117 protein-coding genes (2 of these 117 only partly in view) are annotated in these 111,636 nt (G+C 53.9%); 57 read left to right on the forward strand and 60 right to left on the reverse strand.

What is annotated here, in order from left to right:
* The 3 genes in view from arsB to arsJ are tightly spaced (at most 31 nt apart) and all read left to right on the forward strand, a layout consistent with a single transcriptional unit that may run on beyond the window.
* Positions 1-51: the final stretch of an ACR3 family arsenite efflux transporter gene (gene arsB, locus ABXG94_RS01095; RefSeq protein WP_353531803.1), read on the forward strand. It extends 1,008 nt beyond the left edge of the window; only the last 51 of its 1,059 coding nucleotides appear in the window; its start codon lies off the left edge, out of view; its stop codon occupies positions 49-51.
* Between the two features lie 22 nt (positions 52-73).
* On the forward strand, positions 74-1,072 hold the full coding sequence (locus tag ABXG94_RS01100; RefSeq protein WP_353531804.1) for an ArsJ-associated glyceraldehyde-3-phosphate dehydrogenase: 999 nt from the start codon (positions 74-76) through the stop codon (positions 1,070-1,072).
* Between the two features lie 31 nt (positions 1,073-1,103).
* Positions 1,104-2,348 (forward strand): organoarsenical effux MFS transporter ArsJ, encoded by a 1,245-nt coding sequence (gene arsJ, locus ABXG94_RS01105; RefSeq protein ID WP_353531805.1) that lies wholly within the window; start codon positions 1,104-1,106, stop codon positions 2,346-2,348.
* On the opposite strand, the gene ABXG94_RS01110 is transcribed toward arsJ, so the two are convergent.
* The gene (locus tag ABXG94_RS01110; protein WP_353531806.1) at positions 2,345-2,776 is read right to left on the reverse strand and encodes a BLUF domain-containing protein; all 432 of its coding nucleotides are present in this window, start codon (positions 2,774-2,776) and stop codon (positions 2,345-2,347) included. The two genes, arsJ and ABXG94_RS01110, sit on opposite strands and share 4 nt — an antisense overlap.
* A gap of 89 nt (positions 2,777-2,865) precedes the next feature.
* Between ABXG94_RS01110 and ABXG94_RS01115 the strand changes: the two genes are divergently transcribed.
* Together ABXG94_RS01115 and lepA are read left to right on the forward strand one after the other, a co-directional pair.
* The gene (locus tag ABXG94_RS01115; RefSeq protein ID WP_353531807.1) at positions 2,866-3,111 is read left to right on the forward strand and encodes a hypothetical protein; all 246 of its coding nucleotides are present in this window, start codon (positions 2,866-2,868) and stop codon (positions 3,109-3,111) included.
* A gap of 33 nt (positions 3,112-3,144) precedes the next feature.
* The gene (gene lepA, locus ABXG94_RS01120; RefSeq protein ID WP_353531808.1) at positions 3,145-4,959 is read left to right on the forward strand and encodes a translation elongation factor 4; all 1,815 of its coding nucleotides are present in this window, start codon (positions 3,145-3,147) and stop codon (positions 4,957-4,959) included.
* 150 nt (positions 4,960-5,109) lie between these two features.
* Here the strand turns inward: lepA and ABXG94_RS01125 are convergent, their stop codons facing one another.
* Positions 5,110-5,871 carry an alpha/beta fold hydrolase gene (locus tag ABXG94_RS01125; protein WP_353531809.1) on the reverse strand — a complete coding sequence of 254 codons (762 nt, stop codon included), beginning with the start codon at positions 5,869-5,871 and terminating at the stop codon, positions 5,110-5,112.
* 73 nt (positions 5,872-5,944) lie between these two features.
* Here ABXG94_RS01125 and ABXG94_RS01130 point away from each other — a divergent pair, with 73 nt between their 5' ends.
* A complete protein-coding gene (locus tag ABXG94_RS01130) occupies positions 5,945-6,319 on the forward strand; it encodes a hypothetical protein (RefSeq protein ID WP_353531810.1) in 375 nt (124 codons plus the stop codon).
* 5 nt (positions 6,320-6,324) lie between these two features.
* Here the strand turns inward: ABXG94_RS01130 and ABXG94_RS01135 are convergent, their stop codons facing one another.
* Positions 6,325-7,164, reverse strand: a complete 840-nt coding sequence (locus tag ABXG94_RS01135; RefSeq protein ID WP_353531811.1) for a DUF817 domain-containing protein — start codon at positions 7,162-7,164, stop codon at positions 6,325-6,327.
* Positions 7,165-7,301: 137 nt separating this feature from the next.
* Positions 7,302-8,597 carry a serine hydroxymethyltransferase gene (glyA, locus tag ABXG94_RS01140; protein ID WP_353531812.1) on the reverse strand — a complete coding sequence of 432 codons (1,296 nt, stop codon included), beginning with the start codon at positions 8,595-8,597 and terminating at the stop codon, positions 7,302-7,304.
* Between the two features lie 178 nt (positions 8,598-8,775).
* Here glyA and ABXG94_RS01145 point away from each other — a divergent pair, with 178 nt between their 5' ends.
* Positions 8,776-9,537: an NAD kinase gene (locus ABXG94_RS01145; RefSeq protein WP_353531813.1), complete on the forward strand. Its 762-nt coding sequence runs from the start codon at positions 8,776-8,778 to the stop codon at positions 9,535-9,537.
* A 54-nt stretch (positions 9,538-9,591) separates the two neighbouring features.
* On the opposite strand, the gene ABXG94_RS01150 is transcribed toward ABXG94_RS01145, so the two are convergent.
* The 3 genes from ABXG94_RS01150 to ABXG94_RS01160 all read right to left on the reverse strand — a co-directional run bounded on the left by ABXG94_RS01150 (position 9,592) and on the right by ABXG94_RS01160 (position 14,395).
* A complete protein-coding gene (locus ABXG94_RS01150; protein WP_353531814.1) occupies positions 9,592-9,798 on the reverse strand; it encodes a cold-shock protein in 207 nt (68 codons plus the stop codon).
* Between the two features lie 158 nt (positions 9,799-9,956).
* Positions 9,957-11,849 (reverse strand): propionyl-CoA synthetase, encoded by a 1,893-nt coding sequence (locus ABXG94_RS01155; RefSeq protein WP_353531815.1) that lies wholly within the window; start codon positions 11,847-11,849, stop codon positions 9,957-9,959.
* A gap of 266 nt (positions 11,850-12,115) precedes the next feature.
* Positions 12,116-14,395, reverse strand: coding sequence for an NADP-dependent malic enzyme (locus tag ABXG94_RS01160; protein ID WP_353531816.1), 2,280 nt, complete (start codon positions 14,393-14,395; stop codon positions 12,116-12,118).
* 331 nt (positions 14,396-14,726) lie between these two features.
* Between ABXG94_RS01160 and ABXG94_RS01165 the strand changes: the two genes are divergently transcribed.
* The 6 genes from ABXG94_RS01165 to ABXG94_RS01190 all read left to right on the forward strand — a co-directional run bounded on the left by ABXG94_RS01165 (position 14,727) and on the right by ABXG94_RS01190 (position 20,603).
* Positions 14,727-15,119: a cytidine deaminase gene (locus ABXG94_RS01165; RefSeq protein ID WP_353531817.1), complete on the forward strand. Its 393-nt coding sequence runs from the start codon at positions 14,727-14,729 to the stop codon at positions 15,117-15,119.
* Entirely contained in the window at positions 15,120-16,427 is a 1,308-nt protein-coding gene (locus tag ABXG94_RS01170) for a thymidine phosphorylase (RefSeq protein ID WP_353531818.1), read from the forward strand.
* Complete coding sequence (locus tag ABXG94_RS01175; protein ID WP_353531819.1) at positions 16,424-17,638, forward strand: phosphopentomutase; 1,215 nt, start codon at positions 16,424-16,426, stop codon at positions 17,636-17,638. Before ABXG94_RS01170 ends, ABXG94_RS01175 begins: the two co-directional genes overlap by 4 nt.
* Positions 17,635-18,621 carry an adenosine deaminase gene (locus ABXG94_RS01180; protein ID WP_353531820.1) on the forward strand — a complete coding sequence of 329 codons (987 nt, stop codon included), beginning with the start codon at positions 17,635-17,637 and terminating at the stop codon, positions 18,619-18,621. Before ABXG94_RS01175 ends, ABXG94_RS01180 begins: the two co-directional genes overlap by 4 nt.
* On the forward strand, positions 18,618-19,250 hold the full coding sequence (gene upp / locus ABXG94_RS01185) for a uracil phosphoribosyltransferase (RefSeq protein ID WP_353531821.1): 633 nt from the start codon (positions 18,618-18,620) through the stop codon (positions 19,248-19,250). Before ABXG94_RS01180 ends, upp begins: the two co-directional genes overlap by 4 nt.
* Positions 19,251-19,316: 66 nt before the next feature.
* Positions 19,317-20,603, forward strand: a complete 1,287-nt coding sequence (locus tag ABXG94_RS01190) for an SPOR domain-containing protein (RefSeq protein ID WP_353531822.1) — start codon at positions 19,317-19,319, stop codon at positions 20,601-20,603.
* Between the two features lie 72 nt (positions 20,604-20,675).
* On the opposite strand, the gene ABXG94_RS01195 is transcribed toward ABXG94_RS01190, so the two are convergent.
* On the reverse strand, positions 20,676-21,686 hold the full coding sequence (locus ABXG94_RS01195) for a hypothetical protein (RefSeq protein WP_353531823.1): 1,011 nt from the start codon (positions 21,684-21,686) through the stop codon (positions 20,676-20,678).
* A gap of 102 nt (positions 21,687-21,788) precedes the next feature.
* Between ABXG94_RS01195 and ABXG94_RS01200 the strand changes: the two genes are divergently transcribed.
* Complete coding sequence (locus ABXG94_RS01200; protein ID WP_353531824.1) at positions 21,789-22,433, forward strand: sulfotransferase family 2 domain-containing protein; 645 nt, start codon at positions 21,789-21,791, stop codon at positions 22,431-22,433.
* Between the two features lie 45 nt (positions 22,434-22,478).
* On the opposite strand, the gene ABXG94_RS01205 is transcribed toward ABXG94_RS01200, so the two are convergent.
* The 8 genes from ABXG94_RS01205 to ABXG94_RS01240 all read right to left on the reverse strand — a co-directional run bounded on the left by ABXG94_RS01205 (position 22,479) and on the right by ABXG94_RS01240 (position 30,319).
* Positions 22,479-24,674 (reverse strand): 3-hydroxyacyl-CoA dehydrogenase NAD-binding domain-containing protein, encoded by a 2,196-nt coding sequence (locus ABXG94_RS01205; protein ID WP_353531825.1) that lies wholly within the window; start codon positions 24,672-24,674, stop codon positions 22,479-22,481.
* Positions 24,671-25,144: a cupin domain-containing protein gene (locus tag ABXG94_RS01210; protein WP_353531826.1), complete on the reverse strand. Its 474-nt coding sequence runs from the start codon at positions 25,142-25,144 to the stop codon at positions 24,671-24,673. The genes ABXG94_RS01205 and ABXG94_RS01210 overlap by 4 nt, the downstream gene beginning before the upstream one ends.
* Positions 25,144-26,355, reverse strand: a complete 1,212-nt coding sequence (locus ABXG94_RS01215) for an acetyl-CoA C-acetyltransferase (protein ID WP_353531827.1) — start codon at positions 26,353-26,355, stop codon at positions 25,144-25,146. The genes ABXG94_RS01210 and ABXG94_RS01215 overlap by 1 nt, the downstream gene beginning before the upstream one ends.
* An 11-nt stretch (positions 26,356-26,366) precedes the next feature.
* The gene (locus ABXG94_RS01220; protein ID WP_353531828.1) at positions 26,367-27,008 is read right to left on the reverse strand and encodes a glutathione S-transferase family protein; all 642 of its coding nucleotides are present in this window, start codon (positions 27,006-27,008) and stop codon (positions 26,367-26,369) included.
* 265 nt (positions 27,009-27,273) lie between these two features.
* Positions 27,274-27,486: a hypothetical protein gene (locus ABXG94_RS01225; protein WP_353531829.1), complete on the reverse strand. Its 213-nt coding sequence runs from the start codon at positions 27,484-27,486 to the stop codon at positions 27,274-27,276.
* Between the two features lie 9 nt (positions 27,487-27,495).
* Entirely contained in the window at positions 27,496-29,271 is a 1,776-nt protein-coding gene (locus tag ABXG94_RS01230; protein ID WP_353531830.1) for an acyl-CoA dehydrogenase C-terminal domain-containing protein, read from the reverse strand.
* 23 nt (positions 29,272-29,294) lie between these two features.
* Entirely contained in the window at positions 29,295-29,696 is a 402-nt protein-coding gene (locus ABXG94_RS01235) for a MerR family transcriptional regulator (protein WP_353531831.1), read from the reverse strand.
* A gap of 254 nt (positions 29,697-29,950) precedes the next feature.
* A complete protein-coding gene (locus tag ABXG94_RS01240; RefSeq protein ID WP_353531832.1) occupies positions 29,951-30,319 on the reverse strand; it encodes a MerR family transcriptional regulator in 369 nt (122 codons plus the stop codon).
* Between the two features lie 101 nt (positions 30,320-30,420).
* On the opposite strand from ABXG94_RS01240, the gene ABXG94_RS01245 reads away from it, so the two are divergent.
* Genes ABXG94_RS01245 through ABXG94_RS01255 form a run of 3 tightly spaced genes read left to right on the forward strand, consistent with a single transcriptional unit; the run spans position 30,421 to position 32,682 of the window.
* Positions 30,421-30,846 carry a PaaI family thioesterase gene (locus tag ABXG94_RS01245; RefSeq protein ID WP_353531833.1) on the forward strand — a complete coding sequence of 142 codons (426 nt, stop codon included), beginning with the start codon at positions 30,421-30,423 and terminating at the stop codon, positions 30,844-30,846.
* The gene (locus ABXG94_RS01250; RefSeq protein WP_353531834.1) at positions 30,843-31,352 is read left to right on the forward strand and encodes a PaaI family thioesterase; all 510 of its coding nucleotides are present in this window, start codon (positions 30,843-30,845) and stop codon (positions 31,350-31,352) included. Before ABXG94_RS01245 ends, ABXG94_RS01250 begins: the two co-directional genes overlap by 4 nt.
* Positions 31,339-32,682: an MATE family efflux transporter gene (locus ABXG94_RS01255; RefSeq protein WP_353531835.1), complete on the forward strand. Its 1,344-nt coding sequence runs from the start codon at positions 31,339-31,341 to the stop codon at positions 32,680-32,682. The genes ABXG94_RS01250 and ABXG94_RS01255 overlap by 14 nt, the downstream gene beginning before the upstream one ends.
* Here the strand turns inward: ABXG94_RS01255 and arsC are convergent.
* The 3 genes from arsC to ABXG94_RS01270 are packed head-to-tail and all read right to left on the reverse strand — an operon-like array spanning position 32,679 to position 34,410.
* Positions 32,679-33,017: an arsenate reductase (glutaredoxin) gene (gene arsC / locus ABXG94_RS01260; RefSeq protein ID WP_353531836.1), complete on the reverse strand. Its 339-nt coding sequence runs from the start codon at positions 33,015-33,017 to the stop codon at positions 32,679-32,681. The genes ABXG94_RS01255 and arsC overlap by 4 nt on opposite strands.
* A complete protein-coding gene (locus tag ABXG94_RS01265; protein WP_353531837.1) occupies positions 33,014-34,072 on the reverse strand; it encodes a quinone-dependent dihydroorotate dehydrogenase in 1,059 nt (352 codons plus the stop codon). The genes arsC and ABXG94_RS01265 overlap by 4 nt, the downstream gene beginning before the upstream one ends.
* Positions 34,069-34,410 carry a DUF952 domain-containing protein gene (locus ABXG94_RS01270; RefSeq protein ID WP_353531838.1) on the reverse strand — a complete coding sequence of 114 codons (342 nt, stop codon included), beginning with the start codon at positions 34,408-34,410 and terminating at the stop codon, positions 34,069-34,071. Before ABXG94_RS01270 ends, ABXG94_RS01265 begins: the two co-directional genes overlap by 4 nt.
* A 164-nt stretch (positions 34,411-34,574) precedes the next feature.
* Between ABXG94_RS01270 and ABXG94_RS01275 the strand changes: the two genes are divergently transcribed.
* From ABXG94_RS01275 to ABXG94_RS01285, 3 genes are all read left to right on the forward strand, one after another.
* Entirely contained in the window at positions 34,575-36,134 is a 1,560-nt protein-coding gene (locus ABXG94_RS01275) for a bifunctional metallophosphatase/5'-nucleotidase (protein ID WP_353531839.1), read from the forward strand.
* A 163-nt stretch (positions 36,135-36,297) separates the two neighbouring features.
* The gene (locus ABXG94_RS01280) at positions 36,298-36,831 is read left to right on the forward strand and encodes an SRPBCC family protein (protein WP_353531840.1); all 534 of its coding nucleotides are present in this window, start codon (positions 36,298-36,300) and stop codon (positions 36,829-36,831) included.
* The gene (locus tag ABXG94_RS01285; RefSeq protein WP_353531841.1) at positions 36,803-37,462 is read left to right on the forward strand and encodes a TetR/AcrR family transcriptional regulator; all 660 of its coding nucleotides are present in this window, start codon (positions 36,803-36,805) and stop codon (positions 37,460-37,462) included. Before ABXG94_RS01280 ends, ABXG94_RS01285 begins: the two co-directional genes overlap by 29 nt.
* A gap of 1 nt (position 37,463) precedes the next feature.
* Here ABXG94_RS01285 and ABXG94_RS01290 read toward each other — a convergent pair whose 3' ends face one another.
* Complete coding sequence (locus tag ABXG94_RS01290; RefSeq protein WP_353531842.1) at positions 37,464-38,414, reverse strand: pirin family protein; 951 nt, start codon at positions 38,412-38,414, stop codon at positions 37,464-37,466.
* 122 nt (positions 38,415-38,536) lie between these two features.
* On the opposite strand from ABXG94_RS01290, the gene ABXG94_RS01295 reads away from it, so the two are divergent.
* From ABXG94_RS01295 to ABXG94_RS01310, 4 genes are all read left to right on the forward strand, one after another.
* Positions 38,537-38,842 carry a DnaJ family domain-containing protein gene (locus tag ABXG94_RS01295; RefSeq protein WP_353531843.1) on the forward strand — a complete coding sequence of 102 codons (306 nt, stop codon included), beginning with the start codon at positions 38,537-38,539 and terminating at the stop codon, positions 38,840-38,842.
* A gap of 330 nt (positions 38,843-39,172) precedes the next feature.
* Entirely contained in the window at positions 39,173-39,844 is a 672-nt protein-coding gene (locus ABXG94_RS01300; protein ID WP_353531844.1) for an SOS response-associated peptidase, read from the forward strand.
* A gap of 94 nt (positions 39,845-39,938) precedes the next feature.
* The gene (locus ABXG94_RS01305; protein ID WP_353531845.1) at positions 39,939-40,763 is read left to right on the forward strand and encodes a bifunctional allantoicase/(S)-ureidoglycine aminohydrolase; all 825 of its coding nucleotides are present in this window, start codon (positions 39,939-39,941) and stop codon (positions 40,761-40,763) included.
* A gap of 90 nt (positions 40,764-40,853) precedes the next feature.
* Positions 40,854-41,855, forward strand: coding sequence for a type I glyceraldehyde-3-phosphate dehydrogenase (locus ABXG94_RS01310; protein WP_353531846.1), 1,002 nt, complete (start codon positions 40,854-40,856; stop codon positions 41,853-41,855).
* 32 nt (positions 41,856-41,887) lie between these two features.
* Here ABXG94_RS01310 and lpdA read toward each other — a convergent pair whose 3' ends face one another.
* The 5 genes from lpdA to puuE all read right to left on the reverse strand — a co-directional run bounded on the left by lpdA (position 41,888) and on the right by puuE (position 49,659).
* Complete coding sequence (lpdA, locus tag ABXG94_RS01315; RefSeq protein ID WP_353531847.1) at positions 41,888-43,618, reverse strand: dihydrolipoyl dehydrogenase; 1,731 nt, start codon at positions 43,616-43,618, stop codon at positions 41,888-41,890.
* A 13-nt stretch (positions 43,619-43,631) separates the two neighbouring features.
* On the reverse strand, positions 43,632-44,897 hold the full coding sequence (locus ABXG94_RS01320) for a 2-oxo acid dehydrogenase subunit E2 (RefSeq protein WP_353531848.1): 1,266 nt from the start codon (positions 44,895-44,897) through the stop codon (positions 43,632-43,634).
* A 21-nt stretch (positions 44,898-44,918) separates the two neighbouring features.
* The gene (gene aceE / locus ABXG94_RS01325) at positions 44,919-47,573 is read right to left on the reverse strand and encodes a pyruvate dehydrogenase (acetyl-transferring), homodimeric type (protein WP_353531849.1); all 2,655 of its coding nucleotides are present in this window, start codon (positions 47,571-47,573) and stop codon (positions 44,919-44,921) included.
* A 192-nt stretch (positions 47,574-47,765) separates the two neighbouring features.
* Positions 47,766-48,248, reverse strand: coding sequence for an ureidoglycolate lyase (locus ABXG94_RS01330; protein ID WP_353531850.1), 483 nt, complete (start codon positions 48,246-48,248; stop codon positions 47,766-47,768).
* Positions 48,241-49,659, reverse strand: coding sequence for an allantoinase PuuE (puuE, locus tag ABXG94_RS01335; protein ID WP_353531851.1), 1,419 nt, complete (start codon positions 49,657-49,659; stop codon positions 48,241-48,243). Before puuE ends, ABXG94_RS01330 begins: the two co-directional genes overlap by 8 nt.
* Positions 49,660-49,796: 137 nt before the next feature.
* Between puuE and uraH the strand changes: the two genes are divergently transcribed.
* On the forward strand, positions 49,797-50,150 hold the full coding sequence (uraH, locus tag ABXG94_RS01340; protein ID WP_353531852.1) for a hydroxyisourate hydrolase: 354 nt from the start codon (positions 49,797-49,799) through the stop codon (positions 50,148-50,150).
* Here the strand turns inward: uraH and ABXG94_RS01345 are convergent.
* Entirely contained in the window at positions 50,147-51,061 is a 915-nt protein-coding gene (locus tag ABXG94_RS01345; RefSeq protein ID WP_353531853.1) for a LysR family transcriptional regulator, read from the reverse strand. The two genes, uraH and ABXG94_RS01345, sit on opposite strands and share 4 nt — an antisense overlap.
* Before the next feature lie 95 nt (positions 51,062-51,156).
* Between ABXG94_RS01345 and ABXG94_RS01350 the strand changes: the two genes are divergently transcribed.
* Positions 51,157-52,377, forward strand: a complete 1,221-nt coding sequence (locus ABXG94_RS01350) for a urate hydroxylase PuuD (RefSeq protein WP_353531854.1) — start codon at positions 51,157-51,159, stop codon at positions 52,375-52,377.
* A 176-nt stretch (positions 52,378-52,553) separates the two neighbouring features.
* On the opposite strand, the gene ABXG94_RS01355 is transcribed toward ABXG94_RS01350, so the two are convergent.
* The gene (locus ABXG94_RS01355) at positions 52,554-53,456 is read right to left on the reverse strand and encodes an AbiTii domain-containing protein (RefSeq protein ID WP_353531855.1); all 903 of its coding nucleotides are present in this window, start codon (positions 53,454-53,456) and stop codon (positions 52,554-52,556) included.
* Entirely contained in the window at positions 53,449-55,407 is a 1,959-nt protein-coding gene (gene parE, locus ABXG94_RS01360) for a DNA topoisomerase IV subunit B (RefSeq protein WP_353531856.1), read from the reverse strand. Before parE ends, ABXG94_RS01355 begins: the two co-directional genes overlap by 8 nt.
* Positions 55,408-55,648: 241 nt before the next feature.
* Here parE and ABXG94_RS01365 point away from each other — a divergent pair, with 241 nt between their 5' ends.
* The 3 genes from ABXG94_RS01365 (at position 55,649) to ppk2 (ending at position 59,213) form a co-directional block, all read left to right on the forward strand.
* Complete coding sequence (locus ABXG94_RS01365; protein ID WP_353531857.1) at positions 55,649-56,629, forward strand: hypothetical protein; 981 nt, start codon at positions 55,649-55,651, stop codon at positions 56,627-56,629.
* A gap of 117 nt (positions 56,630-56,746) precedes the next feature.
* The gene (locus ABXG94_RS01370) at positions 56,747-58,168 is read left to right on the forward strand and encodes a pyridoxal phosphate-dependent decarboxylase family protein (RefSeq protein ID WP_353531858.1); all 1,422 of its coding nucleotides are present in this window, start codon (positions 56,747-56,749) and stop codon (positions 58,166-58,168) included.
* A 94-nt stretch (positions 58,169-58,262) separates the two neighbouring features.
* A complete protein-coding gene (ppk2, locus tag ABXG94_RS01375) occupies positions 58,263-59,213 on the forward strand; it encodes a polyphosphate kinase 2 (protein ID WP_353531859.1) in 951 nt (316 codons plus the stop codon).
* A 7-nt stretch (positions 59,214-59,220) separates the two neighbouring features.
* On the opposite strand, the gene ABXG94_RS01380 is transcribed toward ppk2, so the two are convergent.
* Positions 59,221-59,874 (reverse strand): TIGR02453 family protein, encoded by a 654-nt coding sequence (locus tag ABXG94_RS01380; RefSeq protein WP_353531860.1) that lies wholly within the window; start codon positions 59,872-59,874, stop codon positions 59,221-59,223.
* A 148-nt stretch (positions 59,875-60,022) separates the two neighbouring features.
* On the opposite strand from ABXG94_RS01380, the gene ABXG94_RS01385 reads away from it, so the two are divergent.
* A complete protein-coding gene (locus tag ABXG94_RS01385; RefSeq protein WP_353531861.1) occupies positions 60,023-61,369 on the forward strand; it encodes an MATE family efflux transporter in 1,347 nt (448 codons plus the stop codon).
* 28 nt (positions 61,370-61,397) lie between these two features.
* Here ABXG94_RS01385 and ABXG94_RS01390 read toward each other — a convergent pair whose 3' ends face one another.
* Positions 61,398-61,811 carry a hypothetical protein gene (locus ABXG94_RS01390; protein ID WP_353531862.1) on the reverse strand — a complete coding sequence of 138 codons (414 nt, stop codon included), beginning with the start codon at positions 61,809-61,811 and terminating at the stop codon, positions 61,398-61,400.
* A gap of 32 nt (positions 61,812-61,843) precedes the next feature.
* Positions 61,844-63,046 carry a pyridoxal phosphate-dependent aminotransferase gene (locus ABXG94_RS01395; protein ID WP_353531863.1) on the reverse strand — a complete coding sequence of 401 codons (1,203 nt, stop codon included), beginning with the start codon at positions 63,044-63,046 and terminating at the stop codon, positions 61,844-61,846.
* Between the two features lie 83 nt (positions 63,047-63,129).
* Between ABXG94_RS01395 and ABXG94_RS01400 the strand changes: the two genes are divergently transcribed.
* The 3 genes from ABXG94_RS01400 to ABXG94_RS01410 all read left to right on the forward strand — a co-directional run bounded on the left by ABXG94_RS01400 (position 63,130) and on the right by ABXG94_RS01410 (position 64,383).
* Positions 63,130-63,534 (forward strand): helix-turn-helix domain-containing protein, encoded by a 405-nt coding sequence (locus tag ABXG94_RS01400; RefSeq protein WP_353531864.1) that lies wholly within the window; start codon positions 63,130-63,132, stop codon positions 63,532-63,534.
* 2 nt (positions 63,535-63,536) lie between these two features.
* Positions 63,537-63,800 carry an FAD assembly factor SdhE gene (locus tag ABXG94_RS01405; RefSeq protein ID WP_353531865.1) on the forward strand — a complete coding sequence of 88 codons (264 nt, stop codon included), beginning with the start codon at positions 63,537-63,539 and terminating at the stop codon, positions 63,798-63,800.
* A gap of 85 nt (positions 63,801-63,885) precedes the next feature.
* Complete coding sequence (locus tag ABXG94_RS01410; RefSeq protein WP_353531866.1) at positions 63,886-64,383, forward strand: MarR family winged helix-turn-helix transcriptional regulator; 498 nt, start codon at positions 63,886-63,888, stop codon at positions 64,381-64,383.
* Between the two features lie 20 nt (positions 64,384-64,403).
* On the opposite strand, the gene ABXG94_RS01415 is transcribed toward ABXG94_RS01410, so the two are convergent.
* Positions 64,404-64,832, reverse strand: coding sequence for a VOC family protein (locus ABXG94_RS01415; protein WP_353531867.1), 429 nt, complete (start codon positions 64,830-64,832; stop codon positions 64,404-64,406).
* A gap of 222 nt (positions 64,833-65,054) precedes the next feature.
* On the opposite strand from ABXG94_RS01415, the gene ABXG94_RS01420 reads away from it, so the two are divergent.
* The 3 genes from ABXG94_RS01420 to ABXG94_RS01430 all read left to right on the forward strand — a co-directional run bounded on the left by ABXG94_RS01420 (position 65,055) and on the right by ABXG94_RS01430 (position 66,869).
* Complete coding sequence (locus tag ABXG94_RS01420; protein ID WP_353531868.1) at positions 65,055-65,888, forward strand: thymidylate synthase; 834 nt, start codon at positions 65,055-65,057, stop codon at positions 65,886-65,888.
* The gene (locus ABXG94_RS01425; protein WP_353531869.1) at positions 65,889-66,371 is read left to right on the forward strand and encodes a dihydrofolate reductase; all 483 of its coding nucleotides are present in this window, start codon (positions 65,889-65,891) and stop codon (positions 66,369-66,371) included.
* Between the two features lie 153 nt (positions 66,372-66,524).
* Positions 66,525-66,869 (forward strand): hypothetical protein, encoded by a 345-nt coding sequence (locus tag ABXG94_RS01430; protein WP_353531870.1) that lies wholly within the window; start codon positions 66,525-66,527, stop codon positions 66,867-66,869.
* A gap of 59 nt (positions 66,870-66,928) precedes the next feature.
* Here ABXG94_RS01430 and ABXG94_RS01435 read toward each other — a convergent pair whose 3' ends face one another.
* Positions 66,929-67,135, reverse strand: a complete 207-nt coding sequence (locus ABXG94_RS01435) for a cold-shock protein (RefSeq protein WP_353531871.1) — start codon at positions 67,133-67,135, stop codon at positions 66,929-66,931.
* Between the two features lie 202 nt (positions 67,136-67,337).
* Here ABXG94_RS01435 and ABXG94_RS01440 point away from each other — a divergent pair, with 202 nt between their 5' ends.
* Together ABXG94_RS01440 and ABXG94_RS01445 are read left to right on the forward strand one after the other, a co-directional pair.
* Positions 67,338-67,649 (forward strand): ArsC/Spx/MgsR family protein, encoded by a 312-nt coding sequence (locus tag ABXG94_RS01440; RefSeq protein WP_353531872.1) that lies wholly within the window; start codon positions 67,338-67,340, stop codon positions 67,647-67,649.
* A gap of 42 nt (positions 67,650-67,691) precedes the next feature.
* The gene (locus tag ABXG94_RS01445; protein ID WP_353531873.1) at positions 67,692-68,060 is read left to right on the forward strand and encodes a hypothetical protein; all 369 of its coding nucleotides are present in this window, start codon (positions 67,692-67,694) and stop codon (positions 68,058-68,060) included.
* Positions 68,061-68,075: 15 nt separating this feature from the next.
* Here the strand turns inward: ABXG94_RS01445 and ABXG94_RS01450 are convergent, their stop codons facing one another.
* The 5 genes from ABXG94_RS01450 to thrS form a co-directional block, all read right to left on the reverse strand.
* Positions 68,076-68,630 (reverse strand): DoxX family protein, encoded by a 555-nt coding sequence (locus tag ABXG94_RS01450; RefSeq protein ID WP_353531874.1) that lies wholly within the window; start codon positions 68,628-68,630, stop codon positions 68,076-68,078.
* A complete protein-coding gene (locus ABXG94_RS01455) occupies positions 68,627-69,400 on the reverse strand; it encodes an HvfC/BufC family peptide modification chaperone (protein WP_353531875.1) in 774 nt (257 codons plus the stop codon). Before ABXG94_RS01455 ends, ABXG94_RS01450 begins: the two co-directional genes overlap by 4 nt.
* Positions 69,397-70,257 (reverse strand): MNIO family bufferin maturase, encoded by an 861-nt coding sequence (gene bufB, locus ABXG94_RS01460; protein WP_353531876.1) that lies wholly within the window; start codon positions 70,255-70,257, stop codon positions 69,397-69,399. Before bufB ends, ABXG94_RS01455 begins: the two co-directional genes overlap by 4 nt.
* 79 nt (positions 70,258-70,336) lie before the next feature.
* Positions 70,337-70,642 carry a BufA1 family periplasmic bufferin-type metallophore gene (locus ABXG94_RS01465; protein WP_353531877.1) on the reverse strand — a complete coding sequence of 102 codons (306 nt, stop codon included), beginning with the start codon at positions 70,640-70,642 and terminating at the stop codon, positions 70,337-70,339.
* A 220-nt stretch (positions 70,643-70,862) separates the two neighbouring features.
* The gene (thrS, locus tag ABXG94_RS01470; protein ID WP_353533977.1) at positions 70,863-72,851 is read right to left on the reverse strand and encodes a threonine--tRNA ligase; all 1,989 of its coding nucleotides are present in this window, start codon (positions 72,849-72,851) and stop codon (positions 70,863-70,865) included.
* 273 nt (positions 72,852-73,124) lie between these two features.
* Between thrS and ABXG94_RS01475 the strand changes: the two genes are divergently transcribed.
* Positions 73,125-73,865 (forward strand): alpha/beta hydrolase, encoded by a 741-nt coding sequence (locus ABXG94_RS01475; protein WP_353531878.1) that lies wholly within the window; start codon positions 73,125-73,127, stop codon positions 73,863-73,865.
* Positions 73,866-73,892: 27 nt separating this feature from the next.
* Positions 73,893-74,609, forward strand: coding sequence for an alpha/beta fold hydrolase (locus ABXG94_RS01480; RefSeq protein WP_353531879.1), 717 nt, complete (start codon positions 73,893-73,895; stop codon positions 74,607-74,609).
* Positions 74,610-74,637: 28 nt separating this feature from the next.
* Here the strand turns inward: ABXG94_RS01480 and phaZ are convergent, their stop codons facing one another.
* A complete protein-coding gene (phaZ, locus tag ABXG94_RS01485; protein ID WP_353531880.1) occupies positions 74,638-75,942 on the reverse strand; it encodes a polyhydroxyalkanoate depolymerase in 1,305 nt (434 codons plus the stop codon).
* 105 nt (positions 75,943-76,047) lie between these two features.
* On the opposite strand from phaZ, the gene ABXG94_RS01490 reads away from it, so the two are divergent.
* From ABXG94_RS01490 to phaR, 3 genes are all read left to right on the forward strand, one after another.
* Positions 76,048-77,841 (forward strand): PHA/PHB synthase family protein, encoded by a 1,794-nt coding sequence (locus ABXG94_RS01490; RefSeq protein WP_353531881.1) that lies wholly within the window; start codon positions 76,048-76,050, stop codon positions 77,839-77,841.
* A gap of 130 nt (positions 77,842-77,971) precedes the next feature.
* Positions 77,972-78,412 (forward strand): phasin, PhaP, encoded by a 441-nt coding sequence (locus tag ABXG94_RS01495; RefSeq protein WP_353531882.1) that lies wholly within the window; start codon positions 77,972-77,974, stop codon positions 78,410-78,412.
* 123 nt (positions 78,413-78,535) lie between these two features.
* A complete protein-coding gene (gene phaR / locus ABXG94_RS01500; RefSeq protein ID WP_353531883.1) occupies positions 78,536-79,087 on the forward strand; it encodes a polyhydroxyalkanoate synthesis repressor PhaR in 552 nt (183 codons plus the stop codon).
* Between the two features lie 57 nt (positions 79,088-79,144).
* On the opposite strand, the gene ABXG94_RS01505 is transcribed toward phaR, so the two are convergent.
* Positions 79,145-80,350, reverse strand: coding sequence for a DegT/DnrJ/EryC1/StrS family aminotransferase (locus tag ABXG94_RS01505; RefSeq protein WP_353531884.1), 1,206 nt, complete (start codon positions 80,348-80,350; stop codon positions 79,145-79,147).
* A gap of 109 nt (positions 80,351-80,459) precedes the next feature.
* Positions 80,460-81,143 carry a type 1 glutamine amidotransferase gene (locus ABXG94_RS01510; RefSeq protein ID WP_353531885.1) on the reverse strand — a complete coding sequence of 228 codons (684 nt, stop codon included), beginning with the start codon at positions 81,141-81,143 and terminating at the stop codon, positions 80,460-80,462.
* Between the two features lie 194 nt (positions 81,144-81,337).
* Between ABXG94_RS01510 and ABXG94_RS01515 the strand changes: the two genes are divergently transcribed.
* Complete coding sequence (locus tag ABXG94_RS01515) at positions 81,338-81,703, forward strand: VOC family protein (RefSeq protein WP_353531886.1); 366 nt, start codon at positions 81,338-81,340, stop codon at positions 81,701-81,703.
* Positions 81,704-81,769: 66 nt separating this feature from the next.
* Here ABXG94_RS01515 and ABXG94_RS01520 read toward each other — a convergent pair whose 3' ends face one another.
* From ABXG94_RS01520 to ABXG94_RS01545, 6 genes are all read right to left on the reverse strand, one after another.
* Positions 81,770-82,576 (reverse strand): ABC transporter permease, encoded by an 807-nt coding sequence (locus ABXG94_RS01520; protein ID WP_353531887.1) that lies wholly within the window; start codon positions 82,574-82,576, stop codon positions 81,770-81,772.
* Positions 82,573-83,457, reverse strand: a complete 885-nt coding sequence (locus ABXG94_RS01525) for an ABC transporter permease (RefSeq protein ID WP_353531888.1) — start codon at positions 83,455-83,457, stop codon at positions 82,573-82,575. The genes ABXG94_RS01520 and ABXG94_RS01525 overlap by 4 nt, the downstream gene beginning before the upstream one ends.
* 72 nt (positions 83,458-83,529) lie before the next feature.
* Positions 83,530-84,249, reverse strand: coding sequence for a transporter substrate-binding domain-containing protein (locus tag ABXG94_RS01530; protein ID WP_353531889.1), 720 nt, complete (start codon positions 84,247-84,249; stop codon positions 83,530-83,532).
* Positions 84,250-84,271: 22 nt separating this feature from the next.
* Entirely contained in the window at positions 84,272-85,048 is a 777-nt protein-coding gene (locus tag ABXG94_RS01535; RefSeq protein WP_353531890.1) for an ABC transporter ATP-binding protein, read from the reverse strand.
* Between the two features lie 207 nt (positions 85,049-85,255).
* Positions 85,256-85,693, reverse strand: coding sequence for a tellurite resistance TerB family protein (locus ABXG94_RS01540; RefSeq protein WP_353531891.1), 438 nt, complete (start codon positions 85,691-85,693; stop codon positions 85,256-85,258).
* A 260-nt stretch (positions 85,694-85,953) separates the two neighbouring features.
* Positions 85,954-86,376, reverse strand: a complete 423-nt coding sequence (locus tag ABXG94_RS01545; RefSeq protein ID WP_353531892.1) for a tellurite resistance TerB family protein — start codon at positions 86,374-86,376, stop codon at positions 85,954-85,956.
* A 172-nt stretch (positions 86,377-86,548) separates the two neighbouring features.
* On the opposite strand from ABXG94_RS01545, the gene ABXG94_RS01550 reads away from it, so the two are divergent.
* A complete protein-coding gene (locus tag ABXG94_RS01550; protein WP_353531893.1) occupies positions 86,549-87,589 on the forward strand; it encodes a Hint domain-containing protein in 1,041 nt (346 codons plus the stop codon).
* 57 nt (positions 87,590-87,646) lie between these two features.
* Here ABXG94_RS01550 and pyrG read toward each other — a convergent pair whose 3' ends face one another.
* Entirely contained in the window at positions 87,647-89,290 is a 1,644-nt protein-coding gene (gene pyrG, locus ABXG94_RS01555; RefSeq protein ID WP_353531894.1) for a CTP synthase, read from the reverse strand.
* Positions 89,291-89,515: 225 nt separating this feature from the next.
* Complete coding sequence (gene secG / locus ABXG94_RS01560; protein ID WP_353531895.1) at positions 89,516-89,875, reverse strand: preprotein translocase subunit SecG; 360 nt, start codon at positions 89,873-89,875, stop codon at positions 89,516-89,518.
* Positions 89,876-90,113: 238 nt separating this feature from the next.
* Here secG and nthA point away from each other — a divergent pair, with 238 nt between their 5' ends.
* From nthA to ABXG94_RS01580, 4 genes are all read left to right on the forward strand, one after another.
* Positions 90,114-90,722: a nitrile hydratase subunit alpha gene (gene nthA, locus ABXG94_RS01565; protein ID WP_353531896.1), complete on the forward strand. Its 609-nt coding sequence runs from the start codon at positions 90,114-90,116 to the stop codon at positions 90,720-90,722.
* Positions 90,719-91,390 carry a nitrile hydratase subunit beta gene (gene nthB, locus ABXG94_RS01570; RefSeq protein ID WP_353531897.1) on the forward strand — a complete coding sequence of 224 codons (672 nt, stop codon included), beginning with the start codon at positions 90,719-90,721 and terminating at the stop codon, positions 91,388-91,390. Before nthA ends, nthB begins: the two co-directional genes overlap by 4 nt.
* Complete coding sequence (locus tag ABXG94_RS01575; protein WP_353531898.1) at positions 91,387-91,728, forward strand: nitrile hydratase accessory protein; 342 nt, start codon at positions 91,387-91,389, stop codon at positions 91,726-91,728. The genes nthB and ABXG94_RS01575 overlap by 4 nt, the downstream gene beginning before the upstream one ends.
* 172 nt (positions 91,729-91,900) lie before the next feature.
* Positions 91,901-92,359: a DUF2267 domain-containing protein gene (locus ABXG94_RS01580; protein WP_353531899.1), complete on the forward strand. Its 459-nt coding sequence runs from the start codon at positions 91,901-91,903 to the stop codon at positions 92,357-92,359.
* 106 nt (positions 92,360-92,465) lie between these two features.
* On the opposite strand, the gene ABXG94_RS01585 is transcribed toward ABXG94_RS01580, so the two are convergent.
* Together ABXG94_RS01585 and ABXG94_RS01590 are read right to left on the reverse strand one after the other, a co-directional pair.
* Positions 92,466-92,861, reverse strand: coding sequence for a DUF6524 family protein (locus ABXG94_RS01585; protein WP_353531900.1), 396 nt, complete (start codon positions 92,859-92,861; stop codon positions 92,466-92,468).
* Between the two features lie 85 nt (positions 92,862-92,946).
* A complete protein-coding gene (locus ABXG94_RS01590; RefSeq protein ID WP_353531901.1) occupies positions 92,947-93,246 on the reverse strand; it encodes a YciI family protein in 300 nt (99 codons plus the stop codon).
* A 190-nt stretch (positions 93,247-93,436) separates the two neighbouring features.
* On the opposite strand from ABXG94_RS01590, the gene ABXG94_RS01595 reads away from it, so the two are divergent.
* Positions 93,437-94,732, forward strand: a complete 1,296-nt coding sequence (locus ABXG94_RS01595; protein ID WP_353531902.1) for an adenylosuccinate synthase — start codon at positions 93,437-93,439, stop codon at positions 94,730-94,732.
* 4 nt (positions 94,733-94,736) lie between these two features.
* On the forward strand, positions 94,737-94,976 hold the full coding sequence (locus ABXG94_RS01600) for a DUF2842 domain-containing protein (protein WP_353531903.1): 240 nt from the start codon (positions 94,737-94,739) through the stop codon (positions 94,974-94,976).
* Positions 94,977-95,088: 112 nt separating this feature from the next.
* Here ABXG94_RS01600 and ABXG94_RS01605 read toward each other — a convergent pair whose 3' ends face one another.
* Positions 95,089-95,634 (reverse strand): winged helix-turn-helix transcriptional regulator, encoded by a 546-nt coding sequence (locus ABXG94_RS01605; protein ID WP_353531904.1) that lies wholly within the window; start codon positions 95,632-95,634, stop codon positions 95,089-95,091.
* 39 nt (positions 95,635-95,673) lie between these two features.
* Here ABXG94_RS01605 and ABXG94_RS01610 point away from each other — a divergent pair, with 39 nt between their 5' ends.
* A complete protein-coding gene (locus ABXG94_RS01610; protein ID WP_353531905.1) occupies positions 95,674-96,054 on the forward strand; it encodes a VOC family protein in 381 nt (126 codons plus the stop codon).
* Between the two features lie 196 nt (positions 96,055-96,250).
* Here the strand turns inward: ABXG94_RS01610 and ABXG94_RS01615 are convergent, their stop codons facing one another.
* Positions 96,251-98,212: a hypothetical protein gene (locus ABXG94_RS01615; RefSeq protein ID WP_353531906.1), complete on the reverse strand. Its 1,962-nt coding sequence runs from the start codon at positions 98,210-98,212 to the stop codon at positions 96,251-96,253.
* 147 nt (positions 98,213-98,359) lie between these two features.
* Between ABXG94_RS01615 and ABXG94_RS01620 the strand changes: the two genes are divergently transcribed.
* Complete coding sequence (locus ABXG94_RS01620; protein WP_353531907.1) at positions 98,360-99,034, forward strand: thiamine diphosphokinase; 675 nt, start codon at positions 98,360-98,362, stop codon at positions 99,032-99,034.
* Between the two features lie 531 nt (positions 99,035-99,565).
* Here the strand turns inward: ABXG94_RS01620 and ABXG94_RS01625 are convergent.
* From ABXG94_RS01625 to ABXG94_RS01655, 7 genes are all read right to left on the reverse strand, one after another.
* On the reverse strand, positions 99,566-99,934 hold the full coding sequence (locus ABXG94_RS01625; protein ID WP_353531908.1) for a SpoIIAA family protein: 369 nt from the start codon (positions 99,932-99,934) through the stop codon (positions 99,566-99,568).
* Between the two features lie 164 nt (positions 99,935-100,098).
* Positions 100,099-102,045 (reverse strand): acetate--CoA ligase, encoded by a 1,947-nt coding sequence (gene acs / locus ABXG94_RS01630; protein WP_353531909.1) that lies wholly within the window; start codon positions 102,043-102,045, stop codon positions 100,099-100,101.
* A 59-nt stretch (positions 102,046-102,104) separates the two neighbouring features.
* Positions 102,105-102,860, reverse strand: coding sequence for an ABC transporter ATP-binding protein (locus ABXG94_RS01635; RefSeq protein WP_353531910.1), 756 nt, complete (start codon positions 102,858-102,860; stop codon positions 102,105-102,107).
* Between the two features lie 14 nt (positions 102,861-102,874).
* Positions 102,875-103,630 carry an ABC transporter ATP-binding protein gene (locus ABXG94_RS01640; RefSeq protein ID WP_353531911.1) on the reverse strand — a complete coding sequence of 252 codons (756 nt, stop codon included), beginning with the start codon at positions 103,628-103,630 and terminating at the stop codon, positions 102,875-102,877.
* A gap of 11 nt (positions 103,631-103,641) precedes the next feature.
* Entirely contained in the window at positions 103,642-104,841 is a 1,200-nt protein-coding gene (locus ABXG94_RS01645; RefSeq protein WP_353531912.1) for a branched-chain amino acid ABC transporter permease, read from the reverse strand.
* Between the two features lie 3 nt (positions 104,842-104,844).
* Entirely contained in the window at positions 104,845-105,876 is a 1,032-nt protein-coding gene (locus ABXG94_RS01650; protein ID WP_353531913.1) for a branched-chain amino acid ABC transporter permease, read from the reverse strand.
* Positions 105,877-106,008: 132 nt separating this feature from the next.
* Positions 106,009-107,355 (reverse strand): substrate-binding protein, encoded by a 1,347-nt coding sequence (locus tag ABXG94_RS01655; protein WP_353531914.1) that lies wholly within the window; start codon positions 107,353-107,355, stop codon positions 106,009-106,011.
* A gap of 216 nt (positions 107,356-107,571) precedes the next feature.
* Here ABXG94_RS01655 and ABXG94_RS01660 point away from each other — a divergent pair, with 216 nt between their 5' ends.
* The 4 genes from ABXG94_RS01660 to ABXG94_RS01675 form a co-directional block, all read left to right on the forward strand.
* A complete protein-coding gene (locus ABXG94_RS01660) occupies positions 107,572-108,870 on the forward strand; it encodes a short-chain fatty acyl-CoA regulator family protein (RefSeq protein WP_353531915.1) in 1,299 nt (432 codons plus the stop codon).
* Positions 108,871-108,947: 77 nt separating this feature from the next.
* Positions 108,948-109,316 carry a response regulator transcription factor gene (locus ABXG94_RS01665; protein WP_353531916.1) on the forward strand — a complete coding sequence of 123 codons (369 nt, stop codon included), beginning with the start codon at positions 108,948-108,950 and terminating at the stop codon, positions 109,314-109,316.
* A complete protein-coding gene (locus ABXG94_RS01670) occupies positions 109,313-109,615 on the forward strand; it encodes a hypothetical protein (RefSeq protein ID WP_353531917.1) in 303 nt (100 codons plus the stop codon). The genes ABXG94_RS01665 and ABXG94_RS01670 overlap by 4 nt, the downstream gene beginning before the upstream one ends.
* Positions 109,615-111,636: the 5' portion of an ATP-binding protein gene (locus ABXG94_RS01675; protein WP_353531918.1), read on the forward strand. Its footprint extends 660 nt past the window's final position; the window shows 2,022 of its 2,682 coding nt (coding positions 1-2,022); the start codon lies at positions 109,615-109,617; its stop codon lies beyond the right edge, outside the window. Before ABXG94_RS01670 ends, ABXG94_RS01675 begins: the two co-directional genes overlap by 1 nt.

Here is a 111,636-nt window from a genome sequence, read left to right on the forward strand (position 1 = left end):
CTATCGCTTGTTGCATTTGCCAACCGCACCCGCGGCTGGTTCCCTTCTTGATCTGCCCTAAAGGACTGAACACATGACACAATTCGCAATCAATGGCCTGGGCCGCATGGGGAAACTGGTTCTGCGCCGCCTGTTTGATATGGGTCTTGGTACCCAAATCAGCTTGATCAACGATCCTTTTGGCGACATCGCAACCCACGCGCTGTTGATCGAATTTGACACCGTGCATGGCACATGGAAGGCCGAGGTCAGCCATGATGAAACCTCCATCACCATCAACGGCCACCGCATAAAATTCACTCAAGAAAAGTCCCCCGCCGCGCTGCCCCTGAAAGACATCGACCTTGTGGTTGAATGCTCTGGTCAATTCAAAACCGCAGAAACACTACAGCCTTATTTTGAGGCCGGCGTTAAAAAAGTTGTCATCTCTGCCCCAGTGAAAATCGAAGGTGCGGCCAATATCGTCTATGGCGTCAACCACGATACCTATACTGACCAAACCATCGTCACCGCGGCCAGCTGCACCACCAACTGCATCGCCCCGGTGGTCAAGGTCTTCCACGAAACCTTTGGCATCCAGCAAGCGTCCTTCACCACCATTCATGATGTGACCAACACCCAAACCATCGTCGACAAAGCCCACAAAGACCCGCGCCGCGCCCGTTCTGCTCTGAATTCGCTGATCCCAACCACAACAGGGTCTGCCAAGGCCGTCATCCAGATTTTCCCCGAGCTTGAGGGCAAAATTAACGGCCATGCTGTGCGCGTGCCGCTGCTGAACGCTTCCCTGACCGACATCGTATTTGACGTTGCGCGGGATGTCACAGAGGCCGAAGTCAACGCCGCCTTGCAAAAAGCCAGCGAAACCAACCTTAAAGACATCCTTGGCTTTGAAACCCGCCCTTTGGTCAGCTGCGACTACACAAATGACGACCGCTCTACCATCGTTGACGCGCCCTCGACCATGGTTGTGAACAAGCGCCAGGTGAAAATCTATGCGTGGTATGACAACGAATGGGGCTATGTCAGCCGATTGGCCGACATCACTGATATGGTTGCAAAATCCATATAATGCACTGAAAATAAACAGAGATATGTCAGATATGACCGACCAAAAGCCAAACGGTCTTGCAGCTTATGTCACCGTCACAGCGGCCTATTGGGCCTTTATGTTGACCGACGGGGCCCTGCGGATGCTGGTGCTTTTGCACTTTCACACCCTCGGCTTTTCCGCCGTGCAACTGGCCTATCTCTTTTTGCTTTATGAACTCATGGGCGTCATCACCAACCTGTCCGCCGGCTGGATTGCCGCCCGCTTTGGCCTGACAACCACGCTTTATGCGGGTCTTGCTATTCAAATCGCTGCGCTTTTGGCACTGGCACAACTCGATCCGGATTGGCCGCTTGCGACCTCTGTCCTCTTTGTGATGTCTGTGCAGGGCCTGTCAGGCATCGCCAAAGACCTGTCCAAGATGTCGGCCAAATCCGCAGTCAAATTGCTGGCCCCCAAAGGAAACGGCGGCTTGTTTCGCTGGGTCGCCATCCTGACCGGGTCCAAAAACGCGGTCAAAGGCCTGGGCTTTTTACTTGGCGCGGCTTTGCTGGCCACAGCCGGGTTTCAAACCGCCATCTGGGCCATGGCCGCGGTGCTTGCAGTGATCTTGACGGGCACAATGGTTTTCATGCCCTCCGGTCTGCCCCAGGGCAAGAAATCCGTCAAATTCAACCAGGTCTGGTCCAAAGACCGCAATATCAACCGGCTGAGTTTGGCGCGCATGTTTCTGTTTGGCGCGCGCGACGTTTGGTTTGTGGTCGGAATTCCGATCTATTTTTACGCAGTTTTGTCCGATGGCACGCCGTCAGGCGACCGCACCGCGTTTTTCACCATCGGCACCTTTATGGCCGTCTGGATTATTCTATATGGGTTTGTGCAAAGCCTCGCGCCAAAAATCCTGAACGCCAGCCAGAAATCCACAGTTGAAATCAGCCAGGCCGCCACCCGTTGGGTTGCCATTCTTACACTGATCCCAGCCGCGCTTGCCGCCATTGTGGCGCTAGGTCTGCCAAATCTTACACCCGTCTTGGTGATGGGCCTGTTGATTTTTGGCTTTGTTTTCGCCGTCAACAGCGCGGTGCACAGCTACTTGATATTGGCTTTCACCAGCGACGAGCGCGTCACAATGGACGTTGGCTTTTACTATATGTCCAACGCGGCTGGCCGTCTTTTGGGCACGTTTTTGTCGGGTCTAAGCTACCAAGCCGGTGGCCTGCCGCTGTGTCTGGCCACCGCCGCGATGATGGCAGGCGCATCCACACTCGCCGCCCGGCAGCTTACGCGCCAAGCCTAGTGCACCCGCAGGGCTTCTTTGAAGGTTTCCAGAAATCCGGACGTCACCGCATCTTTGTTCAATTGCTGCCCCCTTTGGCCGGTGAATAGATCCCGCAGGTCAACAAAGGCGGTATTTGTGGGTTTGTTTTCAGCATCCGCCGGTACAAATGCCATGGAATATCTATCAAAAATCCGGTCCGGCACGTCCTCTGCCAGCACCAGCAATACGCTGTGATGCATGGGGCTTTGGCAAATGCGATCAAAACAGGCATCAACTTTTGCGCGATCCCCTTCCAGAACTTGAATAATCGTATGATCGTGATACGCCGCAACGCCCGTAATATTGTCCCGTTCATTGTTGCGGCGCGCCGCGATCATCAGCGCCTCAAGATCGGCGTCTCGCAGGGCACCGCTAGATGTACTCATATAAATCAATCGAAAAATCATGCTGTCGCCTCAATGGGTTTTAATAATCCGCGACGAAGTCTTAACATGAGACTTGCACATAGCATTGATCAAGATCAATTTTGGGCTGAATGCAGCACCCAAAAACCCCGTTAGAGGCGAATGCGCCCAACTCTAGATGCCACAACCATTCTGCGCCCGTCGCGGGTCTGGGCTTTAACCCGGCGCAGGCCGCGACCCAGCCACGCGACAGACCCAACACGCTGCAAGATCACCGGCACCCAAAGCGTCGCTTTTCGGCCCCTCTGACCATGGATAACGCGTATTCGTTAAAAATCTTTCACCAAGCTGGCTTGATCAAACGCAGTGTTGCTTGACTGTTGCGTGTTTCCCCGTAATACGCTGACGTTATGACAAAGCTTTCGAAAATCCGCAATTTCTCCATCGTTGCTCACATCGATCACGGTAAATCCACGCTTGCTGACCGCCTCATCCAAGAGACGGGCACAGTCAAAGATCGTGACATGAAAGAACAGCTGCTGGACAGCATGGATATCGAACGCGAACGCGGCATCACCATCAAGGCCAACACCGTGCGCATCGATTATAAAGCGCAGGATGGCGACACCTATGTGCTCAACCTGATTGACACCCCCGGCCACGTCGACTTCGCTTACGAAGTCTCCCGCTCTATGCGTGCGGTCGAAGGCTCTCTGTTGGTGGTCGATAGCACCCAGGGCGTCGAAGCCCAGACCCTGGCCAACGTGTACCAAGCCATTGATGCCGATCATGAAATTGTGCCGGTGCTGAACAAAATTGACCTGCCAGCCTCTGACTGCGACCGCGTTGCCGAACAGATCGAAGATGTTATTGGCATTGACGCCACCGGTGCCATTCAGGTTTCTGCCAAGACCGGGCAGGGCATTGTTGAAACGCTCGAAGCCATTGTCAAAGATCTGCCAGCCCCAAAGGGTGACCGCGATGCACCGCTTAAGGCGATGCTGGTGGATTCGTGGTATGACGCGTATCTTGGCGTCATCGTCTTGGTGCGCATTATGGACGGCACCCTGAAAAAGGGTCAGCGCGTGAAATTCATGTCCAATGACACGCTGCACCACGTGGACCGCATCGGCGTTTTCCGCCCTGAAATGGAAATGATTGACGAGCTTGGTCCGGGCGAAATCGGCTTTTTGACCGCCTCAATCAAACAGGTGCGCGACACCCGTGTTGGTGACACCATCACCAACGACCGCAATGGTGTAACGCAGGCTTTGCCGGGCTTTAAACCGGCGCAACCGGTTGTGTTCTGCGGTCTTTTTCCGGTTGATAGCTCTGAATTCGAAGATCTTCGCGACGCCATCGACAAATTGGCATTAAATGATGCCTCCTTTAGCTTTGAAATGGAAACCTCTGCCGCCTTGGGCTTTGGTTTCCGTTGTGGTTTCCTGGGTCTTTTGCACCTCGAAGTGATCCGCGACCGCATTGAACGCGAATATAACATCGAGCTGATCACCACGGCCCCATCGGTGATCTATCACATCTATATGAAGGCCAAAGAAGGCGAAGAGCCACAAAAAATAGAGCTGCACAACCCGGCCGACATGCCCGACATGTCCAAAGTCGATCACCTGCAGGAACCCCGCATCAAAGCCACCATTCTGGTGCCCGACGAATACTTGGGCGACGTGCTGAAGCTGTGTCAGGACCGCCGCGGCATCCAAGAAGACCTGACCTATGCTGGCACCCGCGCGATGGTGGTCTATGACCTGCCGTTGAACGAAGTGGTGTTTGATTTCTATGATCGCCTGAAATCGGTAACAAAAGGTTACGCGAGCTTTGATTATCAAATGATGGGCTATCGTCAGGATAATCTGGTGAAAATGTCTGTGCTGGTGAACGACGAACCGGTGGATGCGCTCTCGACCATGGTGCACCGGGATCGCGCCGAACAACGCGGCCGCGCCATGTGTGAAAAGCTCAAGGATCTGATCCCGCGTCACATGTTCAAGATCCCGATCCAAGCGGCTATTGGTGGCAAAGTCATCGCCCGCGAAACCCTGTCAGCCCTGCGCAAAGACGTGACCGCCAAATGTTATGGCGGCGACGCAACCCGTAAGAAAAAGCTGCTGGAAAAACAAAAGGCGGGTAAGAAAAAGATGCGCCAATTCGGCCGCGTCGACATCCCGCAAGAAGCGTTTATTTCAGCGCTTAAAATGGACGATTGATCGTAGGGCGGGGTTTCACCCCGCCTTTTCTCTGTCAGCAAACGCATCATGTGGTTTGGCGGGCTGGTACATCGTCATGCCTAACGACATGAATTGCCAAGAGCCCCCCGAATCGTACGATTCAACGCCCGAAACGTACAAATTGTACAATTAACGCTTCATCCAGGCATCGACCGTTGCGATGAATTCTGCGGGCTTTTCGGCATGCAGCCAGTGACCAGCGCCCGAAATCTTAACGAATGCGGCCTTTGGGAACAAATCGCGGATTTTGGGGCGGTGATCTGGCAGAACGTAATCCGAATTTCCGCCCGACAAGAACAGGGTCGGGGCCTGAAACACACCCGTCACATCTTGGGGAAAGCCCATGATTTTGGGCATCTCGGCCTCCAGCACATCCAAATTCAACCGCCAGGTTTTTGATTTCAAATCAAGCGATTGGGTGAAAAAGCTGCGCAGTGTCGCGTCGTCAACGCCTGCAGCCTCAAGCATGGCCAGTGCGTCAGAGCGTTTCTCTACCCGGTCCAGATCCACCGCGCGCATGGCGTGGATAAACGGCAGCTGTGTGTGTGTGTAAGCCACTGGCGCGATGTCGGCCACGATCAGGCGGTTCACCAGTGCTGAACGCTGTGTGGCCAACAGCATCGCCGCCTTGCCCCCCATCGAATGCCCCATCACATCTGCTGGCCCAATCTGCTGCAAGACCTCGGCCAGGTCACCTGCAAGGTCATGATAGGAATGGCTATTTTTGTGGGGGCTTTCACCGTGGTTGCGGTTGTCGACGGTAAAAACCTGGCGGTGCTCTGACAGTTTTTTGGCCACCACTCCCCAATTTCTGGCAGAACCATAAAGCCCGTGCACAATCAGCAAAGGTAAACGGTCGGTCGGGGTGCCATGAGAGATCATATTCAACATGCGGCTTTGATAGCACATCGACCCTATTGAGCAAGCGCAGCATCGTGATAGAATGTCGCGGGGGAATAGCTAAGTGATTGCGCATAATGAATTAAATTCGGATCTGAAAAAGATTCAGCGGCTGATACACCGCAAGTTTGGCATCGATTCCGATGACTTGCCCAAGGCAATGCGCAAAATCGGCAGGCGCTTGCCAAAATCGGCGCATAAAAACGCTAAAATTCTACACACTTCGCTGCAAAAAACAGCACATCCCAAGCTGATCATGCAGGTCAATCAGGTTGAAACACTGACCGCTGTCGAGGCGCTGTTAACCACGTTGCAAGCCTATGATCCCAAAGAGCGTCGCTGGGGGCTGATCCTGAACACGCTGGCCAGCATGGCATTTAACCTATTGTTGGTGTTCGGAATTTTTGTCGTGGTGCTGGTGTGGCGGGGCTACCTTTAGGCAGGTCAAACCGGTTCTGCAGCCCGGCGCTGCATGACGTCGCGGGTGACAAGTGTTACCGATACAAAGCTGACATATAGCAACAGATACCACGAGCCGAGTTTTGCTAGGCTGACCCATTGGTCTGGCGTTTGGCCACGGTACAGCCATGTCGCGGAAATTGTACCAACGTTTTCTGCTAACCACATGAAAAGACTAGACAACAATGCGGCCGCTGGCAGGGGCCATCCGTAAAACTTCTGCCCGATCCGAAACAAAATCCGGGTGCGGAAAAACACCAGAAGCGTTGCGACAAACAAGATCCAGCGCAGGTCAGGCAGAAAATGATGTGTGAAAAAGTTTATGTAAATCGCGCTGGCCAAAAGCAACGTCATCCAAAACGGTGGATACTGGGTGAACCGCATATCAAATAATCGAATGACACGTGCAAGATAGCTGCCGACAGACGCATACATGAACCCGGAAAAAAGCGGCACATTCAACAACTTAAGATATCCCTCCTCGGGATAGTGCCAGCTGCCCGCGTTGACTTTGAACACTTCCATCACGGTAGCGATCAGATGGAATAACAAGATCACCTTGGCCTCTTGGAAGGTTTCCAGCTTGAAAACCAACATGATGATTTGCCAGCCAACAGCCCAAATAACCAATGCGTCATACCGCGCAACTGCCCAATCTGCTTGCCAGATTTGGCTGCTGAAATAGATGCCAAACAGCAATATGATAGAATAGATACTGGCCCAGGCCTGTTTGATCCAAAAGACAATGAATTCCATCAATGCCGCCGGTAGGTGGGCGCGCATCCAGTCGCCAATGCGGCGTTCTATGTCTTGGGTCGTGGTCATGTAATCACTTGGCCGTCTAAGTCAGGAAATGTCCAGCGGTTCGGCAAAAAAATGCTGAAGCGTCACTGTAAGGTATTGAAAATAATAAATAAATAACGCCGCCCAAAGGGGCGGCGCTGTTGTGTAATGTGCCCGGCTTACAGGTTAGAGTACAGTGGGAAGCGACCGCAAAGCTCTGCCACTTCCGCTTTGACCTTCGCTTCGACCTCGGCGTTGCCCTCTTCGCCATTTGCGGCCAAGCCTTCGACAACTTCGATGATCAAATCGGCGATTTTGCGGAATTCTACTTCGCCAAAGCCGCGGGTTGTGCCCGCAGGAGTGCCCAAACGAATACCCGATGTGACCATGGGTTTTTCTGGGTCAAACGGAATGCCGTTTTTGTTGGTGGTGATATGGGCACGCCCCAGGGCCTTTTCGGTTGCATTGCCTTTCACGCCTTTGGGACGCAGGTCAACCAGCATCACATGGGTGTCGGTGCCGCCGGTCACGATGTCCAGGCCGCCTTTCATCAACTGGTCTGCCAGTGCAACAGCATTGGCACGAACTTGCTTTTGATAGGATTTGAATTCCGGGCGCAGCGCCTCGCCAAAGGCAACTGCCTTGGCTGCGATCACATGCATCAATGGACCACCTTGAATGCCTGGGAAGATCGCGGAATTGACCTTTTTCGCTATGTCAGGGTTGTTGGTCAGGATCATGCCGCCACGTGGGCCGCGCAGGGTTTTATGCGTGGTTGTGGTTGCAATATCAGCATAGGGGAAGGGCGAGGGGTGCTCGCCAGCGGCGACCAGACCAGCAAAATGCGCCATGTCGACCATCAGATAGGCACCAACGCTGTCGGCAATTTCGCGGAACTTTGCAAAATCAATCTGACGTGGAATGGCAGAGCCACCGGCGATGATCAGTTTAGGCTGATGTTCGGTTGCCAGCGCTTGCACTTGGTCATAATCAATTAGATTGTCCTGTTGACGCACGCCGTATTGGATGGCGTTGAACCATTTGCCAGATTGGTTTGGCGCGGCACCATGGGTCAAATGTCCGCCAGAGGCCAGGTTCATGCCAAGAATGGTGTCGCCTGGTTTGATCAGCGATTGAAAGGCACCTTGGTTGGCCTGCGACCCTGAATTTGGCTGAACATTGGCAAACTCACAGCCAAACAGTTGCTTGGCCCGGTCAATGGCCAGGTTTTCAGCGACATCCACATATTGGCAACCGCCATAATAGCGACGACCTGGATAGCCCTCTGCATATTTGTTTGTCAGAACAGAGCCCTGCGCTTCCATAACGGCCGCAGATACGATGTTTTCAGAGGCGATCAGTTCGATCTCGTCGCGCTGGCGACCCAGTTCGTCGGTGATCGAGCCGAAAAGCTCTGGGTCACGAGAAGAAAGAGACTCGGTGAAAAATCCTGCGTCGCGGGTAGGGGCGTTCATTTGCTGTGCTCCAGAAGTGAGTGAATTTGCGTGTTTCCTAAAGGAAACTTTTTCAAATTGGAAGATCATAAACGACATCCTTTGGCAAAACATGGTCAGAAGTCTGGCGTGTCAGATAAACTTGTGTTTCTTTCGGAACCACATGTCGGCCTTTGGAAACAGGAAACAGTAAAAACCCATGATGGAAAGAATCGCTTTTCTGGCGTCTGATGCCCCAACAGCCCAAACCGCGCGCGCTGCCTTGATTGGTCGCTACGGCGATATTGCGCCCCAAAAGGCCAAAGTCATTGTCGCTTTGGGCGGGGATGGCTTTATGCTGCAAACCCTGCATGGCACCCAGGAACTGGGCCTGCCTGTCTATGGGATGAACCGTGGCACGGTTGGCTTTTTAATGAATGAGTATAATGAAAGCGATTTGCTGGATCGCCTCGCCGATGCCGAAGAGGAAGTGATCAATCCGCTGTCGATGAACGCCACCTGTGCCAACGGGAAAAATCACAAAGCGCTGGCGATCAACGAAGTCTCGATGCTGCGTCAGGGGCCTCAGGCTGCCAAGCTGCGTATTTGGATCGACGGGCGGCTGCGCATGGATGAATTGGTTTGCGACGGGGCCTTATTGTCGACCCCGGCAGGGTCCACAGCCTATAACTATTCCGCGCATGGGCCGATCCTGCCAATTGGGTCAGATGTCCTGGCTTTGACCGCCATCGCGCCATTTCGCCCACGGCGTTGGCGCGGTGCATTGGTGCAAAAACAATCGCTGGTGCGGGTCGAAGTCATGAACCCTGAAAAACGCCCTGTAATGGCGGATGCCGACAGTCGTTCGGTGCGCGATGTGGTCAGCGTGGAAATCCGCTCGGACCCCTCTGTGCAGCATCGCATCTTGTTTGATCCGGGCCATGGCCTAGAAGAACGCTTAATTCGCGAACAGTTTGTGTAACGAAAAACGGGCGCTAAAAAGCGCCCGTTTTCCAATTCACTGCAACAAGAGGGCTTACGCCAGCTCGATGTTACCTGCAGATTCGCGACCGTCGCGACCAGCTTCCAGATCGTAAGTTACTTTCTGGTTGTCGTTCAGGCCTTCAAGACCTGCGTTCTGAACGGCGCGGATGTGTACAAATACATCTTTGCCGCCATCTTCTGGTGCAATAAAGCCGTAGCCTTTGTCGGAATTAAACCATTTTACGGTGCCTGAAGCCATGTCCGTATCTCCAATTTTGTGGCTCGCCGCATCATGCAGCAAGTCCTAGGGCGTCTGTGCAGAATCGAATGCGTGGTCGCCATAGGCAGAGACAGGTAAACGATAGAAGGCACGTCGTGCGTGGTCCATTTGCCATGGGCCAAAAGCTTTGTAAAGGATTATGAGCCGCCGTAGCCGATAGAATTTAGGGCGATGGTAATTTCGTCCAAAATCGCCGGATCATCAATGGTTGCAGGCATTTTCCAGTCTTTTCCATCTGCAATTGCCACCATTGTTCCGCGCAAAATCTTGCCAGAGCGCGTCTTGGGCAAGCGATCAACTACCACGGCCTGTTTAAAGGCTGCAACGGGTCCAATCTGCTCGCGCACGCGCTTCACAACTTCAGAAATCACTTCAGCCGGCTCACGATCAACACCTGCATTCAGGCACAGAAAGCCCACCGGAGATTGCCCTTTTAAGGCATCAGACACCCCGATAACCGCACATTCGGCCACATCTTTGTGGCCCGCCAAAACTTCTTCCATCGCGCCGGTCGACAGGCGGTGACCTGCAACATTGATCACGTCATCAGTGCGGGCCATGATATAAAGATAGCCGTCTGTATCCTTCATGCCCGCATCCCCGGTCTCATAATATCCCGGAAAATTTGTCAGATAGGAACTGCGAAACCGATCTTCGGCATGCCAGAGGTTGGGTAAGGTCCCAGGCGGCAAAGGCAGTTTGATAGCAATAGCACCAAGCTCTCCATCCGCCACCGGGTGGCCTGCATCATCCAGAATGTCGACGTCATAACCCGGCATCGGCACCGCGGGCGATCCAAGTTTCACGGGCAGCGCTTCGATGCCCAGCGGGTTTGCAGCAATGGCCCAGCCAGTTTCGGTTTGCCACCAGTGGTCAATCACCGGCACATCAAGATGATCCTGCGCCCAGGTGATGGTGTCAGGATCTGCGCGTTCGCCAGCCAGATACACTTGTTTGAGGCAACTCAGATCATAATCTTTGATCAACTGGCCTTCGGGGTCCTCGCGTTTGACAGCACGAAACGCAGTGGGGGCCGTAAAGAACGAGGTGACATTATGCTCGGATATCACCCGCCAAAAGGTGCCGGCATCGGGCGTGCCAACGGGTTTGCCCTCAAACACCACCGTGGTGTTGCCATGAATAAGCGGCCCATAACAAATATAGGAATGGCCAACGACCCAGCCTACATCCGAAGCGGCCCAAAACACGTCGCCTGGCTTAACGTTATAGATCGCCTCCATTGTCCAATTCAAAGCCACCAATTGCCCGGCGGTGTGACGAATGACCCCCTTGGGCTGGCCGGTGGTGCCTGACGTATACAATATATAAGCAGGGTGGTTGCCCGCGACAGGCACGCAGTCTGTTGGCGCTGAAGCCGCAACCAATTGCGCCCAATCTACATCGCGCCCGGCGATCATTGGGGCAACCTCTTGCGAGCGTTGCAAAATAACGCAAAAATCCGGCTTGTGACTTGCCATTTCGATGGCACCGTCCAACAGGGGTTTGTATTTTATCACCCGTCCAGGCTCTAATCCGCAAGACGCTGCGATGATGGCTTTTGGCTGAGCGTCGTCAATCCGCACGGCCAACTCATTGGCGGCAAATCCACCAAAGACCACCGAATGCACTGCGCCAATACGGGCACAGGCCAACATTGCTTCCAATGCTTGCGGCACCATGGGCATGTAAATCAGAACGCGGTCGCCCTTTTCTACACCTTGGGCTTTCAACCCCCCAGCCAAGCGCGCCACGCTGTCTTGCAATTCTGCAAAGCTGATCCTGCGCTGACTGTCAGTCATCGGGCTGTCATAGATAATGGCGATTTCTGCGCCTTTGCCAGCGGCGACATGTCGGTCCACAGCGTTCCAGCAGGTATTGACCTGCGCATCTGCAAACCATTCGTATAAATCTTCGCCCGTTTGCGACAATGCTTTGCTGGGGGCTTGATCCCAGTCAATCGCTTGCGCGGCCTGCATCCAAAACCCCTCGGGGTCCTGTTTCCACTGGGCATAAACCTCTTGATACGACATGGCAGCTCCTCTTCTGACCCTTTAAGGTGTAGAAGGTAAAGCGCGGACCTGTAAAGAGTTGCGGGATTACAGGCCATAAAACGTGGCAAAACTTAGCAAAATTGTAGTAAAATGAATTGCAAACTATTGCAAACTAGGCGCTTTTTAACGAAACTTTGCAGTGTTTGCAAAATTTACAAAATCTTGACGACTCAGGGTGCCGATCTTGTAAATTTTGTAAAAATCACCCGTGAATCGGGCGATTTTTACTTTTCCTCTGAAACCGCTTAGCCGTATTGGCTGACAGGTGTTCCTGATATGGCGGCCATGTTCAGCAAGCCCCGCGCCGTGACCGAAGGCGTCACGATATGGGCGCGATTGCCCATGCCCATCAAAATCGGTCCAACCGCCAGCGCATCTGCTTTCATTTTCAGAATATTGCGGGTTGCCGAGGCCGCATCTGCATGGCCGAAAATCAGCACATTGGCCGGTCCACTCAAACGATTAGATGGCAGCAAGCGCGCGCATAGCTCTGGGTCAAGCGCGGCATCAACATTCATTTCGCCTTCGTATTCAAAGTCGGTCTCTGTTGCGTCCAGCAAAGCAATGGCATCGCGCAGGCGTTTGCCCGACCCTTCGCTCTGATTGCCAAATTGCGACTGCGAGCAAAAGGCAACCCGGGGTTCCACGCCAAAGCGCCGCGCGTGGCGTGCAGCCCCCTGGGCCACCATCGCCAGCTGTTCCGGAGAGGGCAGGGACCATACATGGGTATCTGCTATAAACAGCGGCCCATCTTCCATGATCATCAGCGACAACGCCCCATGTGGCGCATGCTCTGCATCCCCCAAGACCTGCGAGACATATTCCAAATGCCACCTGAATTCGCCAAAGGTGCCGCAAATCAAACTGTCGGCTTCGCCGCGATGCACCATGGTTGCGCCAATCGCTGTGGTGTTGGTCCGCATGATGGCCCGTGCAATATCCGGCGTTGCGCCTTTGCGCGCCATCAAACCGTAATAGGTCTGCCAATAATCCCGATACCGTGGGTCGTTTTCCGGGTTCACCAAGTCAAAGTCGCGCTGGGGTCGGATGGTCAGGCCCAATCGTTCACAACGACGCTCAACCACATCAGGACGGCCAATTAAAATGGGCTTTTCGGTGGTTTCCTCCAAAATTGCCTGTGCCGCGCGCAACACGCGCTCATCTTCACCTTCACTAAAGACAATACGTCGCGAAACCGACCGTGCCGCTTCAAACACCGGGCGCATCAACAGGGCTGACTTAAACACCGATTGCTCAAGCGTCTTCTTATAGGCTTCCATATCGGCAATCGGCCGTTTGGCCACGCCGCTTTCCATCGCGGCCTGGGCAACTGCAGCAGACACAATGCCGACCAATCGAGGGTCAAATGGCTTTGGAATAAGATAATCCGCCCCAAACGTCAGCTGTTCACCCTTATAGGCCGCCGCCGCTTCTGCCGAGGTTGTTTCGCGCGCCAATTTGGCAATGCCCTCGACACAGGCAATTTTCATCTGGTCATTGATTTCTGTTGCCCCAACATCCAGCGCGCCGCGAAAGATGAACGGGAAACACAAAACGTTATTCACCTGATTTGGGAAATCGCTCCGGCCCGTTGCGATAATCGCATCTGGCGCGACCGTGCGTGCCAGCTCTGGCATGATTTCCGGATTGGGGTTAGCCAAGGCAAACAGGATAGGTTGCGACGTCATTTTCGCCACCATTTCCGGCTTCAGAACGTTTGGTCCTGACAGGCCCAGGAACATATCGGCACCTTCAATCACCTGATCAAGCGTGCGCAAATCGGAGGCCTGCGCATAGGCCGCCTTTTGCGGGTTCATATCCTCGGCGCGGCCCTCATAGACCAAACCATGAATGTCACACAGCCAGATATTTTCGCGCTTGACCCCAAGCTTGACCAGCATGTTCAAGCAGGCGATGCCCGCAGCGCCGCCGCCGGTTGACACAATCTTAATGTCTTCAAACGATTTGTTGGCCACGCGCAGCGCGTTGGTCGCCGCTGCACCAACCACAATCGCCGTGCCATGTTGATCGTCGTGAAAAACCGGAATGTTCATGCGCTCGCGGCACAGTTGCTCGACCACAAAACAATCAGGTGCCTTGATGTCTTCTAGGTTGATCGCCCCAAAAGTTGGCCCCAATGCACAGACAATATCAGCCAATTTTTCCGGATCGGTCTCATCAACTTCGATATCAAAACAATCAATATTGGCGAATTTTTTGAATAAAACCGCTTTGCCTTCCATCACAGGCTTTGACGCCAGCGCGCCAATGTTACCCAAACCAAGCACCGCGGTGCCGTTGGACACAACCGCCACCAAGTTGCCGCGCGAGGTATAGCGCGCAGCATTCTCGGCATCTGATTTGATTTCCAAACAGGCTTCGGCAACGCCGGGTGAATAGGCCAGTGACAGATCTCGCCCGTTGGCCAGGGGTTTGATGGCCCGCACTTCAAGCTTACCGGGTTTGGGGTGTTCATGATAATCCAAAGCCGCCTGGCGCAATGTTTCTTGTTTTTCGTCTGACATGCCCTAGTCCCCTACCGTGTATTGTTTAGAGTTAAACTATTTTTTCAAAAATGAGAATAGCCATTTATTTGTGCTTCAGATTTCTTGCCATAGGCTTGCATCTTGCACTTTGATCAGAAACAAAAACACCCCCATCAACCGCAAGATCGTTGCATTCGTTTGGCAGAGCTTCATTGTAAAGCAATCGGCGCGGGCTTTGAGTTGTGTTTTTTGACCGATAAGTTAAAAATACGTGCTTTCAGCGTCGAATCTTGTGGCGCTGGCCGCAGGGCGTCGATGCAATTTTTTTTGGTGCGTGCTTGGTTTGCGTGTGGTTTGAAAGGAAACAAAGATGACATTGAAAGACAAAGCGCTTTCCGTACGTGAAAACGCCTATGCCCCCTATTCAAATTTCAAAGTCGGCGCGGCCATCACCGCTGCGAACGGCGAGATTTTTGTTGGGTGCAATGTCGAAAATGTTGCTTATCCCGAGGGCACCTGCGCCGAAGCCGGTGCCATTGCCGCAATGGTTGCTGCAGGTCAGTCCAGATTGACCAAAGTTTTTGTTGTGGCGGATGCGCCGCTGCCGGTTTCACCCTGCGGAGGCTGTCGGCAAAAGCTAATCGAATTTGGCGACGGCGACGTTCAGGTCACAATGGCCACCATAAACGGTGTCGAAAAAAACATGACGCTCGCCGAATTGATGCCGGGTGCCTTTACCGAGCAGCATCTGGAGAATACCTAAATGGATGCACGTGCGATTATCGCCAAACTGCGTCAGGGCTATGAACCCGAAGCCGCAGAACTGGCATGGTTTGCGCAGGGTCTGGCCGATCAATCAGTCAGCGATGCACAGGCCGGGGCCTTTGCAATGGCCGTGTGTCTGAGTGGGCTGACCGAACAATCCCGTGCCGATCTGACCCTGGCGATGCGCGATAGCGGTGACCGTTTGCAATGGAACCTTGATGGGCCAGTCTTAGACAAACACTCAACAGGTGGCATTGGCGATTGTGTGTCGCTGGTTCTGGCCCCAACTTTGGCGGCCTGCGGGGCTTATGTTCCGATGATTTCTGGCCGAGGTCTGGGTCACACTGGCGGCACATTGGACAAGCTGGAAAGCATTCCGGGCATGCGCGTTGATCTGTCAGAGCGCCGGTTTCGCGCCACCATCGCAGCGGCTGGCTGTGCAATTGTCAGCGCATCCGCCAATATCGCGCCAGCGGACAAACGACTTTATGCCATTCGCGATGTGACGGCGACGGTTGAAAGCCTCGATCTGATCACCGCCTCTATCCTTTCCAAAAAACTGGCCGCTGGTCTGGATCATCTGGTGCTGGACGTTAAAGCAGGCAGCGGTGCCTTTATGAAATCCACCGAGGATGCGCGCGCATTGGCACAATCCTTGGTGCGCACCGCCAATCTGGCCGGCTGCGCGACATCGGCCTTTGTGACCGATATGAACCAACCCCTCGCCGCAGCGCTTGGCAATGCTTTGGAAATTGGCGAAGTGATGCAGGTGCTGTGCAATGGGGCCGCAGGGCGTCTGGCCGAACTCAGCACCATCTTGGGGGGCAATCTGCTGGCCAATGCGGGGCTTGCCAAAGACGCCAAAACGGGCGAACGCCTGTTTCAGGCCGCACTTACTGATGGGCGCGCCGCCGAGGCCTTTGGCAAAATGATCTTTGCACAGGGTGGGCCGGTGGCGTTTGCTGACAATTGGCAGCGGTTCTTGCCCGAGGCGACCGTGATCCGCGAAGTCACCGCACCCAAAAGCGGCTTTGTCACTGCCATTGACGGAGAGGCCCTTGGCTTGGCAGTGGTCGCCCTAGGCGGTGGACGCCAGGTCGAAAGCGATGTGGTGGATCCGTCGGTTGGTTTCTCTGATATTGTACCCTTGGGTCAGAAAGTGACCAAAGGACAGCCGTTGTTGCGGGTGCACGCCGCGCGCGAAGATGCCGCCACCCAAGCCGAACAGGCCGCCATAGGCTCAATCACTATTGGGCCCAAAGCGCCGCAGGTTCTGCCCCTGATATTAGATCGGATTACACCATGAGCCGCGCGTTTCTTGTTGTCATGGATTCCGTCGGCTGTGGCGGCGCACCAGACGCGGATCGGTTCTTTAATGGATCGCTGCCAGACACCGGTGCCAACACGCTTGGCCATATCGCCCAAGCCTGTGCCGAGGGCCAAGCTGAAGACGGCCGCAGCGGTCCGCTTAAGCTGCCCAATCTGGATGCGCTTGGTTTAGGGGCCGCAACGCGACTGGCCTCAGCTGAACCAACACCGGGTTTGACAATCACGCCAACAGGGCGCTGGGGCTCTGCGATCGAACGTTCCATTGGCAAAGACACTCCGTCTGGGCATTGGGAACTCGCGGGCCTGCCTGTGCCATGGGACTGGAGCTATTTCCCAGACAGCCGCCCGGCCTTCCCCGAAGATTTGGTCAAGAAAATCACCGCCGCTGCCGGCATCGACGGCATCTTAGGGAATTGCCACGCCTCTGGCACAGAAATCATCGCCGAAATGGGGGCGTTGCATATGCAGATTGGCTTTCCAATCTGCTACACCTCTGCGGACAGCGTGTTGCAAGTGGCCGCACATGAACACAGCTTTGGACTGGATCGCCTGCTCAGCATGTGCGAAACCATCGCGCCGATTTTGCATGACATGAAAGTTGGGCGCGTAATTGCCCGGCCCTTTGTTGGCGACGCCAAAAATGGCTTTAGGCGCACGCCAAATCGCAAAGACTTTGCCATCACGCCTCCCAGCCCGATCCTCACCAATTGGGTGCAGGATGCAGGGCAACAAGTCTATGCACTGGGTAAAATCGGCGACATCTTTTCGATGCAAGGCATTGATGAGATCCACAAAGGGCCAGATGCGATATTGATGCAGCACCTGCATGACCTTGCCGATACCGCTGTGAATGGCAGCCTGACCTTTGCAAATTTTGTCGAATTTGACAGCCTTTATGGCCATCGTCGCGACATCTCTGGCTATGCCCGAGCGCTGGAATGGTTTGACGCTGAAATCGGCGCGCTCTTGCCCAAATTGCGGGCCGACGATCTGCTGATCATCACCGCAGACCACGGCAATGATCCCAGCTGGCCCGGCACCGATCACACCCGCGAACAAGTGCCCGTTCTGTGCCATGGCGTGGGTCCCGGCGAAATCGGGAAAATCGAGTTTTCAGATGTGGCCGCCTCTGTGGCCCATCACCTAGGGGTGCCCGCACAGGGGCCCGGAAGGAGCTTTCTTAAATGAACGTCGCAGACCTGCCCAAAGTTGAACTTCATTTGCACCACGAAGGCGCGGCTCCGCCAGCGTTTGTACGCCAGCTGGCGCAGGAAAAAAGCGTGGATATTTCCAAGGTTTTTAATGCGCAGGGCGGTTATGCTTTCAATGATTTTGTGCATTTTCTTTCGGTCTACGAACAGGCCACATCCGTGCTTAAAACCCCGGAGGACTACGGGCGTTTGACCACTGCGGTGCTTGAAGAAAGCGCTGCAAATGGCGTGGTGTACACCGAAAGCTTCATTTCGCCTGACTTTTGCGGTGGCGGCGATCTGGGCGCGTGGAAGGAATATTTGCACGCCATCCAAGACGCTGCTGACAAAGCAGAGGCCGCGCATGGCATTATCCTGCGGGCTGTTGTGACCTGTGTGCGCCATTTTGGGCCGGAAAAAGCCAAGGCCAGCGCGCTTTGTGCGGCTGAAACTGCCGGTGACTGGGTTGTAGGCTTTGGCATGGGCGGCGACGAAGGGCAGGGCCGTCAAGGCGACTTTGCCTATAGCTATGACATGGCGCGCGAAGCAGGACTGCGTCTTACCTCTCACGCCGGTGAATTTGGTGGCCCTGACAGCGTCCGCGACGCTATTCGCGATCTGGGGGTCGAACGCATCGGCCACGGCGTGCGTGCCATCGAAGATCCCGAGTTGGTGCAAGAGTTGATTGATCGCGACATCACCCTCGAGGTCTGCCCCGGCTCTAACGTGGTGCTTGGCGTGTTCCCAGACTTCGCCGCCCATCCCATCGAACGCTTGCGCAGCGCTGGTGTGAAAGTCACCGTGTCTACCGACGATCCCCCGTTTTTTGCCACAACAATGCGCCGTGAATATCAGATGCTGAACCAAGCCTTTGGCTATGATGCCGATATTTTTCACACCCTGAACACCACAGCCGCGCATGCGGCGTTTTGCAATGATGAAACCCGTGCGCGGGTTCTAAAAGCACTGGAAACCACATGACTGACCATCTGACTGTTGTGAACCACCCTTTGGTGCAACACAAACTGACCCTGATGCGCAAAACCACAACCTCGACCTCAGAATTTCGCCAACTGCTGCGCGAAATCAGCCAATTGTTGGCCTATGAGGTGACGCGCGAATTGCCCCTAACCTCGGCGCGTATCACAACCCCGATGCAAGAGATGGATGCGCCGGTTCTGGCCGGTCGCAAGTTGGCTTTGGTCTCTATTTTGCGCGCAGGCAACGGGCTTTTGGACGGGATGCTAGAGTTGATCCCATCAGCGCGCGTTGGGTTTGTTGGCCTGTACCGTGACGAAGAAACCCTGCAGCCTGTGCAGTATTATTTCAAAGTGCCAACCCAAATGGACAAACGGTTGGTGATCGCGGTGGACCCGATGCTGGCGACTGGCAATTCCTCGGTAGCTGCCATTGATTTGCTGAAAGAAAGCGGTGCCAAAGACATACGCTTTTTGTGCCTTCTGGCGGCCCCCGAAGGCGTGGCGCGCATGAAGGAAGCCCATCCAGACGTCCAGATTGTAACCGCATCTTTGGACGAGCGCCTAAACGAGCAAGGCTATATCGTTCCAGGGCTAGGTGACGCGGGTGACCGCATGTTTGGCACAAAATAGCTCTATGCCTGCTTTACTCATATAGGGTTTTGCGGCTAGTGTGTCCCCATATCTTGTGGGGGCACGATGCAGTTAACCAGGACCATAGCGATCGCTTTGATTGCCAGTATTGCAAGCTTAGGCACGGTCGATGCCCAAAGCCTGCGCAAAGACGGCACGCCGTCAGAGTTTCCACCCGCGTCTTTTTCGGGCAAACAATTTGTCGATAGTCGGGGCTGCGTGTTTATACGCGCCGGTATTGATGGCGCTGTCACCTGGGTGCCACGTGTTGCCCGAGATCGCAAAATGATTTGTGGGTTCAAGCCGACCTTCGCCAGTGGCACCGGGGGCGCAACCTCTGCGCAGCCAAGTGAAACCGTGGTGCAGATCGTGCCAAACGCGGCCCCTGTGTCTGCGCCGGTGAAAACCGCAAAACCCGTCAAAATCGCAAAGCCCAAAAAGGCAGCGCCCGTCCGGGTGGTCGCGGCCCCAAAGCCGCGCGCATTGCCTAAGATGGCCAAGGCCAAGCCTGCTGCCAAACCGGCCTATAAAGCAACAAAAGTCGCAAAGGTTGCGCCTCAGCCCGCCGTCACGGTGCCCACACCTGCATCGCATCAGACTGCAATTTGCGGTAATATCAGCGCTCAAAGCGCGAAATACCTAAGCCACCCCACCGCTAAAGTACGGTGCGGGTCGCAAGTTCAGGCGGCCAATACCGCTATTGCGGGCAAACCGGTGATGCAACGCAGGATTGGCGCACAGCCGCGTCGGGTGGTCTCTGCACATGCGGATCAAACCCATGCTGTCGCCCCGATCAAGCCGCGCCGCGGTCAGGTTGTGGTTCAAGGGCAGGTCAGCCCACACACCCGAGTGGTGCCGCGCCACGTTTATGAAAGCCGCTTTTATACGCTGGATGTTGTAAAGCCGCCGCGCGGCTATACGACGGTCTGGAAAGATGATCGTCTGAATCCGCGCCGCGCCGAACAAACCTTTGCTGGCAAGGCCCAGATGGAACAGATTTGGTGGCATGGCACACCGCGCTGGCCACGTTGGGGCACCGCCATTGAACCGGTGGCTACACAGCCGGTCAAAACCAAAGTTGTGGTTGGATCCAAAGGCGCACCGGCCCAGAAAACCATGCGTTTGGGGCATAATGCCTTTGTGCAGGTCGCGACCTATGCCTCGCAAAAAGACGCGCAAGCCGTGGCCCGTCGGGTGCGCGCTTTGGGGCTTCCGGTCCGCATCGGCAAGGTCAATCGCAATGGCCAAACTTTGCGGATGGTTTTAGCAGGCCCATTTGGCGACTCTGGCAGCGCGCAATCCGCTTTGAGCCGCGCGCATTCAGCAGGTTTCGGCAACGCCCGCATCCGTTAGGCCCGCAGAGCAAATGAAAAACCCCGGTGAAAAGCTTTGCTTTCCCGGGGTTTAGCATGTCTGCAAAATGGCTCAGTTGGTGCAGATTTCCTGCAAGGCCACCCAATCCCCATCCCCAAGCACTGGCGCAACTTGCCCAAGCACTGCATCCGCTTCGATCAGATCAAGCGTGGTTTCGCCAGACACATCTTGGGCATAGCCATAGGGGGCCGCCACAAGCTGAAGGTCCGAAAAATGCCGCAACATCTGATCCAGCTCAACCGCAGCAGGGGATTCAGACACCAGCGCCTCGGCATAGCCGCGCAGGGTCTTATCGGTCAATTGACCGGTTGTCAGCAGGCGAAAACTTGCGGCGATACCACCAGAACTTAGCAGTTTTTCCAAAGGGTCCAGCGCCGCAGCGCGCACGGTTTCAGCGGCCAAATAACCCGCCGCAACAGCCGGGTCTTCGTGGTCTTCCAATATGGTGCGCGACATGACAATTGCCCCGCCCGGCAGCGCCGCCGTATGGCGAATACCATCAGGCACCACAATGATTTCGCGCACATTAACCCGTTTGGCCAAGGTTTTTAACGCCGCATCCGCCGCTGGCTCGTGGCAAGGCAATCCCGTCACGCTTTGCAAATGCGCTACGATATCTTGTCCAATCACCACGCGATTGATCTGTGGCACAACCTTGGTCACGTGACTGCGCAAGGCACCGGGCAGCCAGAATATCCCCAGGGCAACCACCGCCGCTATCGAACCTGTCAACGCCACCCCACGCAACCGCCCCGGACGCGGCGTGGTTTTGTGAATGGCCTTTTGCAGCTTTTCAATCGCGGCGATCATTTCGGTTTCATCGCCGGCAATTTCCAAGGTTTCCTCGGGGCTTCCAACGGGGTGATACAGCGCTGGGGTCACGCCAGGGTTGGCACGATGGACAGCTGGCAGCGACCAATGGGCCAACGGGCGCTCTTGCATGTCGGTCACCACCAAAGTGGCATCACCAACAGCCACAATCACCTCGCGGCGCTGCGCCTCTGTGGTCTCACGCCACAGGCCCGAAGCCTCGAGCCGTTGATATTTGTTTAGGGCGACCATATGCGCTGCTGCTCTTTGTTCTTTTGCCCAAAAACTACACCGAAAAACCGGCTTTCGCAATCAGCGCTGGTCACCTCATCCTGGGGTCGATAAGCTCTGACCATGATCATCTCTCGCGGTCGCAAATCGCTCTTTGTGCATATTCCCAAAACTGGCGGTACAGCGTTGGCCTTGGCGCTAGAAGCGCGCGCGATGAAAGACGACATCATGACCGGTGACACGCCCAAGGCATTGAAACGGCGGCGTCGGCTGAAGGACGTGCAGACCTCGGGGCGGCTTTGGAAACACTCAGGTCTGGCAGACATAGAAGGACTGGTGAGCGCGCAGGAAATCCAAGATTTCTTCACGTTCACGCTGGTGCGCAACCCCTGGGATCGGGCCGTCAGCTATTATCATTGGTTGCGTGGCCAAAGTTTTGATCACGCCGCTGTCATGCTGTCTAAGGTTTTGACCTTCAACGAATTTATTGCACATCCGCAAACCCAAACCAGTTTTCGCGCCAACCCTTATCACCGCTACATGACCATGCGCTCGGGCCTCGAAAAATGTGACCTTTATATTCGCCTGGAACATTTTGCGGATGATGCCCAGCCCCTGTTTCAGCATCTGGGCTTCAGCTTGGAACTAGCCCGCATAAACAGCTCGGAACGTGACCCGGATTACCGCCGGTACTATTGCGAAGAAAGCGCTGCCATCGTGGCAGAATGCAGTGCTGCTGACATTAAGAAATTCGGCTACAGCTATTAAAAACCCGGCGCGGTGGCCGGGTTCCTGTTTTTCATACGCGCGATTTTACGCCGCTTTGTCAGCCTGTGTGCCAAAGCGCTCATAGAAGCCTTGGGTTTTATCTGCCATCTCGCGCAACAGATTTGGGCAATCAAACCGCGCACCATGCGCCGCCGCCAGCGTATCGCATTGCGCAGCCGCCCAGGGTGTGCCCACAATGTCCAGCCAACTAAATGGCCCGCCTGACCATGGCGCAAAGCCCCAACCCAAGATCGCGCCAACATCGCCCTCGCGGATGTCTTCCAGCACGCCTTCTTCTAACGCACGCACGGCCTCTAGCACCTGCGCAAACATCAGTCGGTTTTGCACTTCGGTCACATCAGGCTGTTCTGCGGCACGCGGGTAGTGTTCGGCCAGGCCACCCCAATATCCCTGACGCTTGCCCTTGTCGTCATAGTCATAAAACCCAGCATTGGTCTTGCGACCCAGCCGGCCTTGTTCTTCCATCCAGAACACAACCTCGTCCACCGCGCCATCAGGATAGGCCGCGCCCATCGCAGCCTTGGTTGCGCGGGCAATCTTGGCCCCCAGATCAATCGATGTTTCGTCCACCAACTGTAAGGGTCCCACCGGAAAGCCCAGCAACTGTGCAGCATGGTCAATCAGGGCAGGGGCCACGCCCTCACCAATCATGCGCAGACCTTCGTTGATATAGGGGATGATACAGCGATTGGCGTAAAAGAACCGTTCGTCATTCACCACGATTGGGGTCTTTTTGATCTGACGCACATAGTCCAGCGCCTTGGCCACCGCGCGATCCCCGGTTTCTTTGCCCTTGATGATTTCCACCAACAGCATCTTTTCAACCGGGCTGAAAAAATGGATGCCAATGAACTGATCCGCGCGGGCAGAGGCCTTGGCCAATTGCGTGATCGGCAGGGTCGAGGTGTTAGAGGCAAAGATGGCGTCTTTGGGAATAACCGCTTCGACCTTTTGGGTCATTTCGGCTTTGACTTTGGGGTCTTCAAACACCGCCTCAATGATCAGATCTACATCTTTTAAAGCAGCCAAATCGGTGGTCGCGGTGATCTTGCTCAGCATGGCTTCTTTCTGGGCCTCAGTGGCTTTTTTGCGCTTGATGCCCTTGTCTGCATAGCTTTCGGTATAGGCCTTGCCGCGATCTGCCGCCTCTTGGTTCTGATCAATCAGCACCACGTCGATGCCCGCCTTGGCAGACACAAGCGCAATGCCCGCCCCCATCATGCCAGCACCCAAAACACCCACTTTTTTCACCCGTTCATCAGCCACATCCGGGCGGTTCGCGCCTTTTTCCAATGCTTCTTTGTTAATGAACAGGCTGCGGATCATTGCGCCCGAACTCGGGTTCATCAACACATTTGTAAACCAGCGCGCTTCGATCCTTAGGGCTGTGTCAAACGGCACTGTTGCGCCTTCATACACTGCTGAAAGCAACGCTTTGGCGGCAGGAAAAGCCCCCCAAGTTTTACCGTGCACCATCGCAGAAGCACCCACATAGGTCATAAACCCGGCCGGGTGATACGGCGCGCCTCCGGGCATTTTATATCCCTTTTCGTCCCATGGCTTCACGATCTTCGGGCCACTCAAAACCCATGCGCGCGCATCCGCCATTGGGTCATCAGACACCTCATCAATCAAACCGGCTTGCTTGGCTTTCATCGGCGAACTTAGCTTGCCTTCCAACAAAAACGGAGCCGCCATCATCGCGCCCATCTTGCGCACCAACCGCGTGGTGCCGCCCGCACCGGGAAAAATACCCACCATGATCTCAGGCAAGCCAATCTTGGCCTTCGGGTTATCCGCCGCAAAAATGCGGTGTGTCGCCAATGGGATTTCCATGCCTATGCCCAGACCTGTGCCCGGCATCACACAAGCGATGGGCTTACCGCCTTTGTTGGTTTTTGGGTCCATGCCTGCCCGCTCGATCTTGCGCAGGATACGATGCATGTTCATCACACCGTCAAACAGGCCCTTGGCCGGATTATCTCCCGCCATCTCTTTCATCTTGGCGATGATGTTCAAATCCATCCCACCGGCAAAGGTGCCCGCTTTGCCAGAGGTCAGGATGACGCCTTTTACAGCCTCATCTGCCAGCGCAACGTCGATGCAATCTTCCAGCTCTTGCAGCGCCTCAAGGCTTAACACATTCATGCTTTTGCCCTGAGTATCCCACACCAGCGTTGCGATGCCCTCGGCATCTGTGGTCATTGTAAAATCAGTCATTCTTTGTCTCCCGAAAAGGGGCTGCCATCTTTGCGCGTGAAATCATAAACGCCGTCATTAACGGTCACTTTCATGTCGATATCGCTATACCAAGCGACCTCGGTTGCGGTGCGCGTGCCAATGATCAAAAACCGCGCTTCGGTGTCCGAAGTATTCACAACGCAATGCCCATTGGCATCGCCCGCCGGAAAGGCCGCGCAGTCGCCAAGCTGTAATTCGGTCTCTCCATGGTCATCAACCAAAGTGCAGACCCCCTGCAAAACAACCATGAACTCGTCTTGGTTTTCATGCCAATGGCGCAGGCTTGATTTCGCACCGGGCTGCAAAATTGTGATATTGGCCCCAAACTGAGTGATCCCCGCAACGTCGCTGATCCGTTTACTGCTGCGGCCCCCCATTTCGTCACCAAGTTTGCCCGGATACCCCGATCCAAGCCGCGGCTCTATTTTATCAAGATCTATCTTTGGCATCAGACCCTCTCAATAATCGTTGCGGCACCCATGCCTGACCCAATGCACAGCGTTGCCAGACCAGTTTCTTTGTCGCTGCGCTCCAGTTCGTCCAGCAAGGTGCCCAAAATCATTGCGCCCGTCGCACCCAAGGGGTGCCCCATTGCAATAGAGCCACCGTTCACGTTCACTTTCGCTGGATCCGCCTCAAAGGCTTGCATGAACCGCATCACAACGCTGGCAAAGGCCTCATTCACCTCAAACAAGTCCAGATCACCAATTTCCATCCCGCTTTCGCGCAGAATTTTCTGGGTCACCGGCACAGGCCCGGTCAACATGATGGTTGGATCGGTGCCGATTTTGGCCGTGGCTTTGATCCGCGCACGCGGGGTCAACCCCATGCGTTCGCCATAGGCTTTGTTGCCAATCAAAACCGCCGCAGAGCCATCTACAATGCCAGAACTGTTGCCCGCATGGTGAATATGATTGATCCGCTCCAGATGCGGATATTTCATCAAGGCGATCTTATCAAAGCCGGGCATCACTTCGCCCATCTGCTGAAACGCCGGGTTCAACCCACCCAGTGACTGCATATCGGTGCCCGGACGCATGTATTCGTCGGTTTCCAAGATCGGCAAACCGTTGATGTCAAAAATCGGGATGACGGATCTTGCGAAATGCCCCGCATCCCAAGCCGCCTTGGCGCGCTTCTGGCTCTCTACTGCCAAAGCATCGGCCTGATCACGGGTAAAGCCATATTCGGTTGCGATGATATCTGCGGAAATGCCTTGCGGTACAAAGTAATTGTCCATGGCAATCGACGGATCCACCGCTATCGCGCCGCCATCCATACCCATGGGCACGCGGCTCATACATTCGACACCGCCGGCAATATATGCGTCCCCGCCGCCGCCACGCACTTGGTTGGCCGCCATGTTCACCGCCTCAAGACCCGAAGCACAGAACCGGTTGATCGAGACCCCCGGAATGCTTTCGTCCAGATCCGAGGCCAAAACAGCGGTGCGCGCCAGACACGCGCCCTGTTCTGCCACCTGCGTGACATTGCCCCAAATCACATCCTCTACCGCGTGACCTTCCAGGTTGTTGCGCGATTTCAATGCGTTCAACACGGCCGCGCTCAACTTCGGAGCTGTCACCTCATGCAAAGATCCATCTTTGCGCCCCTTGCCGCGCACCGAACGCACAGCATCATAGATATAGGCCTCAGTCATGCTCATCTCCTTTACAACCCACGATCACTTGGGTGACCGGGCATCAATTCATATGGGGGCTTCCAGCCCGGCGTGCTTTCAATATTGCTCAGCCAACGGTCGATATTGGGCCAGTCGGCGCGTTCAAACCCAAACGGTTCTGGGTAAAACAAATAGCCACAGCAGGAAATGTCGGCGTTTGTTATGTCGTCCCCAACCATCCAATCGCGCCCTTCAAGATGGGTGTTCAGAATGCCGTAGGCGGCTTTCAACCGCCCTTGAAAGAAACCGATCACCTCTTGGGGTCGCTTTTCAACCGGCAAAAAGTTCATCAAAAACCGGGTGAGGCCATTCTGGCTGGACAGCTTGTGATTGTCCCACAAAACCCATCGCAGGATTTCATATCGCTCGGCCTCGGTTGATCCGCCAAACTTCCCGGTTTTTTCCGTGATATATTGCTGGATCGCCCCGGACTGACTGGTTTTGAAATCACCATCCACCAAGACCGGCGCTTCACCCATTTCGTTGATGTTTTCCAAATAATCGGCGCTGCGGGCCTCTCCATTGAAGAAATCTACATAAACGGCTTCCCATTTGAGGCCAGATAGTTCCAATGCAAGCGCAGCCTTATAAGCGTTGCCGCTTTCCCCAAAGCAATAGAGTTTAATCGTCATAGGTCTCTCTTATAGATATTGGCAGAGCGGGGGTTTCACACCCCCGCACCCCCGTGGAGTATTTTTAGAAAGATGAATGCGGCCATTCATCTTGAATTAGGAATTTGCGCGTTATTTGAATATGCGGAACAGGCAGGAGTGCCGATGACCGTGAAAGGTGAAGCCTTGCCCGCTTGCCATTTTGTTTGGCCTGAGCGGGTAAGGTGGACTGCGCCTTCATCTTTCCAAAAATACTCAAAAACAAACCTCTCTACTTACGATATTGTCAGCGTTTGCGCGCCTCAAGTTCCAGGTTAAACCGGCGCAATCTTTGCGCCAGCTGGTCTTGGTCTGTGACCGCCTCAAAGTTTTCAAACAGGAAGGAAAGCGCTTCGCCTTCATCCAGACCAGCCTCTGTCGAAAACCGTTTCATCCGCCGATAGGCGTCTTCGGTCATGGCAATCGGCAGACGGCGGGTCAGGCGAAATCGTTTCGGCATAAAGCCTCCTTAGAATTGGTCTGCGTCAAGCGTCATGACGGTGTCCGCACCGCTTTGGATGCGGGCTAGATGCATCTGCGTGGCCGGCAAGCGACGCGCCATATAATAGCGCGCTGTGGTCAGCTTGGTGTCATGAAATGCCACGTCTTGGCTGCCATTTGCCAAAGCGTTCTGGGCCGCCTTGGCCATACGCCCCCACATCAATCCCAGACACACGTGCCCGAACAGATGCATAAAATCATAGGAGCCTGCCAGCGCGTGATTTGGGTTCTTCATGCCGTTCTGCATGAAATACATGCCCGCCGCTTGCAGATGTTTTGAGGCTTCTTTTAGGGGGCCGACAATCTCGGCCATGGCGTCATCATCTGCGTTTTCTTTGCAGAAAGATTTCACCAGTTCAAAGAACGCCATCACATGTTTGCCGCCGTCCTGTGCCAGTTTGCGCCCCACCAGATCCAGGGCCTGAACCCCGTTTGCACCCTCATAGATCATCGCGATACGGGCATCGCGGGTAAACTGGCTCATGCCATGTTCTTCGATATAACCATGGCCCCCGTAAATCTGCTGGGCCTGCACCGTCATGTCATAGCCCTGATCGGTCAGAAAGCCTTTGATGACGGGGGTCAGCAAAGACACCAATCCGTCGGCCTCTGCATCCTTTGCGCGATGGGCCGCGTCAATCATCTGCGCCCCCCACAACAGAAACGCCCGCCCGCCTTCGACAAAGCTTTTCTGGTCCATCAAGGACCGCCGAATATCTGGATGCACTATCAGCGGGTCTGCCGGGCCATCCGGGTTCTTCACCCCGGTTACATCGCGGCCTTGCAGCCGGTCTTTGGCATAGGCGACGGCGTTCTGATAGGCCGCCTCGGCCTGTGCCAGCCCCTGCATGCCCACACCAAGGCGTGCCTCGTTCATCATTGTGAACATGGCGCGCATGCCCTTATGTTCTTCACCCAGCAAATAGCCGGTTGCGCCGTCATAATTCATCACACAGGTCGAATTGCCGTGAATGCCCATTTTCTTTTCAATATTGCCCACGGCCACACCATTGCGTGCGCCCAGCGTGCCATCTGCGTTGACCAGAAACTTAGGGACAATAAACAGCGAAACGCCTTTGATGCCCTCGGGGCCACCTGGGATCTTTGCCAATACCAGATGGATGATATTCTCGGCCATGTCATGTTCACCGGCCGAGATGAAAATCTTTTGCCCCGTTAGGTGATATGCACCATCTGATTGCGGTTCGGCCTTGGTGCGCATCAGGCCCAGATCCGTGCCGCAATGCGGCTCGGTCAGGTTCATTGTGCCGGTCCATTCACAGCTGACCATTTTGGGCAGATATGTGGCTTTTTGGGCCTTGGTACCATGCACCAAAATGGCGGATGCGGCCCCGTGGGTCAGCCCTTGATACATGGTAAAGGATTGATTTGCAGATGAAAACATCTCTCCGACAGCGGTGCCCAACAGATAGGGCATGCCCTGACCACCAAATTCCTCTGGCATGTCCAACCCAGTCCAGCCGCCTTCTTTGACCTGCTCAAACGCCTCTTTGAAGCCCGTTGGCGTATAGACCACCCCATTTTCCAAACGACAGCCTTCGGCGTCGCCAACCACATTCAAGGGGGCCACAACTGCGGCAGTCAACTTGCCCGCTTCTTCTAAAACAGCGCCGGTGAATGCGCGGTCTAAATCGCCATAACCGGGGATCTCGCTGGCACTGACATTCAGCACGTCATGCAGGACAAATTGCATATCTTTGGTGGGGGCGGAATAAGTGGGCATAGATACCTCTGTACTCGTTGATGTTACTCTGCGGCTTTGTCTGCGGCGGCCTGCGAGGCGATCATTTTCTCACCCCATTTCAGCTGCTCTTTTAGATCTTCAATCGCTTCGTCCAACTCTTCGCGCTGCTGCTCAAGATCTGCCAGACGTTCTTGGGCAATCTCATAGGTGCGTATCAGCTGGGTCTGCTGTTGGTCGCCCATGTCATAAAGATCCAGCAACTGGCGGATTTCTTCGAGCGAAAACCCAAAGCGTTTGCCGCGCAATATCAACTTAAGGCGGGCACGGTCGCGCCGGGTGAAGAGGCGCTTTTGCCCTTCACGTACGGGAAACAACAGTTCCTTTGCCTCATAAAACCGAAGCGTGCGCGGGGTCACGCTATAGCTGTCGCACATCTGGCGAATGGTCATATAGTCTTCAGTCATTCTAAAAACCTTTTCGGTGTCACTGCCGTTAAGTTGCGAATGTTTCTGAGTCGATACAATACCGGTTGACGTTTACGTAAGTTAGACGCTGCGTCACTTCGTAGGTTGACGTAACTTCCTTTTACGTAAGGCGGCGTTTTGCGCAATATCCGTTCGTCTGCCCCTGGGTAAAGGGCAGTTGTTCTGACGTTATCGCGCGGCCACAAGGGGTGCGCGCAGGACCATCATAGGCCACAAATGGCGAGTGGGCAGGCTTATTTCAGGCTATTGGAGGTTTCATTGCGCAGCGTTTCAAGCTCGCGAATGGCATCTTCCAATTGAGAATGCTGACGGCGCAATTCTATCAATTGCTGGTCGGCCATCTCGACAAAGGCCGCCATCTGGGCTTGGCTGCCTTCGTTTTCATAGATCATCAGCCACTGGCGCAATTCTTCCAGTTTGATCCCAAAAGTGCGACCGCGCATGATCAATGTCATGCGGGCGATTTCCCGTGGGCCATAATACCGTGACCGACCTTCGCGATCCGGTTGCAGCAATTCAATGTACTCGTAATACCGCAACGTGCGCGGCGTTACTTCAAATTTCGCGCACATTTCCTTGAATGTAAGGCGATCAACCGTCATGACTTAATTCTCCCTAAGGGGAATTTAGGCGCAGTGCGCAGAGAGAGCAACAGGTGTTGCCACATAAGACGTAACATCAATTGCAAGTGCAGGTGAAAGTTGTGACCGAAGATAAAACCAAAAGAGCTCAACAGTTTATCGAGAACATTCCCCACGCCAAGGCGCTGGGCATGGAAGTGACTGATATCGGTGATGGCTTTGCCCAGATCGAAATGAATTACGATAAACGGTTTGTCGGCGATCCAGACACCGGCGTCATTTCTGGCGGCGCGGTTTCGGCCCTGATGGACACCTGTTGCGGGGCCGCCGTCATGAGCCACCCCGACGTGGTGGGCGCAACAGCAACCATTGATCTGCGCATTGATTATATGCGCGGTGCCAAGCCGGGCGACCGGATCTGCGCCCGTGCCGAAGTATATCACCTGACACGCAGCGTGGCCTTTGTGCGCGCCAAAAGCTTTGACAGCGATACAGAAAACCCCGTCGCAACAGCCACAGGTGCCTTTACCGCGGAGAAAAAATCATGAGCCGTCCTCGTCCTGAACCCGTCCAGGTGGTCAAGCAACGGCGTGACGCCGTTCTGGGAGCTTTGGTCAGCAACATTCCCTATAGCCAGTTTTTGGGCATCCAGTTTGATCGTCGCGGCGACGAGCTGACCGCAACCATGTCCTTTGATGACAAGATCATTGGCAACCCGCTGCTGCCGGCCCTGCATGGCGGGGCCACCGCAGCCTTTTTGGAAATTACCGCCGTGATTGGCCTCAGCTGGGCGCGCCTTTGGGAGGACATGGAAAGCGGCCGGCTTTCGCTTGACGAAATAGAGGCCGGCCACATGCCGCGCCAACCTAAAACCATTGATTTCACCATCGACTACCTGCGCTCGGGTCTGCCGCGTGACTCCTATGCACGGGCGCGCGTGAACCGGTCAGGGCGCCGCTATGCTTCGGTGCACGTCGAAGCCTGGCAAGACAACCGCAATAAACTGTTTGCCCAGGGCACCGGTCATTTCCTGATGCGGGATGCCAAAACCTGACATGACCGCAGAGCCTCAATCCACCAATCCGCAGATCACCCACCGGCGCATCCTTAAGATTGCGCTTCCGGTGGTTTTGTCCAATGCAACCGTGCCGATCTTGGGCGCGGTTGATGTGGGGGTTGTGGGCCAGTTGGGCGAAGCCGTGCCCATCGGCGCGGTTGCCATGGGGGCGATTATCCTCAGCACCATTTATTGGATATTTGGCTTTCTGCGCATGGGCACGGCGGGTTTGGTCGGTCAAGCCGCCGGGGCTGGGGACGCAGCCGAGGTGTCGGCCTTTTTGACCCGTGCCTTGCTGATTGCAGGGGCAGGTGGGTTGGCGCTGATCTTGTTGCAACCCTTAATCTTCGCCGGGGCCTTTTGGCTGTCGCCCGCCTCGCCAGAGGTCGAGAGTCTGGCCCGCGAATACCTGTTTATCCGCATCTGGACCGCCCCTGCGGCCATCGCGGTTTACGCCATCACCGGCTGGTTGGTCGCGATGGAGCGCACCACCGGTGTCTTTTGGGTGCAACTCATCATGAACGGGGCCAATATCCTGCTGGATCTGTGGTTTGTGCTGGGGTTGGGCTGGGGCGTGCAGGGCGTCGCCATCGCCACCGTGATTGCCGAGCTTTTGGGCGCAGGCGTGGGGCTTTACCTTTGCCGTGACGCGTTCCAAAACATAGAATGGCGCAATTGGGCGCGGGTGTTTGATCGGGCCAAATTGATCCGCATGGGCCTGCTGAACGTCGATATCCTGATCCGCTCTGCGCTTTTGATGGCGATTTTTACCAGCTTTGTTTTTATCGGGGCACGCTTTGGTGATGTGACGCTTGCCGCCAACGAAGTGCTGATCCAGTTCACCTATATCACCGCCTATGCGATGGATGGGTTTGCCTTTGCCGCCGAAGCCCTGATCGCACGGGCTATTGGCCAAAAAGACTCGCGCCGTTTGCGCAAATCCGCGCTGATGTGCAGCTTTTGGGGCATGGTCACTTGCGCCTCGATGTCGGTATTTTTCGCGCTGGGCGGCACTTGGCTGATCGCGGTTATGGCCAAATCGCCCGAGGTTCAAAACACCGCGGCGGTCTATTTGCCGTGGATGATCGTCGCGCCTGTTCTGGGCTGCGCAGCCTGGATGCTAGATGGTATTTTCATTGGGGCCACCCAGGGCCGCGACATGCGCAATATGATGATCCTCAGCGCCATCATCTATGTGATTGCGGTCCTCACCCTGACCCCGGCCTTTGGCAATCACGGCCTCTGGGCCGCGCTTGTCATTTCCTTTGTGGTGCGGGGCATCACGCTTGGCGCGCGCTACCCAGCCTTAGAACGTTCGCTGGCCTAAAGGATGTCCAGAACCGACACTGGCGGCCGCCCCAAACGCGCCTGACCACCGGCAATCACCACCGGGCGCTCTATCAGTTTTGGCACCGCAACCATGGCCGCAATCAGCTCATCCTCAGAGCTGTCCTTAGAAAGACCATGGTCCTTGAACGCCGCTTCGCCCTTACGGATCAGATCAATCGCCTTGATCCCCAACATGCCCAGAACCGCGCGAATTTCTGCCTCGGTCGGGGCATCTTCCAGATACTTGCGGATTGTCACCGGGCCTTTTTCCTCAACCAAAGCCAAAGTCTCGCGCGATTTTGAACAGCGCGGGTTGTGCCAAATTTCGGTCATAGCCAGTCACTCCGTTTGCTGCCAACAGCATCGGCAACGTTATCAAACCCATCCTGCGCCAACAGGTCATCCAACCCGCGCGCAATGTCTGCCACCATTGATAGCCCACCATAGACCAGCGCCGTATACAGCTGCACCACCGATGCACCGGCGCAAATCTTGGCATAGGCTTGCTGGGCATTGGAAATCCCGCCAACCCCCACCAATGGGAGCTTGCCCTCGGTCATCGCAGACAATTGCGCCAGCACACGTGTTGATTTCTCAAACAAAGGCGCGCCTGACAAGCCGCCCATTTCATCTCTATGAACCGACGCCAACCCAGCGCGATCCAGCGTTGTATTGGTAGCAATGATCGCATCCAGCCCGCTGTCCAGCGCGACCTCTGCAATCTCAGCCAATTCCGCCGTGCTTAGGTCCGGCGCGATCTTCAGGAAGACTGGGATCTTTTTGCTCAGTCCCTCACGCGCTTGCATCACACCGGCCAACAATGCTGACAGCGCGGCCTTGCCCTGCAAATCCCGCAGTTTTTCGGTGTTTGGCGAACTGACGTTCACCGTCGCAAAATCCAGATGCGCACCGCAATGGGCCAGAACCTTGGCAAAATCCGCCGCGCGATCCTCAGAATCCTTATTGGCCCCAAGGTTCAGACCAATCACCGCATCGCGTGGCCGCTGCGCCAAACGCGCCCCGATGGCTTCCATGCCGTCATTGTTAAATCCAAAGCGATTGATTGCAGCTTGGTCTTCGGTCAGGCGAAACAGGCGCGGCTTCGGGTTGCCCGGTTGCGCACGTGGCGTCGCGGCCCCAACCTCAAAGAACCCAAATCCAGCACGCGACAAGCCCAACAGGGCCGTCGCGTTCTTGTCAAACCCTGCGGCCAACCCAACAGGGTTCGGCACATCCAGCCCCGCAAAGGTGGTGCGCAACCGCGGCGAGGTGACCAATCCGGGTGCTGCTGCCGCCCCCAATTGCAAAGCCTTAATCGCCAAACCATGCGCGGTTTCTGGGTCCACCCGATGCAGCAACGGCATGCCCAATTTTTCCATCAAGTTCATTGCGTCATCTCCTTGGGAAAAATATGTGCGCCGTTTTCAAAGGGCAAGGGTTTGGCCCACAGCACCTCATCCAGCGTCATGGCGCGATACAGATGTGGAAACTTATCACCACCCCGTGACACCTCCCATTTTAACGCATCCCCCAGCTCATCGCCGTCCAGCGCCAACAGCCAAAGACCGTCCAAACCCGCAAAATGCTTGGCGGCCGTCTCTGCGGCCTGCGCAGCCGTCGAGAAATGCACAAAGCCATCGGCCAAATCAATCGGTGCACCCAAAGTTTCGCCTTTGGCCTGCAACGCGGCCCATTCATCGGCCTTAAATATCTTGAAAATCAGCATGCCGCTCACATGCCCAGCAATTGCCCATAGGTCAAGCTTTCCGAAGCCGTCATCACGCTGTTACGCGCAAAACGGTATCAACGGAGCCGTCAATGCAAAGAAATTTTGACTCAAGGGTCAATTCTATGCCCAACTCTACCAGTGACCAGCGAAAGGGGAGCAATATGTTTTCGCGATTTTTAACGACTGCCGCGGCTTTAGCCGTCACCACCGGAATGGCCTCTGCCGATTATGCGTTGACCATTCTACACACCAATGATTTTCACGCGCGCTTTGAACCGATCAGTCGGTTTGATTCAGGCTGTTCTGCCGACAGCAATGCCGAGGGCAAGTGCTTTGGCGGATCTGCGCGCCTGAAATCAGCCGTTGATGCGGCCCGTGCCCAATATGCCAACTCGGTGCTTGTCGATGGGGGTGACCAATTTCAGGGCACATTATTTTATACCTATTACAAGGGTAAGCTGACCGCCGAGATGATGAACACGCTTGGCTATGATGGCATGACCGTGGGCAACCATGAATTTGACGACGGCCCAGAGGTGCTGCGCGGCTTTATGGATGCGGTGAATTTCCCGGTTCTGATGTCCAACGCAGATGTTTCAGCTGAACCAGCCCTTGCTGGGGTTCTGAAAAAATCCACCATCATCGAAAAGGGCGGCGAAAAGATCGGCATGATCGGCCTGACACCGGAAAACACCGATGAATTGGCCTCGCCCGGCGACAACATCACCTTCACCGGTGCGGTGGGTGCGGTGCAAGCCGAAGTCGACCGTTTGACCGCCGAAGGTGTGAACAAGATCATCGTGCTATCGCACTCCGGCTACTCTGTTGACCTAAAGGTTGCGGAAATGACAACCGGTGTTGATGTCATTGTTGGCGGCCACACCAACACCTATCTGTCCAACGTGTCCAGTCGCGCCGAAGGCCCCTATCCAACCGTGGTGGGCGACACGCAAATTGTCTCGGCCTACGCCTATGGTAAATTCCTGGGCCAGTTGAATGTGGTGTTTGACGACGATGGCGTGGTCAAGTCAGCCTCTGGTGAGCCATTGATCATGGATCGCTTCATTTCCGAAGACGATACGGTTAAATCCCGCATCGCCGAAGCCGCAAAGCCGCTTGATGAAATCCGCAACAAAGTTGTGGCGGAAACCGCAAGTGAAATCATCGGCGTGCGCGAAGAGTGCCGCGCCGTGGAATGCGCCATGGGCAATCTGATTGCTGATGCGATGCTGGATCGGGTCAAAGACCAAGGCGTAGAAATCGCGATCCAGAACGGCGGTGGGATTCGCGCCTCTATCGACGCGGGTGCGGTGACCATGGGCGAAGTCTATACCGTGTTGCCATTCCAAAACACATTGTCCACCTTTCAGGTCACTGGCGCGACAATGATCGCTGCGTTGGAAAATGGTGTGTCCCAAGTCGAAGAGGGCGCAGGACGCTTCCCACAAGTTGCGGGCATGACCTTTGCGTTTGATCTGGCTAAGCCAGCTGGCGAACGGGTCTCTGACGTGATGGTAGGGGGTGCCGCGATCGACGTGAACAAGGTCTATAACGTTGTGTCCAACAACTATGTGCGCAACGGTGGCGATGGCTACAAAATGTTCAAAGATGCGATGAACGCCTATGACTTTGGCCCGGATTTGGCCGAGGTAACAGCCGATTTCATTGCCAAGAACGCCCCCTATGCACCCTATAAAGATGGGCGTATTACCCAAAAATAAACTGATTTACAGTTTGACCTCCCTAAGCCCGGCAAAGAAATTTGCCGGGTTTTCTTATGCTTAGATGGTGCCGCTAACCTTTCTCGGATTCAGATCTTGCAAAATGAAGCAATTGTCACATAATTAATGACAGTCGATATAATTTAGCAATTGGAACCCCGTTATGAAAGTCTCTCGCAGCCTCACAATAAACGCCTCACCCGATGTCATCTGGTCTAAACTGGTCGATGACTTTGTGCCCCTGCACGAATGGATGGCCGCCATCAAATCCTCGACCGCACGTCCAGGTCCAGCCCTTCCCGGTGCCCCCGCCGCCGGGCGCGACGCCGCCATCGGCCCAGGTGCACCGGGCACAATTATGGAAGAGGTCTTCACCCATCTGGATCGCAGCAAAAACCTGATCGAATTTGAAACAGTGCTCAATGCGCCAAATTTCAATCCCATCAAAGGTTGGTCAAACCGCATCACGCTGACGCCACAGGGCGAGGCAACTTTGGTGACATGGTCGATTGTCGTGCAACTGCGTTTGATGGGGCATGTGATGCGCTTTCCGATTAAGAAAAGCCTGCGGGCTGGGTTCCTGCGCAGCCTTCAAGAAGTTGCTCACATCATAGAAACCGGTCAGCCGCATCCACGTAAAGCCAAAAGTTTTGCCAGCGAGGCGGCGAATGCCACCTTGGCAACTGCTGCGAGCTAAGGTTTTATGCGCGGAAACAATTTTGGATGATGTTGTGACCCAAGACGCCAAATCCCGCTTGCTGGCAGCAGGTACCAAACTGATCGCCGAACAGGGTTTGGCCGGGGCGTCGGTTCGCGATATCTGCGCCCAAGCCGGGGTCGGGCGCAACATGATCCATCACTATTTTGGCTCCAAGGATGGTCTGTTTCAGGCCATCTTAGATGCCTTCTCCTCTGATGGCTTTGCCCCCGCGATCCGTACCATCGCCACCCCCGCCCAAAGCGCCGAAGAGTTCCGCATCAAAATGCAGCTTTTGCTGACAGAAACCCTCGAAGTGCTGGTCGCCAACAGCCGCGTTTTCCGCATCATGACGCGCGAACAATCTGCCTTTCTGCCACTCAAACCCTACCGCGGCGCATTGCTCAATTTCCTGAATCAGGCCAAACAAAGCGGTTTCATCCGCGAGACAATTGCCGTCGACATGATCGCCGGCGTTCTGCTGGACCGTTTGGGCAATCAGGTGCTCTATGCGCTGATGCTGGGCGACAACAAAACCCAGAACGTCATCCTCGACCCTGTCTATCGTCAGGACTGGATCAAAACCAACGCCGACATTCTGATTTTTGGCTTTGCCAAGCAGACAGGCTGACTCAGTCTCCCTTTGGCAGCTTGATCTTCATGCGTTCCATGTCATCAGTGATCGGGATGAATTCATCCGTATCTCCGGGGGGCAATTGAAACGGCCCGCGCGCCCAATCTGCCGCTTTCCACGCCACTTTCGCCGCCTCGATTTTTTCTGCCGACGACGAGACAAAATTCCACCAAATATAGCGCGGCCCATTTAACGTCGCGCCCCCCAAAGCCATCAAACGCGCCCCACTGGCTCCCGCTTTGATCGACAGCTTATCGCCCGGGCGAAACACCATCATTTGCCCCGCCTCAAACGTGTCGCCCGCCACTTCAATCGAGCCCTGCAATATATACAGCCCACGATCTTCGTGATTATCAGGCAAAGGCAATTGCGCCCCGGCTTGCAAGACAACATCGGCATAGAAAATCTCTGACTGCATTGTCACCGGCGCGGCTTCCCCCCAACCCGTGCCCAAAATCAACCGAACCGAGGCACCGCCATCTTCGATAAACGGCAAGGCCTCCTTTTTGTGATGCTCAAAATCCGGAGCCAAGTCCTCTTTGTCCTCAGGCAATGCCACCCAGGTCTGAATGCCAGCCAAGCTGTGCGGCGCAGCCCGCGTTGCCTCAGATGTGCGTTCCGAATGGGTCACTCCGCGCCCCGCTAACATCCAATTGACCTCGCCGGGGTAGATCATCTGTTGCGTGCCCAGACTGTCGCGATGTTCAAATTCGCCCTGATACAGATAGGTGACCGTGCCCAGGCCGATATGGGGATGCGGGCGCACATCAATGCCTTGGGCTGTGATAAATTCCGCAGGTCCCATTTGGTCAAAAAACACAAACGGTCCCACCATTTGCCGTTGGGGCGAGGGCAGAGCACGCCGCACTTCAAAACCGCCCAGATCGCGTGCACGTGGCACAATCAGTGTTTCAATCACATCGTCGGTTTGATTTGGGTTCCAGCTCATGGCACTTCCTTTCCGCTGTCTGCTTTAACTTATCGCGAAACCGCGCTTTTCCAACTCTGCAGCGATGCACGCGACCTGCGCGGCTCTTCACAGACGGGGTTTCAACCGCTAAAACAGCGCCCATGGACCACCCGCTGATTGATCTTATCAACCAAAAAATCGCACAGGCCGAGGCCGACGGTGAATTTGACAATCTTAAAGGCGCAGGCAAACCCCTGCCCAAAACCGATGATCCGGAAAACGCGCTGATCAATCGCCTGATCAAAGAAAGCGGTGGCGTGCCCGAATTTGTGTCTTTGTCGCGCGAGCTTGAGCGGCTACGCGCCGAGCTGCGCGAAACCGGTGATCGCACCCGCCGCCAAGAGATCCTGAAAGACATGTCGATGATGGAAGCCAAAATCGATTTTGCGCGTAAAGCGCACAAGTAGGGTGGGCTTATAAATCACCCTGCGCAATTTTCAATTTTGACCAGCAATCTCTGGCCTGTCTGCAATCCGCAGAAATTAACCCTTTTGCCCAAATGTTTCGCGCGAAACTCAAGTTTTGGCTCGAATCGTACAGTTCAGCGTGTGAAACGTACAAATTGTACAAATAATCAAAAATTTAGCGGCCGACCCTTGTGTTAACCTAGGGGCCAAAACCCCAGATATGGCGGCTGAAACTCGCAAGAAATGCGACCGAGGTCGACCTTAACGCAGCGCATGCTGCCAACTGATGCACACTCTGGGCATCTTTGAAAAAATGGTTAATCTAGGCCCATGTGTGGACGTATCGCCAATACCTTACCCTCTGACGCCATGGCGCAGCTCTTCAGTGCGACACCCGCCAATAACCTGCCCAGTGTGCCAAATTTCAACGTCTGTCCAACCACCGGCATTCACGTGGTTATGGGGGCTGATCCAAACAGTGCAGACAGCACGCGCAGGCTGGTGCAGATGCGTTGGGGCTTTATCCCGCATTGGTACAAGGCCCCCAATGACGGGCCGCTTTTGATCAATGCCCGCGCTGAAACTTTGGCAGAAAAGCCCGCATTTAGAATGGCTTGCCGGGAAAGGCGCTGTCTTATTCCGGTAACTGGCTACTACGAATGGACCAAGGATGACGCTGGCAAACGCTGGCCATGGTACATCCATTCTGACGCGCCTTTGGCCTTGGCGGGCATCTGGCAAGACTGGTCACAGGGGGGCGAAAACTTGCGGTGCTGTGCGGTGGTGACAATCGGGTCCAACATCAAACTATCGCAAATACATCACCGCATGCCGGTTGTGATTGCACAGGACAACTGGGATCTGTGGTTGGGCGAACAAGGGCATGGTGCCGCTCGGTTGATGCAGCCAGCGGATGACGATCTGCTGTCGTTTCATGCGGTTGATCCAAAGGTGAATTCCAACAAAGCCAGCGGCCCTGAACTGATCGAACCATTCGAGTGATTATCAATCTCTGCCTTAAAATGCTTCATGTCTTAAAGGCTTGGAATATATCTATAAAAAGCGTCTGATAGACGGGCATTACAAAGGCGCATTTATGTCTGATACCCCCTATGCCAGCCCGCCGGGCGGCCTGCCTCCGCAAAGCCAAATCACCACCAACCGGGCGGTGTTTACCCCGTCTTATGCGGTTATTCCCAAGGGAGTGATGACAGATATTGTCACCTCGAACCTGCCGTTTTGGACGGATACCCGAGCCTGGATCATTGCCCGCCCGCTCAGTGGATTTGCCGAAACTTTTGCGCAATATATCGTCGAGGTTGCCCCTGGCGGTGGCAGCACCCAACCAGAGCCGGATTCAAGCGCCCAGGCTGTGCTTTTTGTCGTCTCTGGATCGCTAAAATTGTCTGCAAATAACACAGAAAATATTTTGCAGGCTGGTGGATATGCCTACATTCCCGCGGGCTGTGACTGGCAGGTTGAAAACATCAGCGACGCAGCTGTCACGTTTCACTGGGTTCGCAAACGTTATGAACAGGTTCAGGGCATTGATAAACCAGAGTTTTTTGTGTCTAGCGACCATGATGTGACGCCCGTGCCCATGCCCGACACCGAGGGGTGCTGGTCGACAACTCGATTTGTGGACCCGCAAGACATGCGTCACGACATGCATGTGAATATTGTCAGTTTTGAACCCGGTGGTGTGATCCCATTTCCTGAAACCCATGTCATGGAGCACGGTCTCTATGTGCTTGAAGGTAAAGCAGTTTATTTGCTCAACACCGATTGGGTAGAGGTTGAAGCAGGCGATTTCATGTGGCTCCGGGCGTTTTGCCCACAGGCCTGTTATGCCTCTGGCCCCGGCAGATTCCGTTATCTTTTGTACAAAGATGTGAATCGCCACCCAAAACTTGGTAAGTGACGGCAATTGTATCAAATACAATCTGGAACTGGTCATTTCACATCAATAAGTGTGAACTAAGCGCCTTGCTTCAGGTGTAAAGGTCGGACCATGGCGGAACAGAAAATTCGTATATTTATCAATGGTTTTGGTCGTATCGGGCGAACCGTTTTACGAATCTTAACGCAAAGTGATGCATATAAAGGCTTCGAAATCATTGGGATCAACGACATCGAACCGCTGGAAACATGTGCCTACCTGTTTCAATACGATTCGGTTTTTGGAACTTTCAACGGCACAGTCGATTACGACGAGGCCGCCATCATTGTGGACGGCACGCGCTTTCCGTTTCACGGAATCTCTGACATTGCCACGTTAGATTTGCGAGATGTTGACGTTGTTTTGGAATGCACCGGCATGGCTGGCAAGCGCGCGATTGCTGAGCAGGGCCTGACCGCTGGCGCAGAAAATGTATTGATATCAGGTCCTTCTGACGAAGCTGACGTCACTTTGGTGATGGGGGCCAATCACGAAATTCTACAAGATCAACGTATTGTGTCCAACGCATCCTGCACCACAAATGCCTTGGCCCCTTTGATGAAAACACTCGATGATGCCTTTGGTCTGATATCTGGCCACATGACGACGGTGCATTGCTATACCGGCTCGCAACCGACGGTCGACAAACCCCGAGTCGCTTTAGAACGCAGCCGCGCCGCCGCCCTGTCTATGGTGCCCACCACCACCAGCGCCCAGCGTATGATAGACCGGGTTTTGCCGCATCTGAGTGGGCGTGTAGAGGCGCGGGCGATCCGTGTGCCAACCGCCAGTGTCAGCGCAATTGACCTTACAATTCAAACAGATAAGCCAGTGAGTGCCCAAGCTGTGAACGCGGTTTTAAACACCGAAGCGGCGCGCGCAGGCATTTTAGGGTCTACCAAAAAACCCTTGGTTTCAACCGATTTGCGCATGCGCCCAGAATCCTTGGTGGTCTGCGAAAAAGAAACCTCGGTGTCTGTCGGCGGCCTTCTGCGAGTGTTTGGCTGGTATGACAATGAATGGGGATTTTCTTGCCGCATGCTCGACATGGCACGGCTAATGGCAAGCCGGTAGTGAAAAGCCCCGCGCGCGGCGGGGCCTTTGTTTTACTTACGTTTTTTCGGCGGCATCAGGTCGGTGATGGTGCCTTCAAACATTTCAGCGGCAAAGTTCACCGTTTCTGACAAGGTCGGGTGGGGGTGAATAGTATGGCCCAAATCCACCGCATCCGCGCCCATCTCGATGGCCAGGGCCACCTCGGCGATCAGATCCCCGGCGTTTGGCCCAACTATGCCCGCGCCAATCACGCGGTCACCGTCTTCGTCAAACAGCACTTTTGTTAAGCCCTCAGAGCGCCCCAATGACAAAGAGCGCCCAGACGCCGCCCAAGGAAACACGCCTTTGCCGACTTTGATTCCTTCCGCCTTGGCTTGGGTTTCTGTCAGGCCAACCCATGCAACTTCTGGGTCTGTGTAAGCCACCGACGGAATCACGCGCGCATCAAAGAAACGTTTGTGTCCCGCGCACACCTCTGCGGCCACTTTGCCCTCGTGAACCGCCTTGTGGGCTAGCATCGGTTGGCCAACAACATCGCCAATCGCAAAGATATGTGGTTGGCCAGTACGTTGTTGATTATCAACAGAAATAAACCCACGTTCATCCACCGAAACACCAGCTTTTTCAGCGTCGATCAGCTTGCCGTTTGGCTTACGGCCGACGGCAACCAACACCTTATCAAAGGTGTCAGTGGTTTCGCCATTTGGCCCCTCCATTGTGACTTTAAGCCCCTTTTTCTGGGCTTCAATGCCAGTCACTTTGGTCTTGGTCAGGATGTTTTCGTAGCGGGTTTCGATGCGTTTATGCAGCGGTTTGACGATGTCTTTGTCAGCACCCGGAATAAGCTGATCCATGAATTCAACGATGGTGACTTTGGATCCCAATGCGTCGTACACGGTTGCCATTTCAAGGCCGATGATACCGCCGCCCAAAACCAAGAGCCGCTTAGGCACATCTGCCAATTCCAACGCGCCAGTTGAATCAATGACGCGTTCGTCGTCGTGCGGGATAAAGGGCAAGGTGACTGGCACAGAACCCGCGGCGATGATACATTGATCAAAGCTGACAGTTGATTTAACGCCGTCGTTGTCGACCTCAATCATGTTTGGCCCGGTGAATTTACCATAGCCATTTACAACCTGAACTTTGCGAGCCTTTGCAAGGCCACCCAATCCGCCAGTCAATTGATTCACAACGCTTTCTTTCCATCCGCGTAAAGCGTCTAGATCGACTTTCGGTTTTGTGAATTTGATCCCAAAGTGGCCCATTTCCTCAGCTTCGCTGATAACTTTTGCGCCATGCAACAAAGCTTTGGATGGGATACAACCGACATTTAGGCAAACACCACCGAGGTTGCTGTCCTTTTCGATCAGAACAACTTTCTTGCCCAAATCCGCTGCGCGGAAAGCGGCCGTATAGCCACCGGGGCCAGAACCCAGAACTACCACTTCGGCATGTACGTCACCGGGACCAGTTGCAGAACCTGTGGCCGCCACAGCGGTTGGCGCTGCTGGGGCCACTGGTGTCGCTTTTGCTGATGGTGCCGCAGAGTCTTGGGTCTCAAGGACCAAGATCAAAGAGCCTTCGGCAACATTGTCGCCCTCAGCCACTTTGATTTCTTTGACCACACCCGCGGCAGGCGAGGGTACTTCCATGGTCGCCTTGTCTGATTCCAATTCGATCAAGGCATCCTCTGCGGCGACGGTGTCGCCCACAGAGACCAAGATTGAAACAACAGGAACGGCGTCAAAATCACCGATATCAGGTACTTTTACATCCATTGTTCAAGTCCCTTTATAGCATCAGTCGACGCACATCGCCGAGCAGGTGTTTCAATGTTGCACAGAAACGTGCGGCCAGTGCGCCATCGATGGCACGGTGGTCATAAGACATAGACAGCGGCTGCATCAAACGTGGTTCAAATTCGCTGCTTTCCTTGTTCCAAACCGGGGCCATTTTGGACCGCGTCAGACCCAAAATTGCAACTTCTGGCGCATTCACAATTGGGGTGAATGACGTGCCACCAATGCCGCCTAGTGATGAGATGGTGAATGTCGCGCCGGACATATCATCGCCCTTCAACTTGCCATCGCGCGCTTTAGCAGACAATTCCATCAGGTCTTTGGAAATCTCTACAATGCCTTTGCGATCGGCATCTTTGATCACTGGCACCATCAGTCCATTGGGCGTATCTGCCGCAAAACCAATGTTATAGAAGTCTTTCTTAATCAACTTGTCGCCATCGGGGTGGATTGAAGAATTCACTTCCCAATGCTGTTTCAGCGCAGAGACCGATGCCTTGACCACAAAGCTCAGCAGTGTGACGCGGTAGCCTTCGGTTTTTGCAATTCCGTCCAATTCGCGACGATAGCCGTCAAGGTCGGTGATGTCGGCTTCTTCGTTATGGGTCACATGCGGGATGTTCAACCAGCTGCGGTGCAATGCTGGGCCAGAGATCTTTTTGATCCGTGGCATTTCAACATCTTCGATCTTGCCGAACTTGCTGAAATCAACAGCTGGGATCGGTGGGATGCCCATGCCACCAGAAGCTGCCGGAGCTGTCGCCGCAGGTGCGGTTGTAGATTTCAGATGCGCTGTGATATCTTCGCGCAGGATGCGGCCCTTGCGACCCGATCCGTTTACTTTGGCAATATCGATTTCCAATTGACGGGCAAATGCGCGTACCGAAGGCGACGCGTGGGCCTTGCCAAATCCGCTGTCAGTAATTGCCGCCACTGGGGCAGTGGCCGCTTGTGCCGGGCTCGATGCAGGTGCTGCGGTTGCGGCGGCAGCTGGGGCAGGGGTCTCGACGGCCCCCGAAGTAGCGTCTGCTTCGAGAACCAATATCAGAGAGCCTTCAGCGACATTGTCACCTTCCGCCACCTTGATTTCCAAAACCTTGCCCGCAGCCGATGATGGCACTTCCAACGTGGCTTTGTCGCTCTCCAACTCTACAATGGGATCTTCCAAGGCGATGACGTCACCGACGCTCACCAAAATGGATACAACAGGAACTTCCGCAAAATCCCCAATATCTGGTACTTTGACTTCAATTGTCATGATCTTTTCTCCTCTGTCCGATCACACCAGCCGTGGGTTCGGCTTGTTTCCGTCGATGTCATATTTCGCCATGGCTTTCTCAAGCACAGCTTTGGTGATGTTGCCTTGGCGATATAGATCCACCATGGCGGCCGCTGCGATATGGTTTGCGTCCACTTCAAAGAAGCGGCGCAAGTTCACGCGGCTGTCGCTGCGTCCATATCCGTCTGTCCCAAGAACCGTGTAATGCCCTGGAACACAGGCCCGAATTTGTTCTGCATAGTTTTTCATGTAGTCGGTAGCGGCAATGATTGGCCCTGTGGCCTTTGCAAGTTGCTGCGCGACAAAGGGGACTTTTGGTTCTGCCAATGGATTTAACCGGTTGTAACGCTCGGCATCCTGACAATCACGCGCCAGCTCGTTAAAGCTTGGAGCAGACCAAATTTCAGACGTCACTCCAAAGTCGTTTTCCAGCATTTCCGCGGCTTTGATTGCTTGGATCAAGATTGTACCAGAGCCCATCAAAGTCACGTGTTTCTTGCCCGGTTTGGCGACTTCCTTAAAGCGATACAACCCTTTGATGATGTCGTCTTCAACACCCATCGGCATATCAGGATGGCTGTAGTTTTCGTTCATCAAGGTCAGGTAGTAAAACACGTCTTCCTGATCTTCATACATGCGCTTCATGCCATGCTGCACAATCACTGCAACTTCGTGCTGAAATGTTGGGTCATAGCTGACGCAGTTCGGGATCGTGCCCGCCAGAACGTGGCTGTGACCATCTTCGTGTTGCAAGCCCTCACCGTTCAAGGTTGTGCGTCCGGCAGTGCCACCCAACATAAACCCGCGTGCCCGACTATCGCCAGCCGCCCAAGCCAGATCGCCAATACGTTGGAAACCAAACATCGAGTAATAGATAAAGAAGGGGATCATTGGCACGCCGTGGTTGGAATACGACGTCGCGGCAGCGATCCAATCGGCCATCGCCCCGGCTTCGTTGATGCCTTCCTGCAGAACCTGACCGTCGATGCTCTCTTTGTAGAACATCATTTGATCAGCATCTTGCGGCGTATATTTTTGTCCAAGTGGGTTATAGATGCCCACCGAACGGAATAGGCCTTCCATGCCGAACGTGCGGCTTTCGTCAGGAACGATTGGCACGATATTCTTGCCAATTTTCTTATCCCGCAACAGGGTTGTCAGAATACGCACAAACGCCATTGTGGTGGAAATTTCGCGGTCGCCGGTACTTTTCAACTGGGCAGCAAACTTGTCGAGTGCTGGAATCTCCAGCTTGTCTGACTTTGCATCGCGTTTCGGGAAAGCACCTCCAAGCGCTTGCCGACGATCTGCCAGATAGGCTTTTTGTGCGTTGTTCAATTTGACAAAGGGTGCCTTGCCAACGTCTTCGTCGCTGACCGGGATCTGAAAACGATCGCGGAAGGCGCGCAGCTGATCTTCGTTCATTTTCTTTTGCTGGTGCGTGGTGTTCTGACCTTCGCCAGCTGTCCCCATGCCGTGACCCTTTACGGTTTTCACCAGCAGGCAGGTTGGTTGACCCTTGGTGTCTGTGGCACGTTTGAAGGCGGTATAGACCTTTTGCGGATCGTGGCCGCCGCGACGCAACGACCAGATTTGTTCATCTGACCAATCAGCCACCAATGCAGCGGTTTCAGGGTATTTTCCAAAGAAGTGCTCGCGAATATAAGCACCGTCTTTGGATTTGAAAGTCTGATAATCGCCATCCAGCGTCTCGTCCATCAACTGACGCAATTTACCGGAAGTGTCTTTTTCCAAAAGCGCGTCCCAGCCCTTGCCCCAAAGCAATTTGATGACGTTCCAGCCTGCACCGCGGAAGTCACCTTCCAGCTCTTGCACAATCTTGTGGTTGCCGCGGACCGGGCCATCCAAACGTTGCAAGTTACAGTTTACGACAAAGATCAGGTTATCCAGACCTTCGCGTGCTGCCAGATCGATGGCACCGCGCGATTCCGGTTCGTCCATTTCGCCATCACCTAAGAAACACCAAACCTTTCGGTCTGCCATATCGATGTGGCCCCGGTTGTGCATATATTTCATAAAGCGCGCTTGATAGATTGCCATGAGCGGTCCAAGCCCCATCGAAACCGTTGGGAATTGCCAGTAATCCGGCATCAACCAGGGGTGTGGGTAAGACGAAAGCCCATTGCCAGCCACTTCAGAGCGGAAGTTTTCAAGCTGCTCTTCTGTCAGGCGGCCTTCCATAAAAGAGCGTGCATAGATGCCTGGGATCACGTGCCCTTGAAAGAACACCAAATCACCGCCGTGAATGGCTGATTTAGAGCGCCAGAAATGGTTTAGGCCAATGTCATACATGACAGCCGAAGAAGCAAATGACGCGATGTGACCACCGTATTCGCTGGACACTTTGTTGCGGCGCACAACAGTCGCCATCGCATTCCAACGGTTGATAGTACGGATACGCCATTCCATATCCATGTCACCTGGGAAGGGTTCTTGGTCGTCTGCAGGAATGGTATTCTGATAGGGTGTGGTTGCAGAAAATGGCAGGTTTGCACCGGCGGCACGCGCCTGTTGCACTGCTTTGTCTAGCAAGTAATGCGCACGGTCTGCGCCATCACGTGCAATTACGTCTTCGACGGCTTCTTGCCACTCGCGTGATTCCACCGGATCAATATCTTCGAATTTCGTCGCCATGATGGCTGCCTCCTCCAAATGTCTCGCTCCACCCTTATAGTTCAGTGTTAAACTACTTGGGTAGGTCGATAGCCTCATAGCAGCCATGCGTCTAGCGGTCATCTCTTTTTTTGAAAGAGTTTCGCCAGATAGAATGCTAGTCTGAGTAGAATTAATGAGGGGGGATATGTGAATTTGGTATTTAGTTTACAGTTAAACTATCTCAACTGAGGCAGCTAGCCGGTATTCTTCCAGATTTGGCCCGGGCCCCATTCTGTCAACCACAGCAAAAAGACCTGGCGCGTGGAGTGGCGTTAAAACACCGTGCCAAACGCCTTTATGAATGTTGATTGCTTGACCAGGGGCAGAAACAAATGCGCAGGGTTCGCCCGGCGATCCGTTAACGTCGGAGGCTACAATAATCAAAAAGGAGGTTAGGCTCATCGGAATAAAGGCTTGGCTTCCGTCGGGATGACGCTCTAACAGGTCAAGTTGATAAGGCAGGCTGCGCGGCTTGGCGTCAAACAGGCTTATTCCGGCGCGTCCGCCGCCAAAGTCCAGTTTGGCCAAATCGTGGTGTCGCCCGCAATTGCCTTGGTTGATAATCTGGTCCGGTTGCTCTTGCAGTTCCAGTACATCGCCAAACGGTGCGAATTTGTCCGCAGAGAGCGCAGAAGTCTGAATAACCTTACTCATTCCAAAGACTTTCTAGGCGGATTTCAGCAATGCGCTCGACTTGTCGGCATGCTTCGTCGAATTCAACGTCGCTAGACTGAGCAATGCGTCGTTCAAACGCTCGCATAATGCTGGCTTTAACATGGTCGCGTACTGCTATGATAAAAGGAAAACCATGAGTTTTGACGTATGCATTGTTGAGGTCATGAAATTGGGTGCGTTCGACATCGGTCAGCAAGTCCAGGCCAGCGCTTGCCTGTTCCGCATTTGAATCGGCGGTCAACTGCCCTGCAGCGGCCAGCTTGCCAGCCAAATCAGGGTGGGCCTTTAGAACACCCAATCGTTGCGCTTGGCTTGCACTGCGAAAGATGCGTAACAATGCACTGTGTATACCAATGGGGGTGTCATGTGCAGGACCAAGTTCCAGATCAAACGCCGCCTCTGCAATCCACGCTGAATGTTCAAAGATACTGCCGAATTTTGAGACGAATGCTTTGCGCGGCATTTGGCTGGGACGCATATGATGATCTGGTTTGTGGGTTTTTGCCCAATGGGTTGCAATATCAAGCCGTCGCGGTGTCCAAACGCCCTCAAAGCCCTGAATGTAATGCAAAAATTGGCGTAGTCCGGCGATTTTTCCAGGGCGACCTATCAGCCGGCAATGCAATCCAACAGTCATCATCTTCGCCGAACCTGCCCGGCCTTCGTGATAAAGTTCGTCAAATGAATCTTTCAAATAGGTGTAGAAATCCTGCCCGGTTACCCAGCCGGGCGCGGTTGCAAACCGCATGTCATTGGCTTCTAGGGTGTAGGGAATGATCAGTTGGTCATGGTCGTCATAGGAGCGCCAATAGGGCAGGTCATCGTCGTAGGTATCGCTGACATAGTCAAAGCTGCCGTTTTCGGCGATCAAACGTACGGTGTTTTCTGAACAGCGGCCAGTATACCACCCGCGCGGGCGCGTTCCGACCACATCTGTGTGCAATCGAATAGCTTCGGCAATTGCGGCGCGCTCCTCGTGCTCGGGCATGCCGCTGTGTTCTACCCATTTCAGCCCATGCGAAGCGATTTCCCATTTTGCGTCTTTCATAGCGGCCACTTGTTCTGGCGATCTGGCGAGTGCGGTCGCGACACCATAGACCGTGAGCGGTATTTTTGCCCCAGTGAACAACCTGTGCAGTCGCCAAAAACCAGCACGGGCCCCGTATTCATAAATGGATTCCATATTCCAATGGCGTTGCCCTTGCCATTGGCCTGCGCCAGGGATGTCAGATAGAAACGCTTCGCTCGCGGGATCACCGTGCAATAGGCAGTTTTCACCGCCTTCTTCGTAGTTCAAAACAAATTGCACTGCGATACGCGCCTTTCCCGGCCACCGAGCGTCCGGCGGTGTCTGGCCATAGCCGCGCATATTTCGTTGATATCGTTTCATATTCCGCCTCTCTCAGCGAAGTGTACTCTAACAAAAGCCTATGCGGTTTAAGGTTTAATTTGAAAGAGCTATCACGCGCTGTACAGTGGCGCTGGTGATATATTTGTCATTATGTGCAGTTGTCTGAGGAGTAGAGCATGTCAGGATATTTAACGACGCATGTGTTGGATACCGCGCGCGGTTGTCCGGCAGATGGTATTCGGGTCTCATTGTTCCGGCTTGATGGCAGCGCACGGCAGCATTTGGCAGATGCACTCACCAATGCGGATGGCCGCACTGATCGCCCGATTTTGCCGAAAGATTTGTTTGAAACAGGCACCTATGAATTGGTGTTCGCTTGCGCTGGTTATTTTCAGGGCAGCGGGCAGGCGGGCCGTTTACCACTGTTTCTAGAGGATATTCCCATTCGCTTTGGAATGAATGAGGCAACGCATTATCATGTTCCCTTGCTGCTTTCGCCGCACGGATATTCCACTTACCGTGGCAGCTAGTCCGAATGTGGCCCTAAGCGTTTGGTGATATGCTGCGCCATATGATCAATAAACAAACGTGATTTAGGGTCTTGATGACGACGGTGCGAATAGAGGCAAGCAAGTTGTACCGCGACCGGCGGAAACTGTTCCAGGACCGGTATCAATTGACCTGTAGAAAGCGCCTCTGAAATTTCAAATTTTGGTTTTAAAACAATGCCATGACCCGCAAGGGCCCAATCCGTAAGAACGTCTCCGTCATCTGATTCAAAGGGGCCTTTCACTGCAATCTTTTTCACGCCCTCGGGGGTTTCCAAAGGCCACTGAAACTCTGGCGCACCCGGATAACGCAGGTTGAGGCAGTCATGGCTGTCGTCGGTCAATTGATCTGGTGAACTGGGTATTCCGCGGTCTTTAAGATAGGCTGGCGCGGCACAAAGCACGCGGGGGCAATCTGCTATCTTGCGAATTTTTAGCGTGCTGTCTTCGGGGACACCTAAAAAGAACGCGATATCAAGTCCCTCGGCTGTCAGGTCAAGTTTGCGGTCCGAGAGCCGAAGCCGCACGTCGATCAGAGGGAATTTCTCTTTAAAATCTGGTACTTGTGGTGCGATCAATCGCCGACCTAAGCCAAGCGGCGCGGCGACAAATAACGAACCTCGTGGTTGAGACGTCACATTGCTGACGGCCGCTTCGGCGTCTTGGATGGTTTCAAGAACCTTGCAGGCCCCAACATAGAATATTCTTCCCTGCTCTGTGGCGTTCAATTGACGGGTTGTGCGTTGGAATAGGCGGACGTTAAGGTGCTGTTCTAATTGAGAAATTCGAGAACTTGCCACCGCAGCCGAGATTCTTTGATCACGGGCGGCGGCGGACATGTTGCCGAGTTCGTAGACTCGGACAAAAGTTTTGATGTTATCGATATACGACATTGTATTGATTTACTTGAAACTGCTGGGGTTTCTTTCATTATAGAAGATAATATTTGAATGCGCTAGTCTGGTGATTGCGGAAGAAGGATGGAAATATGCTTGAGATTCCAATACTTTACGAGTGGTTGGGCTTTGTGGTGCGTTGGGTGCATGTGATCACGGCAATCGCTTGGATTGGGTCGTCTTTCTATTTCATCGCGCTGGACCTGGGGTTGAACCGCGAGGGCGATTTTGGCGGGGCTGATGGCGAAGAGTGGCAAGTGCATGGCGGCGGATTTTACCATGTTCGCAAGTACTTAGTCGCGCCAAACGAGATGCCGGAACACCTGACCTGGTTCAAATGGGAGAGCTATTCGACCTGGCTTTCGGGATTTGCGCTGTTGATGCTGGTCTATTGGGCCGGGGCAGAGCTGTATCTGGTCGACGCACAAAAGTCTAACATGTTGATCTGGCAGGGAATATCACTATCGGCCGCTGTGTTAACCATTGGCTGGTTGGTCTATGATTTCCTGTGTAAATCCCCGCTTGCGAAACATCCAACGGTTTTGATGGTCTTGCTGTTTTGTCTATTGGTCACAATGGGTTACGGGTTAAATCAGGTCTTTACAGGTCGGGCGGTCATGCTGCACCTAGGGGCCTTTACCGCCACGATCATGACGGCCAATGTTTTTTTTATTATCATGCCAAATCAACGGGTTGTGGTAGATGACTTGCAAAATGGCCGGGTGCCGGATGCGAAATACGGCAAGATCGCCAAGTTGCGATCGACTCACAACAATTATCTGACGCTGCCGGTGATTTTTCTAATGTTATCAAATCACTACCCGTTGGCTTTTGCGACAGAATACAATTGGCTGATCGCGGCGCTGGTGTTTTTGATGGGCGTGACCATCCGGCATTTTTTTAACGAGATGCACGCGCGCAAGGGCATGTTGTGGTGGACATGGCTGGTGACCGTGGTTTTATTCATTGTTATCATGTGGTTGTCGAGTGCCGGACCAATTCAGACGCCGTTGGAAGAGGCAGAGCTTGAAATGCCAGTGGCCGCGCAGAAGTTCGCGGAAGCTGAGGGTTTTCAAGAGGTTAGCGATATTGTGTTGGGCCGCTGTTCCATGTGCCACGCGCGCGAGCCGTCCTGGGATGGCATTCACCGTGCGCCCAAGGGTATCTATTTGGAAACACAGGGAGAAATCGCGATGAATGCGCGTGCGATTTACGTTCAGGCGGGGTTAAGCGATGCGATGCCACCGGCGAATGTGAGCTGGATGGAGGACGAGGAACGCGCCGCCATCGTCGCTTGGTATGCTGCGCATTAAGCGACCGGTGGGTTCATTTTGGGTTATTTGTACAATTTGTACGTTTCACGGCCCCAAACGTACGATTCGCGGTGGGGTTTGGGATTTTTTGAGTATTTTTGGAAAGATGAAGTTGGATTGGGCGCGGGTAAGTTGATTTGACATACAGCCTAATGGGTTCTCGTGCTTGCGTGCCTTTACACTAACGATGCAATCATTTGAATAATTCCTTGGGCTGCCAAGTTGCCGGACGCTCCTTCAGCAATTGTTTTCAAGCTATTTAGATGACTTCTTTTTTCTCCTTCTGTTTTGGCACTTTCGATTGCTATTAGCTCATCGAAAGCCGCACGCTTTATGGTACTTGGCAACAGGGAAGTAGCCTCTTTTGATTGCGACAGAAAGTCGGCTAATCGCTCTTGGTCGATTACTTGGTTTCCTGAGGACTCGATGGTCACGGTATTCTTGGCATTACCAAGGTTATCGCCAATTGTGCCGATATTTTGAGCAATGATGGTTTGCGTCACATCTGACGCCTTTTGCTGTTCTTCTTTATTAAAGGTCATGCCTTCACCAAGTATTCCATTACTCTCCAATTCTAAAGCCCAATTCAAAACTAATGAAGTAACTTGGCTGAGTGCATTTTGAATACTCGAAGTTGGAAGCTTTAAAATAGGCTCTAGATCAATGTCCATCATTTCCATGATAATTTTTTTGTGCTTCCCGGACATTCGGTATTGGAGATCACCGTTTGCGCTATTTCGTGCTAGGAGTTTTTGTAGTGTACCAACACCACCATTAACAGGCGTCCTGGTAACCAACTCTTCAGTTCTGCTATCTTGGATAATGATCGGTATGAAGCCGTTATAAGGGTTCCACGCTTTAAGTTCGCCGTGAAGTCTTCTGTATCTTGGAAGTTCGTTGAACACGCAATCATAACCATCGAGTTCATGATCAATCCAACTGATTGCTTTTGGTTGCAATAACTTGACGGCCGCGACCTTTGCTTTCCGTAGGAGGCTTTCAATGTCGACGTTTTCTGCCATCGCGGCAGTTTGAATTTCAAGAACTAAACTTGATGATTTTGATTGGCTCCTAAACATCCAACTCCACCGCAAACCGCGCGTTCTCCTGAATATACTCAAACCGCTTCTCTGGTTTTTTGCCCATCAGGCGCTCTACTAGGTCACCGGTTTCGCCGGGTTCGTCTTCGTCGATGGTGACGCGAATAAGTTTGCGCGAGCTTGGGTCCATGGTGGTTTCTTTGAGGTCTTTTGCGTCCATTTCACCAAGACCCTTAAAGCGGGAGACGTCGATCTTGCCTTTGCCGCCAAGGCCTTTTTCCAACAGGTCATCGCGTTCGGCTTCGTCGACGCAATAGACCCGGCGCGCGCCCTGGGTAAGGCGGAAGAGCGGTGGGCAGGCGAGATAGAGGTGACCCTGGTCGATCATCGGGCGCATTTGGGTGAAGAAGAAGGTCATCAAAAGGGCCGCAATATGGGCCCCGTCGACATCAGCGTCGGTCATGATGATGATCTTGTCATAGCGCAGATCGTCGGGGTTAAAACGGGTGCCAAGACCCACCCCAAGCGCCTGGGTCAGGTCGCTGATTTCGGCATTGGTGCCCAGTTTGTTTGAGGCGGCGCCAAGCACGTTGAGGATTTTGCCGCGCAGGGGCAGCAGGGCCTGATTTTTGCGGTTGCGGGCCATTTTGGCAGAGCCGCCCGCAGAGTCACCCTCGACGATGAAAAGTTCGGTGCCCTCGCGGTTGGTGGCTGAACAGTCCACCAGCTTGCCGGGCAGGCGCAGTTTCTTGGTGGCGGTTTTGCGTTGGGTTTCTTTTTCCTGGCGTCGACGCAGGCGCTCTTCGGCGCGCAGCACCAGGAAATCGAGGATGGCTCCGGCGAATTTGTTGTTGGCGGCCAACCAGTTGTCAAAGTGATCGCGCACGGCGTTTTCGACCAGCCGCTGGGCCTCGACGGTGGCAAGGCGGTCTTTGGTCTGTCCGACAAATTCCGGTTCGCTGATAAAGCAGGAGACCAGCGCGCAGCCACCTGTTGCCAAATCGTCACGGGTGATTTGGGCGGCCTTCTTATTGTTGACCAATTCTCCGTAGGCTTTGATGCCCTTGAGGACGGCGGCCCAGAATCCGGACACATGGGTGCCTCCTTCGGGGGTGGGCACGGTGTTACAATAGGATTGGATGAAGCCGTCACGGGCCGGGGTCCAGTTGATGGCCCATTCGACTTTGCCGGGGACGTTAAAGCGTTCTTTGAAGTCGACGGTGCCCGCAAAGGGGTGCTCGGCATAGGTGGTGGAGCCGTTGAGGGATTCGTTGAGATAGTCGGCCAAGCCCCCTGGGAAGTGGAAGGTGGCTTCGGTGGGGGTTTCGCCGTCGTCGATGGCGGATTTCCAGCGGATTTCGACGCCCGAGAACAGGTAGGCTTTGGAGCGGATCGATTTGAACAGGCGAGCGGGTTTGAACCGGTGCTTGCCAAAAATCTGCTCGTCGGCGTGGAAAGTGACCTGGGTGCCACGCCGGTTGGGGGCGGCTCCTATTTTTTCAACGGGGCCTTGGGGGATGCCGCGCGAGAAGCGTTGTTCAAAAACTTCTTTGTTTCGAGCGACTTGCACGACCATGCTGTCAGAAAGCGCGTTGACGACCGAGGCCCCAACCCCGTGCAGACCGCCAGATGTTTGATAGGCTTTGCCAGAGAATTTACCGCCGGCATGCAGGGTGCATAGAATGACCTCGAGCGCGGATTTATCGGGGAACTTTGGGTGCGGATCAATTGGGATTCCGCGGCCGTTGTCCCGGATGGTGACGGCGTAATCGGCGTGCAGCTCTACTTCGATGCGGTTTGCAAAGCCCGCCACGGCTTCGTCCATCGAGTTATCAAGCACTTCGGCGACCAGATGATGCAGGGCCCGTTCGTCGGTGCCGCCAATGTACATGCCCGGTCGCTTGCGCACGGGTTCGAGACCTTCGAGCACTTCAATAGAGGAGGCGTCATAGGATTTATCGTCTTCGGTGCTCGCGAGGAGATCGTTCATGGGCTGCTCTATTATCCTGTGTTTGACGCACAGTATTTCACTGCCTTGAGAGTAGGGCAATAGGCGGCTGACAATTCGGGAATTTCGTGAGTCGCTGCCGGTTTATGCAAAATGTGGCATTTTTGAGATACAGCCTAAAGTATAGCTTATTGTTTGTAATGATTTTTTTTGTTGCATTATGAGACTTTTGCCCGCAGGGTTGACCGAAAGATGGAATTACACCCTATGGGAGACTTGTGTCATGGTTTGGACTGACACGATGGGGTCCCTTGGCAATGTTCAGGGGCCGGCCGTTCGGGAAGCCGAACGAAAAGAAAAAGACAAGCAACGCAAGGCGATGGAGCGGTCCAACGCCAAAGACATTGCTGAGCTGGACAGCTATATCCATCACATCACAAGCTTGCACCATGAGACCATTGCCGGCATCGATTGGCCAGCTGTCGCCCGCCGTCCGGCCCCGGAAGCGCCGGAAGTCGATTTATCGAGATCAGAGCGGATTCGCACACAACTTGCTCATCACGAACCGGGATTTGTGCAATGGCTGCTGGGACGAGGCCGCCAGACCCGCGATGCTTTGGACAGAGCGCTGCATGTGGCCCGCCAGTTGGGGCACCGCGAGATTCTGGCTACGCTGACGCCTTATCAGCAAAGTTTTGAACAATGGGAGTTGGAGCAGGCCGCAGTCTATGGCGTGCACAACAAGGATGATGCGGCGATCTTGTCAGTGATCAGAGGCCATCAAACATTAACACGGCAGCATAAGCTGGCGCGGGGGTTGGGGATCTCGGTGTTTGAGGGGCAAATTCAGGCGGTTTTGAGTGTGCATGATCAAAGCATTGTTCCAGATTTCCAGTTTAAGTTTACCCCAAGCGGAAAGCTGACAGAGGTTAAGATGCCGCGGGAACGCCATATGGCGATTTATCGCGCCTATGTTGGCAGCGCGGCGCTGAAGGTGGCATCGGATTTATTTCGCACAATTCCGGTGAAGGAACTTGTGGTGACTTGTATTGCCCCCTTTATGGACGCTGGTACCGATGTAGAAGACGAACTGCCGGTGTTGTCGGTTGAGTTTGATCGGGATCGTATGATGATGTTGGATATGGCACGGACCGATCCTGTGGCCGGTTTGAAACTGTTCAAGGTGGCGGAAGCATTCCACCCGGTTCAGGGATTTGCACGCATTGTGCCGATTGTTGATATCCCTGTGCGTATGGCGATTTAGCCGGATTTCAAAAAACCAAACAGACGCGGCGCTTTCTCGCAATCCGGCGATTTGCAGGTGCGCTTTGGGCGTGGGTGGGGTAAATGGCGCGCAGAAACCTGTTTTGGAGCGCTTCGCATGTCTGAAAAATCTTTGGATCCGCAAGATTGGGATACGTTTCGTGCAGAGGCGCAAGCGCTGTTAGATCACTGTATTGATCAAATGCAACAAGCGGGCGAGCGGCCCTGGCGCCCTATGCCCGAAGATTTGCAGGCGCAATACAGCATTGGCCAAGGTGGTGATGTGATGGCGCGGCTGCGCAGGGACGTCCTGCCGTATCATGCGGGCAACACGCATCCAAAGTATTGGGGCTGGGTGCAAGGGTCAGGTCTGGCGACGGATGTGACGGCTGGGATGGTGACCGCAGTGATGAATTCAAACTGTGGTGGGCGCAATCATGGTGCCAATTACATGGAACGCGCGGTCATTGATTGGACCCGCCAAAAGATGGGCATGCCCGATACCGCGTCGGGGGTCTTGGTGACAGGCACATCGCAGGCCACAGTTCTGGGTTTTGCGGCGGCGCGTTTGCGCGCCCTGGGGGCTGAGGTGCGCAAGACCGGGCATGGCGAGGTGCAATTGACCTGCTATGCGGGGCAGGGCGTGCACAATGCGACGCGCAAGGCCATGGAGCTGTTGGGCATTGGGTCAGATAACATTCGCCGGGTGCCTTTGGTGGACGGTCAGATGGATGTGGCGGCACTGCGGGCTTTGGTTGCGGAGGATCGTGCGGCTGGTGCAAGGCCCTTTTTGGTGGTGGGCACGGCGGGCTCTGTGGATTTTGGCCTGTTTGACGATTTTAATGCGCTGGCTGACTTCACCGAAGAAGAGGGGCTTTGGCTGCATGTGGACGGGGCGTTTGGTGCCTGGACCCGGTTGGCAGAACCACCGTATCGCGGCCTGAGCGATGGGATTGGGCGCGCGGATTCCATCGCGTTGGATTTTCACAAGTGGATGTATGTGGGCTATGATTGCGGGCTGGTGTTGATCCGCGACGAGGCAGAACAGCGGGCGGCGTTTGCGGCGCGGCCTGTGTATTTGCGGGGCAAGTCGCGGGGCGTGGCGAGCGGCGATCCGTGGTTTTGCGATTACGGCGTGGATTTGTCGCGTGGCAATCGGGCGTTGAAGGTCTGGTTGGCGCTGGAGACCTATGGTGAAGCGGCGTTTTCTGCGGCGATCACCCACAACTGTGAATTGGCCAAGGTTATGGCGGCGGAAGTGCTGGGCGCGGATCATATGGCTTTGGCCATGCCGCCCGTGTCAAATGTGTGCGTGTTCACCGCGCGGGCTGATCTGAACGCAGCGGCGCAATCAGAGCTGAACACGCGCATTGCGCTGGATTTGCAGGAAAGCGGCGATGCAGTGTTTTCCACAACCATGGTGGGCGAGGTGGAAATGCTGCGGGCGGCCATTGTGAACCACCGGTCGACCAAGGCAGATATTGTCAGTGCAGTGGCGGCAGTGGCCGCACGGGCATCGGTTTTGAGCGCCGCTGAATAGCGCCGAAGATTGGCATTTCATTGAGGTGAATCAAAGCTGTGATGGCCTTGGGCTGTTAGGATGTGGGCGTTCAATCAGACCGAAGGAAACGCCTATGACATCCAAAGATACTCAGCCCGTTCAACCGGCCAAAAATGCACCTGACGCTGCCAAGAATTCGGTTGCCGTTAAGCCAATAGAAAACGGTGAAGCAGACGGCATGCGTCAGGCTTTTGAGGCCGGGCAGTACCCCTATGCAGAGCGATTGTCGCGCAAGGATTACGAAAAGCAAAAGGCCAAGTTGCAGGCGGAACTTTTGAAGGTGCAGCATTGGGCGCAAGAGACAGGGCAGAAGTTTGTCATGCTGTTTGAAGGGCGTGATGCGGCGGGTAAGGGCGGCACCATCAAGCGGTTCACCGAGCATTTGAACCCAAGGTCAGCGCGGGTTGTGGCCTTGAACAAGCCGACAGACGAAGAACGCGGGCAGTGGTATTTTCAACGCTACGTGGATCATTTGCCCACCTCTGGTGAAATGGTGCTGTATGACCGCAGCTGGTACAATCGCGCCGGCGTAGAGCGGGTGATGGGGTTTTGTGAGCCATCAGAGTATCTGGAGTTCATGCGCCAGACGCCGGATTTAGAACGGATGTTGGTGCGTTCGGGTATTCGGCTGTATAAATACTGGTTTTCAGTCACCCAAGATGAACAAAAAGCGCGGTTTGCCAGCCGGGCAACGGACCCTTTGAAACAGTGGAAACTTAGTCCGATTGATAAGGCGTCTTTGGACAAATGGGATGATTATACCGAGGCCAAAGAGGCGATGTTTTTCTATACGGATACGGCAGATGCGCCCTGGACGGTGATCAAATCCAACGACAAGAAACGCGCGCGGCTTAATTGTATGCGTCATTTCCTGAGTTCTTTGGATTATCCGGGCAAAGATGCGTCTATCGCAGAAGCGCCCGATCCGTTGATCGTGTCAGCGGCCAATCATGTTGTGCATCAATCAGATCATATTCTGGGCACTGCTTTGCATCCAGACGCGCGCCGGGCGAATGGCGGGTGATGGGCAGCTAGAGCAGGGATTTTAGCTTTGTCATCAACGGAGTTAAACGTTGAAAAACCGTGGCAAGCGCCGCGGTTGGCGCGCCTAGCTCTGCGGTGTCAAAATCCTGCCATGCTGACAGGCTTTTGCGCCGCAAAAGGGCCGCTTGGGGGTGATCTTTGGCATAGGGGGCGGGTACGCGTTTGAGTTCGGGCTCTGCGATGCGAAATCCCTGAGACGCCAGATCATCCATCAGCGTGTCAAAACCCTGTCCGGCGGGGCCATCCACGGCGGCGCGCCAATCCAGCAGGGTTTGTTTTTCAAACCCCATCAGGCCGCCACCAATAGAGATGTAATCCAGCCCAATTCCAAAGAACCATCCCAAAGGCTGACGCCCGCCGGTGTCTGTTGTCCAGAGCATATGCAGATGCAGGTGATAGGGTGTTTTGTCCTTGGAAAACCGCACGTCACGGTGCGGGCGAAACAGCTTGGTTTTCACAGGGTCGCCAGTGATTTTCCCAAGGTCGTAAGCGGCTTGGTCGAGCAGCAATTCAGCTGGGCGCTTGAGGTTGCTGTCGTAGCGGTCTTTGTGGTCGAGAAACCAATCCCGATTGTTGTTTTTTTCCAGCGCTTTAAGGAAGGCACGCGTCTCGGGGATCAATTGGGAAAAGGCATCTGACATATTGGCGCTCCGGTGGTTTTGCCCAGAGTGCCTTGTTGTGGTTCAGAGGTCTAGGGTTGGGCGTTTTCAAGTTGCCTGAAATCTAGGCATTTGTGGCTTGCCAAGGGGAGGTAAGCTTCCTAATCCTTACCGTATGATAAAAACTCAGATGACATATGGCGGGCATATGCGCGCGTTGCTGACGCTTGGGCTGCCGCTGATTGGTGGTCATGTGGCGCAATTTGCAATTGGCCTGACCGATACCATCATGCTGGGGTGGTATTCGATTGATGCATTGGCCGCCGTTGTGCTGGGCAGTACCTTGTTTTTTGTGACTTTTATTCTGGGGTCGGGCTTTGGCATTGCAGTGATGCCGATGGTCGCGGAAGCGGATGCACAAGGCGACGAACGCGCGATCCGGCGCATTGCGCGTATGGGCCTGTGGTTGTCTGCGCTCTATGCCATCGCTTTGTTGCCGTTGTTTTGGTTTTCAGGGCCGGTGCTCGTGGCGATTGGTCAGGACCCAGAGCTGGCCGCTGAGGCGCAGATTTATCTGCGAGTTATGGGAATAGGCCTGTTGCCAGCATTGCTGGTCATGGTGCTGAAAAGCTATTTGGCCGCGCTGGAGCACACGCGCATTGTGTTTTGGATCACCGTGGCGGCGGCACTGGTCAATGGGGTGGTGAATTACGCCTTAATTTTTGGCAATTGGGGTGCGCCCGAAATGGGTATTTTGGGGGCTGCGATTGCCTCTTTGGTGGTGCAGGTTGTGTCGATCATCGGCGTGGTGATTTATGCCCGCCGTGCCTTGCCAGAGCACGCGTTGTTTGCCCGTATCTGGCGGCCTGATGGCGAGATTTTAAAGGCGGTTTTCCGCGTCGGCATGCCGATTGGCATGACCAATTTGGCCGAGGTGGGTCTATTTGCCGCCAGCACAACCATGATGGGCTGGCTGGGAAAAATTCCGCTTGCGGCGCATGGGATTGCGCTGAACTTGGCCGGGCTGGCCTTTATGCTGCATTTGGGTCTGAGCAACGCCGCCACGGTGCGGGCTGGCAATGCGTTGGGACGTAAGGATCCAGATCATTTGGCGCGCGGAGCAATCACGGCAATTGGTGTAAGTCTGGCCATGGCGGTCTGTGCTGTTTTGGTTTTTGTTAGCATCCCAGAAGCCCTGGTTGGGGCTTTTGTTGACGGTGCCGATCCGGATTTTGAAGCCATTGTTTCGACAGGGGTTGCCCTTTTGATGGTGGCGGCGCTGTTTCAGTTTGTCGATGGGGCACAGGCGCTGGCGCTTGGGCTGTTGCGTGGTGTGATGGACACGCGCAAACCAATGATCATAGCGGTCTTTAGCTATTGGGCTGTGGGCATGTCGTGCAGCTATGTGTTGGGCTTTGTATTGGGCTGGGGCGGTGTTGGTGTCTGGCTTGGCTTGGTGGTTGGCTTATGCGTTGCTGCGGTTTTACTCATGAACCGATTTTGGCGCGGCAAACTTATTGAGCTGCGCGCCGGGTGAGCAAGCCAACTCGGGCCGCTGCCTAGGGCTACTTTGTGTCGTTTTCACCCATCAATCGTTCAGCGCGTTTGCGCACCAAGACGCTGCGCAGATCATGCATGGCCATCAGCAATGCGTCGGTGACGCTTTCAAGTTGATGATCATTGGCCTGTGTTTGCGCCCAATGGGCCGTCAGGTTCATGTGATCGACCGCGCGGGCGATATCGTCAAACCGTCGCCAATCCAGGGTTTCTGTACGATCCGCAATCCAGGTTTTGATCGCGGCACGGTCCTCTGGTGTGAGCGTGCGGTCGCCTTGGGGGCGGATTTCGCCGGTGCGCATGATGACAACAGCGATCTGGTCCATTTCCAGACGGCGGTGACGATTAGAGCTGTCGACCTTAAAGACCGACGCTCCGGTGTCACGGACGCGAAAGAAATACTCGGGCAGATCGCTGTTCATAGGTGCCTCTTGGTTGCCGTTCTGGGCGCTTGTTATGTCAGGGACGCGCAGAAATTCTGAATGCGGGTGCAGGCCTCTTTCAGTGCCGCGTCAGATGTAGCGTAGCTGACTCGGAAATTTGGCGAAAGCCCAAAGGCTGCGCCAAAAACCACGGCGACGTCTTTTTCCTTGAGCAGCGCGGTTGCGAAGGTTTGGTCATTGTCGATCTTGGTGCCCGCCGGGGTGGTTTTGCCGATCAGCCCAGCAATTGATGGGTAAACGTAAAAGGCCCCTTCGGGCTTGGGGCAGGTGATGCCGTCGATGGCATTTAACATTTCAACCGCCATATCGCGACGACGCACGAATTTTTCATTATTTGGCGCGATGAAATCCTGGGTGCCATTCAGGGCCTCGACGGCGGCCCATTGGCTGACCGAGCACGGGTTTGACGTCGACTGGCTTTGGATTTTGCGCATGGCGGCAATCAGATGCTCTGGACCCGCCGCATAGCCAATGCGCCAACCCGTCATCGCATAGGCCTTGGAGACGCCGTTGCAGGTCAGGGTGCGCTCGTAAAGCTGCGGTTCGACCTCGGCCGGGGTGCAGAATTCAAAATCGTCATAGGCCAAGAGTTCATACATATCGTCGGTCATGACCCAGACATGTGGATGACGCAGCAAGACATCGGTCAGCGCCTTGAGTTCATCCCGGCTGTAGCCCGCCCCAGAGGGATTGGAGGGGCTGTTAAAGATGAACCATTTGGTTTTTGGGGTGATCGCGGCTTCGAGCTGATCGGCGGTGAGTTTGAAGTTGGCCTCAAGACTGGCCTCGGCAATCACCGGCGTGCCGCCCGCCAGCAAAACCATATCGGGATAGCTGACCCAATAGGGGGCGGGAATGATGACTTCGTCGCCGTCATTCAAGGTGGCCATCAGCGCGTTATACAGCGTTTGTTTGCCTCCTGTACCAACGGAAACCTGTTTCACTGTGTAGTCCAAGCCATTGTCGCGCTTTAGTTTATCGCAAATCGCTTGCTTAAGTTCTGGAATGCCATCAGGTGCCGTATAGCGGGTTTTGCCCGCATCAATTGCAGCCTTTGCGGCATTGCGGATGTTTTCGGGCGTGTCAAAGTCAGGCTCGCCTGCAGACAGGCCGATAATATCGCGTCCAGCAGCTTTTAGCTCTGCGGCTTTGGCCGTCATGGCGATGGTCGGAGAGGGTTTGACGCGCGACAAGTTGGTGGCAAGGAAAGACATTGAGAGCCTCGTTTGTGTTCATGACTTGCATGTCTTAGGGTGCGCGTGACTTTGGATCAAGCGGCAAGACCGCGGAGGCGTTTATGAGTGAAGAGCTGTCAGGCACAGAGACCACGGAGACAGATTGGTATGCGCAGGATGTCGCGACTTTTGGGGATCGCTTACAAGCTGCCCGCGAGCATGTGAGCATGTCGCAAGCCCTGTTGGCCAAACGCATCGGCGTAAAGAAAATCACTTATTGCGCCTGGGAGCAGGATCAAAGCGAACCGCGCGCCAATAAATTGCAAATGCTGTCGGGCCTTTTGGGCGTGTCGATGCGTTGGCTTTTGACCGGTGAGGGCCAAGACTTGGGCGCGCCTGATGTCAAACCAGAAGCGCAATCCAAACTTGAAATTTTGGCAGAAATTCGCGATGTGCGCATGCAGCTTAAGGTGGCGTCAGACCAATTGGCGCGGCTTGAAAAAGTATTGCGCCTAGAGGACAGTTGAACATGCAAGAAACCTATGAAAATCGGCTGAAGCGGATGCAAATGCGCTCGATGCGCCGGGGCATCAAAGAAATGGACATTATCCTGAACCGCTATGCGCAGGAAAAGCTGGCCGCGATGAGCACATCAGAGCTGGATCACTATGATGCATTATTGAACGAAAACGATCAGGATCTTTACCAATGGGTCAGTGGTCAGGCGGCAGCACCAGCGCTGTTTGGCGCGCTGATTGCGGATATCGCCTCGACTGCACTTGCGGCAAAGTAGGTGGTATTTTACCTAATTGGCCTGACTTAACGGATTTTTGGCGATTTTAGCGCAGTTTTTGTCTGAGTTTTAGACGGAGACTGTAATGAGCATACATACATCCTTGGACATGACCGCCGATCGTGGCTTTATGTCTGGCTATCTTGATACGCTGGCTTTGGTTGAGCGGTTACATCGGCTGTTGTTGGACGTCATCAAGGATGAGTTCGAGCGGGTTGGCGTTTTAGAAATCAACGCGGTGCAGGCGCTGCTGTTATTTAATATTGGCGACAACGAGGTGACGGCCGGCGAATTGAAATCGCGCGGTTATTATCAGGGCAGCAATGTTAGCTATAATCTGAAAAAGCTGGTTGAAACCGGCTATATGCACCATGAAAGATGTGAAATTGACCGCCGCTCTGTGCGGGTGCGCCTGACCCCCAAGGGTCGCGGTATTCGCGATGTGATTTCGACGCTGTTTGAAAACCATGCCGAAGGGTTGATGTCCAAAGGCGTGTTGGGACCGGATGGATTGGAAGATATCACCGCATCGTTGCGGCGTGTCGAACGGTATTGGAGTGACCAGATCCGCTATATCTATTGACGGATCTGGTCTGCGTTTGCTTACCAGTGGCCGGTGTTTTCCATGCTGACCCAAGGTTCGGCCGGGGGCAGGGCATCACCCATTTGCAAAAGTTCCACCGAGATATTGTCGGGAGAGCGCACAAAGGCCATGTGACCGTCGCGTGGGGGGCGGTTGATTGTGACCCCGTTGGCCTGCAATAACGCGCAGAGATCATAGATGTTTTCCACCGCGTAGGCCAAATGACCAAAATGACGGCTGTCGCTTGGTAGGCCTTCGTCACCGTCCCAATTGTGGGTTAGTTCGACTGGGCAGTCTTCTTGCCCCGGCGCGGCCATGAATATCAGGGAAAACCGCCCCTTTTCAAAGTCGGATCGGCGCGTGACTTTTAGGCCCAAAAGCTCAAAAAACGCGATGGATTTGTCCAGGTCAGCGACCCGCACCATGGTATGGAGATATTTGATTTGCATGCTGTGCTCCTTGCTTGGGGGTATCTTAGGCCCTGGAGGGACATTGTCGAGGCTGGATACCTAGCTTTGTCTTGAAGAAGGGTGGCAGCCGAGAGCAAGTGATCAGATCATCTGGTGGGCCAGAATTAGTACACAGCTAGATCTAGCGATTTCGGATGTGATCCTGTATCACGTGAGTCACCTTGCAAATCTGTGCCTTGGCACCCAAAAGCGGAGACGGCGGTGAAACAATATCACGAGGCGTTGCAGACAATTCTGGACCATGGGGTCACCACTTCGGATCGCACGGGAACCGGAACAACATCGTATTTTGGCATGCAGATGCGCTATCCATTGGCCGATGGGTTTCCTTTGGTCACCACCAAAAAACTGCATCTGAAATCGATCATCCACGAATTGCTTTGGTTTCTAAGTGGCGACACGAATATCCGCTATTTGCAAGAAAACGGGGTGCGAATCTGGGACGAATGGGCTGATGAAAATGGCGATTTAGGCCCGGTTTATGGCCATCAGTGGCGCCGGTTTCCGGCTTTGGAACCGGTGGATGCACCCGAAGGTGAAGAGCAACTGTATCGCAAGAAAACCGTCGATCAGATCGAGGATCTGGTGCAGCTGATCAAAACGGCGCCAGACAGCCGCCGGATGATTGTGTCGGCTTGGAACCCGGCGGATGTGCCAAATATGGCGCTGCCGCCGTGTCACACGTTGTGGCAGGTCAAAGTGCTGGGTGGGAAACTGCATTTGCAGCTTTATCAACGATCAGCCGACATGTTTTTGGGCGTGCCGTTTAACATTGCCTCTTATGCGTTGTTGCAGGCGATGTTGGCGCATGTGACCGGATATGAAGCGGGTGATTTTGTGCACACGCTAGGGGATGCGCATATCTATTCAAACCATATGGAACAGGTGCAAACCCAATTGTCGCGCGCGCCAAAATCCCTGCCGCAGCTGCGTATCAACCGGGATGTGAAATCGATTTTTGACTTTAAGTTCGAGGATTTTGAAATTCTGAATTATGATCCTGATCCGGTGATCAAAGGCGCGGTGGCTGTGTAAATGATCAGTTTAATAGTCGCACGCGCGCGTAATGGGGCGATTGGCAAAGACAATGACATTCCTTGGCACGCGCCAGAAGACCTGCAGTTTTTCAAGCGGGAAACTCTGGGCGGGGCTATCATCATGGGGCGCAATACCTGGGAAAGTCTGCCGTTTAAGCCGCTGAAAAATAGATTGAATTTGGTTGTCTCGTCGCAGGGCGGTTGGGGCGATCATTGTTTTGGCTCGATCAACGAGGCGGTGGGTTGCGCCCAGGCCGAAGGCTATCAGCGCATCTATGGCATTGGCGGGGCAGGGATCTATGCCGCGATGCTTGAGATGGCGGATCGGCTTTTGGTGACCGAAGTGGATTTGGATATTGCGGATGCAGATACGTTCTTTCCGGATTTTGGGCCGCAAGATTGGCATTTGAACGCTAAAACGCCGTTGCGGGCGGCCGATCCCGGCTGTGTAATGCATGAATATTTGCGTCGTCGCCCCTAGGAGAGTGGTGTGGCGCGTGAAAATGTCACGCATTTCGATCAAAGTATTGAAAGGTGGCGGTTAAATTTGACTGATGTGCAAAATCAGGTAGGCTGCCTCGGTAAAAGACCACCTAATAATGACGAGCAGATTAAAAGAGAAAAGGTGTCATTCATGTTGAAGAAATCGCTGATTGCCGCGCTTTTGGTTGCGGTTGCCGCGCCTGCACACGCGACTTGCGTGATCTTTCCTTGTAAGATCAAAGAAGATCCAATTGTAGAGTTTATCCCCAAAGTGCCCCCGCAGATTGCGGCGGGATGCGCCTATCGTGCGTCAGCATCGCGGGATAATTTCTGCCCAGCGGGCCTGCAGCCCGTTCAATCCGGCGGCATGATCAGCTGCGGCGTGCCTGCCAAAGGTGAGATCTGTCACCAGCCAGTGCATAAGGTTGTGAAAAAGATGAAGCGCGCACGGGTGGTTTGCCCAGTAGGCGAAAAAGGATGCTATACCACCAACTAAGGTTAGTGGATTGCTGCTTTACAAAATGCGTCAGGGGCGTTTGCACGCCCCGCGCGATGTTATGTGAGTTTTAGATCACCGGCCATTTGACGACCGTCGCGGCCTTCGGACAGTTCAAATTCAACTTTTTGATTGTCTGCCAGGCCTGTCAGACCTGAACGTTCAACGGCAGAAATATGGACAAAAACATCTTTGCCGCCGTCATCTGGTGCAATAAAGCCGTAGCCTTTGGTTGTATTAAACCACTTTACGGTGCCACTTGGCATACCGTCTCTCCTTCTACTTCGATCAGTCAGCCCGCGCTGCGGGACGTGCCATCTTATCGAGCAATTCCAAGCGTTGATCTTGGTCAGGCCTTTGAAATAAAACGCCACAAAGGAATGATTGCACGGACGATGTAAAAATCAAGCAAAACAACTCAGAAAATTTTCAAGGTTGGACAATTCAACACAAAAACGGGAACGAACTATGCGTCTATTTGGGCTGAAAAACTGTGATACTTGCCGTAAGGCATTGAAAACACTTACCTCTGCAGAATTTGTTGATGTGCGCGCTGTGGGTGTTCCCAATGAGGTGATGTTGCAAGCTTTTGCTGCTTTTGGCGACAGTTTGTTAAACACGCGCTCGACAACTTGGCGGAATCTGAATGCAGAGCAGCGCAAAGTCGCGCCTTTGACATTGTTGGCAGAGCACCCAACTTTGATGAAACGCCCCCTGATCGAACATGAGGGGGAATTGTTCCTGGGTTGGACCCCCAAGGTGCAGGCGGCCCTTGGATAATGGATCTGGCTCTCATATGTGAAGAGGGCAAAGGAGAATAAGATGCGAAATGCAGCGCTTGTTTTGGGGATTATTGCCGGGGTTGTCGGCATGATGGTTGGCTTTTTCGGCTGGGCCTATACTGCGGCCATCGAGTCCTATGGCGCGTTGGATGGGATCGCTGAACAGGTAGAGAATATAGAATTGGTGCGCAGCACGGCTTTGATTGCGCCCTTGTTGGCCATCGCAGGCGGTGCAATGGCCAAAGCGCGCGCCCTTTGGGGTGGCGCGCTGTTATTGGTGTCTGCGCTCTGGATGTATGTCGGCTTTGGTTTCAACGTGTTTACGATGTTTCCAATCGCATTTGCCGGTTTGGCCGGGGTTTTGGCGATCGCCGCGGGCAAACCAGATGAACCCAAAGCCCATTTTTGAGGGCGCTTGCGTTGCTCAGTCTTGCGCGGTGTGACGGTTGGCCAGAACCCGATCAAGCGACAATGCACCGCCGCCTTTGACTGCCAAGACCAGCAATAGAAACACCCAAAAGGCCCGTTGGTCCAAGATGTGGGCGTCGGCGACCCGGTCAAACCATGCGCCAATGGTGTCAGAATCTGCCCCATGACCGTGGATATCTGTCAGCGATTGCACCACTACAAAGCCAATCATGCCAAGCGCGGCAAGGCGGGTGAACAGGCCAAGAATAATCGCGGCTGGCAACAGGAATTCTGCAATTGTGCCGCCAAAGACCACTGCCCAGTGAAACAGACCCAACTGGCTTGTGTCATAGCTGACGGCTTCGAGCACCTTCGGCCAAATCTGCGCATAAGCGCCTGTGCTGGGAACAAAAATGCCAAAAATCCCGTCACCCAGTTTGGTCAATCCAGAATTCCAAAAATAGAGCGCCAGAACAGCGGCAAACACAAAGCGCGCCAATGTTGGCAGCAGCCAGTCTTGTTTTTCGATACGGTCAAAAACGGATGCGTGGAGCGAGATGAGCGTGTTCATTGCGGGTCCTCGTTGTGAAGCGATATGATCGCGGCGTTGCTGAGCAAAAGACTGAGCACGGGACCTAGATCAAAGTTTTGGTTTTGTTTGGTTGCGCGTTCTGATGCGTGTTCGGCGGCTTGGCCCAATGTTTTGCCCTGAGCAAGAGCGCTGATAAAGTCGGCTCCGCCTGCGGGCAAGGCATGGGGTTCCGGGTCAAATTCGGGGCGTGTGATCAGGATGTCTTGGGCGCGGGCCTGGGGTTTTTGTTGATTTTCCAGCGTGTTAAAGAGCCAGATGTCATAAATTGGCCAGGGGGACTGCCGCAATTGCAGGGCAGGTGCCAAAGTGAACGTCAGCTTTTCAAGCTGGTCGGGCGCGACCTTTGTCAAAGCGTCGGGTGCAACGGGTTGGCTGTCAGCGGCGTGGTAGGACTGGCGCAGGGCCATCTCGACGTCGGCGACATCCCCAAGATAGCCCAGGTGTTTTACAGGTTCAAAACGGCGCAGAAAATCTGGGAAACTGGCCCCGTAGTGCATCATGAGCGGTGACTGTGGCGGGGACTGGCGCAAATAGATGCCGGCGATTGGTTTGAAATTTGCTTCGCCCAACAGCTTTGCGATTACAGGAAAGCCGGTTTCTAGTGCTTCGGTTAACGAAACCGCGACGTTGTTGCGGTAAACATTGAAACGGGCTCCGGCTGGGTTGTTGTGGCCATCCAGCAACCCGTCGGGAATATCTGTGGCGCTATCAAGCATGGCGGCGCGAAACTCTAGTTCTGAAACCATCATTGCGCTGGGACCTTGGATAAAGCGGACGCCGCGCGGTTTGCTTCGGCTGACAGCACTGGCCATTCCGGCACATCGGTGTCCCACTCGATCAGAATTGGGCGCGGGCCGGATAGGGCGAGCGTGTGGTCAAGCAAAGCCCAGACCGGATCGACAATTTCAGCGCCATGGCTGTCGATCAACAGGGGTTTTCCGTGGTCGTCGTGATCTTCGTCATGCCCGCCCAAGTGAATTTCCCCAACCTTATCAAGCGGGTAATCCTGGATGTAGGCGCGGGGGTCGTAGTCAAGATTAGTGGCAGATACAAAGACGTTGTTGACGTCCAGCAACAGGCCACAGCCCGTGCGGTTGGAAATTTCACGCAGGAAATCTGTTTCAGACCAAGTGCTTTCTGCAAATTTCAGGTAACTGGACGGGTTTTCCAGCATCATTTGGCGACCCAGCGTGTTTTGCACTTCGTCGATATGTGCGGCGACATGGGTCAGCGTGTCTTTGGTATAGGGCAGGGGGAGCAAGTCGTTGAAAAAGGCCCCGTCGTGGGTGGACCAGGCGAGGTGCTCTGAAAAAACGGTGGGGTTCAGCCAAGAGATAAGGTTTTTGAGGCGGGAAAGATGTTCTGGATCAAGCGGGCCTTGGCCGCCGATCGACAGGCCAACACCATGCACCGAAATGGGGAAACGTTCTGCGAGGTGTCGCAGTTGGGCGAGGGGACGGCCCCCCATTCCCATATAGTTTTCGGCGTGCACTTCGAGCCAGCCAACATGGCCGGGGTTTTCTAGGATGTCGTTGAAATGCTGGGGCTTATACCCAACTCCTGGTTTGTTTGGCAGAACCGTAAGGTTGTTTGGCGCATCAAACATAGGGCAGGCCTTTGGGATTACGTGTTAAGAAGAGGTTGGCCCCGCCAAGGGGGCGAGGCCAGAAAGCTTATCCTGCGGATTATGCTGGCAGGTCGCGGTCAAGCGCTTCCAAAGAGCCCATGCGTGCAGAACCATCGGCCATTGCTGGCAATTCCAGTGTTGCACATGTGCCTGAGTCTACCAAAGTCCAAGCGTTGCCTTGGTAATCTACTTTGGATGTGCCGGCGCATGTTGTGCCTGGGCCTGCTGCGCAATCATTTTTGCCAGCCAAAGAGACGCCGTAGCATTTTTCTTTGCCCATGGCAGAGGCAGAATGTGTTGTTGCTGCGGTTACTGCTGCTGCAACGGAAGCGGCGACGGCCAGAGTTTTTACGGTTTTAGACATTTTATATTTCCCTAAAAAGGTTTGAATTCCAGCCACTCGATGCGGCATGAAAACAACTTAGCCGGAAGCCTGCCTAAAGCTCCAATAACGCATTCGTGGGTCACGCGTGCGTTATAAGATGTCAGGAATGCCTTGAGTTAAACCCCTGTAAAATATGAAAAGCCGGACCCTAGGGCCCGGCTGATTTTGTGTAAGAAACGGTGAATTGTTACAATATGGCCTAGAGTTGGTCTGGCGCGGTGGCCTCGGTTTGCAGGATTGAAACAATTTCCTGCAACTCTTGCACTTTTGTTTGTTTCTCGCCCAGACGCCGCACGGAAACGGTGCGTTGATCGATCTCTTTCATGCCACAGGCCAATATCACAGGCACTTTGCCCACAGAATGTTCGCGGACTTTGTAGTTGATCTTTTCATTGCGCAGGTCAGCCTCGGCGCGCACGCCAACGGCGCGCAGGGCGGCGACAACCTCGCGGCAATAGTCATCCGCATCAGAGACAATAGAGGCCACAACCACTTGGCGTGGGGCGAGCCAGAACGGCAGTTTGCCGGCGTGTTCTTCGATCAGAATGCCGATGAAACGCTCAAACGAGCCAAGCGTCGCGCGGTGCAACATCACAGGGCGGTGCTTGGCACCGTCTTCGCCAATATAGGTTGCGTCCAGACGTTCGGGCAGATTGGCATCAACCTGTAGCGTGCCACATTGCCAATCCCGGCCAATGGCGTCGGTTAGGGTGAATTCAAGCTTTGGACCATAGAACGCGCCTTCGCCTTCGAGGATTTCAAAGTTATGTCCAGCTGCCTGACAGGCATCGCCAAGCGCCTTTTCCATCTGGTCCCAGGTTTCATCAGAACCAATGCGCTTTTCAGGGCGGGTCGACAGTTTGATGCTCCAGTCGTTAAAGCCAAGGTCGCTGTAGATTTTGGACAGAAAGTCGATGAAGATTTTGGTTTCGGAGGTGATCTGATCATCGGTGCAGAAGATGTGGCCATCATCTTGGGTAAAGCCGCGCACCCGCATGATGCCGTGCAAGGCCCCAGATGGTTCATAGCGTGCGCAAGAGCCAAATTCTGCCATACGCAATGGCAGGTCACGATAGGATTTCAGACCCTGATTGAAAATTTGCACATGACACGGGCAGTTCATTGGCTTGAGCGCGTTGACGGCTTTTTCACGGGCGTGTTCTTCGTCAACTTCGACGATGAACATGTTTTCTTGGTACTTGTCCCAGTGACCGGATTTTTCCCATAACTTGCGGTCTACCACTTGTGGGGTGTTGACCTCGACATAGCCGCCCACGCGTTGTTTGCGACGCATGTAGTCTTGTAGTTCGGTATAGACGGTCCAGCCATTTGGGTGCCAAAAGATCTGACCCGGAGCCTCTGGTTGCATGTGGAACAGGTCCATCTCGCTGCCCAGTTTGCGGTGGTCGCGTTTGGCGGCCTCTTCCAGCATATGCAGGTGTTTTTTCAGGTCTTCTTTGTTTTTGAAGCCCACACCGTAGATGCGTTGCAACATGGCGCGATCGCTGTCGCCGCGCCAATAGGCCCCGGCCACGCTCATCAGTTTAAAGCCATCAGCGGGCACTTGGCCGGTATGTTGCAAATGGGGGCCGCGGCAAAGATCTTGCCAGTCGCCATGCCAGTACATGCGCAAGGGTTCGTTGCCGGGAATGGCATCGATCAGCTCTACTTTGTATGGCTCATCACGGTCTTGGTAATATTTGATGGCAACATCACGCTCCCAGACTTCGGTCCGCACCGGGTCACGTTTGTTGATGATCTCTTTCATCTTTTTCTCGATCGCACCAAGATCTTCTGGTGTGAAGGGCTCTGAACGATCAAAATCGTAATACCAGCCGTGTTCAATCACTGGCCCAATGGTGACTTTGACGTCAGGCCAGAGTTCTTGCACCGCGCGCGCCATGATGTGGGCGCAGTCGTGACGGATCAGTTCAAGCGCTTCGGCGTCGCTGTCTTTGAGCGTGTTGATGGCGATGGCCGCGTCAGATGGGATGGGCCAAGCCAGATCCCAGTGCTGACCGTCAACGGTGGCAGAGATGGCTTTTTTGGCGAGCGATGACGCGATGGAGGCTGCGACCTCGGCAGGGGTGACGCCTGCGTCATAGGAACGTGCATTGCCATCGGGGAAAGTTAGGGAAATTGATTTTTTATCGACGTCATTCAGTTTAGTTACAAATTCAGTCGACATATAGCCAATTTTATTTTCGGTTGCCATTCTATGGCCTCCTCGTCAGTTTGGCGCCCACGGAACGCCCGGTTGCGGGTATATGGTTCGTCGCTTTAGTGGCCTGAGATCTGCGGTGTGTCAACCGGGCATGAGGGGTTTTACCCCTCCGGCTGAAACAGGGTTTCATCCTCCTCCCCAGAGTATTTTTGCAAAGGTGAAGCGGCAGGTGGCTTATGGCTTTGACGGTCTTGGGTTTCTCGGGTTTAAGAAGACGGGATAATGAAGGGGTGCATCGTGACTGATTTTATCAAAACGCCGCAGGGGCGGCGCATTGCCTATCACAAGACCGAGGGCAAGGGACCTTGTGTGGTGTTTTTGGGTGGGCTGAAATCGGACATGCAGGGCACCAAAGCTGTGCATCTAGAGGCCTGGTGTCAGGCGCAGGGGCGTGGGTTTCTGCGATTTGACTATTCTGGACATGGGGAGAGTTCTGAGGCGTTTGAGGATGGCTGCATTGGAGATTGGCACGAGGATTCTATTTTTGCTGTCAACAACTTGGTGGATGGTCCTTATGTATTGGTCGGCTCGTCTATGGGCGGGTGGCAGGCGCTTTTGCTGGCGCGGGCGCAGCCTGAACGCTTGGCGGGTTTGGTGACCATTGCGGCGGCCCCGGATTTTACAGAGGACGGCTATTGGGCCAATTTCAACGACACCCAAAAGGCAGAGCTTGAGACGGTGGGACATGTGGCGCTGCCCAGCGATTATATGGAGCCTTACATCATCACCAAGCGCATGATTGAAGATGGACGCAGGCGGTTGGTTTTGCGCGATCCGCTGGTATTGCGGTGCGCGGTGCGGTTTTTGCAAGGCACCAAGGATACAGCTGTGAGCACGGCCACTGCGGTGCGGCTTTTGGAGCACGCGCAGGGTGATGATATGCGGTTGTCCTTGATTAAAGGGGCGGACCATCGGTTTTCTGACGCGGTGTGTTTGGGATTGATAGAAGAGGCTGTCGCCGAGGTTTTAGGCTGCTGATTGACCATTTTAGAGCGGAGGCCTTGCATGGCAGAAGCGATTGTATTCTTACCGGGTATTTTATGTGACGCGCGGCTGTTTGGGCCTCAGATTGCGGAATTATCAGCGCAGTTCACGGTGATCAGCGCGCCGGTCGCTGCAGATGACACAATGACAGCGATGGCGACGCGCGCCCTGAACAGTTTGCCAAACCAGTTTGCCCTGGTGGGGGCCGGATTGGGCGGTGTTGTGGCGATGGAAATTTTGCGACTTGCGCCCGAGCGGGTCACGCGTCTTTGTTTGATAGCGACCTCGCCTTTGCAGGGGGTGCCGCTGGAAACGCTTGCCTATGAGCCTTTACTTGTTGCCGCGCGGGCGGGGCGTATTGATGAGGTTGTGACGCATTTATCAGGCCATGATCCGGCCAAAGCGCAGGTGATTGATGCGGATGTTTTGGCATTGCTGCAGGATATGGCGCTGGCCATAGGTGTGCCGGGCTTTGTCAATCAGGTGCGTGCGGTGCAGCGACAGCAGGATATGCAAGCGGTTTTGCGCAAATCAAACTGCCCAACGCAGATCATTTTTGGATTGGATGATCCGTTTATCATGCCCAAGCGCTATGAGACTTTGGCGGCGTTTATACCGGATGCGCAGCTGACGGCATTGCCGCATGCCAGCGTGGTGCCAAGTCTGGAAGCGCCAGCCGAGGTTACGCGGGCCTTAAAGGCGTGGATGGCGCGGCCGCTGGTGCTGCGCCATTCTTAGGAATTGTACATCGGATCTGCAGCGGTGTTTAGGCCGCTGCGTTTTTGTTGGCGGGCTTTTTAGGTGCCGGTTTTTTGGTCTCTCCAGCCGCCTCTTTTGGGGGCGTGCTGTTTGTTTTGATGAAATCAAGCACCAAGGGGCGAATGTTGTTGCGCCAGCTTTTGCCCGCAAAAATGCCGTAGTGGCCAGCCTCTGGTTCCAGGTGGCTGGCTTTTTTGTCATCGGGCAGGCCGGTCAATAGATCAAGCGCAGCCACACATTGGCCCGGGGCCGAGATATCGTCCTTGGCACCTTCGACGGTTTTGACGGCAACTGTCGTGATCTTGCTGAGGTCGATTTTATGCCCGTCGACAACAAATTCGTTGTTTGCGATTTCGCATTTTTTGAAAATCCGATCGACGGTCGAGAGATAGAATTCGGCGGGCATGTCCATGACAGCCAGATATTCATCATAGAACCGGTTGTGAGCGTCGTGATCAGAGGCTTCGCCCTTAGCGACACGTCCGATTTGATCCATGAAGGCCTGCGAGTGACGCTCGGCATTCATCGACATGAAAGATTGCAGTTGCAAAAGCCCGGGATAGACTTTGCGGCCCACACCGTTGTATTTGAAACCAACCCGCTGAATCATGGTTTCTTCGAGTTGCCCCATGGTGACACTATGGCCAAAGTCGGTGACATCTGTTGGGCTGGCCGAAGGATCGATTGGCCCGCCGATCAGGGTCAGGGTGCTGGGCTGCGCATCGGGATCTTGTTCAGCCAAATATGCCGTGGCTGCCAGCGTTAACGGGGCAGGTTGGCAGACGGCAATAACATGAGTGTCTGGACCAAGGTGGCGCATGAAATCAACAAGATAAAGCGTGTAGTCTTCGACATCAAATTTGCCGCTGCTGACGGGAATGTCGCGGGCATTGTGCCAGTCAGTCACATAGACTTCACAATCAGGCAGTAGCGAGATGACGGTGGATCTGAGAAGCGTAGCGTAGTGACCTGACATTGGCGCGACAAGCAAGACTTGGCTGCGCCGACGTTTGCGACCCAGGACAGAGAAATGCAACAAATCGCCAAAATCGCGTTCGACGACCGTTTCAATCTGAACAACGTGGTCTTTGCCATCTTCGCAGGTAAAGGAATGAATGCCCCAGTCGGGTTTGGTTACCATGCGCGCAAAGGTGCGCTCGGTGACTTCGCCCCAGGCAGCCATCCAGTTCAACGCCGGGTTAGGGATCATCGAAAACATCGGGTAAGAAGCCATGGCCAAGGCAGAGGCTCCAAGCCACTGATTGGTATTGCGAACCGTTTCCATCATGTCGTACGTGGCCATGTAGCGCATTGGCTTCTCCTGTTTTTTCCCGTTATGCTCGTAACATAATGTCGCTAAGGGGCTCGACTTTAAATTTATGCTGCGTAGCAGCGAAGATAGGGTGTGGAAATTCATATGACAACTGACGACGATGCCGCAGTCGCAAAAATTGACAAACTAACTGAAAATTTGACAAAAGTTGAAGAATTAACTCAGCGTTTAGTTGAATTGATGGCGTCCAGAAAGCCCTTAAGGAGAGAGTTGAACGCTCCGAATCAAGAAGTTTTTACAAATGCTGCAACCGCGTATTGGGCGGATATGGTGCAAAATCCAACCAAGTTGTTGGAACAACAAATGGAATTCTGGGGCAAGTCCGTTCAGCATTATGTGGACGCGCAACAAGTGCTTGCTCAGGGGGAAGCAGAACCTAAATCCGACGACGGCCCACCTGATCGGCGATTTTCAAATCCGCTTTGGCAAAGCAACCCCTATTTCAAGTTTATCAAGCAACAGTATTTGCTAAACGCAGAAACCATTCGCACCGCGGTGGACTCTCTTGAGGATATTTCTCCGACCGAACAACGACGGTTGAAGTATTTCTCTGATCAGATCGTCGAGATGATGGCTCCGACAAATTTTCTAGGCACCAACCCTGATGCGCTAGAACGAGCGGTTGAAACCGAGGGCCAGTCCTTAATCACCGGGTTGCAGAACCTGATTGGCGATCTAGAAGCAAACAATGGAGAGTTGATTGTGCGCTTGGCGGATGAAACCGCTTTTAAGCTTGGCGAGAATATTGCGACCACGCCGGGTAAGGTGGTGTTTCGCAATAGCATGATGGAATTGATCCAATACACTCCTACAACCGAACAGGTACACGAGATACCTCTGGTGATTTTTCCGCCATGGATCAACAAGTTTTATATTCTGGATCTTAAAGCGAAAAACAGCATGATCAAATGGTTGGTTGATCAAGGATATACGGTGTTTATCGTCAGCTGGATGAACCCTGACTACAGCCAGACTCAAGTGGGTTTGGAAGATTATATTGAAGAGGGGTATCTGGCGGCCATCAGCGAAGTGAAAAAACTGACCAAACAGAAACAAGTGAACGCAGTCGGCTATTGTATTGCGGGCACCACGTTACATTTGACCCTGGCCTTAATGAAAAAACGCGGTGACACCTCTGTGAAATCTGCGACCTTCTTTACCACGCTGACTGATTTTGTGGATCAGGGTGAATTCACGCCTTTCTTGCAAAATGACTTTATCGACGGAATTGACGATGAAGTGCAGGAAATGGGGCTTTTACGGTCGTTTATTATGCAGCGCACATTCAGCTTTTTGCGCTCTAATGATCTGGTGTATGGGCCAGCCATCAAAAGTTATATGATGGGAGAGGCCCCGCCAGCCTTTGACTTGCTGTATTGGAATGGCGATGGATCAGGATTGCCTGGAGTGATGGCGATGCAGTATTTGCGCGGACTGTGTCAGCGCAATGAGTTTGTGAAAGACGGGTTTAAACTCTTGGGCGAGACGCTGCATATCAAGGATGTCAGTCTGCCTATTTGTTCTGTCACTTGCGAAACAGATCACATTGCGCGCTGGAAAGACTGTTATGTCGGGTTTCAGCAAACCTCGAGCCGGTCAAAAACATTTATCGTGTCCCAGTCAGGTCATATCGCCGGTATTGTGAACCCACCAAGCAAAAAGAAATACGGCCATTACACCAATAAAAATCTTAAGCAGGGTGCAGATGATTGGATGAAGACAGCTGAATTCACCGAAGGGTCCTGGTGGCCCCGATGGGATACCTGGTTGTCAGGCAAGTCTGGCAAGATGATTGCGGCACGAGATCCGGGTGATTCGGAACATCCGGCACTGGAAGATGCGCCTGGTAGCTATGTTAAGGTTCCGGCAACACGTTGATTTTAAAAGGTATAGTAAATTTTTCTGCAGTGCAGCATAAAAATACTTGAAATGCCGCATCGCAGAAAGCATATTGTTTGCAGATGCAGAAAACGCGGGATTGGCCCGCTCCATCGAAAGGAATTGTAAAATGGCTAAAACACAAGACATGAATGCCGTTCTGAAAGACATGATGGGTGCCTTCCCGGTAGACACCTCCGCTCTGGAAGACGCATATAAGAACACTGCGGCGCTGAACGAAAAATTCGCGAACGTGGCTTTGGAAGCAGCTGAAAAATCTTCCGAGATTTCCAGCAGCTGGACAAAAGACACTCTGTCGAAAATGGCAGATATGTCCAAAGCTAAAGCAGAGCCTGCTGATTATGCAAAAGCGATCACTGACTTCGCATCTGCACAAGCCGAAGTTGCTGCTGAAAATATGGCGGCTTTCGCCGAAGTTGCGAAAAAAGTTCAAGCAGAAACTGTTGAGCTGATGATGTCTGCTTCTAAAGAAGCAACAGAAGAAGCAACTGCAGCTGTTAAAAAAGCAACTGCTGACGCGACTGCGGCTGCGAAAAAAGCGGCTAAGTAATATCTGGTTCAGATCTAGGGATCTGACGCAATAAGTATAGGGCGTGCCGCTGGCGCGCCCTTTCTTTTTGTTCTGCACTCGCATAAGCTGTTCTGCAACGCGGCACAATGAGGGGAATGGCACGTGGCAGAGACCGAGAAACCGCTTTTGATTAAGCGCTATGCAAGCCGCCGGCTGTATAATACTGAGACCAGCGATTATGTAACGTTGGACGACATCGCCAGTTTCATCCGGGATGGTCGCGAAGTGCAGATCGTCGATCTGAAAACCGGTGATGATCTGACCCGTCAATATTTGCTGCAAATCATCGCGGAACACGAAAGCCGTGGCGAAAATATGTTGCCAGTCAACGTGTTAAACGATCTTGTGCGTTCCTACACCAATCAGGCCAGCAGCGTCGTTCCACAGTTTCTGGCCCAAAGCTTTGAGATGCTGCGCGAAGGGCAATCAAAGATGATGGAAAACATGACCACCATCAATCCGGTCAATCCGTTGGCCGCATTGCAAGCGCAGCAAGAAGCGTTTCTGAAGGCGATGTCCGGTGGAATCGGCAATTGGCCTGGGAACACAAGCCCTGCCGAAGAAGATGCGGGTGCATCCAGCAATTCTGAGAACCTGGATGATATCAAAAAGCAGTTGGCAGAGTTGCAAGCAAAGCTTTCAAAGCTGTCCTAGCCGTTTGTCATCAGTATTAGGAATATGGCGCGTCCTATGGGGCGCGCTTTTTTTGATTTATTCGGCTGCTGTTGGCAGCATCACATCATCCATCGCGTCCAAAAGGGTGCAGGCGATGACGTCAAGTTCGGGCCGCGTGAGGCGTGCTGGCAGGCGCACGTCGCAAGCATGCATCAGCATCTTGCGGGTTTGGGGCAAATTTGGTGTTTCACCCAGAAACTGCCAGTTCCAAAAGGCGCGTGCATTGTCTTGCGAAGCCCCGAAAACCTGAACTTTGATACCCCTGTTTTGGGCGGCTTGTTGGTAGGCGGCGACTTGGTTTCCGCTCATGCCCTGCAGATTAAACTGAATGCTGTCGGGGGCACGTTCTTCGGGTGCGAGTTTTGGTGGCACCGAGATCCATGCATTTTGGTTTAGTTTATCTGCAACATAATCGTGGTTGGCGCGCCCGTCGCGAATGCGGCGCGGCAATTCGGCGAGTTGCGGGCGGATGATGGCAGCCGAAAGGTTGCTAAGACGCAGATTATAAAGCGGAAGTTTGTTTTGCCAACGTGCAAAGGCATTGGCCAAATCACTGGTGTTGTCGCCCGGTTTTGCTTTGTGTTTTTGCCAGTTGTGTTCATAGGCCCCGGACATGATCACTGCGCGCGCAACCAAATCGGCATCATCGGTGACTAGAATACCGCCTTCGCCGGAATTCAAAAGCTTGTAGGATTGGAATGAAAAGCAGCCGATCTTACCAATCGTTCCAATGTTGCGGCCGTGCCATGTGGTGCCAACGGAATGGGCCGCGTCTTCGATGACGGGAATGTTTTTCGCATCACAAAGTGCCATTATGGCATCCATATCAGAAGTATGGCCGCGCATATGGCTGATGATGACCGCCTGAACGTCGTCTAACCTGGCCGCAAAATCTGCGATCTCTATCCGGTAATTTCCACCTACTTCGCACAGCACCGGCACACAGTCGGCGTGAACAACAGATGACGGCACAGCGGCAAAGGTAAATCCTGGGATCAATACTTTGGCGTCGCGTGGTAGGTCTAAGGCTTTGAGAGATAGGAATAAAGCAGCAGAGCAGGACGAAACCGCAAGCGCGTATTTGCTGCCTAAAAGTTCGGAAAATTCTGACTCTAGCAACGCAACCGGCGCATCCTGTGATGCCGTATAGCGAAAAAGGTCACCGGTTTTGAGAAGGCGTTCTACTTCGGCTTGTGCAGCGGCGGGGATGGGTTCGGCAGAATATACGTCTGGCAGGGTCATAGATTTTGCTTTTCTTAAGTATTGCTTTCAAATTCGTAAATTAGGGTGATTGGGAACACGAGTCCAATCTTGAATAGGCATTCCATTTTTCAGAGTTATGGCACTTAAGTCACGCGTTGCGAGGACGGCGGAGAAAGTCAGCAATTTGATCAGCGATCACTTCGTTGGCGGTGGGGTCTGCCAATGCATCCATGACAGCATCCAATTGCTCTTGTGGGACTTTGCCGGGGCCTACAAAATCGACCAGACCTTCGATGGCATCCGGCCCAAATTCAGGGTGGCCCTGAACGGTAAATGCGCGGTCGCCATAGACGATGGCGGCATAGTCGCAGGTGCCATTAGACGCCAGCACATGAGCGCCTTGTGGTAATTCGACAACCTGGTCTTGGTGCCAGGCGTTGAGGGGCAGTTCGACACCGCCAAAGTCATAGATCTGGCGACCCACATTCCAACCACCTTTGAATTTTTCGACTTTGCCGCCAAGGGCTTGGGCGATCAGCTGGTGGCCAAAGCACACCCCAACAATGGGGCGAGATTGGGTTACTGCATCACGGATGAAATCCTCGAGAGGTGGGATCCATGCGTGGTCTTCGTAGACACCAAATTTGGAACCGGTTATGAGCCAGCCGTCGCAGACGGCAACGCTGTCGGGAAATTGGTCTTCGAACACCCGCCACACGTCAAAGGTAAAATCTTGACCGGCCAGCATGACCTTGAACATATTGTCCACGTCGCCAGTGATGTCGTGCATTTCTTGCACAAAAGAGCCTGCCTGAAGGATGCCGATTTTCATGAAATTTGTGCCTGTTCCAAAGACCTATTGTCGAGTCGGCAGAGTTTGCCATGGGCGCTTGGCGGTGACCAGATGGGAAATGGATTGGCGGTGGGGTGCTGACAAAAACTGGCAGCAATCGCTACTGACAATTTCTGGCATCATGCTGCGCTACATCCCCGTTTACGACTCAAATTTAAGTAGACGGATGGATGATGTCTAAAATGAAAATGAATTACTTTGTTGTTGGCACAAACAACATGGCGGCGGCGATTAGGTTCTATGATGGGCTGTTTAACGGGGCGGGATTGTCCAAGATGGTCGCGTCTGATCGGATGACCTATTGGCTGTGTGATGACTTTGCCTTTGCGGTGGCTTTGCCGTTTGATGGGGCACCTGCCACCAATGGCAACGGCACCATGGTTGGGTTTGCCTCTGGATCTGCAGAAGAGGTCAAGCGGTTGCATCAAAAGGCGCTTGAATTGGGCGGGGTTTGCGCGGGCGCACCATGCCAAAAGGGCCCCAAATATTCGGCCTATGTAAGAGATCTAGACAACAATAAAATCTGTCTCTCTGACTAGGGCAGGGCGCGCGCCATCGCGGCCGCAAACGGTGAGCGTGGTGAGGTCGCCCCGACCAAACCCGCTTTACCGGATCAGGTTTGGACGGATTTTTAGCTTTTTGATGGTGGCCCCAGGCAAGTGCCGGTTCAGACGGCGGTTGGCGACACCAAACAGCGTGATGACGATCAGGGTCAAGATGATGAAATACATCGCCAAAATCGGATAGGGCACAAATGGGTTGAAAGTTTTATCGGCGAAGTAGTTTGCATAGTACAGCGCGTCACCTTGTTGGCGCAGGGCTGGGAAACCAGAGAAAAACACCAGGGTTGTGGCGTGAAACAGAAAGATTGCTTCGTTGGTATAACCGGGCCAAGCAAGGCGTAACATGGTTGGAAAGGTGACGCGTTTGAAGCGGGTCCAGCCGGTCATGCCATAGGCATCGGCGGCCTCGATGTCACCTTTGGGGATCGATAAAAGCGCGCCATAAAAGATCTCGGCGGAATAGGCGGCGGTGTTGAAGAACAAAACAACCAAGGCCCCCAGCCACGCAGAGGTGAAGCTGTCAAAGAACGGGGACACGCTTTTGAGGCTGAGAAAGCAGAAGTAGCCAAAGAAGAATTGGATGAACAGAGGGCTGCCGCGGAACAAAAAGATGAACCATCGGGCGACTTGGTTGGGCAGGGCGCGTTGGCTGTATTTGCCAACGGCCAAAGCGACGGCCAGGACAAAGCCAGCGATCAGGGCGATGACGCCGAAATAGATATTCCAGAGCATGCCGGACCCGATCAGCGTGAATTGTTCACATAGCGTAAAATCATTGCGTGGCAAAAGGCGTTCGCCATAGCCCAGGGAGCGCAGACCATAGGCTTGGATAGTTTCCATACAGGTCATGCTGCGGCCTTTCTTTGAGTTTCGCCGCCCGAGGTGGCCTGACCTTTGGTGAGGCGCGCCATGATCCGATCAAGTGTCATCTCTGAGACTTTGGTGAAGCCAAGGTAAAAGACCAGCAGAGCCATGAAATACCACATGCGCCAATCGCCATGGGGGTAGTCGGTAAAGCGCGCATTTTTGGTGCCGCCAAGTTCACGTGCCCAATAGACGATGTCTTCGACGCCGAGCAGGAATAGCAGTGGTGTGGCTTTGATCAGCACCATCCAAAGGTTTGACAGGCCGGGCAGGGCAAAGACCCACATCTGCGGCACAAGGATGCGCCAGAACGATTGGCGGCGGGTCATGCCGTAGGCTTCGGCGGTTTCCATTTGTGCACGTGGCACGGCGCGCATGGCTCCATAAAGTACATTGGCAGCAAAGGCACCAAAGACGATGGAAAATGTCAGGACAGCCAGAAAGAAACCATAGGTTTCATGCACCCATTGCGGGGCGTTGCCCAGAGGCAATTTGGCGGCATCACAGACAACAAAATCAATGCCTTGGCGAACAGGTTGGTCCCAATCCGGGCATTTGATCTTGTGGCGCAGCCATTCAAAGCCCTGGTCCAGCGCAATGACAAAGAACAGAAAGAAGGCGATGTCAGGCACGCCGCGCACAATGCTGGTGTAGCCTTGGCCTAGCCAGCGCAACGGTAAGATCTTTGAGCGGGTTGCGGTTGCCGCGCCAAAACCAAACATCAGGGCCACAGGGGCGGTGATTGCCAAGAGCACCAAGACGACGAAGACCGAAATATAAAGGCTCATGTGTTTGCCTGTGGTCAGGTAACAGCTGAGCCAAGAAAAGCCTTCGAGGAGGGATGGGTCGGTGCAATAGGAAAACATCGCATGCCTTATGCAAGGGGAGAGGGGTGGTCTGCGGAAAACCCCGCAGACCAATTTTAAGAGGCGGTCAGTTTACCACTGAGAGGAAACCTGCCATTTGGCGATCAGCGTGTTTAGCGTGCCGTCGTCTTTCATAGACTTGATCGCCACGTCAAACTTGCCGCGCAGATCCGCATCAGACTCGCGCAGACCCATGCCAACGCCGCCGCCAATGGCTTCGGAACGCTCTAGCATCACCAGACCATCCGTGCCCGCGACAGTGTCAAGGAAGGACTGATCAGCCAGAACCGCATCTGCTTCGCCGTTGCGCACGGCTGCGACGGTTTCTTCAGGGGTTGCGAATTCGATCAAGGTCCAGCCTTGTTCCGCGATAAACGCCGCTTGCAATGTCGAAGCCTGCGCCGCGATGATGCCGGTGGTCACGTCAACGCCTGCGTCAAGCGCAACATAGGTTGAGGGATCTGGTGGTGTGTAGGGTTGGGTGAAGTCAATGACGGCTTCGCGTTCGTCGGTGATGGACATGCCGGCGATGATCACGTCGTAGTTTCCAGATACGAGGTTCGGGATGATGGAATCCCAGTCGTTTTTGACCCATTCACATGTTAGTTCGGCGCGGGTGCACAACTCGTCGCCCAGCTCGCGTTCGAACCCGTCGATTTCGCCCTTGTCGTTTACAAAGTTCCAAGGCTCGTATGCGCCTTCGGTACCAAGGCGCACAACGGAATGTCCGTCGGCCATGGCAAAGCCAGCGGAGAGTGCAAGCGCCGCTGTGCTAAGGATAAGGTTCTTCATGGTATTCGCTCCCTTAGTTGATTTATGCGTAGTCAGTTGAAGACAGAAACTGCTTCAACCGATCGGATTTTGGTGCGCCAAATAGTGTTTCTGGCGGGCCTTCCTCCTCGATCAAGCCTTGATGCAAGAACACCACGTGGCTTGAAATATCGGCAGCCATTTTCATATCGTGGGTCACGATAAGCATGGTGCGTCCCTCGGCTGCGAGGGATTTAATCACTTTGATGACCTCTTGTTCCAATTCGGGATCAAGGGCGGATGTGGGTTCGTCAAACAACAGGGCCTGAGGCTCCATGCACAGACCGCGCGCGATGGCAGCGCGTTGTTGTTGACCACCGGACAGCTGGGCTGGGTAGGCGTCACATTTGTCACCGATGCCGACCTTGGCGAGGTACTCGCGCGCCTTGGCTTCGACCTCTGCTTTGTCACGGCCCAGCACGGTGACGGGGGCCTCCATGACATTCTGCAAAATGGTCATATGGGCCCAGAGGTTAAATTGCTGAAAGACCATCGACAGGTTTGTTCGGATGCGAATGACTTGTTTCGCGTCGCCTGGCACGCGGTTGGAACCGCTGCCTTTCCAGGTTACTGGTTCGCCGTTGAACAGGATCTCGCCTTGTTGGCTGTCTTCCAGCAGGTTGGCGCAACGCAAAATGGTGGATTTGCCAGACCCTGAACTGCCAATCAGAGAAACGACGTCTCCTTTGTGGGCTTTGATATCAACGCCCTTGATCACTTCAAGGTCGCCATAGGCTTTGTGTAAGCCACGGATTTCAAGCACCGGAGTCAGGTCGGTCAATTCAGCAGTTCCCCGTCATTCTTTGTTATTTACCAATTGGTATCTTTTTTATGGAAACCACTTGGACCGAAAAAATAGAGGAATGCAACTCGCAAAATGACGACAGGCGCGTCTAGATGAGCGAAATGACGGGATAAACATCTAAATTGACGGATGTGCGTCGACGGCCAATTTGCGTATTGCGGCAAGTGAGCGCAGGAAATCTGCTTAGCGGGCAGCGATCCGTTGGCGTGCCAACGCGCTGTCGCGGTCGCTGATTCCCAATAGATTGGCTGCCAAACGGACAATTGTTTCCTCATGCGCGTCGCGCTCTCCGTCGACCATGACCACTTGCCAAAGCGCCTCGATCACGCCGATGCGGTCTTCGTAGTCGACGGCATCTTTGATCGCGCGGGTGAAACGCACGGTGTCTGGCGCTTCTGCTTCGAGGGTTTCAGCGTCATTGCGCAAGGCTGTGGCCTCAAACGGAGACAGACCATAGCGCTGCTTTGTGATGCGGTCGATCCGCTCGATTTCAGCTGGGGCATAGTCGCCGTCTGCGCGGGCAATGCGCACCAAAAGCGCAGTCAAAGCAAGCCGTGCGTCGGTGTCATTGAGCGGGGCGGGGGCGGGCGCAGTCAGGCGCTTGAGAAAATCAGCAAACATAGATGATAGATCGGCCTTGGTGAGGGAAAGGTCAAGCCATGGTCACGGGCTTTCATTTTGAAAATAGTATTGCGGCAAACCTGTCTGCCATTTATCCATGTAAATTCATGCATGAAACGCAGGACCCTGTCGGTTTCTCAAGTTCAATTATGGTGTTTGTCTTTGCGCTTGCCGAGTTTGAGGCAGGGTCTGGATTTACACAATTTGCCAAAGGCGTTGCCCAAATGCAGCCGCAATTGCGGCCGCGCAAAACTATAGACTTAAGGTGCAGGGCTGTCGGCTGGGGCAATGCCAAGATGCCCCTCGATTTCATGCAAAGCTGCGTCTTCTTCGGGGGTGTCACGGCCATCCGCCAAGATGACTTTCCATAGCGCATTCACCATTTCCAGCCGATGGGCATAATCGACATGTTCGCGGATCAGCAGAGCGAAATCCGGTGTGCCAGGAGCCTGAGCTTCGAGTTTTTCGCATGTTGCGCGCATTTTTGCAGCTTCTACAGCATTGATATTAAACGAATTTGATAGAATCTTGTCAATTTCCCCTATTTCAGTCACGTGGTATTCACGATCAGACTTTGCAACACGCACCAATAGCGCACCCAGCGCGAGCTGTTCATCGGGCTCTGGCAAGGGCTGCTGGGTTCTGGGTTTTCCTTTTAGGCGGGTTATCAGGCCATCCCACATGTGTATTCCTCCCCTGCGTGTGTCGCGAACTTCTAGGTCAATGTGGAAGAGTATTGCGGCCAATGCAATCCCAGCTTTAGGGGGAATTGCCACATTTCTGCCTCATTTGTTCCGCAAAAACGGCGACGCTATTTGCGCCAGAACGGCGCGCGTAACCTTAGGCCAGACAAGAATGCCCGTTTTTTATATTTACAGCCGCAAGGATTTCCGTGGGGGATTGCCCAAGGAATCTGGCGGAACGGCCAAAGGCGATGGCATGTTCAGGTTGCGGTTGAAACCGGGGGCAGAGCCAACGCGCGTGGAAATTCTTGACGATGACGCGGTTTTTCATGAGCTCGATAACAATCAGGTTCTTGCGCAAGATATTGATCTGGATGGCAAGGCCTATGCGGCTGGCACCACAGTGCAAGCTGCCTATGATTTGACAAATACAACTACAGGCCATCGGGTGACCTCATTGCATTTGGGTGGCAATGGCCATCAACAGGGGCAGGTACATGGCTTGGTGTCTTCTGAACCGCTGGACGTGGGCACACCTTATTATTTTGACCACCGCCAGACCTCGTATCTGAAGGAAAACAAATACGAGGATTATGTGGCTTGTTTTGTGCAAGGCACTCGTATCGCGACAGATGCCGGGGAAGTGCCAGTTGAGGAACTGCGGGCAGGGGACCGGGTGGCTTTGCATGACGGTGGCTATGCTGTGCTGCGCTTGCCACTGCATCGCGAAGTCTCGGTAAGAGAGCTAAGGCGCAATATGAATTTGTGCCCCGTTCGGGTGACAGCTGGTGCCTTGGGATTGGGTTTGCCAAAGCGTGATCTGGTTGTTTCGCCGCAGCACCGCATGCTGTCAAATTCGCCAATATGCAGACGCATGTTTGATGAAGATGAAGTCTTTGTTGCAGCTAAGAAGTTGACTGCATTGCCAGGAGTTTATGTGGATCACGCGCTGGAAGGCGTTGTTTATTATCATCTGGTTTTTGCAGCCCATGAGTTGATCGTGGCCGAGGGGGCTCCGACTGAAAGCTTTTATTGTGGACCAAATGCTCTGGCGAGCTTGAGTGAGGATGCGCGTTTGGAAATGGCGGCGCTATTTCCAGATCATGTAGAAAATTCAAGTATGCCTGAAATGGCGCGATTTGCGCCGAACGAAAAACTGCAGAAGCAGTTGGTGCAGCGGCATCAGAAAAACGACAAGCCGGTTTTGGTTTGAGCCGCCGCAAAGGGAAACGCCGCGCTGTTAAGCGCGGCGTTTTGAATTTGACTTGATTTAGACGAGGCGTGAATTGTCTTTAGCCGCTCGCACAAAGTCTTTGAACAATGGGTGTGGATCAAAGGGTTTTGATTTCAATTCCGGGTGGAACTGAACGCCGATAAACCACGGGTGATCTTTCCATTCAACGATTTCTGGTAGGCGACCGTCCGGGCTCATGCCAGAAAAGGTCAAACCAGCCGCTTCGAGCTGTTCACGGTATTTGATGTCAACTTCATAGCGGTGGCGATGGCGTTCTTCGATCTGAGTACCGCCATAGACTTTGGCCACATTGGAACCTTCGTTCAGTGTGGCGTTGTAAGAGCCAAGCCGCATAGTGCCGCCTTTGTTATCATTGGCTTTGCGCGTCACTTTGGCGTTGCCCTGAACCCATTCCTTGAGGTGGTAAACCACAGGTTCGAAACGTTTCTTACCAGCTTCGTGATCAAATTCTTCAGAGCCAGCATCTGCAACGCCAGCAACGTTACGCGCAGCTTCGATGACAGCCATTTGCATGCCAAGGCAGATGCCCAGATATGGGATTTTGTGTTCACGAGCAAATTGCGCTGCTTTGATTTTACCTTCGGTGCCGCGTTCGCCAAAACCGCCGGGGACCAGAATGGCGTCATAGCCTTGCAGGTGAGGCGCTGCGTCTGTTTTGTCAAAGACTTCGGCGTCAACCCAATTGACGTTGACTTTGACCCGGTTGTGCATACCGCCGTGGATCAACGCCTCTTTGATGGATTTATAGGCATCTTCAAGCTGGGTGTATTTGCCTACGATGGCAACGTTCACTTCACCATCTGTGTTGTGGATGCGGTCCTGAACGTCGTACCAACGCTCTAGCTTTGGTTTTGGGGCAGGGGCGATACCAAAGGCATCCAGCACAGCCTGATCCAGACCTTCGTGGTGATATGCCAGTGGGGCTTCGTAGATCGATTTCAGATCATAGGCCGCCACAACGTGTTCTTTGCGCACGTTACAGAACAAAGCGATTTTTTCGCGTTCTTTGGCCGGGATTGGTTGTTCAGAGCGGCAAACCAGAATGTCCGGCGCGATGCCGATGGATTGCAATTCTTTGACAGAGTGCTGTGTTGGCTTGGTTTTCAATTCACCTGAGGCCGCAAGGTAGGGCAACAGAGTCAGGTGCATAAAGAGGCACTGGCCGCGGGGTTTGTCATGGCTGAATTGGCGGATGGCTTCGAAGAATGGCAGACCTTCGATATCCCCAACAGTGCCGCCGATTTCACAAAGCATGAAATCGACTTCGTCATCGCCGATGCCAATGAAGTCTTTGATTTCATTGGTGACGTGGGGCACAACCTGAATGGTTTTGCCAAGATAGTCACCGCGACGTTCGCGTTCCAGAACGTTGGAATAGACGCGGCCAGAAGAGACGGAGTCTGTCATGCGCGCCGGCACACCGGTAAACCGTTCGTAGTGACCAAGATCTAGGTCGGTTTCCGCACCATCGTCGGTGACAAAAACTTCGCCGTGTTCAAAGGGGCTCATCGTGCCGGGATCAACGTTGAGATACGGATCCAGTTTGCGCAGGCGCACTGTGTAGCCACGCGCCTGTAAGAGCGCGCCAAGTGCTGCGGATGCAAGACCTTTGCCCAGTGAGGACACAACACCGCCTGTGATGAAAATATACCGTGCCATTGGTTTGGCGACCCCCGTGATTGCCGACACGCCGAACCGGCGCGAATTGCTTGAAATTTGTAAGGCCCATAGCAGGTAAAATGCCATAGCATCACGGGACTTAAGACATAAAGGATTCGCTTGGATTTGGCAAGTGGACCGCAAGATGCTGTTGCAGTCTAACCAATAATCTCAAGGTATAGTGGTTTGCCCGCAACGCGCGGCTGGGACGTACCAAATGTGCTGTTAGTTGGCTTTTGGCACCAATGGCGCGTCGTCACCTTCGGCCGGTGGCAAAAGTTGGTCTGCGTTAGGGGCAGGCATTGTTGCGTCAGGTGCAGTCGCTTCGGTGCCGATCAGGTCGACAACGGAACTTCCAGATGCATTTTTCGCCGCAATCACTGTCAATGCAATGGATGTGCAGATAAAACAAGCGGCCAAAACCCAAGTGACTTTGCCAAGCGCTGTTGCCGCTGCACGACCTGCGTTGGCCCCGCCACCGCCGCCGCCCATGCCCAGGCCTCCGCCTTCGGATCGTTGCATAAGCACGATCCCGATCAAAGCCAGCGCGAGAAGCAGGTGTATAATCAGAACAACGTTTTCCATGGTGGCCTTGTATTTGCGAGCATTCGGAGTTTCAGCGGGGTATCTATGCAGTTTTGTCGTCTAGGGCAAGGCGCTTTCTTGTGATTAGGTCTGTTTGATAGAAGGGGCTTTGCCCCTCTCGGCGAAATCAAAGATTTCCCCGCTCACCCCAGAGTATTTGCGCAAAGGTGAATAGGGGGCTTTGGCGCAAATCAAAGTTTAGATGGACTTGTATTTGGTTTCCGTGTTGGCTGTTTTTATGCCTCATGATCATGCTCATACCCTGTTGCCGTCAGACCCTGCTTTGCGGGTTAAGGCGCTAGAGACCTTGCTGGTTCAAAAAGGCCTGGTTGATCCAGCCGCTTTGGATGCCATTATTGAGACCTATCAGCATAAGATTGGGCCGCAGAACGGCGCGCGGATTGTTGCGAAGATGTGGGTGGATGCCGCGTTTCGCGACATGATGTTGCGCGACCCCATGCCTGTGTTGCAGGAAATGGACCTGTACGGGCGTCAGGGCGAGCATATGGTGCTGCTTGAGAACACCAAAGAGGTCCACAACATGGTCGTCTGTACCCTGTGTTCCTGTTATCCGTGGCCGTTGTTGGGCATCCCGCCGGGCTGGTACAAGTCAGACGCATATCGGGCGCGCGCTGTGCGCGAGCCGCGTAGGGTGCTGGCTGAATTTGGTGTGACATTGCCGGCCAAAACATCCGTGCGGGTCTGGGATTCGACTGCCGAAATGCGATACCTTGTTGTGCCGCAGCGACCAGCGGGCACGGCGGGCTGGTCGGAGGCGGATTTGGCGAATTTGGTGACACGCGATAGTATGATCGGAACTGGGCTGTTGGTGGAGGCACAGAAATGACCCGCGTTCACGATATGGGGGGGCGCTTTGGAGACGGGGCGATTGACCCAGGTGACGATGCCATTTTTGCAAAAGAATGGCATGGGCGCGCTTTGGCTCTGAATTTGGCCGTTGGGGCCTTGGGCAAGTGGAATATTGATGTTTCTCGCCACGCGCGCGAGCGTCTTTCGCCACGCGATTATTCGCAGTTTTCCTATTATGAAAAATGGCTCGCCGGGTTGACCGATCTTATGGTGCAATATGAGGTGGTTAGTGAGGCGGAGCTGATTGCGGGAGTGGGTGCAGACGCGCCGGCGCTGGGATCGCTTTGCCTGAAAGCTGAGGCGGTGGCATCTGTTTTGGCGTCGGGTGGTCCGTCAGAGCGCCCTTCAGAGATAGCGCCTGTTTTTGACGTTGGTGATTTGGTGCAAACCCGGCGGCCTGCGCGCAATCAAAAGGTGGAAGGCGGCCATACCCGTTTGCCAGCCTATGCCGCAGGTGTCGTGGGGCGTGTGGCGCTGTATCATGGGACCCATGTTTTGCCGGACGCAAGCGCGCATGGGTTGGGGGATCAACCCGAACCGCTGTATGCTGTGGCTTTTCCTGCGGCTTCGGTGTGGGGTGTAGCGGAAAACCCCAGAGACGAAGTGGTGCTGGACCTGTGGCAAAGCTATTTGGTGCCGGTATGAGTGCGCCGCGTGTCAGATCAGCAGCACCGCCAGAGCCGGTGTTTGAAGCGCCTTGGCATGCGGAAGTGTTTGCGCTGACGGTCAATTTGAATGAGCGCGGGGCCTTTGACTGGCTAGAATGGACAGAGTGCTTGGGCAAGGCCTTAGCAGAGCAAGGCGTTGCAAACGAGCTTGATGGCGGGGATGATTATTTCACCGCCTGGGTGATCGCGCTGGAAGAGATGTTATCGGCAAAAGGCATGGCGGATGCTGCTGTATTGAAAGCGCTGAAAGAGGCGTGGACGCAGGCCTATATGAACACACCGCATGGAGAGCCGGTGAAGTTGGATGGTGGGTAGGGGGGCGAAGGGCCCGATTGAGTTTAGTAAATTTATGTCTGCTTTGAGTCCATATTGACCAATTCTGCGATCTGCACGAGTGGCAGCTATTGCGAAAGCGCTAGGCTCGACACCTCGGCCCACTTCCGGCTATATTTCGCAATAACTGAATGTGTGTGAGGTGAGACCGTCAATGCCGATGCCTTGGACATACCGCCACGCTTCCAAAGAGTGGCGCGCCTTTCTGGATGATGTGAAGGAGCGCATGTCTCTCGAATCCGACAATATGGCGTATACCGCTGTAGATGCGGTTTTGCTGGTCTTTAGACGTCGCCTGACAGCACAACAGGGCCTGGCATTCGCAAGTGTCCTTCCGGCCGTTCTTCGCGCGATTTTTGTAAAGGATTGGGATGTTTCCGAACCGCCGGTTCCATTTGTGGAGCGGCAGGCGCTCACGAATGAGGCAAAGCAAGTCCGCGTGAACCACAACCTAACACCAGACAACGCAATTGAAGCGACAGCCTGGGCAATCCGACGGTGCACCGACAATAGGGATTTCGAAAGAGTGCTGATGCAGTTACCCGACGAGGCCGTGGCGTTCTGGCATGTCGATGTCCAAGACCCTTCGGAGCTAGACCTGAGGATAATTTAGCGGCGAACGCGGACGTCCCAAATGAGACCTTGAATGTCAGATTCGTCCCGCTTAGCGGTCATATCGTAAGATTGTGAACCCCGTATTCTCAACAACTAGATATTGCTCACTCATCCACATCATCAATGTCTGCCTGACCGGACAGTTGGCGGCGCACGAGGCTCCAGCTGAGGCCGATGCCCAAAACGCAAGAGAGCGAGAAGATGCCAAGCCACGTATTGAGGGCGCGGTTTTCCAACGTCAGGATGCCCCAGTCATAAAGCACCCATAGTAGGGCGGCGACTACGGCGAGAATCAAAAACATGCCAAAGCCACCGATCGAGCGCAGAGTGGCGCGAAGGTAGATGATGTAGCCAATTGTCAATAAGAGGGCCATGAGGACCGTCACCGGCAGCTCTTCGGCGTAGTTCATCATGCTCCAGCGGACAAAGTTATAGTCCGATGGGTTGAAGGTCACTGCCAATAGAAGAAAGGCGAATATCCATCGCAGGAAAAAGCCCATCTGGTCCCCCAATGTTTTTCTAAAGCATTTGCGCAAATTTGCGGTGCGTGTCTAGGGCTTAGGGGGGGGACGGGCGATTTTTACGTCAGAGCGTGACGAGTTTGTCGTCAGATTTGCTCCAGGAAAAGATCCTAAAACTGCGGTATTGTGGATTATACAGTGGGTCTTTTTGAACAATATCAATGACATCGTCAAAATCGCAGCCTTTTACAATCCACATGCCGCCTGAATAGGGCGCGCCGGGCATGGGGCGCATATTGCCAGCGATCTTAATGCGGTTTTCGTTCTCTTGCAGAAAGGCGTGATGGGCGTCGCGGTGTTCGCGCCGGTGGCTGATCATTTCAGGCTCGTCTTCAAACAATACAACCCAATACGCGTTTGGCATACCTATACTCCCTCACTCGATCAGAGTAACGCGCATTTTTGGCCACGAAAGGTCCAGATTGTCCACCTGTGTCAGCCCAGTGTCTGTGGAAAATGCAGAATTGCAACGCAGAATGCGCGATTAGCGGTTTCCCAAGCGGCACACTGTCGTTACAAGGGCGCGGGTTTGACATCTGATTTAAGGACCGGACATGGCCAATGTTGTCGTCGTAGGCGCCCAGTGGGGCGATGAGGGTAAAGGTAAGATTGTAGACTGGCTCAGCGAACGCGCTGATGTCATCGCACGTTTCCAAGGTGGGCATAATGCCGGCCACACGCTCGTCATTGACGGCAAGGTTTACAAACTGCACGCGCTGCCATCCGGTGTTGTGCGTGGCGGTAAGCTGTCGGTCATTGGTAATGGCGTGGTTTTGGATCCGTGGCATCTGATGAAAGAGATTGCTACCGTTCAGGAGCAAGGTGTTGAAATTACACCCGAAACCCTGATGGTCGCGGAAAATACACCGTTGATCTTGCCAATTCACGGCGAGCTGGATCGCGCACGTGAAGAGGCTGCAAGCAAGGGCACCAAGATCGGCACCACCGGTCGTGGCATTGGTCCAGCGTACGAAGACAAAGTGGGCCGTCGCGCGGTCCGCGTCGCTGATTTGGCTGATCATGCCACACTTGAAGCGCGGGTTGACCGGGCCTTGCAGCACCATGATCCGCTGCGCAAAGGTCTGGGTATCGAGCCGGTTGATCGCGATGCGCTGGTTGCGCAGCTTAAAGAGATTGCAGGAAAGATTCTGCCATTTGCAGCGCCTGTTTGGAAAGTTCTGGCTGAAAAACGCAAATCCGGTAAGAGGATTTTGTTTGAAGGCGCACAGGGCGCGTTGCTGGATATCGATTTTGGCACCTATCCGTTTGTAACGTCATCCAATGTGATTGCAGGGCAGGCGGCAACTGGTGTTGGCGTTGGTCCAGGTTCTATCGACTATGTTTTGGGCATCGTGAAAGCCTATACAACCCGCGTCGGCGAAGGCCCGTTCCCAACAGAATTGGAAGATGAAGACGGCAACCGTTTGGGTGTGCGTGGCCACGAATTTGGCACCACAACTGGCAGGAAGCGTCGCTGTGGTTGGTTTGATGCCTGTCTGGTACGTCAGACATGCGCCACATCAGGTATCACTGGTATCTCTTTGACAAAGCTTGATGTTTTGGATGGGTTTGAAACGCTGAAAATTTGTGTGGGCTATGAGCTGGACGGCGAGCGTCTGGATTATTTGCCGACAGCGGCGGATCAGCAGGCGCGTTGCACGCCGATCTATGAAGAAATGCCAGGTTGGTCTGAAACCACAGAAGGCGCTCGCAGCTGGAACGACCTGCCAGCCAATGCGATCAAATATGTCAAACGCGTTGAAGAATTGATTGAGTGTCCGGTAGCGCTGTTGTCGACTTCTCCAGAGCGGGACGACACCATTCTTGTCACTGACCCTTTCGCGGATTGATCTGATGGCTTTGTCCTACAAAGCCCGTCGGCGCTGGGCAGCCTTTATCCTTTTGGTGGGGCTGCCGATCTATATTATATTGGCGACGGTACTTGCGACGGCGGTTGTTGGATGGTTTGGCCGTCCCGTCTTTTTGTTGCAGTTGGTCATCTATGTGGTCTTGGGCATTGCCTGGATCTTACCGTTCAAAAAGATTTTTCTTGGGGTTGGACAGGCAGACCCCGATGCGCCGAGCGACGAATAACAATTAAACAGAACCGCGACAAAAGGGTGGCGGTTTTTTTATGTCCGAAGCGAAGTTAGTGCCAATAACGCGAGAGTGAGAACCCTTTCGTCGGATCCAAAAAATGACCGTATTATTGAATGAAAGTGACCTCCGACGAGGTGACTTGGCTCAAGATTTCGCCAGTGTTGACCGCTGTATATATTGACCTTGGTGGCCGTGCGACTTCGTTGATTTTGCGGCACACCCAGTTTCTAGCCTCCATTGATTTTAGCGACTGAGATAAAGCGCGATCCGTTATCGGTGACAAATTCCGTTTGATTTCTATGAAATGGTGCGGAGTATGAAGGGATGCCAAAACGGGTAACGTCCACGAGCGTCGCAACAGATCTTGGTCTTCTCGTTTCGAAACTTTGTTGATTTGATGAGCAAGTTTTGCGGCGGAGGTCCCAATTTGCGTAAGTCGGAATTCTGGACGCAGTGGATGACCATAGCCAGGGTTTCGCTCGAGCAATCCTAATGCGATCAGATGATCCATACTTTGTGCGAAAGCAGTTCTGCTTGCGCCTGTTGCCGCCAATAGCGCGGCCTGCCGACCGGGGGTCCCAGAGTGCAGTTGCGAAAGAATAGGCAAAGCCCAAGCTCTTGAAGTGATGTTGACAAAAAGGTCAATGTACATAAAGTATAGTTACTATATATTTATTAAAAAGGAAAGCCTATGTCGCTCATTTCAGTAGATCAGACGATTACCATCGCAATGTCAGTCAAAGATCGCCATGTCAGCGCGAAGTGGTATGAAAACATGTTGGGTTTTGAACAGCTTTACCACGCAGACGAAGCGGGATGGTCTGAGATTAAGACAAACACAGTTGGTGTTACAATTGGTCTTGGTGAGCATACCAAACCTGCACCAGGCAACTGTGTCCCAGTTTTCGGGGTCGCTGATTTGGATGTTGCGCGACAAAAGCTGGAGCGGGCCGAAGTAAAGTTCGATGGAGAGACGGAAGTTGTTGAAGGCATGGTCAAAACCGCTACGTTTTACGATCCAGATGGAAATGCGCTGATGCTTGCTGAAGATCTGACAGCGGGAGCAAACTAAGAGAGTCAATCATCGCTGCATCGAAAAGCACGGATTTGGCGAAATCACATTGGAACTCCACAGATCTGCAATGCTTATGCTTGGACCTCTGCGTCTTCGTGTCGTGTGTCGGAGTTGAGTACTTGAGACTTGACTATTTTCAGACAAAAAAACCGCCGCTAGTTGCGACGGCTTTCTTTGTTTTAGGTTTAACCCCTTAGCTTGCTGCGCGGTCGCCGGGTTTGAAATTGATGCTTTCGGAAACGGTGAACCGACCGCCTGCGATCTTTTCGATTTTCTTGTCGCGCAACAACTGGCCAAAGCTGCGTAGGCCTGCCTCGCGTTCAAAGCGCTGTTCGCCAACTTGGTAAGCAAGGCGCATGACCATTGGGCGGGAGAAGCGATTGCGGCCTTCGACGAAGGTCAGATAGGATGCTGCGGCTTCGAGCACTTCGGGAAGCTGCGTTGCACCCATGTTTTCGGCGAATTCCACGAAATCGCTGCTTTCCGCATTGGCTTCGATCGCTGCGAGATCCTCAGGGGATACGCGGCGCGGACGGACGCCGGATGCTGGATCAGCCGTCGGTGTGTCGCGCGCAGCGTCGCTTGCATTGATGCGTTGTGCAGGCACCAATTTCAACGGAGCTGCAGATTTACGCGGGCTGGCATCTGACGTGTCGTCGCTTTTGCCACGGGGGCGCACAACGCTCTCTAGATCATCGCGGTAAACTTCGGAATGGTCGGTCTTTTTCAATGATTTACCAGCAGCTTTTTCTGCTTTTGTGGCGGCAACAGCAGCGCGCAGATGCGCGATTGCGCTGCGACGACGGTTGCCTTCTGGTTCGTCCAGCTTGGTATTGGTTTCGTCGATCAGTCGATCTACCGCACCTTCTTCTGGCGCAGCTTGATCCAATTGCGCGCGGGCCTTGCGGTTACGGCGTGCAGGTTTGACGGGCTTTGCAGCCGCCGGGATCGGTGAGTCAGTGAGGTCAATTTCAGCGTCGACTTCGGCCAGCTCGGCCAGCAGGTCTGCCTCGTCCTGATCAGACAGGTCGGTTGCGGCAGGCGCATCGGCCTCTGCGAGCGGAGCGTTGTCTTCGTCGGTTTCTTCTTCCAAAGCGCCATCGGCAACGGCTTTGTCAAAGTCCGCACGTTTCATGCGAATAATACGGGCACGTGGCTTAACGGGTTCTGGTGTTTCGTCTTTGAGAATCTCTGGAGCTTGGATATCGTCTTCGAGCTCGTCGATGCGGTCGTTGTTGTCTTCAGAAATGTCTTGCGAAGTTTCAGCAGCAAAGACCTCTGCAGGAATGGAACTGTCAGGGGCAGGCTCGTCCGCATGCTGATCCTCGATGAAGTCATCTTCATCATCATTTTCGGTTTCGACACGTGAGACAACGGCACGAATGCGACGCAGTTTGGCTGCGATGCTGTCTTCTTGTGGCGCGTCTTCCACTGGGGCGCTCTCTTGGCGGATTTCCGCAAAGTCGGCGACACTGTCGGGCTGATCTTCTTCGCTTGCTGCGATGATATCGAAGGCTTCTTTAAACAGGTTTTCGGACTCTTCGGTGACCTCTAACGGTGCGGCCTCTGGAATATCATCAGTTGTGGGTGCGTTGTCTTCGAGTTCTGCGATCTCGGAGATCATGTTGTCGTCGTCAAGATCAACGGTTTCGACGATTTCCATTTCTTCTTGCGCAGCCGCAACGACGTCTTTGACGAGAGGCTCTTCGTCCTGAGGCTCGGCATCAAACGCTTGCTCTGATGTGGTGTCATCATCGGCTGTTTGGATGATCACCTCTTGCGGCTCGGGCGCAAAATCGGTGTCAAGATCTAGTGCGGGAACCTCGGGTGTCGCGGGCACCATAGCCTCGGCAACTGGGGGCTCTGCAATGGGCTGCTGGGCTGGTTCGATGGGGGCGGGATCTGTTGCGCTGAGTACAATTGCACCACCCTCGTGACGCGCCTGAACACGGCGTTCAATCTCGCGTTCCGCGATGCGTGTCAGCATTTCAGCGTCGGGGGTTGGCGGCTCGGCACCAAAATACCGGTCGTCTGCGGCCAGATCCCGGAAATATTCGGCAATCGCCTTCATTGTATCAAAGGACTCGTCAAAGCCCTCAAGGGTACAGGAGAATGTCCCGTAAGAAACTGTTAGTACTTTGTTGTTGGCAACCATTGGATTCGGGTCCTTTGCACTACTCAGAGCCTGTTTACCATGTCGAGGGTGGCCAAACGTGACCGATTCTGTGCCTTTGAGCGTATCATTTTAGGGCTAAAATGGGGCAAGGTCGCTATCACATATCTGTCGATGGGGGAGATTCGCGTGATTGTTCAGAGTTTGGAGACAGTTACGCTGGTTGGTGCTGGATTGGCGACAATCGCGGAAATTGCCCGTTGCGAGGCGCTGGGGCCAACTTTGGTGGCGGCGGATGGCGGCGCTGCGCATTGTTTGGCGGCGGATAGAATGCCGGATGCGGTGATTGGGGACATGGATAGCTTGGGTGCGCTGGCGGCACAGGGCATCGCGTCAGAGCGGCTTCACGCAATTCCTGAGCAAGACAGCACAGATTTTGATAAGGCGCTGCGCAATATTACGGCCCCTCTGGTTTTAGGGGTCGGGTTTTGCGGCGCGCGCATGGATCATCAGCTCGCCTGTTATAATGTCTTGGTGCGCCAGCCACACAAGCGCTGTGTGTTACTGGGCGATACCGATGTCGTGTTTCTTGCTCCGCCAAATCTGAAGCTGGATTTACAACCGGGTACGCGGGTGTCGTTGTTTCCATTGGGATTGGTCGAAGGGGTGTCGGATGGTTTGAAATGGCCTATCGCTGGTTTGAATTTTACACCTGATGGGCGCATTGGCACATCCAACGCGGCCCTAGGACCCGTTGAGATCTCTGTGACTGGTCCAAAACTATTGGTGATCTTGCCTAGGTCCGAGCTGGAAAACGTGGTGCAGGCTTTGCTTGCAACGCCCGGTGCTTGGCCCGCTCTCTGAGTTTAAAAGAAAGCCTGGCGCTGACACTGATGAGAATGCCGAGGGCGGCGATGCCATTGGGCAAGTCACTGAAAATCAGAAAGCCAACCAGAGTAGTGATGGGAATTTCGATATAGGCAAATGGTGCGGGGGCTGCGGATGGTACAAATTGCAGGGACCATGTCACCTTTAGATGCGCTATGGTGCCAAACAGGCTGATCAGAAAAAGCAACATAAGTGAGTTCCAAGTTGCACGTGTCCTATAAAACATTCGAGGTGAAGCGCTTGGCCAATCAGAGGGCAGGGCAAAAGAAACGCCGTTGCCAAGGTGCCGCAGATAAACTGAATGGCGTTTGCGCTATTTTCGCGCGGCTTCATAGGCGGGGAGGCCCGCGCTGACCAACTGGCTCATTTTTTAAGATAGTAGCAGTGCTCGCAGGCAATATTGCATCGCGGACAAATGGGGTTGCTCACGATGTTGGATGCGGTTGGCTGGTTCATATTCTGTTTCTGACGCTTACTGACGGCGTCGTTTTAGGAGGGTATGGGGCGTTACGAAGTAGCGAGCCAGGCTTCGGCGGCGATAGTGTCGTTTAAGTGGAAGCTTCTGATTTCAATTCCAGGAAAAACTGCGCCTTCGATTTCGGCAGCGGTACGAACCCAGCTTGCGTCACTCAGCACTGCGCATTTGTCGAATTTTCCCAAGAGCCCAAACAATTTGGACAAACGGGTGAACTCGACACCAATTGCGCCGAGCGTTGGCATGGTGAAATCGGTGATCGTATAGAGCATTTTGCCATTGTTGACGTCGGCGGAAACCTCAATCAATTCGTCCAAGCCCAGACGCATGTCGTCAGTGTTCAATGTACCGAACAATTCTATATCGACGCGGTTTGGTGATTTCTTAGTAATTTTAAGCATATCCCGGTCTCCATCCTTTTCAGTTCCTAGAGGATGAGCTTAGCAGATTGACAAAGGCCGGTTTTTGACGCGGATCAATAAAAAGAGGGGCCAGCTTAGACTGGCCCCTTTAGGGTGACACCTGAGCTGGAAACCCTCAAGTGTCGGGGGAAACGTCGCTGGTGTCAGCGATTCATTCGGTTTTCAATCAGGTCGTCGACCACAGCAGGTTCTGCGAGCGTGGACGTGTCGCCCAATGCGCCAAAGTCGTTTTCGGCAATCTTGCGCAGTATGCGGCGCATGATTTTACCGGAACGGGTTTTGGGAAGGCCCGGTGCCCATTGGATCAGGTCGGGTGAGGCAATAGGGCCGATTTCGGAACGCACCCAGGTGCGTAGTTCTTTGCGCAGCTCTTCGGTGGGTTCTTGCCCAGCCATCAACGTGACGTAGCAATAGATGCCTTGACCTTTGATGTCGTGAGGGTAGCCCACAACGGCGGATTCAGCCACCATAGGATGCGCAACAAGTGCGCTTTCGACCTCGGCGGTGCCCATGCGGTGACCAGAGACATTGATCACGTCATCGACGCGGCCAGTGATCCAGTAATCGCCGTCCTCGTCGCGACGACAACCATCGCCGGTAAAGTAATACCCCTTGTAGTCAGAGAAATAGGTCTGCTGAAAGCGCTCGTGATCACCCCAAATGGTGCGCATTTGGCCGGGCCAACTGTCTTTGATGCACAAGACGCCCTCGACACCATTGCCTTCGATCTCTGCGCCGCTTGTGGGTTCAAGCACAACTGGCTGGATGCCAAAGAAAGGTTTCATCGCTGAGCCGGGTTTCATAGCGTGAGCACCGGGCAAGGGTGTCATCAAATGACCGCCGGTTTCGGTTTGCCACCATGTGTCGACGATTGGGCAGCGTCCTCCGCCGATAACGTCGTTATACCAGTTCCAAGCTTCGGGGTTGATTGGTTCGCCGACTGTGCCAAGGATACGCAACGAACTGAGGTCACACTTTTCGACATATTCGTTGCCTTGACCCATCAGCGCACGGATGGCCGTCGGGGCGGTGTAGAATTGATTGACCTTGTGCTTTTCGCAGACCTGCCAGAAACGGCTGGCGTCTGGATAGGTGGGGGTGCCTTCAAACATCACGGTCGTGGCACCATTCGCAAGCGGGCCATAGACTATATAGCTGTGGCCAGTGACCCAACCGACGTCGGCGGTGCACCAAAAGACATCCCCTTCGTGGTAATCAAACACTACCTCGTGGGTCATGCTGGCATAGACCAGATAACCGCCTGTAGTATGGACCACACCTTTGGGCATGCCCGTAGAGCCAGAGGTATAAAGAATGAATAACGGGTCTTCGGCGTTCATTTCTTCGGCAGGGCAGATGTCAGAGGCTTGTTGCGCCAAGGCATTATAATCTAAGTCGCGGGCCTCGTTCCAAGCCACATCACCACCGGTGCGTTTGACAACCAAGAGTTTTACATCGTCACTGCAGCTTTCCATCGCCTTGTCCGCATTGGCTTTCAGCGCAGTATTGCGACCGCCGCGTGGTGCTTCGTCGGCGGTGATGACCACTTTGGCCTCGGATCCATTGACCCGGGCTGCCAGAGCGTCGGGGGAAAACCCACCAAACACAATCGAATGGATTGCGCCAATGCGTGTACAGGCAAGCATAGCATAGGCGGCCTCTGGGATCATTGGCATATAGAGAACAACGCGGTCGCCTTTGGTCACGCCCTGATCTTTGAGGATATTTGCCATGCGATTTGTGCGACGAGACAGCTCGTCATAGCTGATGTGCAGGGTTTCTTCGCCGGGATTGTCAGGTTCCCAGATGATGGCTGTTTGGTGACGGCGCGTTTCAAGATGGCGGTCAATGCAATTGGCAGAGACATTAAGGGTGCCATCAGCGAACCAGTTGATATCTACATTGCCAAAGTCATAGCAGACGTCTTTGACTTGCGTAAAAGGTTTGATCCAATCGATGCGCTGGCCTTGTTCGCGCCAAAAACCTTCGGGGTCAGCCAAGGAAGCGGCATACATTGTCGTGTATTTTTCAGCATTCACGTGAGCGCGCGCGGCTAGATCAGCCGCGGGGGGGAATGTTTGTGAGGTCATCTTAAGATCCTATATTCAATCTGCGGACCCTGCGGTTACCGCAGGGTCGCTCCTCCGAGTCAGATAGCAAGATACTCGGCGCGCAGTTCTTCGTTTTCAAGCACTTCTTGGGCTGTGCCGTCGAAAACGATGCCGCCGGTGTCCAGGATTACGGCGCGATCCGCCAGCTCTAGAGCACGCACCGCGTTCTGCTCGACAATGATTGTAGTGATGCCCTGGGCTTTGATGATGCGCAGGGTTTTCTCAATTTCATCGACAATGACAGGTGCAAGGCCTTCGTAGGGCTCGTCAAGTAAAAGAACTTTGATGTCGCGGGCAAGCGCCCGGGCGATGGCAAGCATTTGCTGTTCACCGCCCGAGAGCGTGACCCCTTCCTGCTTCCGACGCTCCCCGAGCCGGGGGAAGAGATCATAGAGGCGCTCGATCGACCAGCCAATTGGCGGAGCAATTTGCGCCAGTTGCAGGTTTTCTTCGACGGTCAGGCCGGGAATGATGGAGCGATCTTCGGGGACGAGAGCAATGCCCTCGGCAGAGGCCTCGTAGCTACGCATTTTGTGCAGAGGCTTGTGATCCAGCCAGATTTCTCCGTGCGTTACCTGGGGGTCATCCATGCGGGCGATCGAACGTAGTGTAGACGTTTTGCCAGCACCGTTACGTCCAAGTAGCGCCAGGATTTCGCCCTCGTGCACGTTAAAGCTGATGTTCTGCACGATATAGCTTTCGCCATAATAGCTTTCCATGTCCCAGATTGACAGAAACGCAGGCGCGGTTTCTGCTCGGTTGCGGCTGTTTGAAAAGTCGGGTTTCGAATTCATGGGTGATCCTCCCTTTATGCCGCTTCGCCAAGATACGCTTCGCGCACTTTGGGGTGGCCCTTGATATTGTCAGGCGTGTCTTCGACCAGAGGCGTGCCCTGCGCCAGAACAGTGATGCGTTCCGCCAGTGAGAAAACCACATGCATATCGTGCTCGATGATCGCGATAGTGATATCACGCTCTTCTTTGATCTGTTTGAGCAAGTCGATTGTGTTGTTGGTGTCAGCACGTGCCATGCCGGCAGTGGGCTCGTCCAAAAGCAGCAAACGCGGCTCTTGGGCAAGACACATGCCGATTTCCAACCGGCGTTTGTCGCCGCGAGACATAGAAGCAGCATGCATGTGGCGTTTGTCGGCCATATTCATGTCTTTCAGCATCTTTTCTGCGCCTTCTACAATATCGCGTTCTGCCATCATGTTTTCGATGGCATGCATGCGAAAGGCCCCATCGCGTTTGGCAAAGATCGGGATCATCATGTTTTCCATGACCGAAAGATCGCCGAAAATTTCTGGTGTTTGGAAAACGCGCGAAATGCCCATCTGGTTGATTTGGTATGGCGTGCGTCCCAGAACCGATTGGCCGTCAAACATGACAGATCCGGTGTCGGGGATGAGTTTGCCCACCAAGCAATTCAGCAAAGTGGATTTGCCTGCACCGTTCGGCCCGATGATTGCGTGGACCGAATTTTCGGCGACGTTGAGGTTAACGTTCCCCAACGCCTGAAGACCGCCGAACCTTTTGCCTACGTCTTTGACTTCAAGAATACCCATCTGTCTGTCTCCTATTCTGCAGGTTCGGTTTTAGGGGCGGTATCCTCGGCCTTTTTGCCGCGCGACACCCAATTTTTGATGCGCTGTCCACCTTCGACAAGGCCGCCTGGTAGAAAGATCACAACCAGCATGAAGAGGATGCCCAGTGTCAGGTGCCAGCCTTTGCCGATGAAAGGGTGGACCAGGAAAACCAGGGAGTCTTCAATGCCATCTGGCAAGAAGCTGAACCAGCTGTGCAGGATGTTGTCGTTGATCTTGGAAAAGATGTTTTCGAAGTATTTGATGAAGCCAGCGCCCAAAACAGGTCCGATCAACGTGCCTGCGCCGCCTAGGATGGTCATCAGAACAACTTCGCCTGAGGCAGTCCATTGCATACGTTCCGCACCTGCAAGGGGATCCATCGAGGCCATCAGACCACCCGCCAGACCAGCATACATGCCTGAGATCACAAAGGCAGCAAGCGTGTAAGGTTTTGGGTTCAGGCCAGTATAGTTCAGGCGTGTTTGGTTGGATTTCACCGCGCGCAGCATCATGCCAAATGGACTGCGGAAAATACGGATTGAAAGATAGAAGGTAGCCAGAAGTATCAATCCACACAGGTAGTAACCCGCATTGAATTGAAATGCCCAAGGGCCAACCAGCATTTCGTAGGTCGAGCGCATCTCAAGTCCAAACAGGCTGGTGACTGGGATGCCGCCGTCCGCTGTGGCTGAGGTGCCCAAAACACGGGGGTCGTTCAAAGTGAGCTGTAATCCGGTTTCGCCGTTGGTGATGGGCGTTAGCACTGAATAAGCGAGATTAAAGCTCATTTGTGCAAAGGCCAATGTCAGGATTGAAAAGTAGATACCGGTGCGGCGCAGGCTGACAAAGCCAATCAACAGAGCAAATAGACCCGAGATAACCACGGACAATAGAATGGCTGGGATCACGTTCATGGACAGCAGTTTGAACATCCAAACCGCTGAATAAGATCCGACACCCAAAAACGCCGCATGCCCGAATGACAGATACCCTGTGAGGCCAAAGAGAATGTTGAACCCGATGGCAAAGATACCGAAGATCACAAAACGTTGCATGAGATCTGGGTAACCCGCGTTGAACTGTGCCAGAGCGCTGTCGGTCGGGAAGGGGTTTAAGATGAATGGCGCCAAAAGAACGAGGATCGCCACGATGATCATAAGTGTTGTGTCGTGTTTGTTTAATCTGAGCATGGCTTAGTCCTCCATCACGCCTTTACGACCCATAAGGCCTCGGGGGCGGGTGAGCAGAATGATGATTGCAACGACGTAGATAATGATTTGGTCGATGCCTGGGATCAGGGATTTTACTTCGTTCATCGAAGCGAAACTCTCGAGAACCCCGAGTAGAAATCCTGCCAGTACAGCGCCGGGTAACGAACCCATGCCACCAACAACCACAACCACGAAGCTTAGGACCAAGAAGTCCATGCCCATGTGATAATTCGGCGAGTTGATCGGCGCGTACATAACTCCGGCAAGGCCCGCGACAGCGGCTGCTATGCCAAACATGATGGTAAAGCGTTTGTCGATGTTGATGCCCAGAAGGCCTACGGTTTCACGGTCTGCCATGCCAGCACGTACAACCATGCCGAATGTGGTGAATTGCAAGAAGGCAAAGACACCGCCGATGATCAAGGCTGAGAAAGCAAAGTAAACCAGTCGCCAGTACGGATAGATGATGGCGTTGGGGTCAAAGCCAAACATCACACCAAAATCAAAACTGCCTTTAAAGACATCTGGTGCGCCCGTTGGGATCGGGTTGGCACCGTAGAAGTATTTGACGATTTCTTGCATCACGATGGCCAGACCAAAAGTCACGAGGATTTGGTCAGCGTGTGGACGCTTGTAGAAATGTTTGATCAATCCGCGTTCCATGATGTAGCCAAATGCGATCATGATCGGGATTGAAAACAGGATGGCGAGCGGGACGGCCCAATCTATGATGGATGCACCAACCTCTGGACCAAACCAGCTTTCGACATAAGGCGTTTTGACTTTGAGCGGATTGCCTAAGAAGTCCTTTTTAGTCGGGTCGATCGTTTCGAAGCTTAGATTGAGAATCTTGCTGAGCGTGACGGCACAGAAGGCCCCAATCATGAACAGGGCACCGTGGGCAAAGTTGACCACTCCTAGTGTGCCAAAAATGAGCGTTAACCCAAGCGCAATCAGCGCGTAGGCTGAGCCCTTATCGAGCCCGTTTAGAATTTGAAGAATAATTGCGTCCATGGTCCCCACCGAGGTCTTGGATTGGTAGGCTTCCCAGGGCAGGTGATGCCTGGGAAGCCCGTTCGGTCGCGAAATGTGGTCTATGCGATTGGCAGGCCGGTACGTGTCGGGATGTGAGGGCCTGCCACCCCATTACGCGCCCGGGTTACAAGAGCCGAGTTGGCCGCCTGCAAACATCGGATGATCTGCTGCGTATGTCACCTGAGCAGCAGGTGTAACTTCTACGATTTCCAACAGATCGAACTCGGATGTCGGGTTCTCTTTACCCTTCACAACAAGCACGTCTTTGAAGCACTGGTGATCTTCGGCACGATACAGTGTTTTACCGTTGCCAAGACCGTCAAACTCAAAGCCTTCCAGAGCTTCTGCAACTGCGCATGGATTATGCGAACCCGCACGCTGACATGCGTCAGCATAAAGCAGTGTCTGGCAATATACGGTGTGTGCTGCCTGTGAAGGAGGGAAGCCGTATTTTGTACCAAAGGATTTCACAAAGGCCTGGGATCCTGCGTCCGTCAGAGACCAATGCCAGTTTGTGGACCCAAAGATACCTTTGACGTTTTCACCTGCACCACGTGCCATGAGGCGCGAGTAAAGCGGAACAACGATTTCAAAGTTTTTGCCGTTGACCTGCTTGTCGCGCAGACCAAACTGAACGGCGTTGGTCAGTGAGTTCACCATGTTGCCGCCGTAGTGGTTGAGAACCAAAACGTCCGCACCGGAGTTCAGAACCGGAGCGATATAGCTGGAGAAGTCGGTTGCCGCCAAAGGCGTGCGCACCTTGTTGACAGTATTCCACCCTAGAGCTTCTGTTGAGGCTGCGATGGACTCTTCTTGTGTCCAACCCCAAGTATAGTCAGCAGTCAGGTGATAGGCAGTACGGTCTTTGCCATACATTTTTTCTAGCACAGGTGCGAGGGCAGCACCGGACATGTAACCGTTAAAGAAGTGACGGAAACCGTTGGCCTTTTTGTCCTTACCAGTGGTGTCGTTAGAGTGGGTCAAGCCCGCCATAAAGATCACGCCGGCTTCTTGGCATAGGCCCTGAACCGCGATTGCAACGCCAGAAGAAGAGCCGCCAGTGATCATCACCGCGCCGTCTTTTTCAATCATCGACTTGGCAGAGGCACGGGCCGCGTCAGACTTGGTTTGGGTGTCACCGGTTACAAATTCAACCTTACGGCCAAGGATGCCGTTGCCCTGAAGGGCGTTTGAGCTGAATGTATTCATCATGCCGCCATCGCCGCCACCGTTCAGGTGTTCGACAGCCAATTCATAGGCGCGCAGTTCGTCTGCACCTTCGTCAGCATAGGGGCCGGTTTGTGGAACGTTAAAGCCCAAGGTGACTGTCGAGCCACCTGGGGCATTTGTGTAAGCCGCTGCAGAGCTTGCGGTAAAGATCGTTGGTAGAGCGAGACCTGCGCCAGCGACGGCACCTGACTTCAGCACTCCACGACGTGAAATTGTTGACTTAGACATTCTTATCCTCCCGTTATGGATAGTGGCAAAGGGGCTCCTCTTCCGCTTTGCACAAGCATTTACATGCAGCTCTATTATCAAGGGGGGTTGGAAAATTTCGCAATAACTGCTTTTAATTAAACAGTTTTTTTGTAAAAATAATCACCAGGGAGCTTGTGGTTTTGTAAATTAATTTTTTTGCAGTGCAGAAAGTCGTTGAAAACGTGAGGAAATGAGATGGTGCAGGACAGTTTGGCAGGAAGTCGGATTCGCGAAAGGCGGGTGATGGCTGGGAAGCGGCAGGCGGAATTGGCCAAGGCTGTGGGGATATCTGCCTCTTACTTGAACCTGATTGAGCACAATAAACGCAGAATCGGCGGAAAACTACTTTTGGATTTGGCGCAGGTGTTAGAGGTTGAACCCTCTGCGCTCAGCGAGGGCGCTGAAGCAACTTTGATCGCAAAGTTGCGAGAGGCGGCGTCAGATGTGAGTATTGCAACGCCTGAGCTCGACCGGATCGACGAGTTTGCAGGGCGGTTTCCTGGCTGGGCCCAGTTGATTGCGGAAGGACACCAGCAGCTGCGGCACTTAGAGCGCACGGTTGAGGCTTTGACCGACCGGTTGGGACATGATCCGCATTTGGCCACATCTATGCATGAGGTGCTGTCTATGGCCGCGGCGATTCGATCTACAGCGGGCATTTTGTTTGAAAATAAAGAGCTAGAGCCTGAATGGCGCGGTAGATTTCACCGAAATCTTAACGAGGACAGTCAGCGGCTTGCGGATAGTGCCGAAGCGGTTGTGTCTTTTTTGGATGGCGAAGACGATGCAGGTGCTGAGTTGAACTCGCCACAGGATGAGTTGGATGCATTTTTGCAGGCGGCTGAGTATCATTTTCCATCACTTGAACAGCCAGGCTCGGATATTCGAGCGGTACTAGAGCGCTCTGATGTACTGTCCAGCCGTGCCGCTCTAGACATGGCAAAAGCTTATTTGACGACCTATCAGTCAGATGCAATTCGAATGCCATTAGCCGTTTTTGGCCCAGCTGTTGCAGAGCTTGGGGTGGATCCTGCAGCGCTTGCGGTGCGATTTAATGTTGGTCTGGCTGCGGTCATGCGCCGTTTGGTGGCAATGCCCAAGGTCCTGAAGCTGCAAAGCATCGGACTAGTTGCCTGCGACGGTGCCGGCACGTTGGTGTTTCGCAAAGAGCCGGAAGGGTTTCCTTTGCCTAGGTTCAGCGCGGCTTGTCCCAAGTGGCCATTGTTTCAAGCACTGACGCGCCCAATGCAGCCCATTCAGGTACAAGTTGAAATGGCCGGGCGTGATGCCTTGCAGTTTGACTGCATGGCAATTGCTGAGCCAACGACGGCACAGAGCTTTAAAGATGATGCCTTGTATCATGCGTTTATGTTGATTCGACCAGACACATCGCGCGCACCGAATGCAAGGCCAGTTGGCTCTTCATGTCGGATCTGTCCGCGTCTCGCATGTCAGGGCCGGCGGGAACCTTCGATCCTTGCGACGGGGCTTTAGTGCGGAATTTACTTGGTTTTTTCATATGCGTGGATAAGAATGTATCAACGCGAGCTTTTGCTTAAGGGGAGATATGCATGGGCAAGCGAGTTCTTCTGATCGAAGATGAACCGAATATCATTGAAGCTATTAGCTTTATTCTGTCACGGGATGGCTGGGAGGTGTCTACACATTCAAATGGACACGATGCGCTTGACGCAGTGCGTCGGCGTGCGCCGGATGTGGTGATTTTGGATGTCATGCTGCCCGGCAAGAGTGGCTATGATATTCTAACAGAAATGCGGGCGGATTCAGATATGCAGGACTTGCCGGTCCTGATGCTTACAGCGCGTGGGCAAGTGAAAGACCGTGAAATGGCGCAACGTGCCGGGGCAAGCCAATTTATGACAAAGCCGTTTTCGAATGCGGAAGTGCTGGAAGCGGTCAAGCAACTGGTGTCCGCATGACACTGCGCCGCTCTGCAGTTTTTCTAGAGCGGCAGACCTATCGGCGGCGTCGGCTTGTCGATTGGATTCGGGTTTTGCCGGTGATTGGTCTTGGTCTTTGGTTGGTGCCCTTGTTTTGGCCGATGGGTGGGGAGGCCGAGGTTTCGACATCCAGCGCGCTGATTTATTTGTTTGGCGTCTGGTTGCTGTTGGTGATTGCCGCCGGGTTTTCGGCGCGTGCGCTGCGCTGGGCGGCGCAAGACCCCGATATCGGCGAAACCGACAGGGCTGATGGCGCAGATCGGACAGAGGAAGACTGATGGGCAATCTAAATGCTTTGGTCGCAGTATGTCTGGTGTATGTGGCGATTTTGTTTGGTGTTGCTTTTGCAGCCGAGCGGGCAGCGATGCGAGGGCAGGCGGCCTGGTTGAAATTACCGGTGGTCTATACGCTGTCTCTGTCAATCTATTGCACCGCTTGGACATTTTATGGAGCGGTCGGCTATGCGGCACGATCTGGTTTAGAGTATCTAACCATCTATTTGGGGCCTTCGCTGGTACTTATTGGCTGGTGGTGGGGGCTGCGAAAATTGGTGCGCATTGGGCGCAGTCAACGCATCACGTCGATTGCAGATATGATTTCGTCGCGTTACGGCAAGTCAAATTTACTGGCCGTTGGTGTGACAGTTTTAGCCGTGATCGGGACCACCCCATATATTGCGCTGCAGCTGCAATCGGTCACGGCAAGTTTCGCTGTTTTTTCCGGGGCATCAGCAGATGCTCAGCCTGATCTATCGGCGACGGCATTGTGGGTGGCAGCGGGACTAGCGATTTTTACCATCTTATTCGGTACCCGTAACCTTGACGCAAATGAACGCCACTATGGGGTTGTGATGGCGATTGCTGTCGAGGCTGTAGTAAAGCTTTGTGCCTTGCTTGCCGTAGGCGTGTTTGTGGTCTGGGGCATTGCTGACGGTCCTAGTGATATTTTGGCCCGTGTCGAGGCATCAGATATTTCCACATGGAAAGTTCAAAGCGGGCGTTGGGCGGGGCTGATCTTTTTGTCGGCTGCCGCCTTTCTATGTCTGCCACGCATGTTTCAGGTCATGGTGGTCGAGAACGATAACGAGAACCATTTGCGCACAGCGAGTTGGGCGTTTCCGGCCTATTTAATGGTCATGAGCCTATTTGTCATACCTATCGCTGTGGTCGGGCTTGATATATTACCCGCGGGGTCCAACCCGGACCTATTTGTTTTAACCCTGCCATTGGCAAGCGGGCAAGATAGCCTGGCAATGCTGTCGTTTTTGGGTGGATTTTCGTCTGCTACGTCGATGGTAATTGTGGCCGCAATTGCGCTCTCAACCATGGTTTCAAATCATGTGGTCATACCGATCTGGCTGTCGGCGACAGGCGGCGGTGCGCAAGTTTCAGGAGATGTTCGCAATTTGGTGATTGCTTCGCGCCGCCTATCCATCATCGCGGTATTGGTGTTTGGATATCTTTACTATCGCTTGTCCGGAGGCGGCACAGCCTTGGCCTCAATCGGTTTTATATCCTTTACCGGTGTGGCGCAATTCCTGCCGGTATTGTTGGGGGGCATTTTTTGGCGGGGGGCCACGCGGACTGGAGCGTTTGCAGGGCTGACAATTGGCTTTGTGCTTTGGGCGTATTGTCTGCTGTTGCCAAGCTTTGGGGCGGGGACGCTGTTGCCAGTTTCGGTGATGCAGGAGGGGCTGTTTGGTATTGACTGGCTGCGTCCGCAGGCGTTGTTTGGCATTCAAGGTCTTGATCCGCTCATTCATGCGGTATTGTGGTCGATCTCACTGAACACATTTTCCTTTGTTGCCGTTTCCTTATTGGGCTTCCCGTCGCCGTTGGAACGATTGCAGGGCGCTCAGTTTGTGAACATATTTGAGCTTTCTTCTCAGACCCCAAGCTGGGCCGGCGGGGTTGCGAAATCTGAAGACTTGATGGTGATGGCGCAGCGCATTTTGGGGTCGCAAGAGGCACAGAAATTGTTTGCCAGAGAGGCGGAGCGTCAAGGCATAAGTGGTCTTTTGCCCGAGCCTAACCCTAGTTTTTTAGAGGTGCTAGAACGACAACTTGCTGGCTCGGTCGGGGCCGCAACCGCCCATGCAATGATTGGTCAGATTGTCGGCGGGGCGTCGGTGTCTGTGCAAGACTTGATGGCTGTGGCAAATGAAACAGCGCAGATTATGGAGTATTCCAGCCAACTGGAGGCTAAGTCCGACGAGTTGGCGCGCACAGCATTACAACTGCGGCAAGCCAACGAAAAATTGATGTTGGTGTCAGAACAAAAAGACGCGTTTCTAAGCCAG

Origin of the sequence: Cognatishimia sp. WU-CL00825 (assembly GCF_040364665.1) — a bacterium.
GTDB lineage: Bacteria > Pseudomonadota > Alphaproteobacteria > Rhodobacterales > Rhodobacteraceae > Cognatishimia.

Coding starts and splice junctions, on each gene's coding strand:
- ABXG94_RS01550 (WP_353531893.1), top strand. CDS start 86,549: ATGCCCGTTTTTTATATTTACAGCCGCAAGGATTTCCGTGGGGGATTG.
- ABXG94_RS01670 (WP_353531917.1), top strand. CDS start 109,313: ATGACACTGCGCCGCTCTGCAGTTTTTCTAGAGCGGCAGACCTATCGG.
- ABXG94_RS01610 (WP_353531905.1), top strand. CDS start 95,674: ATGTCGCTCATTTCAGTAGATCAGACGATTACCATCGCAATGTCAGTC.
- ABXG94_RS01115 (WP_353531807.1), top strand. CDS start 2,866: ATGCAGCACCCAAAAACCCCGTTAGAGGCGAATGCGCCCAACTCTAGA.
- ABXG94_RS01280 (WP_353531840.1), top strand. CDS start 36,298: ATGAAAGTCTCTCGCAGCCTCACAATAAACGCCTCACCCGATGTCATC.
- ABXG94_RS01170 (WP_353531818.1), top strand. CDS start 15,120: ATGGATGCACGTGCGATTATCGCCAAACTGCGTCAGGGCTATGAACCC.
- glyA (WP_353531812.1), bottom strand. CDS start 8,597: ATGAACGCCCCTACCCGCGACGCAGGATTTTTCACCGAGTCTCTTTCT.
- ABXG94_RS01295 (WP_353531843.1), top strand. CDS start 38,537: ATGGACCACCCGCTGATTGATCTTATCAACCAAAAAATCGCACAGGCC.
- ABXG94_RS01625 (WP_353531908.1), bottom strand. CDS start 99,934: ATGCTTAAAATTACTAAGAAATCACCAAACCGCGTCGATATAGAATTG.
- ABXG94_RS01350 (WP_353531854.1), top strand. CDS start 51,157: ATGCTTGAGATTCCAATACTTTACGAGTGGTTGGGCTTTGTGGTGCGT.
- ABXG94_RS01235 (WP_353531831.1), bottom strand. CDS start 29,696: ATGACTGAAGACTATATGACCATTCGCCAGATGTGCGACAGCTATAGC.
- ABXG94_RS01440 (WP_353531872.1), top strand. CDS start 67,338: ATGCGTCTATTTGGGCTGAAAAACTGTGATACTTGCCGTAAGGCATTG.
- ABXG94_RS01100 (WP_353531804.1), top strand. CDS start 74: ATGACACAATTCGCAATCAATGGCCTGGGCCGCATGGGGAAACTGGTT.
- ABXG94_RS01300 (WP_353531844.1), top strand. CDS start 39,173: ATGTGTGGACGTATCGCCAATACCTTACCCTCTGACGCCATGGCGCAG.
- ABXG94_RS01380 (WP_353531860.1), bottom strand. CDS start 59,874: ATGTCAGATGCCTTTTCCCAATTGATCCCCGAGACGCGTGCCTTCCTT.
- ABXG94_RS01240 (WP_353531832.1), bottom strand. CDS start 30,319: ATGACGGTTGATCGCCTTACATTCAAGGAAATGTGCGCGAAATTTGAA.
- ABXG94_RS01530 (WP_353531889.1), bottom strand. CDS start 84,249: ATGAAGAACCTTATCCTTAGCACAGCGGCGCTTGCACTCTCCGCTGGC.
- ABXG94_RS01425 (WP_353531869.1), top strand. CDS start 65,889: ATGATCAGTTTAATAGTCGCACGCGCGCGTAATGGGGCGATTGGCAAA.
- ABXG94_RS01205 (WP_353531825.1), bottom strand. CDS start 24,674: ATGACTGATTTTACAATGACCACAGATGCCGAGGGCATCGCAACGCTG.
- ABXG94_RS01635 (WP_353531910.1), bottom strand. CDS start 102,860: ATGAATTCGAAACCCGACTTTTCAAACAGCCGCAACCGAGCAGAAACC.
- ABXG94_RS01110 (WP_353531806.1), bottom strand. CDS start 2,776: ATGATTTTTCGATTGATTTATATGAGTACATCTAGCGGTGCCCTGCGA.
- ABXG94_RS01655 (WP_353531914.1), bottom strand. CDS start 107,355: ATGTCTAAGTCAACAATTTCACGTCGTGGAGTGCTGAAGTCAGGTGCC.
- ABXG94_RS01390 (WP_353531862.1), bottom strand. CDS start 61,811: ATGAACAGCGATCTGCCCGAGTATTTCTTTCGCGTCCGTGACACCGGA.
- ABXG94_RS01150 (WP_353531814.1), bottom strand. CDS start 9,798: ATGGCTTCAGGCACCGTAAAATGGTTTAATTCCGACAAAGGCTACGGC.
- ABXG94_RS01490 (WP_353531881.1), top strand. CDS start 76,048: ATGACAACTGACGACGATGCCGCAGTCGCAAAAATTGACAAACTAACT.
- ABXG94_RS01345 (WP_353531853.1), bottom strand. CDS start 51,061: ATGTCGTATATCGATAACATCAAAACTTTTGTCCGAGTCTACGAACTC.
- ABXG94_RS01385 (WP_353531861.1), top strand. CDS start 60,023: ATGACATATGGCGGGCATATGCGCGCGTTGCTGACGCTTGGGCTGCCG.
- secG (WP_353531895.1), bottom strand. CDS start 89,875: ATGGAAAACGTTGTTCTGATTATACACCTGCTTCTCGCGCTGGCTTTG.
- lepA (WP_353531808.1), top strand. CDS start 3,145: ATGACAAAGCTTTCGAAAATCCGCAATTTCTCCATCGTTGCTCACATC.
- ABXG94_RS01445 (WP_353531873.1), top strand. CDS start 67,692: ATGCGAAATGCAGCGCTTGTTTTGGGGATTATTGCCGGGGTTGTCGGC.
- ABXG94_RS01585 (WP_353531900.1), bottom strand. CDS start 92,861: ATGGGCTTTTTCCTGCGATGGATATTCGCCTTTCTTCTATTGGCAGTG.
- ABXG94_RS01650 (WP_353531913.1), bottom strand. CDS start 105,876: ATGGACGCAATTATTCTTCAAATTCTAAACGGGCTCGATAAGGGCTCA.
- phaZ (WP_353531880.1), bottom strand. CDS start 75,942: ATGCGCTACATGGCCACGTACGACATGATGGAAACGGTTCGCAATACC.
- ABXG94_RS01395 (WP_353531863.1), bottom strand. CDS start 63,046: ATGTCTTTCCTTGCCACCAACTTGTCGCGCGTCAAACCCTCTCCGACC.
- ABXG94_RS01220 (WP_353531828.1), bottom strand. CDS start 27,008: ATGACGATTAAACTCTATTGCTTTGGGGAAAGCGGCAACGCTTATAAG.
- ABXG94_RS01270 (WP_353531838.1), bottom strand. CDS start 34,410: ATGCTGATTTTCAAGATATTTAAGGCCGATGAATGGGCCGCGTTGCAG.
- ABXG94_RS01320 (WP_353531848.1), bottom strand. CDS start 44,897: ATGACAATTGAAGTCAAAGTACCAGATATTGGGGATTTTGCGGAAGTT.
- ABXG94_RS01615 (WP_353531906.1), bottom strand. CDS start 98,212: ATGGTTGCCAACAACAAAGTACTAACAGTTTCTTACGGGACATTCTCC.
- ABXG94_RS01605 (WP_353531904.1), bottom strand. CDS start 95,634: ATGTACATTGACCTTTTTGTCAACATCACTTCAAGAGCTTGGGCTTTG.
- ABXG94_RS01640 (WP_353531911.1), bottom strand. CDS start 103,630: ATGGGTATTCTTGAAGTCAAAGACGTAGGCAAAAGGTTCGGCGGTCTT.
- ABXG94_RS01545 (WP_353531892.1), bottom strand. CDS start 86,376: ATGTGGGATGGCCTGATAACCCGCCTAAAAGGAAAACCCAGAACCCAG.
- ABXG94_RS01200 (WP_353531824.1), top strand. CDS start 21,789: ATGATCATCTCTCGCGGTCGCAAATCGCTCTTTGTGCATATTCCCAAA.
- aceE (WP_353531849.1), bottom strand. CDS start 47,573: ATGGCGACGAAATTCGAAGATATTGATCCGGTGGAATCACGCGAGTGG.
- ABXG94_RS01265 (WP_353531837.1), bottom strand. CDS start 34,072: ATGAACTTGATGGAAAAATTGGGCATGCCGTTGCTGCATCGGGTGGAC.
- parE (WP_353531856.1), bottom strand. CDS start 55,407: ATGAACGATCTCCTCGCGAGCACCGAAGACGATAAATCCTATGACGCC.
- ABXG94_RS01230 (WP_353531830.1), bottom strand. CDS start 29,271: ATGCCCACTTATTCCGCCCCCACCAAAGATATGCAATTTGTCCTGCAT.
- ABXG94_RS01285 (WP_353531841.1), top strand. CDS start 36,803: ATGCCACCTTGGCAACTGCTGCGAGCTAAGGTTTTATGCGCGGAAACA.
- ABXG94_RS01575 (WP_353531898.1), top strand. CDS start 91,387: ATGAGTGCGCCGCGTGTCAGATCAGCAGCACCGCCAGAGCCGGTGTTT.
- ABXG94_RS01400 (WP_353531864.1), top strand. CDS start 63,130: ATGAGTGAAGAGCTGTCAGGCACAGAGACCACGGAGACAGATTGGTAT.
- ABXG94_RS01125 (WP_353531809.1), bottom strand. CDS start 5,871: ATGTTGAATATGATCTCTCATGGCACCCCGACCGACCGTTTACCTTTG.
- ABXG94_RS01580 (WP_353531899.1), top strand. CDS start 91,901: ATGCCGATGCCTTGGACATACCGCCACGCTTCCAAAGAGTGGCGCGCC.
- ABXG94_RS01590 (WP_353531901.1), bottom strand. CDS start 93,246: ATGCCAAACGCGTATTGGGTTGTATTGTTTGAAGACGAGCCTGAAATG.
- ABXG94_RS01480 (WP_353531879.1), top strand. CDS start 73,893: ATGGCAGAAGCGATTGTATTCTTACCGGGTATTTTATGTGACGCGCGG.
- ABXG94_RS01330 (WP_353531850.1), bottom strand. CDS start 48,248: ATGAGTAAGGTTATTCAGACTTCTGCGCTCTCTGCGGACAAATTCGCA.
- arsJ (WP_353531805.1), top strand. CDS start 1,104: ATGACCGACCAAAAGCCAAACGGTCTTGCAGCTTATGTCACCGTCACA.
- ABXG94_RS01510 (WP_353531885.1), bottom strand. CDS start 81,143: ATGAAAATCGGCATCCTTCAGGCAGGCTCTTTTGTGCAAGAAATGCAC.
- ABXG94_RS01540 (WP_353531891.1), bottom strand. CDS start 85,693: ATGTTTGCTGATTTTCTCAAGCGCCTGACTGCGCCCGCCCCCGCCCCG.
- ABXG94_RS01145 (WP_353531813.1), top strand. CDS start 8,776: ATGATGGAAAGAATCGCTTTTCTGGCGTCTGATGCCCCAACAGCCCAA.
- ABXG94_RS01190 (WP_353531822.1), top strand. CDS start 19,317: ATGCAGTTAACCAGGACCATAGCGATCGCTTTGATTGCCAGTATTGCA.
- ABXG94_RS01250 (WP_353531834.1), top strand. CDS start 30,843: ATGAGCCGTCCTCGTCCTGAACCCGTCCAGGTGGTCAAGCAACGGCGT.
- ABXG94_RS01495 (WP_353531882.1), top strand. CDS start 77,972: ATGGCTAAAACACAAGACATGAATGCCGTTCTGAAAGACATGATGGGT.
- ABXG94_RS01155 (WP_353531815.1), bottom strand. CDS start 11,849: ATGTCGTATCAAGAGGTTTATGCCCAGTGGAAACAGGACCCCGAGGGG.
- ABXG94_RS01665 (WP_353531916.1), top strand. CDS start 108,948: ATGGGCAAGCGAGTTCTTCTGATCGAAGATGAACCGAATATCATTGAA.
- ABXG94_RS01160 (WP_353531816.1), bottom strand. CDS start 14,395: ATGTCAGACGAAAAACAAGAAACATTGCGCCAGGCGGCTTTGGATTAT.
- nthB (WP_353531897.1), top strand. CDS start 90,719: ATGACCCGCGTTCACGATATGGGGGGGCGCTTTGGAGACGGGGCGATT.
- ABXG94_RS01515 (WP_353531886.1), top strand. CDS start 81,338: ATGTCTAAAATGAAAATGAATTACTTTGTTGTTGGCACAAACAACATG.
- ABXG94_RS01415 (WP_353531867.1), bottom strand. CDS start 64,832: ATGCAAATCAAATATCTCCATACCATGGTGCGGGTCGCTGACCTGGAC.
- ABXG94_RS01135 (WP_353531811.1), bottom strand. CDS start 7,164: ATGACCACGACCCAAGACATAGAACGCCGCATTGGCGACTGGATGCGC.
- ABXG94_RS01175 (WP_353531819.1), top strand. CDS start 16,424: ATGAGCCGCGCGTTTCTTGTTGTCATGGATTCCGTCGGCTGTGGCGGC.
- ABXG94_RS01525 (WP_353531888.1), bottom strand. CDS start 83,457: ATGTTTTCCTATTGCACCGACCCATCCCTCCTCGAAGGCTTTTCTTGG.
- ABXG94_RS01595 (WP_353531902.1), top strand. CDS start 93,437: ATGGCCAATGTTGTCGTCGTAGGCGCCCAGTGGGGCGATGAGGGTAAA.
- ABXG94_RS01435 (WP_353531871.1), bottom strand. CDS start 67,135: ATGCCAAGTGGCACCGTAAAGTGGTTTAATACAACCAAAGGCTACGGC.
- upp (WP_353531821.1), top strand. CDS start 18,618: ATGACTGACCATCTGACTGTTGTGAACCACCCTTTGGTGCAACACAAA.
- thrS (WP_353533977.1), bottom strand. CDS start 72,851: ATGTCGACTGAATTTGTAACTAAACTGAATGACGTCGATAAAAAATCA.
- ABXG94_RS01370 (WP_353531858.1), top strand. CDS start 56,747: ATGTCTGAAAAATCTTTGGATCCGCAAGATTGGGATACGTTTCGTGCA.
- ABXG94_RS01505 (WP_353531884.1), bottom strand. CDS start 80,350: ATGACCCTGCCAGACGTATATTCTGCCGAACCCATCCCCGCCGCTGCA.
- ABXG94_RS01645 (WP_353531912.1), bottom strand. CDS start 104,841: ATGCTCAGATTAAACAAACACGACACAACACTTATGATCATCGTGGCG.
- ABXG94_RS01180 (WP_353531820.1), top strand. CDS start 17,635: ATGAACGTCGCAGACCTGCCCAAAGTTGAACTTCATTTGCACCACGAA.
- puuE (WP_353531851.1), bottom strand. CDS start 49,659: ATGAAACGATATCAACGAAATATGCGCGGCTATGGCCAGACACCGCCG.
- ABXG94_RS01520 (WP_353531887.1), bottom strand. CDS start 82,576: ATGACCTGTATGGAAACTATCCAAGCCTATGGTCTGCGCTCCCTGGGC.
- ABXG94_RS01195 (WP_353531823.1), bottom strand. CDS start 21,686: ATGGTCGCCCTAAACAAATATCAACGGCTCGAGGCTTCGGGCCTGTGG.
- ppk2 (WP_353531859.1), top strand. CDS start 58,263: ATGACATCCAAAGATACTCAGCCCGTTCAACCGGCCAAAAATGCACCT.
- bufB (WP_353531876.1), bottom strand. CDS start 70,257: ATGTTTGATGCGCCAAACAACCTTACGGTTCTGCCAAACAAACCAGGA.
- arsC (WP_353531836.1), bottom strand. CDS start 33,017: ATGACCGAAATTTGGCACAACCCGCGCTGTTCAAAATCGCGCGAGACT.
- ABXG94_RS01410 (WP_353531866.1), top strand. CDS start 63,886: ATGAGCATACATACATCCTTGGACATGACCGCCGATCGTGGCTTTATG.
- pyrG (WP_353531894.1), bottom strand. CDS start 89,290: ATGGCACGGTATATTTTCATCACAGGCGGTGTTGTGTCCTCACTGGGC.
- ABXG94_RS01465 (WP_353531877.1), bottom strand. CDS start 70,642: ATGTCTAAAACCGTAAAAACTCTGGCCGTCGCCGCTTCCGTTGCAGCA.
- uraH (WP_353531852.1), top strand. CDS start 49,797: ATGTCAGGATATTTAACGACGCATGTGTTGGATACCGCGCGCGGTTGT.
- ABXG94_RS01165 (WP_353531817.1), top strand. CDS start 14,727: ATGACATTGAAAGACAAAGCGCTTTCCGTACGTGAAAACGCCTATGCC.
- ABXG94_RS01600 (WP_353531903.1), top strand. CDS start 94,737: ATGGCTTTGTCCTACAAAGCCCGTCGGCGCTGGGCAGCCTTTATCCTT.
- ABXG94_RS01210 (WP_353531826.1), bottom strand. CDS start 25,144: ATGCCAAAGATAGATCTTGATAAAATAGAGCCGCGGCTTGGATCGGGG.
- ABXG94_RS01310 (WP_353531846.1), top strand. CDS start 40,854: ATGGCGGAACAGAAAATTCGTATATTTATCAATGGTTTTGGTCGTATC.
- ABXG94_RS01305 (WP_353531845.1), top strand. CDS start 39,939: ATGTCTGATACCCCCTATGCCAGCCCGCCGGGCGGCCTGCCTCCGCAA.
- ABXG94_RS01450 (WP_353531874.1), bottom strand. CDS start 68,630: ATGAACACGCTCATCTCGCTCCACGCATCCGTTTTTGACCGTATCGAA.
- ABXG94_RS01290 (WP_353531842.1), bottom strand. CDS start 38,414: ATGAGCTGGAACCCAAATCAAACCGACGATGTGATTGAAACACTGATT.
- nthA (WP_353531896.1), top strand. CDS start 90,114: ATGCCTCATGATCATGCTCATACCCTGTTGCCGTCAGACCCTGCTTTG.
- lpdA (WP_353531847.1), bottom strand. CDS start 43,618: ATGGATGTAAAAGTACCTGATATCGGTGATTTTGACGCCGTTCCTGTT.
- ABXG94_RS01215 (WP_353531827.1), bottom strand. CDS start 26,355: ATGACTGAGGCCTATATCTATGATGCTGTGCGTTCGGTGCGCGGCAAG.
- ABXG94_RS01455 (WP_353531875.1), bottom strand. CDS start 69,400: ATGATGGTTTCAGAACTAGAGTTTCGCGCCGCCATGCTTGATAGCGCC.
- ABXG94_RS01355 (WP_353531855.1), bottom strand. CDS start 53,456: ATGTTTAGGAGCCAATCAAAATCATCAAGTTTAGTTCTTGAAATTCAA.
- ABXG94_RS01255 (WP_353531835.1), top strand. CDS start 31,339: ATGCCAAAACCTGACATGACCGCAGAGCCTCAATCCACCAATCCGCAG.
- ABXG94_RS01225 (WP_353531829.1), bottom strand. CDS start 27,486: ATGCCGAAACGATTTCGCCTGACCCGCCGTCTGCCGATTGCCATGACC.
- ABXG94_RS01365 (WP_353531857.1), top strand. CDS start 55,649: ATGGTTTGGACTGACACGATGGGGTCCCTTGGCAATGTTCAGGGGCCG.
- ABXG94_RS01660 (WP_353531915.1), top strand. CDS start 107,572: ATGGTGCAGGACAGTTTGGCAGGAAGTCGGATTCGCGAAAGGCGGGTG.
- ABXG94_RS01430 (WP_353531870.1), top strand. CDS start 66,525: ATGTTGAAGAAATCGCTGATTGCCGCGCTTTTGGTTGCGGTTGCCGCG.
- acs (WP_353531909.1), bottom strand. CDS start 102,045: ATGACCTCACAAACATTCCCCCCCGCGGCTGATCTAGCCGCGCGCGCT.
- ABXG94_RS01405 (WP_353531865.1), top strand. CDS start 63,537: ATGCAAGAAACCTATGAAAATCGGCTGAAGCGGATGCAAATGCGCTCG.
- ABXG94_RS01275 (WP_353531839.1), top strand. CDS start 34,575: ATGTTTTCGCGATTTTTAACGACTGCCGCGGCTTTAGCCGTCACCACC.